Below are 115,343 nucleotides of genomic sequence, written 5' to 3' on the forward strand. Positions count from 1 at the left end.
TGAAGCGTTTTTTCCCGCATAGACAGCGTTTTTCGATCCCACAAACACCATGCTTCCGCCTATGTTTTGCTGTTTCATTTGCTTAAACGCTTCCCGGGCCACGAGAAAATAGCCGGTTCCCAATACATTGATATTGAGATTCCATTCTTTTAAACTTGTTTCGTCAAAAGGGCTTGATGTTGCCAGCCCGGCATTATTAACGACAATGTCAATGCCGCCGTAGGTAAGCGCTGCTTGTTCAAAGGCAGACTGTACCTCATCTTCATTTGTCACATCCATTTTGACAGCCATTGCGCGTCCTTCTCCGTACGTTTCGTTTATTTCCTCGGCAATTTTTTGTGCGCCTTCTACATTCAGGTCAGCCGCGATCACGTGTCCGCCTTCTGCTGCAAAGTGCCGGCAGGCTGCACTTCCGATTCCGCCGGCGCCACCTGTTATCAATGCTACTTTTCGAGAAAATTCTGCTTCCGGCGGGGCCAGCGTGAGTTTATATAATTCCAGCGGCCAGTATTCAACATGATAGGATTCATTTTCGTTTAATGAAACAAATCGTCCGAGTGAGGCAGAGCCTTTCATTACAGCAATAGCTCTCTTGTATAAAGCACCGCTAACTTTTGACATGGCAAGGCTTTTTCCCGTATTGACCATGCCAATGCCAGGAATCAATATGACACGCGGCGCTGATTCAAAGATTTGATCCCCTTCCTGCTGATTGCGTGCAAAGTAAGCTTGATACTCTGCTTTGAAGCGCTCGATCCCTGACTTCAGAAGATCCTCCAGCTCCTGTGCATCTTGCGTTTCCGGATTCCATTCAATGTACAGCGGGACACGCTTTGTATGAACGAGGTGATCCGGACACGCAGCGCCAATTTGAGAAAGCTCCGGCGCTTGCACGCTGTTTACAAATTCTAATACCTCTTCATGATCGTCATAGGAGAGGATCATTTTCTTTTCATCGCTTACAGCTCCTCGGATAACAGGCGTGATACCCGCCAGAATTTGTTTCCGCTTATCTGCTGGCAGTGACTCGTATCGCCTGCCGCCGAATCGCTGCTTTTGGTTGATGCGTTCATGAATGTACTGCTCAGCTTCTTGAATAATGGAGATCGTTTTCTCATAACACTTCTCTGACGTATCTCCCCAAGTGACTAAGCCGTGTTTTTCCATTAAGACAAGCTCGGCATTTGGATTGTTTGCCACGCCGTCTGCGATCATTTTAGACAGAGTAAATCCCGGGCGAACGTATGGCACCCATACAAACCGGCTGCCATAAATATCTTCGGCAATTTGTTTTCCATTATCAGCGCAGCAAATGCTGATAATTGCATCCGGATGGGTATGGTCAACATGATTGTATGGCAAAAATGCGTGTAAGAGTGTTTCAATGGAAGGGCGGGGATGTTTGCTGTCTATCATACAATGAGACAAGTAATCTACCATTTCTTCATCTGACATCTGGTCTCTTTCAATCAGCGGACGGATGTCATCTAATCTCAGGCCGGTAAAGTTATGCGCTTTCATTGTTGCCAAGTCTGAGCCGCTTCCTTTTACCCACATCACTTCTGTTTCGCGGCCTCTGAAATCCTTCTCCGTTGTTTTCATCGACGTATTGCCGCCGCCCCAGTTGCATACAGTGCGGTCTGCTCCGATTAAATTGGACCGATACACCAATTCTTCAACACCCTTTGGCAGCTGGGCGGCATGTTCTGATTCCCATACATGTTTCACCATTTTCATCTTCCTCCGTCCCTTTTATTTGTATCCGCTTTCATTATATATGATGTTTGTTTGTTTTTGAATACCTTTTGTTTATTTTTGTTTTTATCAAGAAACAAAAAAAGAAAGCAGCAAAGATATGCCGCTTTCTTTTTCTATTAAGATTCAATTTTAAATTTTTTCGTAATGTCTTGAAGTTCTTCCGCCATGTTCGCCAATGTTTCAGCTGAAGAACTGATTTCCTCCATAGACGCAAGCTGCTCTTCCGCCGAAGCTGCGATATCTTGAATGCCCGCTGAGCTTTCTTTCGCTACTTCGGAAATTTCCTCAACCGCACTTGATACTTCCTGTGATCCGACTGACAGCTGTTCAACCGTTGCATTCAGATTTTGTAATTCACCGGATATTTGCGATGTCATCTCGTAGATTTGCTTAAAGCTTTCAGCTGTTTGGTCTGTAATTTGCAAACCTTCTTTAACTTCATGATTCACGGATTGGAACATAGAGAGCGACGTGCTGATTTCTCTGACAATCTCTTGAATTAATCCTTCAATTTCCTTCGCAGAATGTGCTGATTGCACAGCAAGTTTTCTGACCTCTTCCGCTACAACAGAGAAGCCTCTGCCGTATTCTCCGGCTCTGGCTGCCTCAATTGCTGCATTTAAAGCCAACAAGTTCGTTTGATCGGCAATGCCATTGATTACATTTAAGATGCTGGTAATGTCCTGAGATTTTGTTTCAAGGCCTTTGACGACGGCTTCAGCTTTTTGAACGGATTCATCGATTGTCTTCATTTGGCCGACTGTGTGCTCTACCAGTTTTTCTCCGCTTCCGGCAGCCTCAGAAGACTGGATTGAAGACTTCGTAATGGTTGATGAAGCCTGAGCCACTTTTGATATGCCGTGGTTCATTTGAGAAAGATGATCTGAGCTTGTTTCCAATTTCTCGCTTTGCGCCTCGTTGCCATTTGAAAACTGTTCGATTGCCAGCGTAATGTGTTCAGTCGCCTTACTCGTTTGGGCTGCACTTGCCGTCAGTTCTTCAGAAGATGATGCCACATTTTCTACAGACGTTTGAATAACACCGATGACAGAACGCAATGATTCAGACATCTCGTTAAAGCTTTCTCCTAGCTGGCCAAACTCATTTTTCGACTGAATATCAATCACTTCCGTTAAATCTCCGCTGCTGATTTTCGCAGATGTTGAAACCAGTTTTCTTAACGGTTTGGTGATGGCGCGTATAATAAAGAGAATGAGTATGCCGCCGATCACAATTGACACACATAGAATGATAACGGCAGTGTTCAGTACCGGACTTGAAGCATCTTGCAATTCACTGACAAAATACGCACCCGCGATTTTCCACCCTGTCAGTTTATTTGTCGCAAATGCCATTTTCTTTTCTTTGCCTTCGAAGGTATATTCAAATGAGCCGTCTGCTTTTGAATATACCTCTTTTGTCCAGTCGCCGGATCCAGTTGTTCCAGGCTTAATCGTCGGATGGGCGATATATTTTTTGCTGCCTGTTGTAATAAATGCAAAGCCGTTTTTACCGATTTTTATTTTCTGTGAAGCTGCCAGCACTTCATCCAGATTTAAATCAAGCGCTATGACCCCTGAGCCATCTTTTAATTGTTTGGAAATCGTAACAACGATATCTCCTGTCGCTTCGTCAGTATACGGCTCTGAGAATACAGCCTGTCCTTTTTTCGCAACGGCTTGTTTGTACCAGTCACGTTCTGTCGGATCGAAACCTTTAGGAACGCCGCTTTCCGGATATTTGTAAAGCTTTTTATTTTCTGAAGCCGCATAGATTGCTCCTACATCGGCATTTAGTGTTGTGTACTGCTTAAATTTTTCATTCAGTAAGGTTTTATTTTTGCCTTGTAATATGTCCTTATCAATCGTCTCACTGTAATAATCAATTGCTTTTACTTTATTTTTCAATTTGTTTTCAAGTGTGCTGTTGAGTTCTTCAACGTTTCCTATTGCACTATTCGTAAGTTCCCTGTCCAGTGCGTTCCAAGCTGATTGATAACTGAAATATGCTAATACCCCAATCGGCAAAATGAGCACTGTCAGAAACGCAGCGATAAGCGGTTTGCTGATTGATGGCTGTTTGATCCAATGTATGAATTTTCCCATTCTCGATAATTCCTCCTTTAAGCTAAAAATAATATCGTCAAGCTAGGATAAAAGCTTTAATAAAAAAACTAAAAAAAACACCCAAGCGCAGAACCTTGGGTGTTTTGACTCATTATTCAATTTTGAATCGTTTTGTCATATCGCGAAGCTCTTCAGCCATGCTTGAAAGTGTTTCTGCTGATGAGCTGATTTCTTCCATAGAAGCAAGCTGCTCTTCGGCTGATGCCGCGATATCTTGAATGTGGGCTGAGCTTTCTTTTGAAATCGATGCAATATGCTCAGACGCTCCCGATACCTCTTCAGAGCTGGCAGAAAGCTGCTGAACCGTCGCACTCATGTTTTGCAGTTCTCCGGCTATCTGGTTTGTCATTTCAGAGATTCGTTTAAAGCTTGTCTCAGTTTGATCTGTGATGTCAAGGCCTGTTTGCACCTCTTGGTTCACAGACTGGAACATGCCGAGAGATGTGTTGATTTCTTTCACGATTTCAATGATGAGTGCTTCAATCTCTTTAGCTGAATCAGCGGACTGTACAGCCAGCTTTCTGACTTCTTCTGCTACGACGGAGAAGCCGCGCCCGTATTCACCTGCGCGCGCCGCTTCAATGGCAGCGTTTAGTGCAAGCAGGTTCGTCTGGTCAGCAATACCGTTAATCACGCGCAGAATGTTTGTGATGTCTTTTGATTTGGTTTCCAATCCGCGAACAACTTGTTCTGCTTCTTTCACGGACTTGTCTATCACGTTCATTTGGCCGACAGTCTGATGAACAAGCTTTCCGCCCGCACTCGCGATTTCTGTCGATTGAACAGATGAATCTGTAATGACTTCAGAAGCTTGAGCCATATTCGTCAATCCGTCATTCATCTGATAAATATGCTCCGCCGCTGTTTCGATGTTTTCATTTTGTTTTTCATTGCCGTTTGAAAATTGTTCTATTGCCAATGTGATATGCTCGGTCGCCTTGCTTGTTTGCGCGGCAGATGCCGTCAATTCCTCGGAGGAAGCGGCAACATTGTCTACCGAATCCTGAATGGCGTGTATGAGAGAGCGAAGTGAAGACGCCATATTGTTAAAGCTTTTGCCCAGTTCGCCCAGTTCATCTTTTGAACGGATATCAATCGTTTCCGTTAAATCTCCCTCACTGATCCGCTTAGATGAACCGACAAGCTGTTTCAGCGGTGTCGTGATTGATCGAATAACCAATGTCATCACGATGATACCGACGAGAATGGCTGCAATCAGGACAATTAATGCGAGGTGAAGCACAGGCTTAGCCGCATCATGAATCTCGTCCAGATACATCGTTCCGCCTATCTTCCATCCCGTTAGCTTGTTCGTATCAAAGGCCATTTTTTTCTTATCGCCGTTCATGCTGTATTGAAAATCGCCTTTATCGGCAGACAGCATCTGTTCAAGCCAGTCGCCTTTCAATTCGGTCCCTGAAGCCTCGTCAGGATGCGCAACGACCTTTTTGTCTTTCGTCATAATAAAAGCATAGCCTTCTGTGCCGATGTTCACTTGTTTCGTCGTTTTCAGCAGGTTATCGATCGTCATGTTGATTGCGATAACGCCTGATCCGTCTTTTGTCTGCTGGGCAATTGTCACAACCATTGTGTTCGTAGATGCTGTTTTGTATGGATCTGTTACGACGGCTTTGCCATTATTGGCAACCGCTTTTTTGTACCAGTCCCGTTCAACGGGATTATAATCGCTTGGCATCGGCAGATCCGGGTAACGGGTAAAGCGCCCGTCTTTGTCACTTGTATAAATAGATTCCACGTCTTTATTGATTTTAATATATTGTGAGAATTTCTCTTCAATGCTGGCATTGCTCTTTCCTTTATATTTCTTTTGTGTCAGCCATTCGCTGAAGTATTCGGCGCTGTTTTCTTTTTCTCCGATGCTGGTGTTTATGATTTCGTTTAGTTGCTGTACATTTTCTAAGGCGCTTCCCATCATCTGTCTGTCGAGCGAGCTGCTGGCAGATCCATAAGCAATCGCCGCTAATATGGCAACCGGTATGATGAGGATCGATAGAAAGGAAACCAGAAGCTTCCGTGTAATTGATCTCTGTTTGATAAGTTGGAGTATTTTTTTCATCAGTTCATTTCTCCTTTTTTATGCTACCCTTCATATCGGCTGAAAATGGGTAAATATATACATTAAAAAAGAAGAAACTCAAGAAAAATAACTAAATTCCTATTAAAAATTAGTGATTTAGACCTATTAATCATCCAATTTAAATCGTTTTGTCAAATCCCGCAGCTCTTCGGACATTTTTTCAAGCGTCTGCGCCGATGAGCTGATTTCTTCCATGGAGGCAAGCTGTTCCTCGGCTGAAGCGGCGATATCTTGAATGCCGTCTGAACTTTCTTTAGAAATAGCGGCGATATCTATAGAAGCAGCGGAAATTTCCTGAGACCCTGCCGACAGCTGTTCAACCGTTGCATTCATGTTTTGCAATTCTGCGGCAATTTGATTCGTCATTTTTGATATATGTTTAAAGCTTTGTTTTGTTTCGTCTGTCATGACCAGACCTGTTTCCACTTCTCTATTCACGGATTGAAGAACGTTTAATGATGTATGGATCTCTTTTACGATTTCGCTGATCAGCGTTTCAATTTCCTTAGCTGAATCTGCCGACTGTACCGCAAGTTTTCTCACTTCTTCAGCGACTACAGAAAAGCCTCGTCCGTACTCGCCTGCTCTTGCCGCTTCAATGGCGGCATTTAATGCTAAAAGATTGGTTTGATCTGCGATGCCGTTGATAACACGTAAAATATTTGTGATATCCTTTGATTTGATTTCCAGGCCTTTGACCACTTGCTCCGCTTCTTTCACAGAATGATCAATTGTATTCATTTGGCCGGCTGTTCTCTGAACAAGTGTTTCCCCTGTGCTTGACACTTCGGTGGAGTCTGCAGAGGTTTCTGTAATGACTGCCGCCGCCCGGGCCAGCTCAGCAAGTCCGTCGTTCATTTCGTTAATTTGTTCTGTTGTCGTCTCGATTCGGTCGCTCTGGTTTTCGCTTCCGTTTGAAAATTGTTCGATCGCCATTGTAATGTGTTCAGTGGCCTTGCTTGTCTGATCTGCGGAAGCTGTCAGCTCTTCTGACGATGAGGCGACATGTTCTACAGATTCTTTGATGCCGTATATCAGCGAGCGGAGAGAGTGCGCCATATTGTTGAAGCTTTGGCTCAAAACCCCGAGTTCGTCTTTTGATTTGATTTCTATCGTTTCTGTTAAATCGCCTTTGCTGATTTTTTCTGCTGATGCAACGATGCGTTTCAAAGGCCTTGTAATCGACCGGATGACAAAATAAATCGCCGTTATTCCGGCTGCAATGGCAATGGCCAGAACAACTGATGCCATAACTAGAACCCTGCTTGCGGCATCATGGATCTCGTCGGCATACATCGTGCCGCTGATTTTCCAGCCTGTTGTTTCGCTTGTGGCGAACGCCATTTTCTTCTTCTTTCCTTTGTGCGTATATTCAAAGTCGCCGCTTTTGTCTTTGTAAAGTTTGTCTATCCACTCCCCTTCTAACTGCGTACCCGCTTTTTCACCGGAGTAGGCGATGACTTCTTTATTTTGGCTGAGGATAAAGGCATAGCCTTCTTTGCCAATACTGATTTCTTTTGCTGTTGCCACAAGGTCATCGATTTTCATATCCATGGCGACAACGCCTGATCCATCCTTTGTCTGGCGTGCAATGGTGACAACCATTTTTCCTGATGAAATGGATTCGTAAGGTTCGGTCACAATTATCTTTCCTTTATTAGCCATGGCTTCTGTGTACCAGTCACGTTCTAAAGCATTAAAGTCACTCGGCATGTCTGCGTGCGGATAGCGTGTGAATGTCCCGTCTTTGCTGCTTGAAAACACCGCAGCGACATTGTCATTCATTTGAATAAATTGTTTAAATTCTTGTTTGAGCTCCGTTTTTTTCTTGTCTTTCAACTTGTCTGCTGTCGCCCAATCGCTGAAAAACGCGAGGCTTTTTTCAGTCGTTTTGATTTTGCCATCAATAATGTTATCTAATATTTGAACGTTCTCCTTTGCGCTTTGCGTCATCTGTATGTCAAGAGATGCAACGGCTGATTGATAAGCGCTTACCGATAGTGCCGTAATCGGGACAATTAAGATCAGCAGGAAAGAAATAATGAGTCTCCTGGCAATTGATGATCTGCGAATGGTGGTGAGTGTTTTTTTCATTCCTCTTGAACCTTCTTTCAATAATTTACAAATTATATCGGCTGATATTCCTTTATCTTACATTGAAAATGAAGGAAAAAATGAAAAATAGTTCAAAACTCACCGATTTAGACAGGTCTTTTTTATTATTTCTTATACAGAAAAACAGCGCTTCATAAGCGCTGTTTTTTGCTCTTATTCAATTTTAAATTTCTTTGTCAGATCACGGAGCTCTTCTGCCATCTGCGCCAGGGTCGTGGCTGATGAACTGATTTCTTCCATAGAAGCAAGCTGCTCCTCGGCCGATGCAGCAATGTCTTGAATGCTTGCCGAGCTTTCTCTTGAAACATCGGCAATTCCGCTCACCGATGCCGATACATGCTCTGAACGGCCTGACAGCTGTTCTACGGTTGTATTCATCGTCTGCAATTTGTCTGCAATCTCATTTGTCATGCTGAAAATACTTTGGAAGCTTTCCTTTGTATTGTCTGTGACAACTAGCCCTGATTGCACTTCTTGATTAACGGCTTTAAACATGTGAAGAGAAGTTTCGATTTCTGCAACGATTTCCTGGATCAGATTCTCGATTTCTTTAGATGAATCTGCAGATTGAACGGCCAGCTTACGCACTTCCTCCGCTACAACAGAGAAGCCTCGTCCAGATTCCCCGGCCCGCGCTGCTTCAATGGCTGCATTTAATGCCAGCAGGTTTGTTTGATCAGCAATCCCATTGATGACTCGTAAAATACTCGTGATATCTTTTGATTTTTCTTCTAACCCTTTCACCACTGCTTCAGCCTGCTGAACCGACTCATTAATTGAATTCATCTGCCCGACTGTCTGCTGGACAAACTTCTCGCCTGTACCCGCGATTTCCGTTGATTGGATAGACGCTTTCGTAATGTCTGATGATGTTTGTGAGACTTGCTGGAGCCCTTCATTCATCATGTTCAGCTGATGAGAGCTGGACTCCACTTTTTCGCTTTGCTCTTCGTTTCCGTTTGAGAACTGCTCAATTGCCATTGTGATATGCTCCGTCGCCTTGCTCGTTTGTCCGGCGGATGCAGTCAGCTGTTCGGATGATGCGGCAACATTATTAACAGAGTCTTGAATAGTGCTGATAAGCGAACGCAAGGATTGTCCCATTTCGTTGAAGCTTTTGCCAAGCTCGCCCAGTTCATCTTTCGAACGGATTTCGATGGTTTCTGTCAGATCCCCGCTGCTGATCATTTTTGATGATTGAACCAGACGTTTTAACGGTTTTGTGATCGAACCAACGATAAACAGGATTAATATTCCGCCTGCCAGTATTGAAGCAATCAGCACGATCATGCCTGTTGTCAGGACAGATTTTGAGGATTCCTTGATTTCACTCATATACATGGTGCCGGCAATTTTCCAGCCAGTCAGTTGATTTGTCGTATATGTCATCTTTTTATCTTCATGATTCAGGGTATACTGCAGCTCGCCGCTGTCCTTGTCATACATTTTGGCAACCCAGTCGCCAGACAGCTTTTCACCAGCCTTATGGTTTTGATGGGCGACATATGTTTTGTTTTTCGTCGCGATGAAAACATAGCCTTCTTTTCCGACTTTAATTTGTTTCATCTGTTCTAACAGTTTATCAATTGTGATATCCATGGCGACGACGCCTGAACCATCCTTCAATTCCTGAGCAATGGTAATGACCATGCTTCCGTCGCTGGCTGCCACATAAGGATCGGTCACTACGATGTCACCGCCGGCTTTCATTGCATCCTGGTACCAAGGGCGTTTTCTCGGATCGTAGCCATCCGGCAATTTTTCTTTCGGTGCCTGTACATATGTGCCGTTTTCTGTCCCTCCGTAAATTCTGGCTACATCTTGGTTAATGGAAACATATTGCGAAAACTTGGCTTTAAGCTCTTCCTGTTTGGATTTCCCTTTAAACGCGGAGCTTTTCAGTGATTCACTGAAAAAGCTGACGCCTTTCGCTTTTGCTCCTAAATCATTTGTAACTGTTGTATTAAATGAATCGACACTATTTTTCGCATTTCCCATGATTTCCTGATCCAGTTTTCCGCTTGCTGAGCGATAAGAACTGAATTCCAATATAAGAATCGGAATGATTAAAATCACAACAAATGAAATCATTAGTTTTCTAGAAATAGACGGTTTTGTCAGCCAATTGATAAAAGTCTTCATATCCAGCTTCTCCTTCAGGTTTGATACAGTATATATCGGCTGCTTTAAAAAGTTTTTAAAATAGAAGAATTTCCTTCCTGGCATTTCTCTGTCTTTTTAGCTTTCATTTCCCAAGCCTTGTGCATAGTTTATAAAAAACAAGGGGGGCTTCAGATGATTATTGTATCCGGACAATGGCTCCGTCCCCAAGACATTGAAAACTGGCAAATTGACAAGAACTTGAATCCGCTGCTAAAAGAAATGATTGAAACACCCGTTCAGTTTGATTATCATTCGATCGCTGAACTGATGTTTGAGCTTCATTTGCGCATGAATATCGTTGAATCGGCAAAAGCGCTGCATAAAAGCGGAGCGAAGTTCGCCACCTTTGTAAAAACATACGGAAATACAGCGTATTGGCGGGTTTCACCGGAAGGGGCTCTGGAGCTTAAGTATAAAATGCCGCCTTCAAAGGCGATTCGGGATATTGCAGAAAACGGCCCGTTTTACGCGTTTGAATGCGCGACGGCAATCGTTGTGATTTATTACTTAGCATTGCTTAAAACCATCGGAGAAGAAAAATTCGACGCAGCCTTTGACAGAATTATTTTATATGACTGGCATTATGAGAAATTGCCGATATATACGGAAACGGGACATCACTTTTTCCTTGGAGACTGTTTGTATTTTAAAAATCCTGAATTTGATCCGCAGAAAGCGCAGTGGAGAGGCGAAAATGTGATTTTATTAGAAAAGGACAAATATTTTGCTCACGGCCTGGGAATTTTAAACGCTCAGCAAATTATTGATAAGCTGAATTCTTTCAGACGAAAAGGAGCCGTACAGTCAGCTTATCTCCTTTCACAAGCGACCAGGCTTGATATTCCGTCACTCTATCCCATCACCCGCTAAAAACCCCACCGTCTATTTTGGGGACGATGGGGTTTCAAATGCTTTTCGTTTTCGATAGAAAGGGGCTGTGCCGACATACTGGTTCGCAGCCCATTCCATTTTTTCAAGGTCATTTCTCGTCACGATGGGATCTTGGCTGCTCCACTTGATAAACCGGACAAAATAATACCCTTTGATGGGAGCCATTGTAACTTTTGAATGAGGCCAGTCTTCAAATACAAACTCAATTTTCCCTTTCTTTTTATAAGAATATTGAAGAATGTTCATCGTCTGTCACCTCTGTTAGTTACGTTACGATTGGCAAAGCTCAGCTATCAGCGTTTTCACGTCAGAGGGCCCATTGAGCAATCCGACTGATTGCCCCGCCCACAGAGACATGTGACCGGAATCTTTGGCTGCGGCGGCATGTTTTCTCATTGGTTTTGTTAACGTGTTTTGCAATGGATAAGGAAGTGTATTTGCCTCTTCAGCTTGTTGCTCTTTCATCCATTGGTTGACTATACCCCTTGCAGGCTTCCCCGAAAACAATGCGGTAAGGCGCGTGTCTGTTCCATGCGCTTCTTTTAATTCCTGTCTGTACGTTTCAGAGGCTTCGCTTTCCTCACACATAAGAAATGGAGTCCCGACCTGTACACCTTGCGCTCCGAGACAGTGAGCCGCTTGGACACCGCGGCGGTCTGCAATTCCGCCTGCCGCAATCACGGGTACTGAAACAGCGTCTGCAGCTTGGGGAACCAGTGACATTAAGCCAATAGAAGACTCTCCGCTGACCGGCAGAAAAGAACCGCGGTGGCCGCCTGCTTCACTGCCTTGCAGCACGATGATATCCATTCCGCGCTCTTCCAGCAGGACGGCTTCTTGCGGCGAAGTAGCCGTTCCGATAAGACAGCAGCCATTTTTCTTTAATAAATGAATGCTTTCATCAGGCGGAATGCCGAACGTAAATGAACAGGCTCTTACATTGTATGTAAGAATCAGATTTATTTTTTGATGAAAATCCTCCCACTCTTCCTCCTCTAAAGGAAAAGCAGCCGCCTGTTCCGCAAACGGAATGTTCTGTTTCCATGTGTGAACCGTTTTATCGTCCGGTGTCTTCCTTTTTTCCGGCACAAACACATTTACCTGAAAAGCGCTGCTGGTCAATTCCTGCATCTCGATGATTTGTTTTTCAAGCGTACCTGGACTGAGATATCCGGAAGCGAGACTTCCGAGCGCGCCTTCATTCGACACAGCGGCTGCCAGTCGGGGTGTGACCAGGCCGCCTGCCATCGGCGCCTGAATGACAGGCTTTGATAATGATAGTGCTTTCATCCATTGAGTCATAGAAGCACCTCCTGTTATTCCATGATTTTGATATGGCAAGTTCGTTGGCGCGGACCATCAAATTCGCAGAAATAAATACCTTGCCACGTCCCGAGAATGAGACGCCCGTTTTCAATGATGACATGCTGTGAAGCGCCTACCGTACTGGACTTCATGTGTGCAGCTGTATTGCCTTCCATATGGCGGTCCAGCTCATGGCCCCATGGATACATCTCATCAAATCTTCGGAGCATATCTCTTTTCACATCGGGATCGGCATTTTCATTAATTGTAATGCCCGCCGTCGTATGCGGACAGTAAATCAGCGCTGCCCCGCTTGCCACTCCTGTTTCTTGAAGAAACGCTTCCACCTCGTGAGTGATTTCAACCATTTCATCTCTTTTGTTTGTTTTGATTTGCAGAGTTTTCAGCATTTGTTTCTCCTTTCACTTCCCCTTCTCTTTGCATATTCGTTCTGTGTTCTTTTTTTCCTGTTAAATCAGGCTCATAAACCTGAAGAAAACAAAAACTCCAGCTTGTTTCTGGAGTTTTATTGCCATAGATATACTCTGGCTTCATAAGGTTTTAACAGCAGTGATGTCGTATGCTTGTGCGGTTCTGTTTCCATATTCGACAATAGGAGTTTGTCAGAAGATAACGGCAATGCGGGATATCTGCAGAACGCCGGCGCACCCGTCAGATTTGCCGCAATGAGCGCAGTTTGGCTCTCATTTTTGCGAAGGTATGCAAAGATTTGCTGATCTTTCGGCAAAATCAGCTCGTATTGGCCATAAATAAATACATCATATGTTTGGCGGAGTTTGATCAAGCTTTTGTAAAAGTGATAGACAGATGTGTTATCGTTTATTTGCGCCTCGGCGTTCAGCCATGTGTAATTGTCATTTACCCCAATCCATGGCTTGGCATCGGAAAACCCAGCGTGAGGAGATGCATTCCATTGCATTGGTGTTCGAGAATTGTCTCTTCCCTTTTTCCAGACAATCTTCATCACTTCCTCGTGAGAAGCGCCTTTTGCGGTCTCTATGTCATACAGCCGCTTCATCGCGACATCATCATAATCCTCAATGGAAGGAAACGCCACATTGGTCATGCCGATTTCCTGTCCTTGATAAATAAACGGCGTGCCTTTCATCAGAAAATAAACAGCACCGAGCGCTTTTGCACTTTCCTTTAAGGAATTCCCGTCGTTTCCCCATACAGAAACAGAACGGGGCTGATCATGGTTTTCCATAAACAAAGCATTCCAGCCGATTCCCTCCAAACTGTTCTGCCACTCTGTTAAAATCCGTTTGAATGCAGCGATATCGATGCTTTCATTTATCTCTATATCCCACAGGCCGAGATGTTCAAATTGAAAAATCATGCTGAAAATGCCGGATTCCTCCCCCGCCCACTCAGCCGCCTCCTTTGCCGCGACACCGTTTGCCTCTCCGACCGTCATGATCGGATAGCGGGAAAATGTGTTTTCCTTCATCTCTGTTAAAAAATCCAATATGCCCTCAGCATTCATATGATAAGGAAAAGAAGGAACATAGGACAGCCCTTTCGGATTCGGCAGATCAGGCAGCCCTTCTTTTTTCTTAATATGAGAAATGGCATCCACCCGAAATCCGTCTATGCCTTTATCGAGCCACCAATTGACCATGTCATAAACGGCGTTTCTTACCTCTTGATTTTCCCAGTTCAGGTCTGGCTGCTTTTTATCAAAAAGGTGGAGATAATACTGGCTTGTCTGCTGATCATACTGCCAAGCCGATCCTCCGAAAATGCTTTCCCAATTGTTTGGCTCTTTTCCGTCTTTCCCGTCCTTCCAAATATACCAGTCGCGTTTTTGGGATTGTAAAGATGCACGTGATTCAATGAACCATGGATGTTCATCACTTGTATGATTCACGACAAGATCCATAATGAGCTTCATGCCAAGCTCATGAATATCATGAAGCAGCTGATCGAAATCTGCCATTGTGCCGAAATCGCTCAATATGTTTTTGTAATCTCTTATATCATAGCCGTTATCCGCATTGGGTGAGTCGTACAAAGGACAAATCCAAATCACATCGGCACCAAGTTCTTTTATGTACGGAAGCTTGGACCTGATTCCTTGAATATCCCCGATTCCATCGCTGTTTGAATCCTTGAAGCTGCGTGGATAAATTTGGTAGACCACCGCTTCCTTCCACCAAGCCTTTTTCATACAGCCACTCCTTCCTGCGTGTGCGGTTTTTATATCTTATGTAGAAAAAAGCCTTTGAAGCATTCATTTTTTCAGAAAAAAAGCCTCTTGCCGATGACAAGAGACTGATCAATTTTTCAGAAGCCTCTGGTCCTGATTTTCTTTGAGCTCAAAAAACAGCCGCGATCCAGCCCGGCTGTTTTTGATTAAAACTCTGTTTTTTTGATTTCGACAAATCGAATGTGATGGTCTTCAGCGTCGAGGATTTTAAACTCGCAGCCCTCCGCCTGTATCACATCTCCTGCTTCCAGCTCCATTTTTTGCGTCAGAAGCCAGCCTGCAATCGTATCAATTTCTTCATTCTCAATGGCAATGTCGAGCAGGTCGTTCACTTCATCTATTAGCGCTTTGCCATCCATCACATAATGGTGCTCGCCTTTTTTCAAAATATGCGGCGTTTCATCCTGATCATATTCATCACGGATTTCCCCGACAATTTCTTCGATAATATCCTCGACAGTGACAAGCCCCGCCGTTCCCCCGTATTCATCTACGAGAATCGCCATATGAATCCGTTCCTTCTGCATGCGGATTAAAAGCTGCTGAACAGGAATGCTTTCAATGACCCTGATGACAGGTCTCATAATTTGCTTCAGCTTAATCGGCTGGCCGAGAAAATACGCTTTAAACATATCTTTGCTGTTGATAATCCCTAAAATATGATCCTTATCTTCTTTGATGACAGGATACCGTGTATACCGTTCGTTAATGATGAGATGAATCGCTTCTTCAAGCGACTGCTCCAGAGAGATGACAGCGATTTCTGTTCGCGGAATCATAATTTCTCTCGCCACGCGGTTGTCGAATTCAAAAATCTTATTCACATAGCGAAATTCAGACTGGTTGATTTCCCCTTTTTCATAGCTTTCTGACAGGATCAGCCTCAGTTCCTCCTCGCTGATGACAACCTCATGCTCCTTGACTGAATGAAAGCCAAACAATTTCACAAGAAAACTTGCAGAGCCGTTCAATGCTTTGATAAACGGATATGTGATTTTATAAAACCAGATCAGCGGCTTTGCAATCCATAAACTGACAGCTTCAGCCTTTTGAATGGAAACCGTTTTCGGAGCAAGCTCACCCATTACCACATGCAAAAAAGTGACGATGATAAATGCAATTACAAATGTGACAATGTGGTTAAACGGTTCCGGTATGCCTGCCGCTGTAAATAAGGGATGAAGAATGCGTTCAAATGTCGGTTCACCAAGCCATCCAAGGCCGAGGGCTGTAATTGTAATCCCGAGCTGGCAGGCTGATAAATACTCGTCAAGATTGGAGATGATTTTATGTGCGGCAAGCGCCCGGCTGTCTCCGCTTTCGATGAGCTGATTGATTTTTGAACCTCTGATTTTGACGATTGCAAATTCGGCTGCAACGAAAACAGCCGTAATGCCAATCAAAACAAAAATGGCGATCAATTGTAATATAAGCAAAAAAAGCCCTTACCATAAATGGTAAGGGGCCACCTCCTTAACGTTAATTCTCATTACGACCGTTTAAGAAGATCATCACAAAGCGAAGAAGTTCAAACAGGGAAACCAGGGCGGCGGCCACATACGTTAAGGCGGCGGCGCTCAGCACTTTATTTACCCCATTCTCTTCATTGTTCCGGATGAATCCTTCTGACACAATAATTTGCTTCGCGCGTGAACTTGCATTGAATTCGACAGGCAGTGTGATCAGCTGGAAAAAGACAGCGGCTGAAAACAGAATGATGCCAAGCCCGATCAAATTCAGGCTGCCGAGAAGCATGCCTCCTAAGAAAAGCAAAGGAGCTACACCGGATGCAAAATTCACGACTGGGAAAATTTTATGTCTCAGCACAAGCGCACCATATGACTCCTGATGCTGCAAGGCATGTCCGACTTCATGGGAAGCTACGGAGATGGCGGAAATTGAGCGGCCATAATAGACCGGCTCAGATAAACGCACCACCCGTCTTGTCGGGTCGTAATGGTCTGTTAAAGCGCCTCTTACCGGTTCGACCGGCACGTCGTAAAGACCGTTTATATCTAGAATCCGTCTTGCCGTTTCTGCCCCTGTTCGACCGCTTGAGGCTTCCACTTTTGAATATTTTTCAAAGTTGCTCTTTACTTTAAATTGTGCCCAAAACGACAATCCCAATGCGGCTATTGTTAAAAATATAAACAGCATGTTTCATCATCCTTTTTTAAAGATCGTATGTTTCTTTATTACGATTATTTTAATGAGTTTTCTTTCTCGTGTACAGAAAAGCGCTTCTTCTTCCGTCTAGGCGCACACATTCCGATAAGCAAAAGGAACAAGCCGGCCGAAAACAAATAAAAAGAAAAGCCTCCAATCAGCTCTTTCAAAAAATGATGCCATGAGAAGCTATCGGAGAAGTGATTATACGAATTCAAGTCGAAAATAAACAAAATCACTGCGGATGCCGCAAGCTGGGTACCGATCAAAACCATGACGGTTCTTTGAATGATCGTCATCTGTTCCATCCTTTTTTCGCCTATTTATTTTAGTTTATGGAGAAATCCGGTTTTATATGTTTTGTTCATTTTTTGAAAAACAATGCCGGAAGTGGGACATACTGTTATAAAAAGAGCACGGGTGTGATGAACATGAAAGTGACGAGCGAGGAAAAGGAACAGCTGAGTACAGCGATTGACCGAATGAATGAAGGGCTGGACGTATTTATCCAGTTTTATAATGAATCCGAAATCGACGAACCGCTCATTCAGCTTGAAGACGATACAGCTGATCTCATGAAGCAGGCCCGCGATCTGTACGGTCAGGAAAAGCTAAATGAGAAGCTGAATACGATTATTAAACAGATTTTATCTATTTCATTATCTGAAGAAGGGGAAAAAGAATGAAGTCAAACCGGATCTTTATTTCTTGGCTGAGATGGCCGTTATTTATCCGAATCGGGCTGATCATTCTTTTTCTGATTCTTTTGTTCGGACAAATCATTTATTTACTTGAGCCCGAGCAGTTTACTTCCGTTTTCGAAGGTATTTGGTGGGCCGTGGTTACCATCTCAACAGTGGGCTACGGAGACTATGTGCCGCACACGCCGCTTGGTCAAGCAGCCGGAATGCTGCTGATATTCATCGGCGCAAGCTTTGTCACTGCTTACTTTGCCACCTTATCCGCTGCCGCTTTCAGTAAACAGCACCGCTACATAGAGGGAAAGGTCGCTTACAAAGGACGGGGCCATGTGATTATTATCGGCTGGAATGAAAAATCAAATCGCCTTTTGAGAGAGCTTCAGCTGGCGGCGCCCTCCAAGACAGTCGTTCTGATTGATGAATCGTTAAAAGAAGGGCCGCTCATTGAAAATGTCCATTTCATACGCGGACACGCCGCTGATGATGAAACGCTGAAACGAGCCAATATTACTGAAGCGGACACAGTTATGGTCACTGCCGACCAATATAAAAGTGAAGCGGAAGCGGATATGCTGTCGGTGCTGATTCTGTTATCAGTCAAAGGATTGAATCCGCTGGCATACTGTATTGTCGAAATTCTGACAGACCGCTTTGTCACCAATGCAGAACGGGCGGGCGCTAATAAAATTATCGGGACGTCTCAGCTCTTAAGCCGCGTGATGCTGGAACATTACCGGGTCAAATTGCAGCTGTCTAAACCGCAAAGCTTAATCGAGCTGACACTCGATAAAAAAGTGAGGCTGATTTCGGTTCCTTCTGAACTGCATGGTGCCGCTTATAAAACATGTGTCCTCTATTTTCTTGATCACAACACCACTATTATCGGCATACAAAAAGAGGAAGGGCCTATGATTACCCCTCCTCTTTCATATAAAGTGCTTGAAACGGATCAATTCCTCGCGCTTTAACCTAACAAAACATCCTCCAGCTCTTTGACAAGGGAGGCGCCGATATCCAAATACGCCGGATCAATCTCTGCGTCCCGTCTTTCGGGCTCAGAAAATTGATTAAACAGCGATTGAAACGGCCCTCCTTCAGCATGATCATCAAGGCCTGCCTGGAACACCTGCCTCAGCATAAACGGAGTTCCGATACGGACAGCTGCCCCGCGTTCATCCAGACTGCCTTGTATGGCATTGACGGGAATTCTTAAAAATAAATATCCGTCTCTATCATCAATTTTATAATCAAAATAGCCGTGGTCGTACTCCCAGCCGCCGTTTATCACATAACCGAGCGGCTTCATGACTTGTTCCAGCTCTTGAAGCAAGAAAGGCTGTCCATCTATCGCGGAAGGTATCGTAATCATCAAACTGCCCCTTTTTTCATTTATCCTGTCCTGCAGAACAAGACTTCATTCAAAGGCTGATTACACGGAAACCGTTTTTTCCTTTGCACGGCCAACCGTAAAGAAAGCGCATTCAATCAAGAAGTAAACAGTCATCGCTGCAGCAATCCCCGCCGCAGATTCCCATGAAACATATACAACCGCTGCATAGAGTCCTAACTTTGTTAAAAGGGTGTGAGAGCGGTTCAATTTCAGAAAATGGTGCACCGTATCGGTAAAAATGGCAAGCGGCAGCCCGATCAGAAGAAAGGTGTGGATAAAAAAGTGTGAGAGTGTGCCGCCAAGGTTGGAAGAAAACTCTGTATTCACGGCATCAAAGGATATGAGAATAACTAAAACAGCTGCAGAAAAACCCGCAATGATGAGATGTTTGACCACTTGTTTCATGAACATCAGCACCTTTCTGATTTTATAAAAAGCCGACCGGCAAATGCCAGTCAGCTTTCGTACATTAATCTTCGAGACGTTTTTCAAGCTCAGCTTTTTTCTCTTCAAAGCCAGGTTTGCCAAGCAATGCAAACATATTGACTTTATATGCTTCTACTCCAGGCTGGTCAAAAGGATTGACGCCGAGGAGATAACCGCTCATCGCGCAGGCTTTTTCAAAGAAATAAACAAGATATCCAAAAGTATATGCATTCAGCTCTGGAATGTTGACGATTAAGTTCGGAACATTTCCGTCTGTATGAGCCAGCATTGTACCTTGGAATGCTTTTTTGTTAACGAAGTCTACAGTTTTTCCGGCTAAATAGTTTAAGCCGTCAAGATCGTTATCGGCTTCTTCGATTGTCAGCTCGTGTTTAGGTTTTTCGACATTCAGCACCGTTTCGAACAAGTCTCTGCGGCCTTCCTGTACGTACTGTCCTAATGAGTGAAGGTCTGTTGAATAGTTGGCAGAAGAAGGATAAATGCCCTTCTCGTCTTTGCCTTCACTTTCGCCGAACAGCTGCTTCCACCACTCCGCAAAATATTGAAGCGCCGGCTCATAGTTGATAAGCATTTCAATCGTTTTACCTTTATTGTAAAGCACATTGCGAACGACCGCATACTGGTATGCAGGGTTATCTTCCAATTCTGATGTGGCAAAATCCTTGCTCGCATCAAACGCGCCTTTCATCATGTCGTCAATGTTGACGCCGCTGACAGCAATCGGCAGGAGACCAACAGCTGTTAAGACAGAATAACGGCCGCCGACATCATCAGGTATGACAAATGATTCGAAGCCTTCTTCGTTAGAAAGTGTTTTTAACGCGCCGCGCTCTTTATCAGTTGTCGCGTAAATCCGCGCTTTCGCTTCTTCCTTGCCGTATTTCTCTTCAAGAAGCTTGCGGAAAATACGGAAAGCGATTGCAGGTTCAGTTGTTGTACCTGATTTAGAGATGACGTTAATGGAGAAGTCAACATCTTCGAGAAGATCCATGACATCTCTCATATAAGATGAACTGATGTTGTTTCCGATGAAAATGACTTGCGGATTGCCTCGTTTTGCTTTTGGCAGTGTATTGTAAAACGCGTGATTAAGCGCTTCAATCGCTGCCCGCGCGCCGAGGTAAGAACCGCCGATACCGACAACAAGCAATACATCAGAGTCAGATTTGATTTTTTCCGCGCTTTTTTTAATGCGCGCAAATTCTTCTTTATCATAATGTTCAGGGAGGTCCACCCAGCCTAGAAAATCGCTGCCCGCGCCTGTTTTTTCATGAATATTATGGTGTGCTGTTTTTACAAAGTCGCGTAAATATGTAAGTTCATGTTCGTTGAAGAAAGTCAACGCTTTTGAGTAGTCAAAGCGTACATGCGTCATTGCTTGTCCCTCCATAACGGTATAATGTTTTCATCTTTCACTTTATATGAACTTATCTGTGAAATCAAGTCAAGAAGAAAGGACGGAATGACTGCATTCCGTCCTTAGAAATCAGAGTGACGCGCGAAGGATGGCAAGCACGTCATCTTTGTTCAGTTTTTGGAAGTTGCCGAAGCCGCCATGCTCCATTTCTTTGGCTGCGATATCAGCAATCAGTTCCAGTTTTTCCTCTCCGATATCATAGTCGGATAAACGGGAAGGCGCACCCAGACTTGTCCAGAACGCAGACAGCTTGTCGATTCCTTCAAGCACGATTTCTTTATCCGTTTTGCCTTCTGTATCAATGTCAAACATATTGAGCATAAGGTTTTTAAAGCGGCCGACATTTGTATCAAGCGTGTATCTCATCCAGTTCGGGAACAGGATCGCGAGTCCGCCGGCATGCGGAATATCGTAAACAGCTGATACGGCATGCTCCATAGTGTGAGAAGCCCAGTCGCCGAAGTAGCCCATTTGAAGCGTGCCATTCAGAGCGATTGTGCCTGCATATAAAATCGTTTCACGATGTTTGTAATTTTCCAGATCCTCCAATAGTTTTGGAGCTGTTTCGATTACCGTCTGCAGAACGGCAAAGCACATTCTGTCTTGCAGCGGTGTGTTTTCGACATTATGGAAGTATTGTTCAAACACGTGGCTCATCATGTCAACCATACCGTAAACCGTTTGATTTTCAGGCACTGTAAACGTATTTTCAGGGTCTAAAATCGAGAACCGCGGATGAGTTACATTGCTTCCCCATACAAATTTCTCGTTTGTTTCCCAGTTTGTAATCACAGAGTCAGGGTTCATTTCAGAACCTGTAGCAGCAAGGGTTAGAACGGTACCGAACGGCAGTGCATCTTCGGCTGTTACTTTTTTGCTGAAAATGTCCCAAGCGTCTCCGTCGTATTTTACTCCCGCAGCGATCGCTTTTGTGCAGTCAATGACACTTCCGCCGCCCACAGCAAGCAGAAAATCAATATCATGCTGTCTGCATAGGTCAATGCCTTTTTCCACAGTTGCAAGACGCGGGTTCGGCTCTACCCCTGGCAGTTCATAGACAGCGGCGCCTTCTTCTTTTAATATGCCTGTTACTTGGTCATAAAGGCCATTACGTTTAATGCTTCCGCCTCCGTAGACAAGCAGAACATTTTTACCGTATTGCTTTAATTCTTTTCTTAATTGTTCAAGCTGGCCTTTTCCGAAGATCAGCTTCGTCGGGTTATAATAAGTGAAATTTTCCATTGTAAAACCTCCAAATATTGCTGTATCAAAAAACAGATTAACAATTGTAACATAAGTCCAAAGAAAAAGGGAAGCAGCCGGATCGGCTATTTCCCCCTTTTGTTATAGAGATGCTTTTAAAATAGCGAGTACATCTTCTTTGTTAAGTGATTTAAACTGGCCGAACGTACCGTTGGCCATTGCCTTGTCGGCAATTGTGCCGAGCTGTTCGTCATTTATATCGTAGTCAGCCAGACGGTTTGGAGCGCCTAGGCTTGTCCAGAAAGCAGACAGCTTGTCGATGCCTTCCAGCGCAATTTCCTCATCTGATTTTCCAGCTTCTTCTACATCAAACACACGCACCGCAAGCTGCTTCATGCGGGCCGGGTTTTCTGATAATGTATGTCTCATCCAGTTCGGGAAGAGAATCGCAAGTCCGCCGGCATGCGGAATATCGTAAACGGCTGAAACGGCATGTTCGATATTATGAGTTGCCCAATCCCCTCTTGCGCCCATTGACAGCATACCGTTTAAAGCGATTGTCCCTGTATAAAGAATCGTTTCACGCAGTTCGTAATTTTCAAGATCATTGATCAGCTTAGGCGCTGTTTCGATGACTGTGCGTAAAAGAGATTCGCACATGCGATCCTGGTAAGGTGTGTTTGATACATGGTGGAAGTATTGTTCAAACACGTGGCTCATCATATCAACCATTCCGTAGATCGTGTGGTTTTTAGGAACAGTAAATGTGTTCACTGGGTCCAAAATAGAGAATTTAGGGAACACGAGCGGGCTGCCCCAGCCATATTTCTCTTTTGTTTCCCAGTTGGTAATAACTGAACCTGCGTTCATTTCAGAGCCAGTTGCGGCGAGAGTCAATACAGTTCCGAACGGTAAAGCTTCCTTCGGCTGGTGTTTTTTCGTTACGATATCCCACGCATCACCATCATACTTTGCCCCCGCAGCAATCGCCTTTGTACAGTCGATGACACTTCCGCCGCCGACAGCCAATAAGAAATCAATGTTGTTTTCTTTGCAGATCGCAACACCTTTATTAACAGTCGACACACGCGGGTTCGGCTCTACGCCTGCTAATTCATGCACCGTGACACCGGCTTTATTCAGCTGTTCCATCACTTGATCATAAAGGCCGCTGCGTTTAATGCTTCCGCCTCCGTAGACTAACAATACATTTTTTCCGTAAGGTTTCAGTTCCTCCGGGAGTTTTTCAACTTCTCCGCGGCCGAAAATTAATTTCGTCGGATTCCAATATGTAAAGTTTTGCATGACATCTCCTCCTTAGATTTTCATTATGCAGAATGCCTGCGCTCCATGTAAAGCAATCAGCTCTTTCCGTTTTCAGCGTATCGGGCAGTTTTCATTTGCAAGATGCTGGGAAAGAAACAGATACAAGCTGAGTTTGGGCCGTTTCGTCCGGCTACTCTCAATATGGAGAATGCATGTATAGATTCTCCATTTTGTCACAATCTATAACTGTTTTAATAATTCATGGAGGAGGTTGCAAAACATGAGTACAATTCAGAGAATTTGCCTTGTATTAACAATCATTGGCGCTATTAACTGGGGACTGATCGGATTTTTCCAATTTGATTTAGTAGCGGCCATCTTCGGCGGCCAAGGGTCAGCTCTTTCCCGTATTATTTACGGTCTTGTCGGAATCGCCGGCTTAATCAACCTCGGTCTGCTGTTTAAACCAAACGAGGAAAGATCACGTGAAGAGGCAGCAAATCCTGAAATGCGATAGGATAAAAAAAAGCACCGAACATTCCTGTCCGGTGCTTTTTTCATGCTTATTTTTTGATAAGGTCTTTACGGTTGGACATTTCAATCCACTCTTCAAGCTTATCTTTTAATGTGTTGAAACCTTGTGGTGCAGAAGCTTCTTCGCTTACTTGCGCAGCTTTAGGTTTTCTTGGTTTGCTTTCTTTTTTCTCAGGCGCAGCTTGTGTCGCACGAATAGAAAGGCTGATTTTTCCTTTTTCTTCATCAACAGCAAGTACTTTTACTTGTACTTCGTCGCCAACTGAAAGGTGCTCATTGATGTCTTTTACGAAACCGTGAGTCACTTCAGAAATGTGTACTAAACCTTGAGTTTCTTCATCTAATGCAACAAACGCACCATACGCTTGTAATCCTGTAACTTTACCAGTGTAAACACTGCCCACTTCAAATTTTGCTGCCATTCATAACAACTCCTAAGTTAAATTAAATATCTGTTTATACGCAATTTAAAATTATATCATACATGTCTCATTTCCGCAAAGGAAACTTTTTTTAATATGATATCAGGTTTAAGCATATCAAAAAGAGGGTATACTGCAAATACCAAAGGCTTTCTAGTATTCCCCCTTTTATTGGATGCGAACAAAAGGTTCGTATCTTTTTTTATGTTGTTTTGTGTAAGAAGCGCTTCATTCTGACCAATGCTTCTTGCAGCTGTTCAATTGATGTCGCATACGAACAGCGGATATATCCTTCTCCGCTCGGCCCAAACACATTACCGGGAACAACGGCTACTTTTTCCTGCATCAGGAGCTCCTCGGCAAACTGTTCTGAGCTCATCCCAGTGCTTTTGATGGATGGGAAAGCATAGAAAGCACCGCTCGGATGGTGGCAGCTGAGACCGATTTCATTTAGCGTTTCGACAAACAAATTACGTCTTCTTCGGTAGCTCTTTTTCATCTTTTCTACGTCTTCTATTCCGTTTTTTAATCCTTCAAGCGCTGCATATTGCGCCATTGCAGGCGCGCACATCATCGCATACTGGTGGATTTTAAGCATCGCGTTGCGAATTTCTGAAGGCGCCGCGGCAAAACCGAGTCTCCAGCCTGTCATGGCAAACGCCTTTGAAAATCCCGAAATGACAACCGTCCGCTCTTTCATCCCCGGGAATGCTGCTATGCTTGTAAATTCCTCATCGTATGTCAGTTCCGCGTAAATCTCGTCGCTCAGTACGATCAAATCATGTGTTTTGGCAAACTCAGCAATTTCATGTAACTCTTTCTTTGAGTAAACCGAGCCGGTCGGATTCGAAGGCGAACAAATGAGAATGGCCTTTGTTTTTTCGGTCACTGCCGCTTCAAAATCCTCAGCAGTTGCTTTAAAACCTTTATCAGCCGTCGTATGGACATGAACAGGGACGCCGCCTGTCAAAGACACAAGCGATTCATACGCCACAAAACACGGCTCAGGAATAATCACTTCCTCACCGGGATTTACAATGGCGCGGATCGCAATATCCAAAGCCTGACTCGCCCCTACCGTCACAATCAGTTCATCGTCAGGAGAGTATGTAAGACCAAACCGGCTGCTGACATAACGGCTGATTTCCTCCCGCAATGAGTATAAACCTGCATTAGCGGTATATGACGTATACCCTTGTTCAAGGGAAAGAATGCTTGCTTCACGGACATTCCAAGCCGTTACAAAGTCAGGTTCTCCGACTCCTAAAGAAATAACCCCTTCCATCGTTGCCGCCAAATCAAAGAATCTGCGGATGCCGGATGGTTTTATTTGTTGTACATAATCGGATAAATAAGAAGTCATTTACGGTGACACCACGATTCTTTTGTCGTCGTCTCCCGTTTCAAATACTTTGCCGTCATGCTTGTATTTTTTCAGGATAAAATGTGTTGTCGTAGACACAACTGAATCAAGAGTTGACAGTTTATCAGATACGAAACGCGCAACGTCAGACATTGAATTGCCGCGGATCACGACAGACAGGTCGTATACGCCTGACATCAGGTAGACTGATTCTACCTCCTGGAATCGGTAAATCCGCTCCGCCACTTCGTCAAAACCGACTCCGCGCTTCGGAGTGACTTTCACATCAATCATGGCTGTCACGCCTTCATGGCCGTCCACCTTCCGCCAGTCGATCATAGCGGAATAATCGATAATAACCTTTTCTTTTTCCAATTTGTCAATGATCGCTTTTACTTCATTTACAGGGATACCGGCCATCTTTGCGATTGTTTCTAGATCGGCGCGGCTGTTTTCGTCTAAAATTTCTAATATTTCTGTTTCTTTCTCGGTCAATTTCATTCAATTCACACCTTTGCAATGTCAAGAAATCTCATGACATTATATCACGTTTTTTGACGAATGCTAAGAAAAAACGAGGAGAAACTTCCGCTAGAACTTACAATTTCAGGGCATAATACAGGACATCCTATGAAGGGAGTGACGGCAAAATGGAGGCGGTTACACCAATAAGGCGTGTTAAAGTCGGAGGAGTAAATGTATATTATGAGCACTATCAAAATCCAGGCAAACAAACAATTGTCTGCGTACACGGTTTTTTATCTTCTGCTTTCAGCTTCAGAAAATTAATCCCCTTGCTTCGGGACCAGTATGACATCATCGCGCTCGATTTGCCTCCTTTCGGCCAATCAGAAAAATCAAGGACATTTATATATACCTATCAAAACCTCGCCATGCTTATCATCGGACTCCTGGAGCACTTGCAAGTCAAACAGGCGGCGCTTGTCGGGCATTCGATGGGAGGACAGATATCGCTGTCGGCTGCTCTATTAAAGCCTGAGCTCTTCTCGAAGATTGTGCTTCTTTGCAGTTCAGGTTATTTAAAACGCTCGCACCCGACGATTATCTTCGGGACTCACCTCCCATATTTTCATCTTTATATCAAACGCTGGCTTTCCAAAGAAGGCGTGATGAAAAACTTATTAAATGTCGTTCACAACAAATCGCTGATTGACGAGGCGATGATTGACGGCTACGGCAAACCTTTTCAAGATGAACAGATTTTCAAAGCTATGACAAGGTTCATCCGGCACAGAGAAGGAGATTTACAGTCTGAGGAATTGAAAAAAATCAACAAACCCGCTTTATTGATTTGGGGCGAGGAGGACAAGGTGGTTCCGTTGAAAATCGGCGAACGCCTGCACCGTGACCTGCCGGATTCCAAACTGTATTCATTGCGGGAAACAGGGCATTTGGTGCCGGAAGAACGGCCTGAATTCGTTTCCGAACGAATTGCAGAATTTATCACAGAATAAAAAAACCGGTTTGTATACCGGTTTTTTCAAGGCGTGCAAGAGCTGCTGTCTTTAATGAACAGCAGCTGGCCAGCCACATTCCGGCAGCTGTCGATCGGAAGTGTTTGTTCAAAAGAAGCTTCGAAAATATGCTGTATGCTTTTCGCTAACACTTCAGGATCGTCTTCATCATAGACGGCCTGTACGACATCAACAGCCTCCGTTTCATAAAAATCTTCCCCATATTTAAACGGGTCCCATTTGGCAATGACATTGATCATTTCCCTGACCGCTTGACTTTCTTCCATTTTCATCACCGCTTATAATAAAATTTGCAGATCTATTTTATCATAGTTACGCTAAGAAAAATAAACATACATAAGAGGTGGAACAGAATGAATTTTGATAAACAAGAACAGCGCCTCGGCACCCAATCCGTCAAATGGGACAAGGCAGGCGAATTGTTCGGCGTGACAGACGCACTCCCGATGTGGGTGGCGGATATGGATTTTCGTGCGCCGGAAGCCATAACAGAAGCATTAAAACAGCGCCTGGAACAAGGGATTTTCGGATATACAGCTCCAGATCAGAAAACAAAAGATGCAGTGTGTGCATGGATGCATAACCGGCACAGCTGGAAGGTGAACCCGGAAAGCATTACATTCAGTCCCGGTGTGGTCACAGCTTTAGGCATGGCGGTTCAGGCTTTTACAGAACCAAAGGATCAAGTGATTGTCCAATCCCCTGTTTACACGCCTTTTTACCATATGATTGAGAAAAACGGCCGGCGTATTTTACATAATCCGCTTAAAGAAAAAGGCGGAACATATGTAATGGATTTTGAAGATTTGGAGACAAAAATCAGTGATCCGAGCGTCAAAATGTTTATTTTATGCAACCCGCATAACCCTTCAGGGCGTGCCTGGGGCCAGGAAGATTTGCTGAAGCTCGGCGAATTATGCATGGAACACGGCGTTACTGTCGTTTCAGATGAAATTCATTCCGATTTGATGCTCTACGGAAATACCCATACACCGTTCGCCTCTCTTTCTGACGATTTCGCTGAGATTTCTGTGACTTGCGCAGCACCGAGCAAAACGTTTAACATCGCGGGTTTGCAGGCGTCAGCAATCATTATTCCAGACCGGCTGAAGCGCGCCAAATTTTCAGCAAGCCTGCAACGAAACGGTTTAGGCGGATTAAACGCGTTTGCCGTGAGCGCAATCGAAGCCGCTTACTCAAAAGGCGGGCCGTGGCTTGATGAACTGATTTCTTATCTTGAGAAAAATATGGATGAGGCTGCAGCCTTTTTGACCAGCGAGCTCCCGAACGTCAAGATGATGAAGCCTGATGCGTCTTACCTGATCTGGCTCGATTTCCGCGCATACGGCCTGTCCGATGCAGAGCTGCAGCAAAAGATGCTGCACAAAGGGAAAATTATTTTGGAGCCCGGCACGAAATACGGCCCTGGCGGAGAAGGATTTATGCGTTTGAATGCAGGATGCCCTCTGGCAACCTTGCAGGACGGACTGCGCCGAATAAAAACAGCGTTGGAGTAAATATTCGTCACAAACGCCTTTACGCATCAATCGTAAAGGCGTTCTTTATAAAGAAATTTTGTATTTTACTTCTAATGATAAGTGTTATAATAGATTCATATTTTATACGAAAGGATTTCACTCGAATGGAAATTCTAAAAGACTATCTCCTGCATATTTGCTTTATTTTGTTTCCCATTCTTCTTTACCAAGTGTTTTGGCTTGGAAAACCGTCAATCCTTGTACCAAAAATCAACAACGGATTGGTCACGTTATTTGCATGCGGCGCCTCCGTTTTATGCATTATCTTCCCTATACAGGAAATGGACTACATCCAATACGGTCTTCAAATCATTCCTGTCATCATTTGTTTATTTTACATAAACACTGCTTCCGGGCTAACAGTCGCCGCATCCGTCTTATGTTTTGAACTGCTGTTTTTTGAGCCTTCCGCCATTTTTGTTTTTACTTTGCTGCCTTTTCATATCATCATCCCAATTTTGCTTCAAAAAAAGTGGCCATTCATGTCCAAAGCGAGAAAACTGCTGCTGTCTTTATTCATCGGTTGCTTGGAGATCTTCTTATTTTTCGCCTCCATCTTGGTTTTTTCCGCCGTGAATATTTTAAATTTTCAAAATTCAGAATCCTTATATTATGAGGCAGCTGTATCGGGTTTGTTCCGCTGCATCGTTCTTCTTTTAAGCATTTATATTATAGAAAGCATCGCAGAAAATATCGCCCTGCGTTCCCAGCTTATTCATTCGGAAAAAATGGAGATTGTGAGTGAACTTGCGGCAAGTGTGGCTCATGAAGTTAGAAATCCGCTGACAGTTGTCCGGGGATTTGTCCAGCTGCTTTTTAATGATGAATCCTTTCAAAACAAATCCAGTGCGGATTATAAAAAGCTTGTGCTGTCAGAGCTTGACCGGGCTCAGGGCATTATTACAAATTATCTTGATATCGCCAAACAGCAATTATATGAAAAAGAGATTTTTGATTTATCTTCTCTTATCAGAGAGACGAGCTCCCTCATGATTTCGTATGCCAATTACAAATCTGTGACAGTAGAGGCGGACGCCGAGCCGGACCTTTTGGTATACGGGGATGCAACAAAGCTGAAGCAGGCTGTGATCAACCTCATGAAAAACAGCATTGAAGCCGTTCCCCCGGGTAAAGGGGTCATCCAAGTTTCAGCCAAAAGAAGCGGCCATATGATCGTAATCAAAATCTCAGATAACGGTGTCGGCATGACGGATCACCAAATGCAGAAGCTGGGTGAACCTTATTACTCTTTAAAAACGAACGGAACGGGACTTGGACTGACTGTGACGTTTTCCATCATTGAACATCATCACGGAACCATTTCGTTCAGCAGCAGCTTTCAAAGAGGAACCATTGTGACGATCAAGCTCCCTGCCGACCTTCCTCACTAGCAAATCAATTGGAACTTTTATAGAATGAATGCGAGGTGATAACAGATGAGTACATTTGAGAAAGGCTCTATCGTAAAAGGGTTTTACAAAACAGGTGTATACATAGGAGAAATAACAGATTGCAGACCGCAGCATTATTTAGTCAAAATCAAGGCGGTTCTTACCCATCCCGCTCAAGGAGACCTTCACAATCCAAAACAGGCAGATGTGCCGTTTTTCCATGAGAGAAGAGCGCTCGCTTTCGGCGAACAGACCAATATCCCTCATCATATGGTGAAGCCCTATGACAGTGAAGTGCCGGATTATAACGAGTCTTTGCGGGAAGCGGTTGCACAGCTGAGAGCCAAACTGGACGGAGATGATTCAGAATGGGCAAAGCGCTCCCTGAATAATCTGGACGTTTTAGAAAAAGAATACTTCACTCGGCCATAACCCAGTCTGACAAAAGATTGGGTTTTTTATGTGGCGCGCCGGAACAGTTCAGATAAATCAATCCTCTCGCCGATTGTCGGCGGTTTTGGTTTTTCAAGATACTGCTTATCCTGCTCGACAAGCTTAAAAAGCTTATAGGCTGTAAGAGCATCGTCAAGCGCCTTATGATGGGTGCCGGTTCCTTTATCTCCGTACTCTTCCGCGGCCTTCCACAAGCCGGTCAGTGTCCGGTCTCCAAAAAAGTTTTTATATTCAAGCGATAAATCTCTCATCTCCCCTTTAAAAGGGAAAGGAATATGGTTAAACATACAATTTTGCTTCAGCACTTTCATATCCATGTTTCCCCACGTGATGATCGTGCAATTTTTTTCAGGATCAAGCTCATTTAATTTACGGATAAAGTCCTCGAACCTCATCCCCTCATCTACCTGGTTTTGCGTAATGTTTAAAAATGATCTGCAGCGCTTCGTCAGCTTGGGGAATTTTTTCGGCCTGATATAACTCGAAAACGTCTCAACTACTTCACCATTAACCGACTTTACAATTCCTGCTTCAATGATTTCCGGAAAAAAATTTTGCGGACTGTATTTTCCTTCGGGCATCGTAAATTCGAAATCAATAATGAGTAAGTTGCCTGCCTCCACTATTTTTACACCTGCCTTTCCTCCGATCAGAAGAATGCTATCTTTATAGTATATCAATTCTCCTTCTCTTCATTTCTTCATTTTCTAAAAATAATGAATTTTCCCAGCCGCATTGTTTCTTTTAAATGGTGCACTGTTTCTTTATAATTAGTAAGGAACCCGAAATAATAAGAAGGTGATGTTATTTCTATCCGCAAGAAAAACTTTGTCATTGTGTGGCTGGCGAATTTCTTTGTATCAGCCAGCACAACGATGATCGTCCCTTTTCTCTCCTTGTATATTGAGACGCTCAGCACCTTTTCCAACGGCTTTGTGCAAAGGTGGAGCGGTTATGTGTTCGGCATTACGTTTTTAATGGCTTTTTTGGTATCCCCATTCTGGGGGCGGTTCGGAGACAAACGCGGTTACAAGAAAATCCTTTTGACAACCGGAACCGGCATTGCCGTCAGCATTTTATTAATGGGCTTTGTCACGTCGGTTTATCAATTGTTTTTTCTGCGTATGGCAATGGGACTTGTAACCGGATTTATCCCGACATCCCTTGCAATGATTTCCGCGCAGACGCCTAAAAGCTCAGCCGGCAAAACGCTTGGCACGCTCCAAATGGGGCAAGTGTCCGGAAGCTTGTTCGGCCCGCTTTTGGGAGGCGTTCTTGCTGACCACTTCGGCTTTACGTATACCTTTTTTATCACATCCTTTGTGATTTTCTCAGCCGTTCTTCTCGTGTTATTCGGGGTCAAAGAACAGCCGCTCACAGAGAAGATAAATAAACGTCAGTCTTATACGAGAAAAGAAGTGCTCTCCTATATTTTTCACCAGCCCGCGCTTTGGGTCATGATGCTGTTAACCATGCTGATTCAAACAGGAAATTTCAGTATCCAGCCGTTGCTCGCTTTATATGTAAACGAGCTGCACGGATCTGACAATCTGGCCTTTTTCTCCGGCATGGCATTTTCGGCAACCGGACTCGGCAGTTTGCTTCTGGCAAGAAAATGGGGAGATTTAGGAGACCGCTACGGCCACCGCCGCATCTTAATCGGGCTTTTAATCGCCGCCTCTTTATTTTTTATTCCGCAGGCACTCGCTTCTTCATTCAGTGTGCTGCTTGTTTTCAGGTTTTTATTCGGGATGGCGATGGGCGGCCTTCTGCCATGCATCACAGCGGCAATCCGCGTTCAGGCTCCCGGCTCCATCCAGGGAGAGGTCCTCGGCTACAATGTCAGCTTTCGCTTTTTAGGAAACGTTCTCGGACCTCTTCTCGGCGGTATTATATCGAGTCACTTCAATATCTCTGCAGCCTTTTATGTCACAGCATTTCTCTTTTTCGCAGGTGCCTGCCTGCTTTGGATCATGAAGAAATTCCAAAAAGAATCGTATGCCAAAGCAAGCTGATTCTCAGCAAAAATTGAGGAGTCTTCTAAATTTAACCTTCTCGTAAACTCAAAAGAATGGTACGATATGGCTAGAATTTAGGAGAAAAGAGAGTGACCATGTTACGAAAAATTATCGGATGGATTTTGCTCCTTTGCATAATCCCATTGTTTGCATTTACAGTTATCGCTTCCGGAAAAGAAGTAAAACAAATGAAGTCCCTGGATCAGGTGCTTGATAAGAATATTGATTTGAAAGAGATCAGCCTTGTTCAGAACAGCTACATGTACGACAGGGACGGATCTCTGGTCTCGGAAATCGTCAGCGATGATGAGAACCGTGTGCTGGTTCCCTTCAAGAAGATTCCCGAAGAAGTCAAACAGATATTTTTAACTTCCGAGGACCGCCATTTTTACGAACATAAAGGCTTTGACTTTATGGGGATGGTGCGGGCGGCCGCTTCCAACGTGAAGGACAAAAAGATTGACCAGGGGGCCAGCACCATCACACAGCAGCTTACAAGAAACTTGTATTTGAGCCACGAGCGCTCCTTCAGCCGCAAACTGACTGAGCTCGCGTACTCCTATCAGCTTGAGAAAAAGTATACGAAAAATGAGATTCTTGAAGCCTACCTAAATACGATTTATTTTAATAACGGCGTTTATGGCGTCGGATCAGCTGCTGAATTCTATTTCAGCAAACCGCTGAAATCTCTCACACTGGGAGAAATGGCTTTTATTTGCGCTATACCTAATAACCCTACATTATATGATCCTCTCAAGCATTTTGACTACACGAAAAGCCGTCAAGAACGCTTGCTTAAAGGGTTAAAAAATGCCGGAGTCATTACGGACAAAGAGCTGAAAAAAGCCGTAAAACAAAAAATCAAACTGGATGTCGAAGAGAAAGAAGACAAATATCCGGACTACGTTTCCTACGTAAATGATGAATTCACTCAACTAGTGTCTGAATCTGAAGGCTTTGATAAGCGTCTTCAAAAAGCGTCAGGAAAACAAAAAGACAAGATAGAAAACGAGCTGTCCGCCAGAGTCAGCACACTTCTGAAAGACGGCGTAAAAATTTATACCGCACTTGATCCGTACATGCAAAATCAAGTCGTGGCACAAATGAATTCGAAGCTTCCGTATGCGGGCGTACAGGGCGGAGCGGCTGTGATTAATCACCAGACGCATCAAGTTGTCGCTCTATCCGGCGGCAAAAACTATCATAAGTATGATTTTAACCGTGCCTACCAAGCATACAGACAGCCAGGGTCATCCATTAAGCCGCTTCTCGATTACGGACCTTATATTGAACAGACAGGTGCGACGGCAAGCAGTACAATTGATGCCGGCAAATTTTGCAGCAGGGACTACTGTCCGCAAAACTACAATAACCGCACATACGGCACAGTAACGCTCGATACAGCGTTTAAAAACTCGTATAATACACCGGCCATCAGAATGCTGGACCGTGTTGGCATCCAAAAAGCATTCAGCTATATTGAGCCGTATCATTTTTCAAAGCTTGTCAACAGCGACTATCTTCTGCCGGCGGCGCTTGGCGGATTTACACACGGCATGACGCCTCTTGAGATGACAAAGGCGTATACAACATTCGGCAACAGCGGAAGCTACTCGCCGAGCCACGCGATTACAAAAGTGACGGATTTAAAAGGAAAAACGATTTATAAATGGAATGACAAAGCGACACAGATATTCAGCGTCCGCACAAACATGCAGCTGAAAAAACTGATGTCTTCCGTTGTCAAAAGCGGGACAGGGAAAAAAGCATATTTCAAAGCGCCTTATATCGGCGGTAAAACGGGAACCTCAAATGATTATCATGATATGTGGTTCGTCGGCCTGACAGATACGTACACAATGGGTGTCTGGGTCGGAAAAGATACACCGAGCAGCGTTGAATACCTTCACAGTATCAGCCCTCAGCTTTCCATCTGGAAAGGAACGCTGCAGGCAGCTTATTAAAGAATCGGAGGGGATCTGCAGTGACATCAAAACAAATTCCAAATCGCGTATTGCTGTTTGACGGTGTGTGCAACTTATGCAACGGTGCTGTTCAATTTATCATAAAGCGTGATCCAAACGGTTTGATTTCATTTGCATCGCTTCAATCGGAAACAGGACAGAGCCTGCTGAAAAAAAGCGGGCTTCCGACTGAGCATTTTGACAGCTTTGTCTTTATTGAAGACGGCCAGGTTTACACTAAGTCAACAGCAGCCATAAAGGTTTTCAGGCATCTGCGGGGCCCATGGCGGCTCTTCGTCCTGTTTTTTGCAGTGCCGAAACCTGTCAGAGATATACTCTATTCTTTTATTGCCAAAAACCGCTATAAGTGGTTCGGCAAAAAAAATGAATGTATGCTCCCCTCCCCTTCTATAAAAAATAGATTTTTACCATAAACGAAAAAATGGCTAGCTTACACAGGTAAGCTAGCCATTATGCTATTATAAAGCTTGATAAATATGAACAGAATACCGATAACAAATGTAAACCAAAACAGCAGTTCCAACAGAATGAATCCGACCAATGACATGATAGAAAGTGTTGAATAAATCCGGTAAACAACGAACACAAAGTAAGCAAGTGTAACAACTGCAAACCAGATCACAATCCAGATGACATTTTGCAATAGCACAAAGGACAAGATCCCGCCGCCTAAATATATGATAGAGCCCATTCTGACTGTTTTCAGGTTTTTTCCTTCCGGATCATTTGCGAAAAACAGCAGTGACAGCTCAGTCACGGTATTTGCAATTAATTTCAGAGCGGACAGAACCATAAAATATAAAAGTGCAAAGGCCGCAAATAACGCAAGTCTGATTCCTTTCTCAGAGAAGTAATCGAGCATCCCATCGTACATTCCAAATGAAGACAGCATCTTCAATGCATAGAGTGAAGTTGAAATGGATAAAGACGAACTAAAAAGCAGGATCGCAATCAGCGGAAAGTATCCTGTCAAATAAGTATTTTTCATATAAAAAAGTCCCTTTCTGTAATCTACCTCATTTATTATGGAGGACTTAAAACACATTGACAAGATAAATTATTCCATTTTTTCTCCTTTTTACGAATTACGGTCCCAAATCTTCACAAAGCGGCATTTTGAGAGTAAAGTAGTACGCAGGAATCATAAAACGTAAGGAAGTTTTATATGAAAAAAACATTAAAACTGCAAACCAGACTCACCATATTTGTCTGTATCGTCGTGTTAATCGCACTGCTCATCACCTTTTTTACCGTCGGTGCCCAAACCTCTAAAAGGATACGTGATCAGGAAAGAGACACAGCGCTGCAAACGGCTGAAATGGTTGCCGACGCACCGATTACTGCCTCCGCTTTGGAGAGCGGAAAAAACCAGAAGGAACTGCTCAGCTACACGCTGGACGTCCAGAAAATTACCGGCACAGAATTTGTCGTTGTCATGGATATGAACGGCATTCGCAGAACCCATCCGGACCACAGCAAAATCGGAAAAAAATTCAGGGGCGGGGATGAAGCCGAAGTATTAAAAGGACATGTCCATATCAGCACTGCCTCAGGCACGCTTGGGAAATCGCAGAGAGCGTTCGTGCCTGTCTACGCTAAGAATGGAAAACAAGTCGGAGCCGTTGCGGTCGGCATCACAGTGAATGAAATTGACGAAGTCATCAGCCACAGCTTACGGCCGCTCTATTTTATTATTTGCGTCAGTATATTCGTCGGCGTCATCGGAGCTGTTATCGTCGCACGCACGGTGAAAAATATCATGTACGGACTTGAACCGTATGAAATCGCGACACTTCTTCAAGAACGGAGCGCCATGCTTGAATCAACGAAAGAAGGCATACTCGCTGTCGATGAACACGGTAAAATCAAGCTTGCCAATGCCGAAGCAAAGCGCCTTTTCATTAAAATGGGCATAGAAACAAATCCCGTCGATCAGGATGTCAATGACATCCTGCCGAAGAGCCGTCTGAAAAATGTCATTGAGACCCGAAAACCTCTTCAAGACAGAGATGTGCGCATTAACGGATTAGAGCTTGTATTTAATGAAGTGCCCATCCAGCTAAAAGGACAAACCGTCGGAGCGATTGCGACATTCCGGGACAAAACCGAGGTAAAACATTTAGCTGAACAGCTTTCCGGTGTTAAAATGTATGCAAACGCACTGAGAGCGCAGTCTCATGAATTTATGAACAAACTGCATGTGATATTAGGTCTCGTCCAGCTGAAAGAGTATGACGATCTTGGAGATTATATTAAAGATATTGCCATTCAGCAAAAATCAGAAACGAGTGAAATCATAAATGATGTCAAAAGCTCCGTGCTGGCCGGATTTCTGTTGGGAAAACAGAGCTACATACGAGAGCAGGGCGCAAATCTCGATATTGAATGCAGCGGGGTTATTCCAAACGCAGCAGATCCTTCAGTCATTCATGAACTGATTACGATTATCGGGAATCTCATCAACAACGCCTTGGACGCTGTTGCCAATATGCCGAAAAAACAAATCACGATGTCCATGCGTTTTCATGACAAGATATTGGACATCGAAATTACCGATACAGGAGCCGGCATGTCCGAAGAAGACCAAGTCAAGGTATTCGAACAAGGCTATTCAACAAAGGGCAAAAACCGGGGATTCGGCCTTTATTTCACCCAGCAAAGCATGGAGAATTTAAAGGGCCAAATGATTATCACCAGCGAAAAAAATGAAGGAACCACATTCAGTCTTCGCATCCCGTACGAACCGAAGGAGGAAAACCATGATTAATGTACTAATAGTTGAAGATGACCCCATGGTGGGTGAATTAAATAAACGATATTTAAGCCAAATAGAAGGCTTTCAGCTGAAAGGAATCGCCTCTTCCTTTCAAAGCGCTCTGCATATTTTAGGAGAGCATCACATCGATCTCATTTTGCTTGATATTTATATGCCGGGCAAAAACGGGCTTGAGCTGCTGACGGAATTGAGAGCCCAAAATGAAGCGGTTGACGTGATTGTCATCTCTGCGGCAAGCGAGCTGGACGTCATCAAAAAAACACTTCGTTACGGAGCTGTGGATTACTTAATCAAACCGTTTGAATTTGAACGTTTTCAGACTGCCCTTTCTGATTACAGACGAAAACAAAAAGTGTATTCCACCCATCGAAACATGAGCCAAAAAGAATTGGACGCGGAACTGTTTCATAAGAAGGAAGCGACAGAAAAAGTGCACCTGCCAAAAGGGCTGACAAAAAGCACGCTGAAGCTGATTTGGTCCAGCATTCAATCCTTTGAAAACGAGTCCTTTACGACAGAAGACTTGGCAAATCATACTGAAATATCTCAAGTATCCATCCGAAAATACTTAAAATTTCTTGAGGATATACAGGTTCTGAATGTCGAAATGGCGTACGGAACGATCGGAAGACCAGTGTTTCAGTACAATGTCAATACAGGCAACCTTAACGGAATTAAGCAATATTTATAAAAAAACGCACTGTTCATGTCGAGCAGTGCGTTTTTTTCTGTCACATCTCTTGCCAAGGTGCTTGAACCTTTCGCCAATAAGCTATACAAGAATAATAAAGGACTTTTTTGTATATTTGAGTATATAATTCTAAAAATACTTATTTTTTAAAAAATAATGCGTAATTCTATTTATTTCTTGTAAGTAAAATGATAAATTATGAGTGGTTAGTTGATCCCTAGACTAAGTCATAAGTCACACTTCAGAAAGAGATGTCACGGTTTTCCGCCCGGAACACCTTCCGCATCCTTCTCTTCCCCGCCTTTCGAAGGAAACATTCACGCCACACTTACTAAGGGAAGATCAGAACTGTCTCAGCTCATTCTAATTGTTATTATCTGAAAATTTTATCGATTCTAAGAATTGAGTGAGGCATCCCATCTCATGACTGACCGGATCAGCTTAGGCCAAATTTTTCTGGGGGGTTATATCTTGAATAAACGCAAAATCGGATTGGCGATGTCACTTGTAATCGCAGCGGGCACCATTTTAGGCGCATGCGGAAACAGCGAAAAAAGCAGCGGAAACAGTGAGGGCAAAAACAAATTCAGTGTGGCGATGGTCACCGACATTGGCGGGGTTGACGACAAATCTTTTAACCAATCAGCATGGGAAGGCATCCAAGCCTTCGGTAAAGATAATGGCCTGGAAAAAGGAAAAAACGGATACGACTACCTGCAATCTAAATCAGATGCAGATTATACAACAAACTTAAATAAATTAGCGCGTGAGAATTTCGACTTGATCTATGGCGTTGGTTATTTGATGGAAGATTCAATCAGTGAAATCGCCGATCAGCGCAAAAATACAAACTTTGCGATTATTGACGCAGTCGTCGATAAAGACAACGTCGCAAGCATTACGTTTAAAGAGCAGGAAGGCTCATTTCTCGTCGGAGTGGCCGCAGCTTTAACAAGCAAATCAGGAAAAATCGGATTTGTGGGCGGCATGGAATCCGAGTTAATCAAAAAATTCGAAGTCGGCTTCCGTGCAGGGGTTCAGGCCGTAAAACCTGACGCAACTGTCCAGGTGAAGTATGCGGGCGGATTCGATAAAGCGGACGTTGGAAAAGCAACCGCCGAGAGCATGTATAAGTCAGGCGTTGATGTGATTTACCACTCCGCAGGCGCCACCGGCACAGGTGTCTTTACAGAAGCCAAGAACTTGAAAAAAGAAGACCCGAAGCGTGATGTTTGGGTGATCGGAGTCGATAAAGATCAATACGCAGAAGGCCAAGTAGAAGGAACAGACGATAACGTCACCCTTACTTCCATGGTCAAAAAGGTTGATACAGCAGTTGAAGATTTAACGAAGAAAGCAAGCGAAGGCAAATTCCCCGGCGGAGAAACGCTTACATACGGACTTGATCAAGACGGAGTCGGCATTTCTTCCTCTAAACAAAACCTATCGGATGATGTAATCAAAGCAGTTGATGATTGGAAGAAAAAAATCATCGACGGATTAGAAGTTCCGGGAACAGAGAAAGAGCTGAAAAATTTCAAAGCTGAATAAGAATCGCGGGGATAAGGAGAAGAGCCCTTATCCCTTGTTTTTCTTTCAGAGCAAAGCTGCACATGTCCTTGCGGCTTTTCTATTGCCAGTCTCTTATTTAAAAGCATCTTGAAAAAAGGAGCGGTCAATTCTGTGGAATATGTCATTGAAATGCTCAATATACGCAAGGAGTTTCCCGGTATCGTCGCAAATGACAACATTAATCTTCAGGTCAAAAAAGGCGAAATCCACGCGCTGCTCGGTGAAAACGGAGCGGGCAAATCAACTTTGATGAACGTCCTTTTCGGGCTGTATCAGCCAGAAAAGGGGGAAATTCGGGTCCGCGGTGAGAAGGTGCACATCAACAGCCCGAACAAAGCGAATGATCTCGGAATCGGCATGGTGCATCAGCATTTTATGCTTGTCGATACATTTACAGTTGCTGAAAACATTATTCTCGGGAAGGAGCCGAAAAAGCTCGGGCGGATTGACCGAAAACGGGCTGTCCGAGAGGTTCAGGACATTTCCGACCGATACGGACTTCAAATTAATCCCGAGGCAAAAGTAGCTGACATATCCGTCGGCATGCAGCAGCGTGCAGAAATTTTAAAAACCCTCTACCGCGGGGCTGACATTCTGATTTTTGATGAACCGACAGCTGTGCTGACGCCTCATGAAATCAAAGAGCTCATTCAAATCATGAAGAACCTCGTCAATGAGGGAAAATCAATTATTTTAATTACCCATAAACTGAAAGAAATCATGGAGGTTTGTGACCGCGTTACCATTATCCGCAAAGGAAAAGGCATCAAATCACTGGATGTCCGGGATACAAATCAAGACGAGCTCGCCAGTCTGATGGTCGGCCGCGAGGTATCGTTCAAAACAGAAAAAAAAGCGGCTCAGCCGGGATCTGAAGTGCTGGCGATTGACAGAATCACTGTAAAAGATACTCGCGGAGTAGAAGCTGTAAGGAATTTATCGCTTTCTGTCAATGCGGGAGAAATTGTCGGCATAGCCGGCGTTGACGGAAACGGACAGTCAGAGCTGATAGAAGCGATTACAGGACTCCGAAAAACGGAGTCTGGAACCATTTCCTTAAACGGAAAACAGATACAAAACCTGACGCCGAGAAAAGTAACGGAATCCGGAATCGGGCATATTCCACAGGACCGCCATAAACACGGCCTCGTTTTGGATTTTCCGATCGGTGAGAATATCGTGCTCCAAAGCTATTACAAAAAGCCTTATTCAGCATTCGGTGTTTTACATAAAGGCGAAATGTATAAGAAAGCACGCAGCCTGATCAGCGAGTACGATGTCAGAACCCCCGATGAATATACACACGCGCGGGCATTGTCAGGCGGAAACCAGCAAAAAGCAATAATCGGAAGGGAAATTGACCGAAATCCTGACTTGTTAATCGCCGCCCAGCCGACTCGCGGCCTTGATGTCGGAGCGATTGAATTTGTCCATAAAAAACTCATTGAACAGCGTGATGCCGGAAAAGCCGTTCTTCTTCTATCGTTTGAGCTGGATGAAATCATGAATCTCAGTGACAGAATCGCTGTCATTTTTGAAGGCTGCATCATATCCAGCGTCAATCCGCAGGATACGACTGAGCAAGAGCTCGGCCTCTTGATGGCGGGAAGCACGCAAAAGGAAGCGGGGAAAGCAAATGGTTAAACGACTCTCTCACTTACTCGTGCCGCTCATTGCAATCATGCTTGGCTTGCTGGCCGGCGCACTTATTATGCTTGCGAGCGGATACAGTGTGATCAGCGGCTATTCCGCTTTATGGAATGGGATATTTGGAGAAATCTATTACATCGGGGAAACCGTCCGGCAGATTACACCTTATATTTTATCCGGATTAGCTGTTGCTTTCGCGTTCCGAACCGGGCTTTTCAATATCGGGGTAGAGGGACAGCTGCTAGTGGGCTGGACAGCTGCCGTTTGGGTCGGAACGGCGTTTGACGGACCGGCATATATTCATATGCCGCTTGCACTGATCATAGCGGCTGCAGCAGGCGGTTTATGGGGATTTATTCCCGGCTTTTTAAAAGCACGGTTCTATGTTCATGAGGTCATTGTCACCATTATGATGAATTATATCGCGCTGCATATGACCAATTATTTGATTTCAAAAGTCCTGACAGACAATCAGGATAAGACGGAAAAAATTCACGAATCGGCCTCACTGCGCTCGCCGTTTCTTGAGCAGATTACGGATTATTCAAGGCTTCACTGGGGGATCGTCATCGCCCTTCTCGCAGCTGTTGTTATGTGGTTTATGATTAACAAAACAACAAAAGGCTTTGAGCTTCGGGCAGTCGGATTCAACCAGCATGCGTCCCAGTACGCCGGTATGAGCGTGCGGAAGAATATTATGACCTCCATGCTCATTTCAGGAGCTTTTGCAGGCCTTGCAGGTGCCATGGAAGGTCTGGGAACGTTTGAATACGCAGCTGTCAAAGGCGCATTTACCGGCGTCGGCTTTGACGGTATTGCCGTCGCTCTTCTGGGCGGGAACACTGCGGTCGGTGTTGTGCTTGCGGCAGCTTTGCTTGGCGGCCTCAAAATCGGGGCATTAAATATGCCAATTGAATCAGGCGTACCTTCTGAGGTTGTCGATATTGTGATTGCCATTATCATTCTGTTTGTTGCTTCAAGCTATGCCATTCGTTTTGTCGCGGATAAATTGAAGAAAAAGGGGGCGAACTAAGTGGACTTTCTGCAGATTGTATCAATCATTGTCCCTGCCACACTCGTATACGCAGCCCCGCTTATTTTAACCGCTCTCGGCGGCGTATTTTCCGAGAGATCAGGCGTCGTCAATATCGGCCTTGAAGGCCTTATGATTATCGGAGCATTCACCAGTGTTTTATTCAATTTATTTTTAGGCCCTGAATTGGGAGCCGCAGCACCTTGGCTTTCGCTCATTGCCGCTATGGCAGCCGGCGCGCTGTTTTCACTGATTCATGCGGCAGCGGCGATATCGTTTCGCGCTGATCAGACAGTCAGCGGCGTCGCCATTAATATGCTGGCGCTTGGGGCTACTTTATTTATCGTAAAGCTGATTTACGGAAAAGCGCAAACTGACAAAATTCCCGAGCCTTTTTATAAAACAAGTATTGCCGGCTTGAGCGACATCCCCGTATTGGGAAAAATCTTCTTTTCAGATGTCTATTATACGTCTATTCTCGCAATTGTCCTGGCCTTTATTTCGTGGTTTATCTTGTTTAAAACCCCGTTCGGCCTCCGTATTCGTTCCGTCGGAGAACATCCGATGGCAGCCGATACTATGGGGATCAATGTTTACAAAATGCGCTATATCGGCGTGATGATCAGCGGATTGTTCGGCGGCCTCGGGGGCGGCGTATATGCGTCAACGATTGCCCTCGACTTTACGCACTCTACCATTTCCGGGCAAGGCTTTATCGCACTCGCCGCCCTTGTATTCGGAAAATGGCATCCGATCGGCGCACTCGGCGCTGCCCTGTTTTTCGGATTCGCGCAAAGCTTAAGCATTATCGGCTCACTGCTCCCTCTTTTTAAGGACATACCGAATGTATATATGCTGATTGCCCCTTACGTATTAACCATTCTCGCCTTAACCGGCTTTATCGGACGCGCAGATGCGCCAAAAGCAAATGGTGTGCCTTATATCAAAGGAAAACGGTAACCACATCTCCCTGGGAAGCGGCTTCTCAGGGATTTTTTCTGCTCCAAAATACCCAATTAATTTAGTTGTTTATTAATTATTTAACTTAAAAAAATATCCTTTGTTAGCGCTTTCTTGTAGACTGTAACAAACAATACATGGGGGTGTATGACAATGGGAGCAATTCACAAAACAGAGGAAGTTTTACCTGAGCACAAAGACACACAGGAGAAAAGCCTGTTTAAGAAAATATGGACTTGGGAAATCGGCGTGATTCCTCTCCCATTATATACAGCATTAGCTGTCATTATTATTCTTGCGGCCTATTACAACGAGCTGCCTGCAAACATGCTGGGCGGGTTTGCCATCATTATGATTTTAGGTGTCTTTCTTGGCGATATCGGCCAGCGGATTCCGATTTTAAAGGATATTGGCGGTCCTGCTATTTTATCTTTGTTTGTGCCATCTTTTTTAGTTTTTTATAATGTGTTGAATCCATCATCATTAGATGCTGTAACCAATTTAATGAAAACATCTAACTTTCTTTATTTCTATATCGCTTGTCTTGTTGTAGGAAGCATTCTTGGAATGAACAGAACTGTTTTAATACAGGGATTCATCAGAATGTTCGTTCCTTTAGTAGCGGGCACAATTGCGGCGGTTGCGGCCGGCGTGCTCGTCGGATTCATCTTCGGCTACAGTGCCTATGATTCCTTTTTCTTTGTCGTTGTGCCGATTATTGCCGGGGGAATAGGTGAAGGAATTTTGCCGCTCTCGATTGCTTATTCGCAAATATTGGGGTCTTCCGCTGATGTGTATGTGTCGCAGCTGGTTCCTGCCGCTATCATTGGAAACGTTTTTGCTATTATCTGTGCTGCTTTAATGAAAAAACTGGGCGAAAAACGTCCTGACCTAAACGGCAATGGGCGTCTCGTTAAATCTAAGAAAGCGAACGATATTTTCAATCAAAAAGAGGCTGAAGCTAAAATTGACTTTAAACTGATGGGAGCCGGAGTCCTGCTCGCTTGTACGTTCTTTATTTTCGGCGGTTTACTGGAGAAATTTATCTTCGTCCCGGGCGCTATTTTAATGATTATTTCAGCAGCTGCAATCAAATATGCAAATATCCTTCCGAAAAAAATGGAGGATGGCGCGTACCAGCTTTATAAGTTTATTTCATCAAGCTTTACATGGCCGCTTATGGTAGGCCTCGGGATTCTCTTTATCCCTTTAGATGACGTGGCGTCTGTGATTTCTATTCCGTTTGTCATCATTTGTATTTCAGTTGTCGTTGCCATGATTTCTTCCGGATATTTTGTAGGCAAGCTGATGAACATGTACCCTGTTGAATCCGCAATCGTTACCTGCTGTCACAGCGGTCTCGGCGGAACGGGAGATGTCGCCATTTTGTCCGCTTCAGGAAGAATGGGCCTTATGCCATTCGCCCAAATTTCTACACGTCTTGGCGGAGCTGGAACTGTCATTTGCGCGACGATTTTACTTCGTTTTTTCACTTCATAATCAGAAAAAGAGTTCCGTCTTAGACGGAACTCTTTTTTATTTGTTCACAATCCGCATATACTCCCTGGGCCCAAACGGCCTATCCTGAGATTCCGCCTCACTCATTTTAGTTGACAGGTGGTGCTCCAATAAATACAGTTCCCAATCATCATTGTCTGCCACACGGGCACGGCCGTCATATTGATTCAGCATGAATGCCCCTGCACATATCGAGCAGAATAAACCTGAGCACATAAGGACCTTTCTCTTCATCATGATCAGCTCCTTACATAAAGCTTGATCAGGAGCGATTTTAAATATACAAATGAGCTGATTTTTGTTAAACTTATTTTAAGGTCAAAAGAACTTGTAAAATTCATTCGCGGCAGGTTGAAGCATGGCGGCTTCCAAAAAAGTGCGATATAATTTGGACTGGGTCGTTTGACCGTATATTCTAATTATTTATACATAGAACAGGTTTCAATTAAAGAAAAGGAGGTCTTGTCTTTGCAGCTCTTACATTTTGCTATTTTATCGCCTTTTGTATTTGCTTTTATCATTCCCTTTCTGGCAAAATACGCAAAAAGAGTGCATACGGGCTGGTTTGTTCTGATCCTGCCCGTCTTGCTGTTTATATACTTTCTTCCAATGATCAGAATGACTCAGTCGGGAGAAACATTACGATCGGTATTGGAGTGGATTCCTTCATTAGGCATTAACTTTACCGTTTATGTAGACGGTCTCGGACTGCTATTCGCCTTACTGATAACGGGGATCGGCTCGTTGGTCACTCTTTACAGTATTTTTTATTTATCGAAAGAAAAAGAACAGCTTGGGCCTTTTTATGTCTATTTATTAATGTTCATGGGCGCTATGCTCGGTGTTGTTCTTGTTGACAACGTCATGGTTCTCTACATGTTTTGGGAGCTTACCAGCCTTTCGTCCTTTTTGCTGATCGGATATTGGTACAAGCGTGAAAAATCTCGCTACGGCGCCGCAAAATCGCTCTTGATTACGGTAAGCGGCGGACTGTGTATGCTGGGAGGATTCATTCTCCTTTATCTGATCACAGATTCATTCAGTATCAGAGAAATGATCAATCAGGTTCAGTTGATTGCCGGCCATGATCTATTTATTCCGGCGATGATTTTGATTTTACTAGGCGCATTTACAAAGTCCGCCCAGTTTCCTTTTTACATTTGGCTGCCTGACGCCATGGAAGCGCCGACGCCTGTCAGCGCGTATCTCCATTCAGCAACGATGGTCAAAGCGGGAATTTATGTGATTGCAAGATTCAGTCCTATTTTCGCCTTTTCAGCTCAGTGGTTTTGGATTGTTTCTCTCGTCGGGATTTTCACCATGGTTTGGGGTTCATTCCATGCCGTCAAACAAACCGACTTAAAATCCATTTTGGCGTTTTCAACCGTCAGCCAGCTCGGCATGATCATCTCGATGCTTGGTGTCAGCGCTGCAGCCCTGCATTACGGCCATACAGAATATTACACAGTTGCCGCCATGGCTGCCATTTTCCATCTCATCAATCATGCTACCTTTAAAGGAAGCTTGTTTATGGCAGTCGGCATCATTGATCATGAAACAGGCACACGGGACGTCAGAAAGCTCGGCGGACTGATGGCGATCATGCCGATTACATTTACGATTTCCTTGATTGGCACATTTTCAATGGCTGGTCTCCCGCCGTTTAACGGATTTTTGAGTAAAGAAATGTTTTTCACCAGCATGCTTCGTGTGACACATGTCGATTTGTTCAACGTCCAGACGTGGGGAGCGCTGTTCCCTGTCCTCGCTTGGGCAGGAAGTGTGTTTACATTTATCTACAGCATGAAACTGCTGTTTAAAACATTTAAAGGCAATTACCAGCCTGAAAAACTCGAAAAACAGGCTCATGAAGCGCCGATTGGAATGCTCGTATCACCTGTCATTCTTGTTGCGCTCGCTGTCAGTCTCTTCTTTTTCCCGAATATATTGTCCTACAGCTTGATAGAGCCTGCGATGAATTCAATCTATCCGACACTGCTGGACAGCCATGAGAAGTTTCATGTTCATATTTCGCAGTGGCACGGGTTTACAGCCGAAGTTCTGATGACACTGGGCATTATCGCTGTCGGTACGATCGGATACTTGACGATAAACAAGTGGAAAGGGATCTATAAGCTGTTTCCATCGAAACTCACGCTCAATCGGTTATACGAGAAGCTCCTGACCATCATGGAAAAAGGCTCTTATCGAGTGACAAAACAATATATGACCGGATTTTTGCGGGATTATCTTCTGTATATCTTCGCTGGATTTATCATTCTGATGAGCGGGGCTCTCGTTTTGAAAGGCGGATTTTCCTTTACAACTGAGGGTATGGCGAAAATCGGCATATACGAAATGATTCTGACACTTGTCATGATCAGCGCGACAGCGGCGACTGTATTCGCCCGATCCAGACTGACGGCGATTATTTCACTTGGTGTTGTCGGTTATACGCTTGCATTGTTTTTTGTTATTTTCAGAGCGCCCGATTTGGCTTTGACCCAGCTGGTCATTGAGACGATTTCCGTCGCCCTGTTTCTGCTTTGTTTCTATCATTTGCCGAAACTGCGGCTGAAAAAGAAAACGAGAACGTTCCGAATGACAAACTTTATCATTGCTTTAGGAGTCGGCATTATTGTCACCCTGCTCGGTATTGCATCCTCAAGCCAGCGGACAAAAGACAGTATCGCCTCCTTCTTTACAAAGCACAGCCACGATCTTGGCGGAGGAGATAATGTCGTCAATGTCATTCTCGTTGATTTCAGGGGCTTTGATACAATGTTTGAAATTACAGTATTAACGATTGCCGCTCTCGGCATCTTCAGCATGATTAAAACAAAAGTAAAAGAGGAGGGGAAAAGCGGTGAATGAACAAAAAACAAATGACTTGATTCTTCAAACCGTGACAAAGCTTGTATCCTTTATCATTTTGCTTTTCTCTTTCTATTTATTTTTATCGGGGCATAACGCCCCTGGAGGAGGCTTTGTCGGCGGGCTGATCACGTCCTCTTCCATCGTTCTATTGCTCTTGGCTTATGATTTAAAAACCGTGCGTTCCATTTTGCCGGTTAATTTCATTTACGTCGCGGGAGCCGGTCTGCTGCTCGCTGTCTTAACAGGCGTTGGCTCTTTTGTCTTCGGAGCGCCCTTCTTAACCCACACATTCGGTTACTTTCATCTGCCGATTTTAGGGAAAACGGAGCTCGCCACGGCGACGCTTTTTGATTTAGGCGTTTATCTTGTTGTCGTAGGCATTACGATGACCATTATTCAAACGATTGGAGAGGAAGAATAATGGAAATCTTAATGGCTGTTACAGCAGGTATTATTTTTATGGCTGCTACGTATTTGCTGCTGTCTAAAAGCCTGCTTCGGGTCATTATCGGAACAGCGCTTTTGAGCCACGGCGTTCATTTAATGCTTTTAACTATGGGAGGATTAAAAAAAGGCGCCGCTCCGATTTTGAGCGAGCATGCCAAGTCATTTGTCGATCCGCTTCCGCAAGCCCTGATTTTGACGGCTATTGTCATTTCATTTGGAGTTACATCCTTCATCCTCGTCATGGCGTTTCGGGCCTATCAGGAATTGAAATCGGACGATTTGGATCAAATGAGGGGAAATGATCAACATGAATAATTTTGTTATATTGCCAATTCTGATCCCGCTCCTGTCCGCCATTCTGCTGATTTTCATGAACAAACACATCATGCTCATGCGGATCTTCAGCACTGCGGCGTCGGCAATCGGGATTGTGATCAGCGGTATACTCGTACAGACTGTCTTTACTAAGGGCATCCAGACACTCAGTTTGGGCGGCTGGAAAGCCCCCTACGGAATTGTGCTTGTTGCAGATCAATTTGCCAGCCTGCTTGTTCTCACCACGGCAGTCATCGGATTATTGGTTGTGCTTTATTCCTTCCGTTCTATCGGTGAAAAACGGGAACGTGCCTTTTATTATTCCGGCGTGCAGTTTTTGCTGGCTGGTGTAAGCGGAGCGTTTTTAACAGGCGATTTATTTAATATGTACGTATTTTTCGAGCTTCTGCTTATTGCTTCTTATATGCTGATTGTATTAGGCGGCACAAAAATTCAGCTGCGGGAGTCGCTTAAATACATTGTGTTTAATATTGTGTCATCAGCATTGTTTGTCATCGGCGTCGGCTTTTTATACGCGGTGACCGGCACATTAAACATGGCGGATTTAAGTGTGAGAATCAGCGAATCCGGACAAACTGGGCTGATTACTGTAATCGGTGTCCTGTTACTTATCGTGTTTGGTATGAAGGGCGGGATTTTCCCTCTCTACTTTTGGCTTCCCGGCTCTTATTACGCGCCGCCGGCAGCCATCTCTGCATTGTTCGGCGCATTGCTGACAAAGGTCGGGTTATATGCGATCACAAGAGTGTTCACACTGATTTTCATTCACGATACAGCGTTTACCCACCAGCTGATGATATGGCTCGCGGCTCTCACTGTCATCTTAGGTGTCATCGGTTCACTTGCCTATCAGAATGTCATGAAAATCGTGATCTATAACATTATTACCGCTGTCGGCGTTATTTTGTTCGGTGTTGCAGTTCAAACGCCCGCATCCATTCAAGGTGCGATTTACTACCTGATTCACGACATGCTGATTAAAGGCGCATTATTTATGCTGGCAGGCACGCTGATTGCTTTGACAGGAACAGCAAGCCTGCAACGAATGGGCGGGCTGATCAAACGATACCCCGTTCTTGGATGGATGTTCTTCATGTCGGCTGTATCTCTTGCCGGCATCCCGCCTCTCAGCGGATTTGTTGGCAAATTTAAAATTGCAGAAGGCGGCTTCGCTGAAGGTGAATTTACGATTTCCATGCTGATCCTGCTTTCAAGCCTGCTCGTCCTGTATTCCGTGTTAAGAATCTTTATCCATGCGTTTTGGGGCGAAGAAAAAGAAACACCGAAGCAAAATCTTAGAACAGCTAAAGGGCTTCTATATCCGGCAGCTATTTTTCTCTTGCTGTCTCTTCTCTTCGGATTGGGTACAGAATGGGTGTCACCGTACGTTGATCAAGCGGCCGAGACTTTGCTGAATCCGGAAAAATATATTGAAGCTGTTTTGAAGGAGTAGATCGCATGGCATTTCAAATTTTATTAAATGTGTTTCTCGCTTTTTGCTGGATGTTCCTGAGCAATGACGCAAGCGCCGCCGGATTCATCACAGGCTTTATCCTGGGAATGATCTCTCTCTTCTTCTTCCGGCGCTTCCTTGCTCATCCGTTTTATCTATGGAAAACGTTTTCGATTATCAAACTTTTTTTGATCTTTATAAGGGAATTATACCTTGCCAACGTCAGTGTGCTGAAAACAGTCCTGTCGCCAAAACTGGATATCAAACCAGGCATATTCGCATTTAAAACAGAGCTGACAAAGGATTGGGAAATCACCCTGCTTTCACTGCTTATTACATTAACGCCGGGAACATTGGTCATGGATATTTCCGATGACCGGACCATTCTCTATATTCACGCGATGGATATTGAGGATGCGGAAAAAGCGATTTTTGATATTCGTGAGTCATTTGAAAAAGCCATACAGGAGGTGAGCCGCTGATGTTTACGTTAATCCTTCAAATCGCGCTCGGCATTATGGCGGTGTCCACCCTGTTGTATGTCGTTCGTGTCATCAAAGGGCCGACTGTTCCTGACCGGGTTGTGGCTCTGGATGCAATCGGCATTAATCTGATAGCGATGACAGCGCTTGTCTCCATCCTGCTGAATACGAGTATTTTTCTTGATATCATATTATTGCTGGGTATTTTGTCTTTTATCGGAACCATTGCGTTTTCTAAGTTCTTAGAGAAAGGAGAGATTATCGAAAATGATCGTGATCGCTAAAATAGCAGTAGCGATATTGATCCTAATGGGGGCGCTAATCTGTCTTGCGGCTTCCTTCGGGACGCTTCGCCTTCCCGATATGTACACACGCTCTCACGCTGCTTCTAAAGGCTCAACGTTAGGGGTAAATATGATTTTGCTCGGTGTCTTCTTCTTTTTGTGGCTTATCACAGGAGAGATATCAGCAAAAATTCTGCTCGGGATTTTCTTTATCTTTATTACGACGCCGGTCGGGGGACACTTGATCTGCCGAGCTGCGTACAACTCTGGCGTCAAGCTGGATGAAAGAAGTGTACAGGATGACTATAACGGAATCAGAAACTTTGTGATTAAACGAAAAGAGGATTCTTACCTATAAAAATGAGCAGCCGGACAGGCAGAGTTCCGGCTGTTTTTTTATTTTGTGATGACAGCCAGCGTGCATCTGGATATACAGATCAGCCTCTCTTGCCCGTCATAAATGTGAATCTGATACACAATGGTCGTTCTGCCTTTATGAACGGGCTCGGCTACCGCCTTTACCGTTCCTTCCTTGACAGATTTCAGATGATTGGCGTTAATCTCCAAACCGACACAAGCTTGTGTACGAGAATCGATTAGATGCTGGGCACCCACGCTCGCCGCAGTTTCCGCAAGAGCCACTGAAGCGCCTCCATGCAAATAACCAAAGGGCTGGACGGTCCGATGATCCACCGGCATCACTGCCACGCAGCGTTCCGCTGTGCTTTCTACAATTTCAATTCCCAGCGCGCCAAGCAATGTATGTTTCATATCCATAGTTTTAACTCCCTTATTTAAAGCACACCGTCTGATTTTGCAATCAACACCGCTTCCGTCCTGGAACCGACATTAAGCTTGTTGAAAATCGACGTCAGGCTGTATTCGATGGACCGCTTGCTTAAATGAAGCGCATCTGCAATTTCTTGGTTGGTAAAACCTTTTTCAACTTCTTGAAGAATCAGGCATTCTCTTGGTGTGAGCACATCTTGTTCTTTTTGAGAGGAAGGGGCCGGCTTTGTTTTTTGCTGAGTCATCAGCTGTTTAAAGTAAGCGAAATCGACTAAAATTTCTCCGTTGAGCACGTGATATATGTATTGGGTGATCTTTTCCTTTGATTCGGTTTTGCTGATGGCGCCGTGCAGACCCGCACGAATCGCTTCCTCAAAATAATCCTCGACCTCATAACCGGTATATACGATAATTTTACAATGAGGATTCTCTTGTAAAATCTGTTTAGAAAGCTCCATCCCATTGACATCGCCGCCTAAGTTCAAATCCATTAAGATGAGATCATATGATGAGAAATCATGCTGGTGTATGAACTGTTCGCTGGGTTCAGGACTGAGACAATCAACAGACAAATTCGAATCCGTTTCCAAAATTGTCTTGGTGCCTTCCATGACAGCCGGATGGTCATCAATCACTAGTATCTTTTTCATGTTTTCCTCCCTTTTACTCACTCATTTCCATTTTATAAAAAAGACTTGGCTTCTGCCAAGTCGTTTACGTTATAAAACCATTACAATTCCATTTCAATATCGGCCTTAAAGCCCTTTCCTTCACTTGTTTCGATTCGGAGGCGTCCATCTAAAGCCCTGACTCGCTCCTTAATGCCAGAAAGACCCATACTCATGGAATGTTCGTTATTTTTCTCTAGATCAAATCCGACACCATCGTCCTCATAATGAAGAACAATTTTGTTCTGAATACTGATCAGCATGATAAGCACTTCCGTCGCCTGAGAGTGTTTCACTGCATTTGATAAAAACTCTTGAATGATCCGGTACAAATTCAGCTGCGAATCCAAATCAAGCGACGCCGTAAATCTGCCGGTATTTAAGCGGATATGAAACGGAACCCGCTCCTGCTGCTGCGCCACCAGCTTAGACAGCGCCTTCACCAGTCCCAAATCATACAAAAGCTGCGGCCGCAATTCATGACACGTCTCCCTCGTCATCGAAATCACATCAGACATCTGCTCATTCATCTGTACGAGCTTGTCCTGCACCTCTTCACGACATGGATCATCATCCTTCTTAAAATCAGCCAAAAACAGCTCACACTGCCGTTTTAATGAAATCAAATCCTGAAGAACGGAATCGTGGAGATCGCGGGCGAGATCAGAACGTTGTTTTTCTTCGATGGTGTACATAAGTTTTTTGAGCCATACCGGGTTGGATTCTTGTTGTTTTAAATCCTCAAGATGCACCATCAATTCTTCGATTTTCATAACGTTTTCCAATGAGACATTTGTATAAAACGCTAATGTTTGAAGCCATGCAATTTCATCCCTTGTTAATTTAAAAGTATTATAACTTGAGAAACAGAGTACTAAAAATGATCTGTCTCCTCGTTCACCTATTTTAATAATAAAACCTTGTTTAAACTCTTTAATTTTACCGATATCACCAGAAAAATTTTTCACATATTGCTCATGATTTTTATAAGTCAAATCTTTAAAGTTGTTCTTACTAAGAAGGGTGATTTCCCCTTTAGAATTATCATACACGCAAGCATTATCTATGTTTAATACTTCTAGGATTGTATTTTTAAAGTAATTAAGTACTTGATCTACTGATGATGCTTGCTTAATCAACTGAGTAAATTTAAAAATTCCATCTTGATAATTAAATTTCTCTGTAAATCTTTTCAACTTGAAACGAAAATCAATGATTTCTTTAAAGTAAAAGACAGCAAACATAAGCAAATATATTACAAATGTTAGTTTAACGTAGTAAAAGTTATCATCTGGTTTTTGAATGTAATTAAATATGGTGACCACAATAACAGTAGGTGTAATGGCTAAAAATCCATAGTATTTAAGCCGTCCTACAACAAAGTCAATATTATAAAGTCTATTTGTCATAAATTGATACACTAAAGAAAAAGGTATAACAAGTGTAAAAGCTGCCAAACTAAAGGGTGAAAGATACTTATCAAACAACACATAGGGAATAACAAAAAAGATAATAAAGGGACTAAAAGACAGGATATTTATATAAGCAAGGATTTTTAAAATTGACTTTTGCTCATTTTGTTTGATTTTTCTAATCCCTTGATGGATAAGGATAGATACAGTAAGGACTAGGACAAAAAAGGAAATCAAGTTCAAGTTAGACAAAAAAGCCGAAGAATTTAATCTATTACTCAAAACAGCTTCTAGTAACAGGTTTACGAGTGGAAGTATATACATTATGATTAAAATCTTCTTTTTGAATAACTTAGTGCCCAATTCCGCAAAGTATTTATATATGAAATGTATATATAAAATTGGACAACTTACTAAAGTAAGGACAAGCAGGTAAGTGCTAACCTCTTCACCTCTTCTTGCCCCGCAGGCACTTACATATGCTACTGATACAAATAACAAAAATAAGATTAAAACAAAAGCAGAAGATGATTTTCTTACTTTATTTATTCTGTAAACAAAAAATATACAAAATAAACAGATTGAATAAGATATGAGTGGAATGAGATACATAAATAAATTTTCTTCACTGATTAGGCTTACATTTTGTAAATGAAATGATTTATTATCTCTCTCAACAGTTAAGCTTTCTACATTGACCAATCTTCCGCTCTCTAACTGGATTTCGCTTCCTCTTTGCCCATTCACTTCAAGAATGATGTCACCTTTTTTTACACCTGAATAATATTCATAATCCACAACTTTGGTAACCTCTAACTTACCCTGTTCATTAATCTTCACATCTGCACCTACAAAGATATTAAAAACAGAAATATAAGAGAGGTAGATCACATAAACAAAACTTAAAATGATAAAAGCTAGAGACAAATATTTATAGACGTTATTATTTATGTGCATCTCATCATCCCATAATTAAATAAAACTTTTTCTTTTATCATCCTCAAAAAAATTACTGATAGCTTCTATTGGGGGCCAGTTGCTTGTTCTCGGTGCCTCTCCTTCTTCAAACGCATATAATATTGCTTTCTTTTCTTTTTCATTTATATTTAGTAAGGTTAAGTTCCCATTCTTAAATTGATCAAAAGCTTCCGGGTTGTTTGCTAGATGGCTTATAATTTTATCGATATGTTTCAATTTAAATTCCCCCTTAATAATTGTACAAATAGTTTATTCTTTCTTTGTTCATCTAATTTCAGTTTTTTGAATGATTCTTTAAAGTTTTCCAATGCTATATTTTTAATAACATTCAAATATTGTATTACACCTGATTCTCGTAGCTTCTTTTTCAATTCGTCCATATTATTTATCTGATTATTTTCTTGCGCATAAAAATTTAATAAGTCAATCGATGATTGGTTATATTTATTTTTAAGATAGTAAAAGGCAAGATTGTGTCTAGTTTTTAAATCATTATTGTCAGGATAATATAACCCATGGTGATCATTCGCAATTTGCTCGACTATGCCCAAATAATGTGAATACTCATCGACTGTTTCATTAAATTCACCAGTTGCCAAATATACACCAAGAACATTAGGCAATGTTACAAGAGAACCTGACTTAAGTTTAATCATTTCAATAAACTCTGATTCTGAAGAGCTTGTTACATTTAAATCTGCATGTTGCCCTTGTAAAGATTGAAGTGAATATTGTAAAGTCAGACTTAAATGTTGTGGATTGTTAGAAACTAAACTTATCACTTGCAAACTTAATGTATAAAGTGCGGTAGCTGCGTTAATCACTATCGAAGGATCTATTTTCATCCAAGAAGCCTGAAGATTATCCTTATCCTCTATATCGTCAAAAATGTCAGCAGATAAAATTAAAAGTTCTATACCAGAAGCCAACAACTCAATTGCTGTAACATCTTTTCCGTCAAATGCTATGTAATGATGATAAGCTAATTCTGCGAATGAAAATTGTTTTTTTTCTTCAATAAAAGAAATAAGTTTTGTTTTTAAGTCTTCATTTGAAATATTTTCATGTACAATCTCCTTCATTTTCTCCTTGATCCGGACAGAATCTAAACATATCTGCTCAATAACAACTTCCCCCCTCCCATTCCATTTTACTAAATGGGACATTTAAAGGACAGCAGGTTTTTCGTTTTTTAACAATCATATAATACTTTATCCATTTATTGTATGGGTAGAACGAAAAAAAAGACTTGTTTCCAAGTCTTTTTTACGAAATTTTCATTGCATATGTGTATTTATCGAGCTGATCAATGCTTTTGTTAATGTTTCGTAATGAATCTGTCGTTTCTTTAATATCAAGTTCGAGTCGGAATAACAATTGTTTTACTTCTTCAAGTTTCTTTTCCATCGTTTCCACACTCCTTTTTTTGAAAGATCAATGAATTGTGTATGGTGAACGAGTCCTAGGTATTTGATCTGTTACTAATAGTGTATCTGGTTTCGAGTTATTTTTCACCGAAAAGTATACAAAAAGATCCTGCGTGACACCGCAAATATCAATAGGTCTTTGTGCTTAAAGGAATCACAATGAGAACAGGACTATTTTTCTACGTGTGAAAACGGTGATTTCGGATGGAATTGAGAAAGATTCTTAATTCCTTTGATTTTATTGTGTTTATCTGTTTCACAATGTAAGACTATAGTCCCCCTCGCCGCTTTTTCAAAATTCAATATGCGATTCTTGGCGTATCGTGACCGACAAACACCGAAAAGACCGCAACGCAAAGTTGTGGCCTTTTCGCTTTGTCATATCCAGCACCTGAGTGATCTATACATATAGACATATCCCCTTTTTGCGAGGTGCTTCCATGAGATATCCTTATCCTTGGTTTTACGTCTATCCGTACGACATACGCCGTCCGCCCGCTCCTGCCGCCAATACAGAAACCTTTATCCGTTCCGCACAGGATGCCGCCGGGCTGCTCGCTGATGCTCAGCTTGTACTTAGGCGCATTGCGGGGTCACAGGAGCTTTCGCGCCGCATCATGACCGCAGCGGAGCAGTCAGATAAACAGACAGTAAAACGTCTAATCAAACAGACAGGCGTCCGGCATGATGTGGATTCGGTCTTTAATCCCGATGGCATATACATCAGCCTGATCAGCACGCAAAGCCGAATTATCGTGGCATTGCGGTGGTCAGAAGACCGCAATTACTTTTCGCCCATGAGCTTATGACACCACTCCAAGGCTTCCAAATAACAGTCGTACGCTTCTTCCTTGTCCAATTCTTTTGCTAATTCTCCGCAAGTGTCCCAATTGTTGGTTTCGATTAACTTCACAAGCTCAAGCATTTGGTAATAGTCATTTTGATGACCTAATAACGCTTGACCTACTTCATCTATTAAAGGCAATTCTTGAATAATCTCTTCTATTTCTCTGTGCAAAAGGGTGTCTATAAGAGAAAACATCCCGATCAGCATATACGAGGCCGGCTGCGGGCGCGCTGTTTTTCTTGCCAACAGTTCACATAGCTTTGCTCTCATTAAAGAAATTTTTATGATTTCGTGTTTGCTCGAATTCCCTTTTCTGCTTAAATCCTTAAAGGAAAGGATGTATATCCACCGTTTGATTTCGTTAAACCCAAGAAGCATGATAGCCTGCTTAATGCTGTCAATCTTTTGGGTTAAACGGCTATGGGAAGAGTTTAAGAATTTTAAAATTTGATATGACAGCGATAAATCACGTTCTATGTACTCAGTTACACGCTGGATGTTAGGCTGCTCTTTGCTTAATTCGTTGAGCAATTCATAGTAAGAATAAAAATGGGTCGACAGATCATGGCCGCTGATGATGCGCGGTTCGCTGAAAAAGTAGCCTTGGAATAACTGAAAGCCATCTTGCGCCGCTTGTTCATATTCTTTGCGTGTCTCTACTTTCTCAGCTAAAAAAATCAGGCCGCAATAGCTGTAGGTTTGCAAAATATTTCGGCGTTCCATTCGGGTGGTTTTAAGAAAATCAACTTTCAATATATCAATATAGCTCATGAGCTTTTCCAATAATTCCTCATTTTTCGGGTTTATCGCGTAAAAATCATCGAGTGCCAGCGTATACCCCATTTTTTTCAGCTCTCTGCACCTTGAGACGAGAGCCGGAGTGATCGGTATATCTTCAAGGATTTCAATCACAAGCTGTTTTGGATTGAAGGAGGTGGGGAGATCCGAAAACATCAGGCTTTCAGTGAAATTGACAAAACAGCGTTTTCCTTCCGTCAGCTTCTCGATTCCGATGTTTAAAAAGCTGTTAATCACCAAATCTGTTGTAGCCTGATCGCCGTCTGCAGCGGAATACACATTCTCTTCGCTCTCTCTATATAAAAGTTCATAAGCGACAACCTGTTCTTTTCGATTAAATATAGGCTGTCTTGCAACAAACACCCTCATTGATTTATCCTCCTTACAAAACACGCGGCTTTCCACCCTAAGTATATCAAATAATTTGACGAAATTTGTCTAAACATGAAAAATATTATTCCCACAAAAAAACTGGCCTCTTCGCGAACGAAAGGCCAGTTTGCTTTATTCTTCGAGCTCTTCTTCAAGTCTGCTTTTCACTTCATGGATCCGCTGCATTTTGTTGCTCCAGCAGTCCTCGCTTAAATCAACCGGGTATTCTTCAGGTTTGCTGATTCTCTTATATTCCTCCCACAGAAGGCTGAGGTTGTCTTGTACATATTGCTGAATGTCAGAAATCTCAGGGTTCTGGTAGCATAGGATGCCTTTTTCAAAAATCAGCTCGTGAAGATCCTTCGCATAGAAATTCGTGACGAATTTGCTGATGAAGGTATGAACCGGGTGGAACATTCTCAGCCGCTTCTGGTCATTCACCTGCTCGTCATAAAGCGCAATGTAATCTCCTTCAGAATGATGATTTAACTGATTAATAATCCGGTACACTTTCTTTCTGCCAGGTGTCGTCACTTTGTCAGGGTTGGATGAAATTTTGATCGTGTCGACCATTTCTCCGTTTTCTTCGATGGAGACGAGCTTATAAACCGCGCCGAGAGCCGGCTGGTCATAAGCTGTAATCAACTTCGTGCCGACACCCCAGACATCTATGCGGGCTCCCTGAGCCTTTAAATTCATAATTGTATGCTCATCCAGGTCGCTTGACGCAATGACTTTCGCGTCTGTAAAACCTGCTTCATCAAGCATTTTCCGGGCTTTTTTTGACAGGTAAGCCAAATCGCCGCTATCCAGTCGGATGCCAATGAAGTTGATGCGGTCTCCGAATTCCTTGGCCACTTTAATCGCATTCGGCATGCCTGAACGAAGCGTATCATACGTGTCGACTAAGAAGACGCAATCCTTATGCGTTTCCGCGTATTTTTTGAATGCTGTATATTCATCGCGGTAGGCCTGCACTAGCGCATGGGCATGTGTGCCTGATACCGGGATATTAAAGCGCTTTCCGGCTCTTACATTGCTTGTCGCGCTGAAGCCGCCGATTAACGCTGCTCTCGCTCCCCACATAGCCGCATCCATTTCATGCGCCCGTCTTGTTCCGAATTCAAGTGCAATTTCGTCGCCAATGACGCCTTTGATGCGCGCTGCTTTTGTCGCGATTAATGTTTGGTAATTCACAATGTTAAGCAAAGCTGTTTCAATAAGCTGCGCTTCTACAAGAGGAGCTTCCACCCTCATAATCGGCTCATTGTTAAAAACCAGCTCTCCTTCTTTCATGGAATAAAGAGAACCTGTAAAAGATAAACCGCTCAAATAATCAATAAAATCTTCATGGTAGCCAAGCTCATCTCGTAAATAAGTCAGGTCACTATCGGTAAACTTGAAGTTTTCCAGATATTCAATGGCTTTTTCCAAGCCCGCAAAAACCGCATAGCCATTCTCAAACGGAAGCTTTCTGAAAAAAAGCTCAAAAATCGCTTTCTTTTCATGAATGCCGTCTCTCCAGTAAGTTTCCGCCATATTGATTTGATAAAGGTCTGTATGTAATGACAGGCTGTCATCTTTAAAACCGTACTCTAACACTGTTTTTCCCCTTCCTTACTCTGCCACTTGCGCTCCGATGCTGTTTGCAAAATGGGAAAGAGCCCACGTATGCCCCTCCTGATTAAAGCTGGCAACAGCCTGTTTATGCACAACAATCCGGAAACCTTTGTTGTATGCATCAACCGCTGTATGCAAGACACAGATATCTGTGCAGACGCCGGCTAAATGCAGCTCGTCAATCTGCCGCTCTCTGAGTTTCAGTTCTAAATCAGTACCCGCAAAAGCAGAATATCTCGTTTTTTCCATGTAATATACATTATGATCATGTGCATGTTTCTGATATAGAGGCAAAAGCTTTCCGTACAGGTCTTTTCCTTCCGTACCCTTGATATTATGCGGCGGGAACAGACGGGTTTCAGGGTGATATTGATCCCCTTCATTGTGAGAATCTACTGCAAATACGACGTAATCACCGTTTGTGATAAAGTTTTCTGACAAATTGACGATCGCCTCTTCAATCATTCTGCCGGGATCCCCGCAGGTCAATTTTCCATCACTCGCCACAAAATCATTCGTATAATCAATACAAATAAGTGCTTTTTTCATAGCCGGCCTCCCCGCCATCAGTATGAGAACATTATATCTTATCTCCCGTTGTAAGGGAATTGCCATGAATAAAAAGACAAACAGTCCGTTTGTCTCTTAAGATTTCAGCACCGACCGGTTAAAAATGTCGTCCTGAATATATATAGATTCATGATTTACCGCACTGTCCGCCGCAATGATAAGGCCTAAAGGCGTATGAAACTGAAGATCAGATACGACTTTAAAAGGCACTCCGTTTCGGTTCGCCATTTTTACATAAGGTGAATAAGACTGATACTGAAGCTCTCCATTGATAAGAAGAGATATATGTTTATTGCGTTTAAACGCTTGCTCCGCTTCGTGATACGGTTTGCTTCTGAGCACCTGCCCTTTCGTCAGTGCCAAAAGCACTCTTTCCCGCAATGAGCCTAAAAACAAATGGCGCTCATCTGGTTTTGTTTCCAGCGGCCCGTACATTCCTTGCTGTAAATAGAGATCCAGCGTTTCATCACTCAAAAGCTCGTCCTCCCGTCTTGTTTGTCTTCATTATCGCCTGATCCTGCGGGGGCTAAACTTTCAAGGGCTGTTACATTTCCGTTACCCAGTGAATGATTTTTTTTGCCAGCTCACCAGCAGGCTCGTCCTCTGTATGCCGGCGCAAAGAAGCCTCCAGCCGTTCAGGCAGCGATGATTTTTCTTCCTCGTATGAAATAATCGTGCTCCACTCCAGCTGCGGAACGGCTACTAGCGTATGCAGCTCTTTTCTGTTTTCATGCAGATATACATCAGTGATCATTCCTGTTTGTGTGCTGATATTTGCTTTTCTGATTTTCATAACATGACCTCGCTAACTAAAAGACTATCCATATTATACAATAAAAAAGCAACAGCCTCTCTAGAAAAGGCTGTTACCCGTTAAACGAAACGGTATCATCAATGATATCGGCATCGTTTAAAATTGTTTTACTATATTCGTTATTGATCTTCACAAAATCCCCCAGCTGAAATGTGCCAGACCCAGCACCTGTGTGATCGACGCTTTTCGGCGCAATCGCAAACACATCTCCAAAGCTGGCCGCAGCATCACCTGATATAGACATAATATATATCGGCCCTACAATCGCAGGCATTTCCCCACCTCCGCACTGATTTACAGCATCATATGCGAAAAGGAGCCAATGGTGCCCGCCTATTCAGCGGGACGTTCGTTTTCTTCAAGGCGTGAACGCTGGCGCAGCTTGATCAGCCGCACGATATTCAGGAAAAACGCTTTGACTACCGCATACACCGGCACAGCTAAAATCATGCCGAGAATGCCGCCGAAGCTTCCTGCTCCAATCAACAGCAAAATGATGGTAAGCGGGTGCGTATTCAAACGTTTTCCGATCACGAGCGGAGAAAGCAGATTTCCGTCGAGCTGCTGAACGATCACAACCACAATGATCGCAAAAAGCGCTTTGGCCGGTGAATCCATAAAGCCGATAATGACAGCCGGCGCAGCGCCGAGAAAAGGCCCGACATAAGGAATGATATTTGTAATGGCCATGACAATTCCAAGAATCAGCGCATATGGCAGCCCGGTAATCAAGTATCCGATAAAGCACGCTGTCCCTACAAAAAGACAGATTAACAGCTGTCCCTGAAAATACGCAGCGAGTGTGTCGGATAAATCCTTAAAGATCTTTAGACCTTCTGTCCGGTAAGAAGCCGGAAGAATTTTGACTGCCAGGTGCGGAAAGCGGTGTCCATCCTTCAGCATATAAAAGAGGATAAACGGAACAGTGATAATGACAAGTGTGATATTTGTCACGACACCAAACACCGCGGATAAACTGGATGTAATATTTTGCGGCAGGTTTTGGAGAAAGCTTGTCAGAGACTGCTCAATTTTTGATATGGATACATAATCCTGTGTCATCATCCAGGTAAACCACTGAGAGTGAGATAAATCTTTTGTTAATGCCTGAATCTGTTTTATATATTCAGGAAGATTGTTAAACAGCCCGGTCACCTGCGATGTAATGACAGGCCCGACTGCCGCAGAAACGAAGGCAAGCAAACCGATAAATACTAAATAGATGAGCAGAATCGATAATGTCCGCGGCATTTTTTTCTCAAGCAGTCGGACAACCGGATTAAAAATAAAATACAGAATTCCGGCAATCAGCATCGGGAAAAACAATGTCGAGATAAACACGATAAACGGCTGAAACACAAATGAAACTTTTGTTGCTACGAAAATAATCAGCAAAACAAATAAAATTTGCAATGTCCAAAAATGGACTTTTGATTTCAACAAGCTTGTTCCTCCTAGTTTTTCTTTGTCTATCAGATAAAAGAACTTGCACCCCATCATTGTAACAAAAATGAACTGATATCAGAACTCTTAATCAGTGAATGGGCTGTTGATTATGCAGGCTGTGACATACGGCAGGGACGCCGCACTGATTTATGTACTTGTGGACTAGCTTAACGTTTAGATTTTATCCTGCTTGATGTGAATCAAAACGATAGAATGACTGAGAGGCAGCGGCGCTGTGCTCCGTTTGCCGGGAAGCCCCGTTTATATGTAAAGGATGCGGGCGGGTATCACTTCGGTTGTTGTTTACGCTTTATTTCAGATGACCGCTCCGGCTTTGATCTTGGCGGCACAATTTATGACGGAGCGTTTTTATAGCGCTTAACTGAAAAATAGGACGTCCCGGTGTACGCCTATTTTTCAAGCGCAAGCACTGTTACACCCGTTCACTGTAATCTGGCGTGACGGAAACCATGTGCTGGATACTGATAAAAAAAACAGAATTTCGGGCTGCTTCAATGATGATATGGTCCGGTTTTACATCAATCAGTCTGCCTCTGACCGTATCTCGTACTGTCTGGATAATGAATTTTGAGCCGATGAGCTTTTTGATGGTCTGATAGACATAAGGATCGACTAATGAGACCAGTTGCGGACTACCTTGGTTGGCCATACTTCAATCCCCTTTATATGTTTTATCTCAGCTTATGCCACGGTTAAGGATAATGACACAGGCTTACCGGATAACACCAGGGGATGCGGAGACGATTGGGGAGTGTGATTCACGCGGGTGTAAGGAAATGGTGATGAAACGGAGACAGCGAAGAAAGCGGACGCTGTTCCGAATACAGGCGGGACCTATACAGGCTTTTTTATAGAAGACTGGGCTTGGTCGATTAATCGGTCCAGTTTTTCTATTTTTTTCAGTGCGGTTGCTTCGTCAATTTGTCGGTAATGATGGTGGCCGCCAGGTTCTTCATCAAGTTCGTCCGCTTTTTTGACAATCTGCTGCAGCGTATTTTTATCGAGTTCACCTTCAGGCAGATAGGAATCGGTATGAAGCAATATGGCAAGAGCAATCTCTTTTGCCGCTTTCGGTTCTTCACCAAGACGAATCAAGAGCTTATGCGCCCGTTCCGCCCCTTTAATGGCATGGATGTCATTCCTTCTGTATTTCTCATAATCCCATTTTCCGTCTGTATACCATTCATAATGTCCGATGTCATGCAGCAATGCCGCTTTTGCGGCTAAATCAGGGCTGATATCAGCCTTTACAGACAGCCTGTATGCATGATAGGCGCAGGCAATCGCATGAGCCACGCCGGAACGCTGTAAATATTTTTGTGCAATTGGATGGGCGAAGACATCCATTAATGTAACCTTTCTCATGGAAACCCCTCCTTTAGATATTTTTAGAATCCTAACATAATTTGCAGAGAAACTCAATTCTTATGTCATATCATTTTTGTTTACTTTTCATGTTTGTTATACCCTAAAAGCAGAGTTTCAGTCAGTATATGCAGCCGGACTCCGGAATGCTTAAGTTATCGCCTTTTTATATAAAAAAAGAGCAGATTCACTCTGCTCTACAAAAACTCTTTAATATCATATATGCGCCCGTTTTCCGCGCCTGTCTCTAATAAAGAAAGCAGCGTGCCAGCAATAAAGGCCGGACTGCGAAGGCTTCCTGTTTCATTCAATTTCCGAAACCGCTCGATATCGTGGAAATCCTTTTTCGATGATGAACGGATGACGGCCTGCATGTCAGTGTCCATGACACCCGGTGAGAAAGAAATCATGTTCACCGGCAGTTCTTCATCCTCCTGTTCAAATCCGAACGTTCTCGTAAACATATCAAGTCCGGCTTTTGAGCTGCAATACGCGCTCCACCCCTTGTATGGGTTTTTGGCCGCGCCAGAGGTAATATTTACGATTGTTTTTCTTCCGCTGAAAGCAGCAAACTGTTTGGTAAACAGCTGGCTCAAGAGCACCGGCGCTGTCAGATTAAGCTGATAATGGCGCTGCAGCTCTTCAAGAGACGCTTCTCCGGCGCGTTTGATCGGCGTCACCATTCCGGCATTATTGATCAGTGTGATGGCTGAATAATCAGCCGGATTGATGGATGAAAGCAATGTTTTGAATTGCTGCTCAGCCTCTGTGAGATTGATCAGGTCGATCTGGTGCTGTGTCAGTTTCTCATGAGAAACATCTGTTGTTGTTCTGGACAGAGCATGGACTTCATGGCCTTTTTCCAGAGCCTGTAATGCAATGGCTTTCCCCAGTCCTTTTGACGCTCCGGTGATGATATAAAGTTCCATTGGAAACCTCCTCCTTCCGTTCTTATTGTACGGACCGCTTTTATGCAAAACAAGCGCGGGCGCTTACGCCTTTTTATTTTCCTGCACGATAACCTTTGGTATGAGAAAAACAATGCCTGCGATCCCAAGCAGAATCAGCACGCTATAGATGATCGGAAGCAGGAGTGAAGATGAATCTTTTTCTTTCATTTCCGTTGATGACGCTTTTGTGATCGGTTTCTCGGCAAATGTAATCCCAAGCTGTTTAGATTGAGCGGCGATGGTGTTGGAGCCCTCGGCATCTGTTGATGTAAACAAATCCTTTATCAGCTCGGCGTCCCGATCCTTCGGCTTATCAAAGGTAATATCCTTTTGCTCCTCAGGCAGTTCTGTTTTCTCCTCATAGGAAGAATCTTCATGCAAATAATTCGTATCGATTTCAATATCTTTCTTTTCATATTGGTTTGGCGCGACATCCGTATTTTCTTCGGTTTCGGCAGCAGCGGCAGAGGGTATGAAAAGGGAAAAGGAGAGCATACACATCATGATCCCCTTTTCCAAGCTGCGATTACGCTTCATACGTTTCATCGCTTTCCGCTGTTTTTTCTGCTATCAAGCGAATGACAAGCGGCAGAGCCGCTGCAATCAACGTAATGATCAGCAGAACCGATATTCCCATTGTAAACAAATGCCCTGTTCCGTACTGGATGTCGATATATACCTTCGACACCGGATCTTCAAATGTGAAGTTTGGCATAATTAAATCAATAAGCGGCGCAACATAGAATAAAATCATTGCCGCTGAAGCAACCCATCCAGGAATTGACCCGAACCGGAATGCCGCCCGGATAAAGGCAGAGCTTGCGACCAGCAATAAAATCGTAAACACAGACCACTTAATCGTCTGATCGTCCGGCAGTGAATAAATATTCAAACCGAACAAGCTGATCATCAAGCCGACAAGGATATTCAGAATTCCGAAAAGCGCTCCTTTGACGAGCAGCGGCGCATTTTGATAATACGAGCTGAAATATCCGATTAACAGACTGCTGATCAAAATAATAACCAGGATGACAACCGGCGGCACCGTCTGAATTTTTTCTTCCGGAACCTGACCGCTGATTTTAAGCGGATTTGCCAAGTAATCATATACATAGCCGTTGTTTTGGCCGTCTACTAATGTATTGCCCAGAATGCCGTATACGTCACTGCGTACAAGCTTCGTGGAAGCAACATTTTTACCCCAGTTGTTGTTTAATGTGTCAGCTTTCGTCTGTACATCATTTACGCTTTGCTGCATGTTGGTTGTGTAATCAATAATGCCTGACTGGCGTTCCGATAATGAACCCATCATGTCTGACATTTGCAGCACTTCCTGGCCGACCGTATCTTGCACGCTCAGTGCCATTGTGCCTGACAGACCATCATTATTGAACGTTGCAGATTCCTGCGCTGCACCGGTTACAAGCTGTTCTGACGCTTTAGACGCACTCTCAGAGATTTTCGTCAGTTCGTCGAGAACACCGGCTTGAGAATCACGGATATAGCTGCCGTAGTTGTCTGCAAACTCGGTCATGCCATTGATGAAATTGTCGATGTCTTCATCGGTTTGCATCATGTTGTTTTTGAGATCTTCCCAGCTTGCTGATTCTTCCGGTTTGATGGCTAGGACTGATTTGACGTTGCCCTGCTGGCCGTCAATGACATTGGTTTTTGCAGTGCTGTCAACCGTTCCGGATAATACAGAGTCGTACACAGATAAATATTTATAGTATCTCATTAAAGCGGAGATGCTTTCTGTATTGATTTCTCCTGGAAATTGAAGCTGATCTTTATTTTCCAGCTCGCGAATCGCTCTGTAAATCCCTTCGAACTCCTTCTGCCGTTTCGCTTCGAGATTTTCAAGTTTCGTTTCGAGTTTTTCCACTTGGTCTTTCAAGTCATCAATTTCATCATTAAGCCCATCCATTTGCTCTTTAAGTTCTTCTAATTTCTTATTCAGCTCATCATTATGGGCAGTTTCTTTTTCTTTGAGCTCTTCTTCGATTTGCTTAATTCGTTCTGACGCTTTGCTGAGCTGTTCTTTCGCTTTTGCGATATCAGAAATATCATCGTTTCCTGGTTGATCTTCATTTCCAGGCTGAGTCGTGCCTTCGTCTTCGTTTGCCAGCTGGATAAATTGAAGGGCAGAGTCAGATGAAGCAGTCTGTTCGGCAGATGTGCCCGTTTCGGTTTGTCCGCTGTCTGACTCACCATTGGAGGCATCTCCGTTATGCTCCTGACCGTCTGTTCCCTGCTGCTGGTCTTGATCCTGATTATTGCCGTCCGTTTGTCCGTCTTTCCCGGTATCACTGCTGTTATCATTGTTTCCGGTGTCTCCCTGTGTATCATCAGGATTTGGGCTGCTTCCGTCATCAGGATTTGGGTTGCTTCCATCATCAGGATGATCCGGGTTTTCAGGGGACGGGTTCTCTGGCGCCGGCTCCTCTTTTTCAGGCTCCTTTAAATTGTCTGAAATGTCCTGAATGTCAGCGGCAATGCTTTTCAATTCTTCACGCTGTTTTTCAAGATCGATTTTCAGTTCTTCAGGGTTTTCTTCGTTCGGGTCTTTATCTTCATCATCTGAACCATTATCTCCATCAGGCTGCGGGTCACCTTTCGCAACAGTGAGCGCCTCGCGCGCTTCAACAAGCAGTCCGTATACTTGGTTTAATGCAGCCTGTCTTGATACGGCTTGATACTGATCGATTAAATTGCTTTGTATCTTCGCCATACCAAGTTCCTGCTGAGGCACTTGGCCTTCCCTGATTTGCTGGGCGCCTGCCAGAACTGTGCTGGTTTGTCCAAGCTGTGTTTTCACTTGGCTGATCCCTGTTGACAGGCCGCTCATCTGCTCGCTGAACTGATTGGCCTTTTGCTGTGCTGAAATGGCATCCAATCCTGTCTGGATTTGCTGCTGAGTTGAATCCTGGGCTGCCAATAGCAGCTTTTTTTGATTTTCTTGATATTCTTTGTATCGTTCAACTGTATCAACGAAGTCTTTCAGCGTGTTTTTTGCTTCCTCCGCTGTCGATGCTTTTTCTTTTGTCGTGCCTTGGGCTTCATTCATTGATTTCTTCAGCTCATCGATTAGGTCTTTCTGGCGTTTGATTTCACCTGCCAAATCGTTAGAGCTTGGTTTGTAGAAATTGTACATGACATTTTGGAATTCAGATTCTTTATTGACGATCTTGTCAAACTCTCCTCTGATATTGTCCACTTTTTGTGAGACAAAGTTCCAATATAAGGCCGACATTTTTTTGTTCATTGTTTTCTGGGCATCTTCAAGCTCACGCTGCACTTTTTCTTTGTTGACCGCATTCAGGTTATCTTGAATGCTGAACTCAAGCGTGGCTTTTTGAGGACGCTCTTTGTCATAGCTCAAAATGTTTTTTGAGAAATCTGAGGGAATGTAGACGATCGCATCGTATTTTTTCGATTTCAGGCCTGTTTCGGCTGCACTTCGGTTCACGACCGTCCAAGAATAATCAGGACGTTCCCCCAGAACGGCAGCTACTTCCTTACCGAACTGGGCGGATTGATCATCTTCATCGTCCGCTTTCACCTCATCACTCAATACGCCTGTGTCTTCATTCACCACTGCGATTTGCCGCGTGGAATTGGCTGCTTTTTTCGCCGGATCTTCCCCGATGAACCGGAAAAACAAAACCGGCAGCAGCAAAATAATGATGACGGCTGATATTAACTTGATCAAGTTTTTTCGTTGTTCTGTCATCTAGCACTCTCCCTTTCAGCAGAACATAAAGGAATTTGAACTTTTTGCTCCTTCCCGTTTTCCACAACATATCCGAAGCCCGGCTGAATCTCCGGCTCCTGTCTTTGGTACGGAAGAGGAATGACATTTTGTTCAGATTTTTTCATCAGCAGGATAGCGTGTCTGATTTGCTTCATCTCAGTCGTCAGGGAATCATAGCCTTTGGAGAACTCACTGTGATTGCCTGCCGGAATAAAGCTGAAGCCAAGATGCGCGTAAGATTTCATAAAGTTCGCCAAGCGGTCTTGAATTCTCGTATCGATCGTCTGCTGGAATCTCGTAATTCCGTCAATCATCAGAACCACTTGAGAGAATCGCAGGCTTTGTGTGTCTCCCTGGCGAACGGCTTCTACATACATTGCTTCTCTTGTTTTAAAAATGTCTTCTGCTGTTTCAATCCACTGCTCAATATCATCTTTTGTTTCCATATATGCGACATCTGTTTCTTTTGCATATTTGGATAAACCGCGGTCGATCGAGTCAAACAAACCGATCATTTCCGTTTCATCATCAAGCAGATGCTCAAGCATCACTTTTAAGACGTTTGTTTTTCCTCGCTGTGTCTGCCCTAATATCAGGCAATGCTTGTGCTTAGCCAAGTCAAAGTACACCGGGCTGACGGTTTCTTCATGAAGCCCGATCGGCACAGATAAAGGCTTGCGTTCCAGCTTGAAGCGGAGAGAAAACTCTCTCGTCGACAGGCTTTCCGGCAGCATCGGAATCGGAGCCGGCTGCTGAAGTGAAGCATAGCGATCCTGAAGAACCTGCACTTCTGCTTTCAGCTCGTTGAACATGCCGATATCATCCTCTGCTTCAACAGGCAGGAACATTTGGGCGAAATAAAGCTCTTCTTTTTGAATGATCACGCGCCCCGGGATCGGCTCAAGGCTGAACTTCGGCCGTCCGTAAATGGAATATCCCTCAGATTGATCCATCAGATAATGGACAACCTTTGTTTTCAGGTTGTTCAAGAGCGACTGGCGGACGGCATTTACGCGCGTTGCCGTCAGCATAAAGTAAATCCCCAAGCTTTGTCCGTCTCTGGAAAGCTGGACAAATTCCGATTCAAGCTCATGCATCTCATCCTTGACGATATCAAAGTTGTCGATTGTGATGAAAATGAATGGAAGCTCTTCTTCGCTCAGCGCATTGTACATTTTGATATGGCTGATTTCTTTTTCACGGAACAGACGTTTTCGGCGGTCGATTTCCTCTTTGATCCGGATCATGAACTTTTCAATTTTTCTCGACTGATCCATCAGGAAGTAATCCGCCGTGTGCGGCAGCTTCGCTAATGGCAGGAGCGTTCCGTTCCCGAAATCAAAGATATAGACATGAAGCTCTTCAGGTGTGTAGACGTCTGCAAAACTCATCAGGAATGTTGCCGCTGCAATCGATTTCCCATAGCCTGAGGAGCCGAAAATGCCGATATTTCCGTCTTCCATCATTTTATAAGCAATCGGCGCCTGTCTTTGCAGATCAGGTTCATCAACATAAGCAAAGTGGAAATGGTCCTTTTCTTCTGATGGGAAAAGGGTGCGCGGGATACGTTCCGCAAGCGGCGGCAGCCAAGGGCTCGGCAGCTTCTCGATTCCCATTTCCTCTTGAATGCGTTCGATTTCGTCAACCACTGCTTCGATTTCTGACTGAACCTCTTTTTTCGCCATTTCTTCCGTGTCGACCTCAGAAAGCGGTATCAGGCCGGTATCCGTGACAATCGCGATTTCATCCTCTGTTCCGTAAACTTCCTCTAAGTAAGGGGCCCCGCTCCAGGCGGATTGGAACAGCTCGTACACTTCATTGTTTCCGACCTGCAAATAACCGCGTCCGGTAACCGTGATGTTCGCGGCATCGCTGTTTTTCAAAATCTCTTTACTATCGGTGGCATCCTGAACTTTAAGCGCTACTTTAAAGCGCGAGTTACTCCAGATTTGGTCGTCGATGATACCGCCCGGCTTCTGTGTCGCCAAAATCAAATGTACGCCAAGGCTTCGGCCGATACGTGCAGCACTGACAAGCTCTCTGATAAAATCAGGCTCTTCGCTTTTCAGCTCTGCAAACTCATCAGAAATTAAGAATAAGTGCGGCATTGCTACTTCTGCTTTCCCCTGCTTGTACAGCTTTGTATAGTCATTGATGTGATTGACTTGATATTGATCAAACAGACGCTGCCTTTTTTTCAGCTCGCTTTTAATCGAAGCGAGCGCACGCATACTGAAGTTTTGACTGCCTTCAATATTGGTGATCGTGCCGAGCAGGTGGGGAATATTGCGGAACGGCTGCGCCATTCCTCCGCCTTTATAGTCAATTAATAAGAAAGCCGCTTCATGCGGGTGAAAATGCACCGCAAGTGACAAGATGTAGGTCTGGAGAAATTCACTTTTCCCCGAACCTGTCGTCCCCGCAAGCAAACCGTGCGGACCATGGGCTTTTTCGTGAAGGTTCAGATGCACAATGTCATCCTTCCCTTTATAGCCGATCGGCACCGACAGCGACTTCGACGATTCACTCGTCAGCCACCTTTGCTGGATTCCGATTTCTTTTACTTCCTTCGCATGGAAAAGCTCCAGGAACGAGACCATTTCCGGAATGGAGTTCGTAATGCCCACCTGGTGATTCAGCGTGCGAAGCGTGCGTGAAAACCGTTCGTTGTCCTCGCGCTGATGATGATCGAGCCGGAACGGAATTCTTACTGCTTTTTTCTTTTGTATTAAAATGTCGCCTTCATTTTCGTTGATATAGCGGACAAGGGTCGTAATGTTTTCTGATAAACTTTCCTTTGTTTCCGCGGCGACAATTGTAGAGATGCCCAGCTGCTCATGCTGCCCTTCTAAATATTCAAGAATGACGTGCTCTGAAATCAGCTGCTGATTCGTTATGACAAATACAAAATGCGGTTTAAACTGCAGTTTTTCTTTGTCATCTTCGAGATCGCGCTCTCTGATCAATTCATAAAGTGAGGACAGGAGCTGGTCACGCGTTTGTTCATTATAAATAAAGCCTTTCGCATAAATATGGGGCATTTGAAATTGCGGAAGCCACTTCATCCACTCCCAGTCTTTATACTCCTCTTCATGAAAAATAAAGACGAAGCGCAAATCGTGATAGCTGTTGAAAAACGAAAGCTGGCCGATCAGCTGGTGAATCTCATTCTTAACAATCTGCGATTTTCCGACAAGACCCATCGGCCCCTCCGCCAAATCGACCGTAACCGGCGCATTGCGAATGTCCTTATAGACACGCTGCATGTGCTGCGATTTCTCCATAAGGTCATCAATATCACGGTTCGCCAAGTCTCCGCCGCTCATATTGATTTCATAGCTTGCAGGAACTGTTCCGGTCCCGAGCCGAACCTGGAGATAATCCTTGCTTTCGAGCGACTTTTCCCAAATTCGGTCACTGATTTCACTTGTTAAGTATTTCATTTGTTCAAAAGAAGGAAAATGAAAGTCAAGAACCTGCTTTTGCTTTTCAGCAAGCGCCTGAAGCTCTTTTCTCTTATTATCTAAGTAAAGCTTATACACGCGCTCCCGCTTTTCCTCGCGTTTTTTCCGCTGGTTTTTATCCCGGAAATATTGAACGGTCGAGGTAATAAGGGTCATCATAAACATTGCCAGTGATACGAGTATAAATATGCCTCGCGGCTGGATGATAGCGACAACGCCCATCACGATCAGCATCACAAGCGGAGGCAGGATGACGAGCCACAGCCCTCTATTGGTTTGATCGCTCTCCTGAGAGGGAAAACTGAAGGACACACGGTCATCTGGCAAATCGTACACCATCCGCGGCGTTCTTCTGTACTGCGGATATTTCTTCTGCATTTCTGTGCTTGGTTTGACGGTTTTGGTTAACACTGTTTCAAGCGGTGTGTAATGAACGATTTCTAAGAGGTCTTGTTCAGTTACTCTCATTTGCGTAAAGTTCCAGAATATTTCATCCCCCGGCTTGAGCGGTGCAGCACCTATTACCTTCTCTCCGTTCAAGAACACATTTCCGCTTTTTGGGAGAATCGACCATTTCTCGCCGATATGCAGTAATGAAAATGTGCTTTGCTCCGCAAAAGCAAAATCATTCGGGTTCAGATAGATATCTGCATCTGTCTTTTCTGAGGAACATGTCATTTCGTCTCTGTTTCCTGTAAAATAAACGGATTTTTCAGGTTTGCCGGCAATTAAAAACAGACATATATCCTGCTGATCCGTTTGAAGAGAAAATGATGTATCAGTTTCAAGACTGCCCAGGCAATCATTTCCCAGGAAAACATCGTACTGGCCGCCGGATTCCTTCCTTTGAAGAGAAATCACTCCGTTCTCAAACGGAATGGTGCCGATCGTAATGGAATCCTTCACATCAGGCCCTATGGTCACCGGCTGGGACGCCGGGAGATCAGACAGTTTTAGTTTTTGGACGTTTTGCTGATAGAAAACCCATAATAGACTCAAATGGCGAACCCCCTAACGGCCGAAATACGGCGTGCGATGACCTGAACTTCATGTTTCACTTTATTTGTCATCTTTTTTCTCATCTTTCTTTTCTTTCTCTTTTTTCTCTTGTTCTTCTTTTTTCGCTTTTTCCTCGGCTGCGGCTTTTTCTTCTGCCGCTTTCTCTTCAGCTTGCTGCTTTTCTTTATCTGATTGTTCTTCAGCGGCTTGGCTGGCTGTATCAGTTTCTGCCGTGTCTGTTATCGCTTCTTCTTTTTGTTCTTTCATTTGTTTGGTAATTTGGTCGATCTCGCTTTGTACCGTATCCAATTCTTTTTGCTTTTCATCATCTTTCATACTGTCATCTGCTAATATCTCAGCCTTATATCGGATCAGCCCCAGCCCTATATACGGGTTATACTCCAGCTTTCTTCCGATACTAATGGCTTCTTTATTCTCGCCTCTCCCTATGTCTATCCAATAAAGAAAGTGCTGTGGATCTGATTGCAGCGTGACCAGATTATTTTCAATTTGTTTCTTTTGAGTGTCGCCTAATTTTTCAACCTCAACATAAGACATTGCAAGCTGATACTGCACTGATTCAGGCAGGCTTTCCGCATCATATTTAGCCAGCGTGTTGATGACCCCGCTGTACTGCTTGTTCAAGAAAGCGCGGTTGCTTTCCACAATCGCCTGATGCTTCGGCTGCGCGAAAAATAAGGCATACATCGAATAAATCAGAGCCGGCACAAGCAACACAATGAGTCCCAGGCCGATATATCTTTGGATGTTCCACTTCTTTTTCGGGATATGTATGTATGTTTTTGCTTTGGCTTCGAGCTCATCGATATGTGTCTGAATCAGCTCGAGCAGTTCATCATAGGACTTCGCGTCCAATATCGCTTTTGCCTCCGGAGAGAATGTCAGCGTTTCATTGAATTTCAAATAGTCCTCAAATGCAAAAGCGCCGTCGACTGCCAAAGCCGCTGCGGCTTTCAGCTCCTGCCAGACTCTTTCCTCATCATGCTCGTAAGGCGGAATGCTTTCTTTTACGCCGTAATGAAGAAAATATGGGGTCAGCCCTTTATCGAATACAATGTTTTCCGGGGCCACAATCAAATGCAGCCTTGATAACTTGTGCTGCTGTACAGACTGAACAAGCTGATAGGCAAACTGCCATTTGCTTTTTTTATCTTTAGCTTTTATCAAGCGAAATTCTTTATAGGAGGGAGGAGGTTGTATTGTGATGATCACTTCGTCTTCCGTCACATCGATCTCTTTATGAAAAAATGGATTTATATCCTTGATCACGTTCGCTTCGAGACCGTCCAGAAGCTTTATTTTTTCCCGTTGAAAGGTAAATGTATAGCCGTCTTCCGTTTTCTGAGAAGCAGCTTCTAATTGATTTTCTAAATATGATGTTTGTTCACCTGACATTCAACCAGATCCTTTCATAATATTTCAAGCCGGTCTCCGCTTGTAATGCCGCAATCAGATAGCTTGCATTCTCCAGAAAACACCGTATCCTTATTGACCACTCTGATCCAGTGCCCTTCGCGCGGAGGTATGGAAACGCTTTGGGCCTGCCAAGCGATGTCAATGACTTTTTTCACCGGGTGGTAATCTGACAATCTGAGATCGAAGACACTTCCGTTATAATGTTTCAAATCTATCGTAATATCAATATACATGTTCATTCACCCTTACATAGAAAGAGCGCCGTCTTCTGGTGAATCAGGCGCTCCTTCCCTTTCATACTGTTATCCGCGGATTTGATTTGCGATGTCTTGGTCAGTAGACTCAAGAGTATTTGCTGTTTGATCAAGCTGCTGGTTTACATCTTGAAGCAAATCTGACATTTTGATAAATGAAGGTTTGAGCTGCTCGTATTGATCTGCGAACGCTTCGCTAGAAGCACCTTCCCACATGCTTTTTAAATCAGAGATCATTCGGTTTAAACGATCAACCTGATTTAATACTTCTTGGCTTTCAACGCCATATTGCTTCGCCATCGCTCTTAGCTCTTCGGGTGTGACACGAATTAATCCTGCCATATTCCTCATTACCTCCTGTGCCATCAGCCTAAATATGGGCTAATTCACTTATTTTTAGAACGTAATTATTATAAAAACAGTTTTTCGGTACAGTCAAACAAATATGTTTTAATTTTACAAAATGAGTCCAATGGTTTACCTCTCGCCTCTTAAAAATTACATATTTTGTTAAACAAATAGGTTTATTTTCTTAATCCATGTCACCTTCTCCAAATAATCCAAAAGACCCAAATGATTCTCTAACTCCCAAAAAAAACCTTTCAGAAAATTTGATGCTACAGCACCATCTCTGAAAGGTTCAGTTTTCAGAAATATTCATCAGTCTGTTCACCGCCCAAGACAGAATATGTATCTCATTATATTTAAAAAGTGTTTTTCACTTCTATTATACTGCCATTCTTTGTTGTTGATTTTCACAAACAAGAACAATCATAATAAAAGCAAGACGATTTGATGTCAAAGAGAGCAAAGAATAAAAGGATGGAAAAGTAGGGATAATGATGACCATGCCAAAGGATCCGTTTAAATACAGTTTTGACAGACTGGAAGATGTGGCTGACCATATCAGTGAAGTGCTGCAATGTCCGATCACCATTGAAGATGTGAACCACAAACTGCTAGCCTACAGCACCCACAGCGATTGTACTGATCCTGCACGGACGTCTACGATCATTGGCAGAAGAGTGCCGGAGAAGGTTATTAACAAATTGTGGAAAGACGGGACGATTCCCGCGCTGCTAAAAACGGACCAGCCGATCAGAGTGAAGGAAATTGACGAAGTCGGACTAAGCAACCGCGTCGCGATTTCGATTTGGAAGAACAACCAGGTGCTGGGGTTTATTTGGGCGCTTGAAATTCAAAAAACACTGTCGGATGATGATCTGCTGACATTAAAAATGGCGGCTAATGCAGTCAGAAACAAGCTGCTTAAGCTCCAAATCCGAAAAACGAAAAATGAGGAGCGCAGCCAAGAATTTTTCTGGAAAATGCTGACCGGACACATCTATCAAGAACAGGACATGACGGATGGGTTTAACAAGCTTGGAATGGTCGTTCCCTCTGAATTTTCCGTGATGATCATCCGGGTAAACGGCGAGCTGACCGAAAAAACAGAACAGCAGCTTCATTATCTGCAGGAAACGACCCAGCAGGTTCATGCTCTGCTGACAACCGTTGATTCCAATGAACTTATCATTTTAACCGCGCCAAAAACAGATCGTCCTTTTCAAGATTTAAAACAGTTTGCTTTCAGCACGCAAAGGCAGCTGAGGGAACGTTATAAAATAGAGGATGCTTCTATTGCAATTGGCGGAATATACAACTCCATTTCGTTTGTCTGCCGTTCATACCAGGAAGCATTGTCCGTATTAAAAGCAAAGGAACGGTTTGCTGAAGAAACCAAGCATCTTTTCAGTTTTTCAGAATTAGGCATCTATCAATACTTGGACGTGTTAGATGAGAAACGGAAGCAAACGGGATATTTCAACTACTCCCTTTCAAAACTCGAGCAGTACGACCGGGATCACCAGTCCAATATGGTCGAAACGCTCGAACGTTTTATTGAAGCCGACAGCAATGTCAATACCGCCTCTAAGCTCTTGAATATTCACGTTAATACATTGAATTACCGGCTGAAGCGAATCAGCCAGATCGCTGAGATCGATTTAAAAAATGTGAATCAAAAGTTTACTATATATTTGGATATCAAACTTCGAAACAAGAGTTTGTGAAATTTCACAAACCCTTGTTTTTTTATTTTCTTTTTCAAACAAAGAATTTTCCAAAAAATCAAGCTACACTGAACATATCACATATACGGGAGGAAATAGATATGATCATTGGGGTTCCTAAAGAGATAAAAAACAATGAAAACCGTGTCGCATTGACGCCTGGGGGTGTTTCACAGCTCGTTTCAAACGGTCACCGCGTGCTGGTTGAATCAGGCGCAGGCCTTGGAAGCGGCTTTGAAAATGAAGCTTATGAGTCAGCAGGAGCGGAAATCATTGCTGATCCGAAACAGGTCTGGGACGCTGAAATGGTCATGAAGGTCAAAGAACCGCTTCCGGAAGAATATGCATACTTCCGGAAAGGGCTTGTACTGTTTACTTACCTCCACTTAGCGGCTGAACCGGAGCTTGCACAGGCACTGAAGGATAATGGCGTCACAGCGATCGCGTATGAAACGGTAAGTGAGGGACGGACATTGCCTCTGCTTACACCGATGTCCGAGGTGGCAGGCAGAATGGCAGCGCAAATCGGAGCGCAGTTCCTAGAGAAACCTAAAGGCGGAAAAGGAATCCTCCTTGCCGGAGTGCCTGGCGTTGCCCGCGGAAAGGTAACCATTATCGGTGGGGGTGTAGTCGGAACCAACGCGGCGAAAATGGCTGTCGGCCTGGGTGCAGATGTGACAATCATCGACTTAAACGCGGATCGCCTGCGTCAGCTTGATGATATATTCGGCCATCAAATTAAAACGTTAATTTCTAACCCGGTCAATATCGCCGACTCGGTAGCCGAAGCGGACCTTCTCATTTGCGCCGTGTTAATCCCTGGTGCTAAAGCTCCGACGCTTGTCACAGAGGAAATGGTGAAACAAATGAAGCCTGGTTCAGTGATTGTGGACGTTGCAATTGACCAAGGCGGCATCGTCGAAACTGTCGACCACATTACGACACACGATCAGCCGACATATGAAAAACACGGCGTCGTTCACTATGCTGTTGCGAACATGCCGGGCGCGGTGCCTCGCACTTCAACAATTGCTTTAACGAACGTCACGGTTCCATATGCGCTGCAAATCGCAAACAAAGGGGCAGCACAAGCTCTCGCGGACAATGCGGCACTAAGAGCGGGATTAAACACAGCAAACAACCACGTGACCTATGAGGCGGTTGCCAAAGATTTAGGATACGAATATGTCCCTGCCGAGAAAGCCTTACACGATGAATCATCTGTGGCGGGCGCTTAATTCATATGGAGCTTGCAGAAAAATTTCTGCAGGCTTTTTTTATCTTTTAAAAAGGAAAATGGAAATGATGTCTCGAATTAAAACGAAGAACTTGATCATAAAGGAGGATTCATATGGCTGTTCAGCAATATGGCGTGTTAAAAGGCGTTGTCTTAGATATGAAGCGGGAAACAGATGATGACAGTCCTCATTTCCAAGTGAAGATGCTCGGTGAAGAGAATACGTATTACAGGTGCGCCATCAATGTCATGTCCAGTTCTGAGGAATCAGAAGTATTGTATTTAGCTGATGATCAGTTTGATTCGAGCTCAATTACCATTCTTCCGAACATGCCGTATGGATATACGAAGATCAATGACGAAAACCGTGAAGTAGCCCTGGATTATGTGCGGGGCAATCTTTTTGATCCGCGGGAAATGAAGCCTTTGCCTCATGAAATCACGGGGCCTGATAATGATTTAAATGACTTTATTGAAACGTATATGAAGAAAGCGAAAGAAGAAAAAGCGCCGGTTTATATATTTGGATCAAAATTTGGACCTGAACAGGCGGCAGATAAAATATTCGGCTTTACCCCGACAAACGGTATGCACAATATCCACATGAATCAAGGCAATGCGCTGGATACCCGCTGGAAAAAAGACAACGGCTCTTGGCATGACGGAGGTATTCTGATTCAATTTGCCGATCAGTGGGCGGCTGTGTTTTTGGCGTTCTTATCCCAGTCATGGTGTACGGATGAAAACGGGAACCCGGTCAGAGATTGCGATCATACCCAAACGTCTGCGTAAGATAGAAAAAGAGACTGCCTGCTGCAGTCTCTTTTTTTTACCGTCAATGCATTTAGACATTTTCGACAGGCTTTAGGCTGTTCGGCCTCATATCGCTCCAATGTGATTGGATGTAGTCCAGACAAGCCTCACGCCCTTTTTGTTCATGAACGACTGTCCAGCCGCTCGGCACATCGATAAAGCCGGGCCACAAGGAATATTGGCCCTCTTCATTGATGAGAACAAGGTATATGCCATCCGCATTTTCAAAAGGATTTGCCATTGCTTTTCCTCCTTTATTGATTCATTTCTTCCAATTTAGCCGCCAGAACCCGGCCGATGACTGCGAGCGGTTCCGGCTGACAGAGATCTTTATGGCGGCAGTCAATGTCGATTTGTTCAATTTGTCCGTCAATATAAGGCTTCCACGAATCAGGTTCAATCGGGTCAAACCATTCAGGAATGATAGTTGATCTGAAAAACAGAACATTTCCACGGAAGGTTTTCGGTGCATATGAACCTAAAATGCCGACAGAATTGACGTACGTATTCTTTAGATTCAAAATGACCGATTCGTCCAGACTGGCAAGTGCGCTTCCGTCTCGCCGCAGAATCTCAATGGCTGTTTCAAAATCAAGCGGTTTATCTCCTAAGCTGTCTGGGTCGTACCCGCCTAACGCGAGGAGGGCAATAAGCGCTTCCTCATCATCCGGTGCCTCTTTTATAGGAAGAAAGTGGTTTGGGTAGGCGTCCAGCATAACCAATAGAGAAACGTCTTCCCCTTGCTTTTGCAGCTGTGTTGCCATTGCTTGAACGACATTTCCGCCTAAGGACCAGCCAAGCAAATGGTACGGCCCTTTCGGCTGGATCGTCCGAATCTGTTCTATATAGTCGGCAGCCATGTCATCGAGTGTTTTCGGAAGCACCTCCTGCTGTCCAATTCCCCGTGCTTGCAGTCCATAGATGGGATAATCTGTTCCTAAAGATGTCATCAGTCCGGCATAACACCAGCTAAGTCCGCCCGCCGGATGTACGCAAAACAACGGAAGCCGGTCTCCGCTTGTTCGGAGCGGCAGCAAAACATCAAGAGCGCTTTGGCTTGAGCCCATCTCCAGTCTTTCGGCAAGCCCTGCCACAGTCGGCGCTTCAAATAGATTGCCGATGCTGAGTTCAACCCCGAGCGCTTCACGTATGCGGCTCATCAGCTGAACTGCGAGCAGGGAATGTCCGCCCAAATCGAAGAAACGGTCATCAATACCGACACGCGGCAAATGAAGCACTTCCATAAACAAGTCACAAAGGATTTCTTCTTGCGGGGTTCTCGGCCCGCGACCTGTCACCGCAGCAGCAAAATCTGGAGCAGGCAGCGCTTTACGGTCAAGCTTTCCATTCGGCGTCAGCGGCAATTCTTTCATCGTCACAAAGGCTGAAGGCACCATGTAATCTGGCAGTCTTTCAGCAGCATACCTGCGCAGTCCCGCCGTATCAAATGTTTCTTCCGAGGAAGGTATGACATAAGCTGCCAAACGTTTATCTCCCGGCTGGTCCTCACGAACGATCACTGCCGCGTCTTCCAGCTGTGAATGCTGAACAAGCGCAGCTTCAATTTCTCCCAGTTCAATCCGGAAGCCCCGGATTTTCACTTGATGATCGGCACGGCCGATATAATCGAGAGAACCGTCAGCACGCCTGCGGGCTACATCTCCCGTGCGGTACATCCGTGTGCCCGGAGGCCCGAACGGGTCAGCGATGAAGCGTTCCGCCGTTAAACCGGGCCGTCCTAAATAGCCTCGGGCCAATCCGGCGCCTGACACATACAGTTCTCCAGCCACACCCGGCGGAACCGGCTGTAAACGCTCGTCCAGCACATACACCCCAAGATCGGGAATTCCGCAGCCGATCAGGCTGTTTGCTCTTAAAGCTGCAATATTCCGGTCTAATTCGATATAGCTGACGTGCACTGTTGTTTCAGTAATACCATACATATTGATCAGTTTCGGCGCCTTTTCAGGGTGGCGATGATACCAATCCTCTAAACGGCTGAGTTCAAGCGCTTCTCCGCCAAAAACAACATATCGAAGGCTGAGCGCCTGTCCGAGGTCAGGCTGCTCCCTTTCCGCCTGCATAAACTGATAGAACGCTGATGGTGTCTGGTTCAAAACAGTCACACCCTCTTTTACCAGCAGACGCAGAAACGCTTCCGGAGATCTGCTGATGTCATGAGGCACGATAACAAGGCGGCCGCCGTGCAGCAAAGGTCCCCAAATCTCCCAAACAGAAAAGTCAAACGCGTAGGAATGGAACATTGTCCATACGTCGTCTGAACCGAAATGGAACCAGTGATCGGTCGCTCCAAATAACCTCGTCACATTTTGGTGAGGAATCATGACGCCTTTTGGAACGCCTGTTGATCCGGATGTATAAATAACATAAGCCGTGCTGTAAGGTGACAGCGGGCGAATCCTGTCCGTATTATCCGGATTCAAAGGGCTGTATGTTTTTAGTTTCTCGCGTAATTCCGGATCATCCAGCACAATGTTCTGCACATTTTCTGCAGGCGGGATTTGATTTTCCGCCTGTGAGCTCGTGATGATAAACGCAGGCCGCGCATCGCTCAGCATAAAAGCGATTCGGTCAGCCGGATAGTCCGGATCAAGCGGCAGGTATGCAGCTCCCGCTTTTAGTACCGCTAACAGGCTAACAGTCATATCCAATGAGCGAGGCAAAGCTAATGCCACAAATTGCTCCGGTCCGACGCCTTTGCTGATCAGCAGCCTGGCAAGCCGGTTCGCCCTTTCATTCAGCTCCATATAGCTCATTGCTTTATCTTCATAAACGACTGCAATGGAATCAGGGCTCAGCGCAGCTTGCTTCTCAAACAGCTCCGGAAGACACGCTTGCGGAATCTTTTCAGAAACACTTTGCCAATCCGTTACCGTGATACTGCGTTCCTCTGGTGCAAGAATATCCAGTCTTCCGATTTCCTGATCAGGATCAGCCTCGGCAGCCTCAAGCAGCCGCAGAAGGCGATCAGCAAGGGCTTGAATAGTTTCCCGTTTAAATAGATCGGTGCTGTACTCAAGCAGTCCTTCCAGTCCATTTGGTGTCCCGTCATCAAGACGGCTTTCACTGATTTCTAATGTTAAATCAAATTTGGCAGATCCTACGCTGTGAATGCGCAGGCTGCTTTCTGTACCAGGCAGGCTCAGCTCTGCGTCAGGTGTGTTCTGGAACGCGAGCATGACTTGGAATAATGGATGCGTCGCCCGGGAGCGAGCAGGATTGAGCACCTCTACAAGTCTCTCAAACGGCAGATCCTGATTTTCATAGGCTGCCAGATTCACTTCCCGCACTCTGTCAAGAAGCTCACGGAAACTCGGATCACCAGAGGTGTCTGTTCTGAGCACCAATGTATTGATAAACAGTCCCACAAGATCACTAAGCGCATCGTCATTCCGCCCCGCAATCGGGCTTCCAATCGGAATATCAGTTCCAGCTCCGAGCCTTGTCAGCAAGGCGGCAAGTCCTGATTGAAGCACCATAAACAGACTTACTCTATTGGCACGGGCCAGCTCCAGCAATCGGCTGTGAAGCTCTGAGTCTATATGGAAATGGATTGTATCTCCTTGATGACTCGGCTCAGCAGGTCGTGAATAATCGGTTGGCAGTTCGAGCTGATCGGGCAAATCTTTCAGTCTATCTTTCCAGAAAGCAAGCTGACCGGCAATCAAACTGTCTGGATCATGCTCGCTTCCGAGCAGACTTTGCTGCCAGAGCGCATAATCCGCATACTGCACAGCAAGCGGTGTCCATTCGGGAGCTCTCCCGTGACAGCGGGCGGTATAAGCAGCAGCCAGATCACGAGTCAGAGGAGTCAATGACCATCCGTCTCCGACAATATGGTGCACGAGCAGCAGCAGCACGTACTCGTCGGGACCGATAACAAAAAGCTCGGCCCGGAAAGCAGGTTCAGCTGCAAGGTCAAAGCTGTAGCGAGCAGCATCGGCAAGCCTCTCAGAAAGCTCCTCTTTCTTCATTTCTGTAACATATAAATCAGGACGGGCTTGATCGGCGTCCAAAATGCGCTGATAAGATGTCCCCTGTGATTCAGGGAAAATGGTCCGAAGGCTTTCATGGCGGCTGATGAGATCATATAGGGCCGCTTGCAGCGCTTCTTGGTTCAGTTCACCTGAAAGACGGACGGCAACCGGGATATTATATGTAGGACTTGGCCCTTCCAGACAATGGAGGAACCATAGCCGGCGCTGTGCAAAAGAAAGCGGAATGTTCTCAGGACGTTCAGCTCTTTGCAAAGCGGGACGGACACTCTGCACCTGATCAAGATGTGCAGCAAGTCCGGCAACTGTCGGTTCGTCAAAGAGCTTGGCGATGCCCAGCTCAGCTCCCATCGTCTCACGAATACGGCTCATCAAACGGGCAGCAAGGAGAGAATGGCCGCCCAGCTCGAAGAAACTGTCATCGATGCCTACGCGTGCAAGACCTAGAACCTCCGCAAACAGATCACACAGTATCTCTTCTTGAGGCGTTCGCGGTCCCCGATCAGTGACAGACGCCCCAAAATCAGGTGCCGGCAATGCTTTCCGGTCAAGCTTGCCGTTAGGTGTTAATGGCAGTTCATCGATCTCCACAAATGCCGCAGGCACCATATAATCAGGCAGGCTGGCACCGACATAACGGCGAAGCTCAGCAATATCTAGAGCTGAAGAAACGACCAGATACGCCACCAATCGTTTATCTCCCGGCTGGTCCTCTCGAACGACAACCGCAGCCTGTTTCATTTGAGGATGTTTAGCAAGCACGGCATCAATTTCTCCAAGCTCAATGCGGAAACCGCGAATCTTGATTTGATGATCGGCACGCCCGATGTAATCCAGAGACCCATCCGCACGCCAGCGGGCCTGATCTCCGGTCCGGTACATCCGTGTGCCCGGCGGTCCGTACGGATCAGCAACAAAGCGCTCCGCCGTTAAATCAGGGCGCCCTAAATATCCGCGGGCCAATCCGGTTCCCGCAATATAGAGCTCTCCAACAATGCCTGGCGGGACGGGCTGCAAACTATTATCGAGCACATATACCTGCGTATTCCAAATCGGCTTTCCGATCGGAGGCACACCCTGTACTCCTTTTTCGAGAAAAGCTGCCGCAGACCAAATGGTTGTTTCAGTAGGACCGTATAAATTAGTCACTGGACAATCAAGCGCCTGCAGGGCCTCCAAAAGCCCGCTCGGAAGCGCCTCTCCCCCGACAAGCACCCTGAGCTCCCGAAGTTTCTCAGGTTCGTTTGTGACCAACGCATGCCACAGGGTCGGCGTTGCCTGCATAATTGTTATATCAAAATATTCAATCATTTTAGCTAATGCCTGCGGCTCACGGGTTGTTTCTTTTTGAGCAACAACAATACTCGCTCCGCTGATAAGCGGGAGGAATAATTCTAAAGCAGAAATATCAAAAGCGACAGTCGTCACAGCCAGCAGCCTGTCTTGTTCATTGAGAGAAAATGTCTCCTGCATAGACAGCAGAAAATTACTTAAACTTTTCAGCGTGACAACAACACCCTTTGGCCTTCCTGTTGATCCCGATGTATAAATAATATACGCCGGATGAGCAAGAGATACATGTACATTTGGGTTGTCGGCAGAATAACGCTTCACAATCTCTTTTGTCACAGGCAGATCCAGCACAAGCTGCGGTGCCGTTAGATCGTCAGGCAGAGTATCTGCAATTTCCTCAGTCGTTATAATGCATGATGGCTTTGCATCCTTCAGCATGTATGAAATTCTGTCGGCAGGAAACTCCGGATCAAGCGGAAGATAAGCAGCACCAGTCTTTAGTACGGCCAGCATTGCAGCTACCATTTCGGAAGACCGCGGCAGGGCCAAGGCGACAAACTGCTCCGGCCCAAGCCCTTTTTCTATCAAAAGATGCGCGAGGCGGTTTGCTTGTTCATTCAGCTCTTGATAGCTTAATTGACTGTGATCGCAAATCAGGGCGATACGTTCAGGGGAACGGTCAGCCTGCTCCTGAAACATATCCGGAAAGCTGAGCAGCTGCTCGGATTTTGCTGTCTGATTCCATTCGCTTATGACCCGTGCTTTTTCTGCAGGCAAAAGAAATTCCATTTGCCCAATCAGCATGTCCTCACCGGCTGACGCCGTTTGTAAAAGCTGTAAGATCCGCTGCTGATGGACCTTTATTTCTGACTCACTGTATACTTCAGGATTGGCATCCACATCAATTCGCAGCCCGCTTCCGTCTGTTCTGTCATAGACATTTATCGACAAATCATCAACAGGACCGGCTGACAGATTGTGCGTCGTTCCCCGGGCTCCGGCAAAGTCGAGACCGTAATCGAAAGGCATAAGATTAATTTGCGGGCCAAATAATCTATGATTTTCTCCTATTAGTTTCAGGTCCCGCCGCAGTTCCTCATGGCGGTATTTATGATGCTGCCGGATACTGCGGATTTCCCGGGAAATTTGCAGCACAAGCTCAGAAAAGCTCATCGAAGGACTCACAGACAGCCTCAGCGGGAGAAGATTCATCACCATAGCCGGAACATTCAGGGATGCCGATCCCATCCGTCCCATCATAGGCAGTCCGAGCACAACATCCTCAGAGCCGGTCATACGGTGCACATAAGCAGCTGATACCGCAATCACGACTTCATGCCAGCTTCCGGCGTAATAGCGCGCCGCCTCTTTCAGCGCGTTTACATCTGATGGCGGCAAATAAGCAGTCTGGCGCAGAAAGCTTTTTGAGGTTCTCGGCGCCCGTTCTGCTAAACTGACAACTTCAGGCTTGTCCGCAAAACGATTCAGCCAGAATTGCCGATCCTCTTCATATGTTTCAGACGAGCGGTACGCTGCGTCCTCCTCCAAAATATCCTGCAAAGAGCCGAAGGAACGATCATCAGCGGACCGCCCTCCTGCAAGTGCTGTATAAGCATGTGCAACCCGCTGAGCGATCAGAGAAAACCCAAAGCCGTCGATCGCTATATGGTGAATGCGCTGATACCAAAAGAAACGCTGTGGCCCGGCTTTAAACAAAGCTTCGCGGAACAATGGGTCATGCTGTAAATCGACCGGCTTTGCCAAATCAGCTTTCATCCAGTGTAAAGCTGTCTTTTCCGGATCAGGCTCAGAGCTGACGTCAATGACTTGGAGCTGTACATCCGGTGATGGATTCATCATCTGCCAAGGCCCGTCCATATCTTCACCAAAGCGGACATGAAGTGATTCCGCTTCTTTTATCACGTGCCGTAAAGCTTCTTCAAAAAGAGAAATGTCGATTGGGCCGTTGATTTCTATATATTCGGCTGTATTGTAGATTGGATTATCCGGATCAAGCTGCTGAGCAAACCAAATACCGGTTTGCGCTCCGGTTAAAGAATATTGAAGATCTTTTGTATCAGGCATCCGTTTTTTTACCTCCTTTTATAAATAGTCCGCGTTTGGCAGCACTCTCTCAATGCGGCTTGAAAGCAATTTCTGCCATTCTTCTATTGTCGGCCGTTCAGCCAGTTCGACGAATGTCACCTCGGCTCCTTCACGGCGCCATTGTTCAACTAATGTCATGATCCTTACAGAATCAAGTCCCCTATTCAGTAAGTCTTCATTATCTGCAATATCATCAGGCGATTCTTGAAGAAGCTCAGCAATTTGTGTTCGGATACTCTCGCAGGTAAATATATGTTTTTCAGCTTTTTCTGATGGCTTTTGAGCCGCAGAAGGCGTATGTTTCAGCTGATCAAGCAAGCTGTCGGTCATCAGCGTAAACGCACAGCGCCCAGCCGCATAGTCAAGCGCCATTTTATGCTTGTCCCGAGAAAAGTCCGCAACTGCATCAGCAACAAAAAATGCTTCGATATCCTCCATAAACGCTTCACATGCTGTAACGAGACAGCCAATATGAGCATAAATCCCGGAGATGATCAGCTGATCGCGCCCCTGTTCACGCATGATCTCAAGCAGATTCGTTCTCTTAAATGCGCTGTATCTCCATTTTGTCAATACGAGATCATCGTCTTCCGGTGCAAGCTCGGCCACAATTTTTTCCTCGTAAGGACCGCTGCTTAATCCAGGTCCCCAAAAATCAGTCAGCAACGCCCGGTCCTCCGGATTTTGACTGCCGGGCTGCGCTGTGTAGACAACAGGTATTCCGAGCTGAACACATTGATCCTTCAGCTTGCGTATATTTGCTGAAAGCTCTGTTACCGGAGACGCTCCTGCTGTAAACGCGTCGACAAAATAGTTTTGCATATCGTGTATTAAGAAGACTGCCCGATTTGGATCAGGCACCCATGATACTTTGTTTGTTGGCATATCAGACGCTGTCGGCATTTGATACGGCTGAATGGCAGGAATAGCCATTTGAACACTCCCTTTCAAATCGTTTCTATTTTTTCGAACCTGCAAGAAGTTTTTCGGCGATCGCTTCGCGAAGCGCCTTTTTGCTTACCTTTCCTACCCCTGTCTGCGGGAAGGACTCAACAAATTCGATCCGGTCTGGAATTTTATATGCTGCAAGCCCGCGCTCTCTTAGAAAAGCTTTGAGTTCTGCGGCTTTCGGCGCTTGATCCCGGGGAATAATGAAAACACATGATCTTTCACCAAGAAATTGGTCAGGCATTGAGACCATTGCCGCATCATGCACAGCCGGATGTGCCAGAAGATGATTTTCAACCTCTTCAGCCGCCACTTTTTCTCCGCCGCGGTTGATTTGATCCTTTGCCCGTCCTTCCACGACAACATAACCGTCGGGTGTCAGTCTCACTAGATCGCCAGTGCGGTAAAAGCCGTCCTCGGTAAACGAAGCCGCATTGTGCTCATCAGCCTTATAGTATCCCCGGATCGTATACGGTCCCCGTGTCAGCAGGTGCCCCGTTTCACCAGGTTTCACGTCACGGTCCTGATCATCCCACACACGTATTTCATCGTAAGAAGACATCGGCTTACCTTGGGTATTGACAATAACTTCCTCGGGGTCATCAAGCCTTGTATAATTAACGAGCCCTTCTGCCATTCCGAAGACCTGCTGCAAGGTGCAGCCGAATACAGATTTCACTTTGCGCGCGGCTTCAGCGCTGAATTTCGCGCCGCCTACCTGTAGCACTTGAAGGCTTGATAAATCGTCATCTCGTGAGGAAGCAGCGTCCATCCATACCATTGCAAGCGGCGGGACAAGAGCTGTTATTGTCACCTGTTCCCGTTCAATTAAAGGGAACGAGTCGTCCGGACTCGGAGAAGGAGATAAAACCACTTTTCCTCCAGCGTATAATACGCCTAGCACCCCGGGTGAGCTCAGCGGATAATTGTGCGCCATCGGCAATGCGGCCAAGTACACAGTGCTGTGATCAAGCCAGCAAACCTCCGCACTCATCCGCAGGCTGTATATATAGTCATCGTGGGTTCGCGGTATCAGTTTCGATAAGCCGGTGCTTCCGCCAGAAAGCTGGAGAAACGCCACATCCGAAGATTTTACTTCAGGCAGCTCGCCAGGTTCTGTATGCAATGCCTCAAGCGGCTGGAATTCCTCCGCCTCACCTGCGACAATGATGTGTTTCAAGGACGGCAGCTTGCTTTGAACCTGTCTGGCAAGTGTGCGGTAGTCAAATCCCGAATGAGAATCGGGGATGATATAAGCCTCCGCTTCAGCAAACTCGCAAAAATATGTAATCTCACTGCTTCGATGAGAGGGCAGTGCAAAGACCGGGAGCGCCCCCAGCCGAAAAAGCGCAAAGATGACTTCGAAAAACTCCGCGATATTCGGCAGCTGCACCACTACACGATCCATTTGTTTAATACCGAGCTTCTGCAATCCGCCTGCCAGACGGTCAGCCCTTGTGTCAAGCTCTTGATAGCTCCAATGGGTGTCCCCGCATGTAATCGCGATACGATCGCCATGTTTGGCAGCCCTGTCTCTTAACATATCTCCAAAAGTCTCACCGGCCCAGCACCCGTTCTCCCGGTACTTTTCCGCAAACTCCTTGGGCCAAGGCGTAAATCCATTCAGCATGCTGTTTCCCTCCTGCATTTATTTCTGATCATATGTGATTGACACCCATTGCCCGAAGCATTGTCCGAAACTTTGCGGATGTCTCCTGGAGCTCGTCCTCTGCTTTTGATCCGGCTACAACACCGGCACCTGCAAAAAGACGAAGTGAACGTTCTTCAGCCTCTGCACAGCGAATCGTAACGATCCATTCGCCATCGCCTGCATCGTCACACCAGCCTACCATGCCGGTGAAGAAACCTCGGTCAAAAGGTTCAATTTCCCGGATGGCTTCTCTTGCAAGGCCAGTCGGTGTTCCGCAGACTGCCGGCGTAGGATGAAGCGCGGCGCCTAGTTCCAGCGCGGTTACAGTCGGATCAGAAAGCTCTCCTTTAATGACACTGGACAAATGCCACATCGTCTCAGTTTGGATCAGCGAAGGCTTTTCCGGAACGTCCAGCGTCCGGCAAAAAGGCCGCAGCCCGGCGGCAACCGCATCAGCCACAACAGCATGCTCATGAAGATCCTTTGCGGAGGAAAGCAATTCATCGGCCCGGCGCTGGTCCTCAACAGGATCATCACTGCGAGGTCTAGAGCCCGCTAACGGATTGGATACCACCTGGGTTCCCATTCTCGAAACGAGAAGCTCCGGACTTGCTCCGAGTAATGTCCGATGGGAAGATGAATCATCTCGGCCGGATACATCGGCTGCAAAAGTATAACCGTGTGTATTATGCCGCGCCAGATGGTGAAGCAGTTCTCCCGTTTGTATCGCTTCAGATGATGTCAGATGCAGCGATCTGGACAGGACAATTTTGCTGAGTGTGCCGTCAGCAATGCTTGCCAATCCTTGTTCTACACCTTTTTTATAGTCCTCCGGTGCAGGAACAGGCTGTATTTGATATGTATGTTCCCGCTGCTGTTCGATGTTGGCATGATCGAATTGAAGCGGTCCTGACCACCGTACCTCCTCCGGAACGACGAGCCGGGGCGATTTCAAATGATCAAATGGAACAGCTCCCACAACAACCGGACGGCTTTGCCCCGATTGCTTTGCTTTGTTAAGCGCCTCAGCAATGCGGCCGGGTAAGGTTTCTAATTGGTTTTGGCCGTCTGCATCCGGCACGGTTTCACATATTCCTTTTCCAAGCAGCACACGGTGAGGGGAAGCCAGGAAAAAAGTGCCCGGCTGATAATCACGAAGCAAATGCTCCGCCTTTGTTTCAGATATAACGTTTTGTTCCAACATCTTCATAAACCTCCTTTGAGTTAAGTTATACGCCTAAGGTCGCGCCGCCATCTACACATAAATTATGCATCGTAATATGGCCTGCCTGCTCAGAAACCAAAAAGAGCACGGCATCCGCAATATCCGAAGGCTGGGCCAGTTTTTTGAGCGGAATTCCCGTTTTAAATGTATCAAGCGATCCTTTGATGACTTGCTCTGCTCCATTTTCATCAGCCCATAAGGACCACTGCATGTCTGTTTCCGTTGATCCGGGAGAAACAATATTGCAGCGAATGTTGTATTCTGCAAGCTCAAGGCCAAGGCACTTTGTAAACATCACGGCCGCTGCCTTTGATGAGGCATATGCCGCCATAGATGTCCTTGGCACACCGGCTGCATTTGATCCTACTGTTACAATCGAACCGGATCTGCGGTTCATCATATATTTGCTGACTGAGCGCGACGCGTTAAAAACACCAGTCGAATTCACTGAGAAAGTGGCCTCCCATTCCTCATCACTGAGAGAATGAATCAGCCCTGGCCGAAGCACACCCGCTACGTTCACCAATATGTCAATCGGGCCCATGTCACGTTCGATTCGAGCCGTGATATCGTCAATCGCCGCACTGTCTCTCACATCCGCCGGAAAGGCTTCGGCATGACATCCCTCGGCTTTGAGGCTGTTCACGACTTTTTCAAGCTTTTCTGGATTGTAATCAATCGCAGCAATGTGCGCCCCCTGACCGGCAAGCGTCCGCGCAACAGCTTCACCTATTCCTTGGGCAGCCCCTGTAATCAATGCGATCTTGCCTTCTATACCTCTTACATTCATTTCATCATTTCCTTTCTTCGCTTGTAACGCCAAAAATGACATTTTGCGAAAAAGACTGCTTCACCTTACCATTAATCACAATCAATTGATAATGATTATCATTATCAATTATAAAAATAATCATATCCTTATGTCATCCGACAGTCAAATATAATTTTTGTGACAAATATGGGAGCTGAGACAATTCTCAGCTCATTGATATGTGCGGGCCGTCAGGGTGAAGCGCGAAACGCAATGCCCTGCTGACCAAAACAGGAAGAACCGAAATATGTCCTTCTCCTGAAAACTCGCAAAATTCTGTCCGTACGCCTTGGTCAGTCAAAGTAGACAGCCGCTCGTAAAGCTCCTTCGCGTTATCGTTCATTCGGCATTTATGATGCTTTTCCAATTCTCCTGCCGCAAGCAGAAGATTGACAGGCTGATCGTTTTTCTTTAAACAGGAAACGAAACGCTCAGTTTCCTTTTCAATAAATGGTTTATTCCAATGAATGGACGGACTGCCCGCGATATACGTTTGGAATGCATCCGGTTTCGTTAAGAGCACCTGCAAAACGAAGAGCCCGCCAAGAGAGTGGCCAAAGATCGTTTGTCTGTTTCTGTCAATCTCATAATCTTGTTCAATCTCCGGTTTGAGGTCCTCCTCAATAAACCTTAAAAAGTCCCCCGCTCCTCCATGCTCCGGCCATTCTTTGCCGTCAGGCCTTACCGGAAGCTCCGAGTAAGACGTAGGCATTGTAAAATCCCGGTGGCGCGCAGAAGAAAACGGTTCTGTTGTGTCATAGCCAATACCGACAATTACAGCGGGAATCACCCCTGTTTTCTCAGGACGGCGCCCCTGCACTCGAACAGCTTCCGACATTGTACCGAAGATAGAATTGGCATCGAGCAGATAAATAACCGGATAACCAGAAGGCGGCGGCTCCGTGCTCGGTTTTGAGATAAAGATTTGATAGCCGCGGCTGTCATTGCATGAAGACATTTTACGCACTTCCGTTCCCGGAATGGTAAATGCGTTGTAGGTCCCGCCTTTAGCCTCATCTGTTTTTTTCTCAATCATGCAGTACGACATTCCTCTCCTTAAAACTGGCTGCATTTATGATAATGATTTTCACTATCAACTAGACAACTCAAATAATAGGTTTTCTGGCAAACAAAGTCAACTTTTTCCTTAATAAAAAAGGCACCTTCTCTAAATAAGGTACCTGATGACTAGCAATATGGAAATAAAATCCTGAAAAAGATGCTGATTATCCTACGTTTACTAGAACCTTAATCCCATGTAAATCTCTGATTCTGCCAAGGGTCGCCTCTCATATGATAGCCGTTCTGCTCCCAAAAACCGGGATGATTTTCTTTCGTAAATTGGATGCCGCGCAGCCACTTAGCGCTTTTCCAAAAATACAAATGAGGAAACACCCCTCGCAGCGGGAAGCCGTGTTCAGGCGTTAAAGGTTCGCCGTTATGCGCATAAGCGAGCAGTGATGTTTCAGCCAAAAAGTCATCGAGCGGCAGATTTGTCGTCCAGCCCTCTTCCGCGTGTAAAATGACATAGCCTGCCTCTTCTTTTACCCCGGCTTTCTCCGCAATATCCCGTGTCCGCACCCCCTGCCAAACGTTATCAAGCCGCGACCAGCCTGTCACGCAATGAATGTCATTTTCTGATTCGCACTGAGGAAAGGCTTTTATATCTTCAAAGCTTAAAAGCATCGGGTGATCAACCAATCCGTATACTTGCAGATTCCACTTCGTCATATCCTCATAATACGGAACGTTCCCCGTATGAAGCACAGGAAACGAAGTCGTCACATTTTGATTGGGCGGCACTCTTCCTGACTGATCTGCCTGTTTTATTTTTCCGAAATACATGCAAATCCTCCTTTTGTTAACCTAAATTATATTTATGTTGACAATCATTCAGATCTTTATTACTCTATGATTGTGTATGTAAACCTAAGGGGGAACAACGATGAAACAACCTAAACTTCGTGCGGGTGATATGGCGCTGATCGGCATGTTCGCCGCACTTATGGCTGTCGGCGCCAACATTACATCAGTCGCGCCCTTTTTGCAAGTTGCCGGCATTCCGCTGTCGATGCAGCCGTTTTTCTGCCTCTTGGCGGCTTTGCTTCTCGGCAGCAAACGCGCTGCTATCGCGATGCTTGTATATGCGCTTGTCGGATTGGCCGGGGCACCGGTGTTCGCTCAGTTTTCCGCGGGCTTCGCACCATTTGCAGGTAAAAGCGGCGGCTTCATTATCTCATATATTCCTGCAGCATTCGCAGCTGGATGGTTATTAGAACGCAAAATTCAGCCAAGTAAAATCCGTTTTCTGATTGCTTCTCTTATCGGAACGGCCATTATGTATATCATCGGCACCACCTATATGTATCTTGCGCTGAAGCTGTGGATTCATACACCGGTGAGCTACGGCACGGCTTGGGGCTTTATGACTTGGTTTATGGTAAAAGACACGGCACTGGCTGTGCTGCTGACGTTTATCGCACCTGCGATCTACCGCTCTATTCATAAAGCAACCGGCTTTAACAGACATCAAATATCGTCCACTTAAAAACCGTTCCGATGGACGGTTTTTTGAAATGATAAACAAAAAGGGCTCTCCCGTTAAGGAGAGCCTTTTTTCTATAAGACAAGCGCCGCAATCCAGCCAAAAATAACAAGCGGAATGTTATAAAAGATAAATGTCGGCACACAAGTGTCCCAAATGTGGTGATGCTGTCCGTCCGCACTCAGACCTGAAGTCGGGCCAAGTGTACTGTCGCTGGCAGGTGAACCGGCGTCGCCAAGCGCGGCAGCCGCTCCGATAATCGCAATCGTTGCCATCGGGCTGAATCCGAGCTGCATACATAGAGGCACAAAGATCGTTGTGATCACCGGAATCGTTGCAAAAGATGAGCCGATTCCCATTGTAATCAACAGGCCGACCAGCAGCATCAAAACCGCGCCAAGCGATTGGCTGTGGCCAATAAAACCTGCCGACGCTTTTACAAGTGAAGCAACGTCACCTGTTTTATTCAGTACATTAGAGAATCCGGCTGCAACAAGCATAACAAATCCGATAAAGGCCATTAATACCATACCGTCAGTAATCAATGAATCCGCTTCGTCACGTTTCATTACACCGCTGACAAACAGGATAATCAGGCCGGCCAGCGCCCCCATAATCATCCCTTCTACTCCCAATGTCTGCGATAAATAAAGCTGGACGCCGAGTGACACTAAAATGGCGAGAACCGCGATTCCCAGGCTTTTTTTCGTATATGGAGATGCTTTTACACCTGAGATTTCTTTTGTTTCATACACTTTTGGTTTTCGATAAACGATTACTGATAAAATCAAACCGACAACCATGCCTGCAACCGGTATAATCAGCGCGTACGGGATATCGCCAAGCGGAACGTTTAAACCCGCATCGGCCATGTTGTCCTTCAGCATGCCTTGGAATATCTGGCCGAAGCCAACAGGCAGTACAATATAAGGAGCCGTTAAGCCGAACGTAATCACACACGCAATCAGCCTGCGGTCCATTTCAAGCTCATTAAAGATTTTCAAAAGCGGCGGTATCAGCACAGGAATAAATGCGATGTGAACCGGTACCACGTTTTGTGAAAAACAAGCTACGATTAAAATAATCAGTACGATAAGCACTTTAGACAGTGCCTTTTTTCGAGTATCTTCTTTGTTTCCAATTAATTTCACAGAAGCTTCCACCATAGCATCCGGAAGACCTGTTTTCGTTAAAGCCGCAGCAAACGCACCAAGCATAGCGTAGCTGACTGCAACGGTGGCATTTCCGCCGAGCCCTTCTGTAAAGGCTTTAACCGTTTCACCCAGGCCGAGTCCTCCTGTTAAGCCGCCGGCCAAAGCACCTATGATTAAAGCAATAACTATATTGACACGCAGAAGACTTAAGACAAGCATAAGCAGCACTGCGATTACGACTGCATTCATGATACCCCTCCAAAAATCCTTTAGTTTGCTAATGTAGTAGATAAATAAAGTACGAACGTATCGTATCATATTCATGATACTTTAGTCAACTAAAGATTTCGGAGAAAAAAACCCTGCCGCGAAATCGCAGCAGGGCTATATTTATTATGCTTTTGCGTCTTCTTCCGCTGTGAATCTTTCTGCCAGCGTAGCCAGTGTTCTTGCCATGACGCCGGTTGCACCGGACGGACCGAAGCAGCTTGCTTTACTTGAAGTTGCTGTGCCTGCAATATCAAGATGGACCCAAGGAGTCGTTTCAGCAAACTCACCTAGAAACGTTCCTGCCATAATGGCATGGCCTTCCCGTCCCGGTGAATTGTTTAAATCCGCCATTTGGCTGTTTTTCACACGTTTTTTATCCTTTTCTGTAATCGGCAGCTGCCAGATGGCCTCACCGCACTCTTCCGCAGCTTCAGCCACCCGCTGATAAAAGCTCTCGTTATTTGTCATGGCGCCGGTTGTTTCTGTGCCCAATGCCACAACAACGCCGCCGGTGAGCGTTGCCACATCAACAAGTACAGACGCGCCATGCTGTTTTGCATATGTAAGGCCGTCTGCAAGCACAAGCCTTCCTTCTGCATCCGTGTTAAGGATTTCAATTGTTTTTCCGCTTAATGACACGATGACATCGTCAGGCTTCATCGCTCCGCCTGAAACCATGTTGTCGGTTGACGGAATGACAGCCAGCACATTTTGCTCCGGACGAAGCTCGCCGATCGTTTCCATTGCGCCAAGGACCGCTGCCGCTCCTCCCATATCGGATTTCATGCCGACAATTCCTGTTTTCGTTTTAATAGAGTAACCGCCTGTGTCAAAGGTAATTCCTTTTCCGACAAGCCCGATAACGTTTTCCCATTCCTTTTTGCCCTGATACTTCAAGACAATCATTTTGGGCGGTTCGGCAGAGCCTTGGTTTACCGCAAGGATTGCGCCCATACCGAGCTCTTCCATATCCGATTTCTCCAATATTTCACACTCAAAATCATACTTCGCCGCAAGCTCGGACGCATAAGAAGCCAAGTCAGTTGCTGTCAGCATATTTCCCGGCATATTAACAAGCGTTCTCGCCGAATTTGTGCCCTGCCCGTATGCCCGGCCGACAAGAAGACCGGCCTGCACTTCTTGTGTATCTTCATCTGTGACGGCATAGATGGATTCAAGCTGTTTATCCGGCTCATTTGATTTGTGCTTATAATCCTGCACCTCATAAGAAGCAAGCAGGCAGCTCTCAGCTAATGCGTGAGCGGCATCCGCTGCGGGAACTTCTTCACAAATAAATGTGTCAAGCAGTACGGCAGCCTCTTGTTTTCTGTCTTTATGAATGGCTTGAAAAACATGGGCAAAGCTTTCCTTCGCCTCTTCAAATGAATAATTCGCCTCTCTTCCCAAACCGACGAAATAAATACGTTTCATACCAGCGGAGGACGGAGGGAATACTTTTGATACTTGATTCCGTTTGGCAGAGACATCACCGTCTTTCAGAAGCTGAGTCAGATGGCCTTCCAGTTTTTCATCAATTTCCTTTGCTTTGCCTGTCAGCTGGCTTTTTTGAAAAAGTCCGACCACTAGGGTTTCAGTATGCTCTAATTGTTGAACCGCATAAAACATAAGGCTTACACTCCTAACGTAATGGGTATTTGTAATGAACAATGGTATAATAGGAAAAACATTCTTTCCTTACATTTATTTTATCAAACAACAGACAAAGACCTGCTTTTTTCTTTTGTAACACGAAAGATTTTCATATAGAAAGGATGTCGCCTATGGAACTTTTTATGAATTTTCCTTTATTATCAAGCCTTGCTGCCATCATCTTTGCACAAGTCATTAAAGTGCCGATACAATTTATCGTATCCAGAAAACTGGACTGGTCGCTGGTGACAAGCACAGGCGGCATGCCGAGTTCCCACTCCGCAGCTGTTACGGCGCTCTCTACCGGCGTAGCTTTAGAGCATGGATTAGGTTCCTCTCTCTTTGCGGTTTCAGCCATTTTCGCCGTCATTACCATGTTTGACGCAACCGGCGTCAGACGTCATGCCGGCGAGCAGGCAACAGTCATTAATAAACTTGTGATTGATTTTAACCGTTTTGTGAATGAAGCAAAAGATTTCCCGAAAGCCGAAGAGAAAGAAAAACAAAAAAAGCTGAAAGAGCTTCTCGGCCATCAGCCAATCGAGGTCTTTTTTGGCGGATTGACAGGAATTTTATTAACACTGGCACTGGCATACTTTTTTCTGTAAAAAAATAACGCTTCAGCCGCAGCTGGAGCGTTTTATTCTTTCACGGTTTTGTATTGATTTCTGAACACCTGCAATGATTTTGTTTCATTAAGCTTTACCAGTTCATCCTCAGTAACTTTTCCGGTCCCCTTCTTAATCACATACACGTCCAGGTTTTTTTTGCCCCATTCATTGTAGACATCATGAACGGTTTCAAAGTACAGATCAATGCGGTTTCCCTTGATGGCAGATCCTGTGTCCGCAACAACGCCCAAACCATAGTTCGGGATGAATAAAATGGTGCCGATCGGAAAAACGGATGGATCGGCGGCAACCGTAGAGTATAAATCTCTTTTCACTTTAACACCTGAATATGTAAGCCCGTATAATGGATCACCAGGCTTTTTACCCGTCGATTCGACTCCCGCTGTATAGCCTGTAGCCGTTACTTTTCGCGCTGGATACTGGTTCCAGTCAAAGGCTTCTTCCAATGGTTTGTCTTTTGCTTTGGCTGCAGCGGACATCGTTTTTTCGTTTTTCTGCTGCAATGCTTTTAATGTCAGCCCTGTGTTCTTCGAGTGCTTCTCATTATTTTCTTGCACCCATTTTGATAAGTCCTTCGCCTCTACTCCTGATATGGCTAAATATGTCGTGGCAAACGCGAGCAGAAATAAACAGGCCATCAGCAAACGTCTGATCATTTTCAACATTATTCACCTCTCCTCCGAATCATTGTTCCCAAATAGCGGGAGCAATATTCAAAACGGTGAATGCGCTGAAGGCACAAAAAAAGCTTTCTTAAGAAAGAAAGCGGCATTAAAACATCTGATATCCTCTTTTTCTGAGCATGTTGATCGCTATGCCTGAGACAATGGCGCCGGCCAGACCGCTGGCTAAAATCAATACATCTGCAGCAGCTAACGATACGATTCTCTGAAACAGGCTGGCAAAGGATTCGCCTGGCGATTGGATATAGCTGATCAGCTTTTCCTTGCTGATTATAAATAGGCATACAATCGGATAAATCACAGCCATAATCCAGGACATTCTCAGCAGCATGTTTAACAAGAAACCGATTCCAAAAAACAAAACAAAAAATAAAACAATTGAGATGATAACGACTGGCAGACTAATCAAAACCCCACCCCCTGCGTTACTTTTAGTGTACCGCGGGGGCTTTTAAAAAGTCAACGGCTGGAAAATGAATGACTGTCTTTACCTGTCCCCTGACATGACGGACAAGTTTCTGAACCGCCGAGGATTAATTGAAAATACCCTTTCCCTGAGCAAAACGGGCATGCCTGTGAAGCGGTTGTCGTTGCGGTTTTCATCTTATCATCACCTTTTTCTTAATTTTCAGATAATAATACCATACCGAGCTGTCAATGATAAAGTCAGATCATGTGACAAATCTTTTGATGTAAGCGGAAACATTTTTATTTTGCTCTTGTTCTCTTTTTATTTTGACGTTTTTTAATAAAACAAAACCCGCGGAGAGCGGGTTTTTAGAAAAACTTAAATTTGCCTTTTTTCAGTGTGAGTCCGAGTCCGCCGATTAAAAACAGCGAGCGGTTATCGATGACTTTTTTCATAAAAGAAGCCGGCGTGCCTTTCAGTTTTCTTCCGTACACGACTCCGACCGCATTATGCTCGCCGAGAGAAGCCACCGTTCCTTTTATATCAGGTTTGAATTCTTCAAGCTCGCCGCCCTTAATGAGTTTTGCAATGTTTTTAGCGACCGTAGTTCCCTGCTGCATCGCGATTTGGGCGGTCGGCGGATAAGGACGGTCAGTGTCTTCATTGATAAACAGCGAGCTGTCGCCGAGAATAAACACGTTGTCATGTCCGGGCGCGCGAAGATCAGGATTGACTTTCACCCGGCCGCGCATATTTTCAAAGCCGGCTTCTTCCACAATCGGATGTCCGCGGACACCTGCCGCCCACACCACCGTTTGCGATTTGATTTGCTCGGGCTCCTCATCTTTTTTGCCGACTGTGACTCCTTCTGAGGTACACTCTTGAACCGCCGTGCCGATTTTAAACTCAACGCCATTCTCCTCAAGATAGTGAACAGCATAATCGACAAGCTCGGGATCAAAGCCCGGCAATACGGTCGGCGCTGCTTCTACGCAGATAATGCGTACAAGGCTTCTGTCAACGTCATACTCCTTGCAGAGCTCTGGCACACGGGCAGCCAGTTCTCCAAGGAATTCAATACCCGTAAACCCGGCTCCCCCGACAACGATTGTTAACCTGTCCGGCCTTTTTTCAGCTTCGATGTTGTAAGTCGCAAATTGCAGCTCAATATGTTCCCGAAGCACTCGAGATGTATTGATATTGGCGATCGGAAACGCAAATTCTTTTAAGCCTTTAATGCCGAACGTTTCAGGTACCGCTCCGAGGCCGATAACTAAATAATCGTACTGCAGCTCTCCATTGGCAAGCACAACTTTCTTCTCGTCTATTTTGATTGCCTTCACGGTATCCTGTACAAAATTGACACGTGACTGGTTGATTACATCTTTTATCTGATAACGGCAGCGGTCATGATGGAGCGTACCGGCGCTCGCTTCGTGCATCCATGTCGTTTCGTAATGATAATTGTGTTTATTCACAAGCGTAATATCAGCATCATTCGGACCGACATGCTTCGTCAGCCTTGTCACTGTCATCAATCCGCCATAACCTGCACCTAAAATCACGATTTTGGGCTTATTCAATGCCATCACATCCACCTTCTCTTTTTTTTGCTGTTAGACGCATATAAAAATCATCATTTGTGTTATCTTCAGCTTATTGGCAGGATTTTATGAAATATATTGAAAAGTTTTTTGTGAAGTCCACACCCATAGCACTACTATCATGTGTATCCGGCTGGTTCATGAAACATTCAGAAAAAAGATGAATTCATTTTTTTCTTATCGTATCGGCCCGCGGGCATATGATCAAGAATGAATGCGCATACAATGCACTCGCAAATTTTTCTGCTGACTCGTCAATTTTAAGAGCAATATGGTATAATTAATAACAATTTTCATTTAGGAGGCAATTTTCGTATGCGAGAGGATACAAAGGTTTATGATATTACAATTATAGGCGGGGGACCGGTCGGCTTATTCACCGCTTTTTACGGAGGCATGAGACAGGCAAGCGTCAAAATTATCGAAAGCCTGCCTCAGCTTGGCGGACAGCTTAGTGCCCTGTACCCTGAGAAATATATATATGACGTAGCAGGATTCCCGAAAATCCGCGCCCAAGAGCTAGTGAACAACTTAAAAGAGCAAATGGCGAAATTCGACCAAACGATTTGTTTAGAGCAAGCAGTTGAATCTGTTGAAAAACAAGCAGACGGCGTGTTTAAGCTTGTGACAAACGAAGAAACCCATTACTCTAAAACAGTCATCATCACTGCAGGAAATGGCGCATTCAAACCACGAAAGCTCGAGCTTGAAACAGCCGAACAATACGAAGGCAAAAACCTTCACTACTTCGTTGATGATTTACAAAAATTCGCCGGCAGACGCGTTGCGATTCTGGGCGGAGGAGATTCAGCGGTTGACTGGGCGCTTATGCTTGAGCCAATCGCAAAAGAAGTTTCCATCGTTCACCGCCGCGATAAATTCCGCGCGCATGAGCACAGTGTGGAAAACCTTCACGCATCTAAAGTGAATGTCCTGACTCCATTTGTTCCGACAGAGCTCATCGGAGAAGACAAAATCGAGCAGCTTGTGCTTGAGGAAGTGAAAGGCGAGCGCAAAGAGATTTTAGAAATCGATGACTTAATTGTCAACTACGGCTTCGTCTCATCTCTTGGACCGATTAAAAACTGGGGACTTGAAATTGAGAAAAATTCCATTGTCGTCAAATCAACGATGGAAACAAATATCGAAGGCTTCTTCGCAGCAGGTGACATTTGCACATACGAAGGAAAAGTCAACCTGATCGCAAGCGGCTTCGGCGAAGCACCGACAGCTGTTAACAACGCGAAAGCTTACATGGACCCGAAAGCTCGCGTACAGCCTCTGCACTCTACAAGTCTTTTTGAAAATAAATAATAAAAAAAGGAGTTTGTGTCAAGATGACACAGCTCCTTTTTTATTTGAAGATATTTATATAATTCATCGCAGTTCCGATAACCAGCGCAATCACAAGGGCTGCTACAACCCAGATCGTGGTCATGATAATGCGGTCTTGGATCTTTTGGGACTTCGGTGTTTGTTCTTCGTTTTGAGTCATCTCCACTCGCTCCTTTCACATGTCCATGTCATAAAGAAAGCCTGGTGCTATAGGACCAAGCTGTGCTGAACTTATATATTAGCGTTTTATCATCCGCTCTATGAGATCATTCGTTAAGACTATGATACCCAAACTCATCCTGAATGACAAGCTTCCGCACCTGAATCACATCCATCATCGGATAAATCGTTTGACATCCTCCCTAAAACAGAGTACATTATACAAGGCGAACATTTGGTATATATTTATTATAAATATTCGTATTTAGGAGTGGATTCTATGGAAAATGTGTTTGATTACGAAGATATTCAGCTAATTCCTGCAAAATGCATTGTGAACAGCCGTTCTGAATGCGATACATCCGTGCGTTTAGGCGGACGTACATTTAAATTGCCCGTCGTTCCTGCCAATATGCAGACGATTATAGATGAGAAACTTGCGGTTTCATTAGCCGAAAACGGCTACTTTTATGTGATGCACCGCTTTGAACCTGAAAAACGGATTGACTTTATAAAGGACATGAACGCACGCGGCCTATTCTCTTCTATCAGCGTTGGGGTCAAAGATGAGGAGTATGCATTTGTCCGTCACTTGGCAGAAGAAAATCTGATCCCTGAATACGTGACCATCGACATCGCTCACGGACATTCCAATGCCGTCATTGAGATGATTCAGCACCTCAAAAAACATCTTCCGGACAGCTTTGTCATCGCGGGAAATGTCGGAACACCGGAAGCGGTCAGAGAGCTCGAAAATGCCGGAGCGGATGCCACAAAAGTCGGCATCGGACCGGGAAAAGTATGTATAACGAAAATTAAAACCGGTTTCGGCACAGGCGGATGGCAATTAGCCGCGCTGCGCTGGTGCGCAAAAGCCGCCAGCAAACCGATTATCGCGGATGGCGGAATCCGCACCCATGGCGACATCGCAAAATCAATTCGATTCGGCGCCACCATGGTCATGATCGGTTCACTATTTGCCGGACACGAGGAATCACCGGGACAAACCATTGAAAAAGACGGAAAGCTCTACAAAGAATACTTTGGCTCAGCCTCTGAATATCAAAAAGGCGAAAAGAAAAATGTCGAAGGCAAAAAAATGCACGTAGAGCATAAAGGCGCAATCATGGATACGCTGATTGAAATGGAACAGGATCTTCAATCTTCTATTTCTTATGCTGGCGGAACTAAGCTGGAGGCTATCCGCAATGTGGATTATGTCATCGTGAAGAATTCGATTTTTAATGGAGATAAGTATTAAAAATAAAAAAAGCCAAGTCAGCGGCTCGCCGCTTGACTTGGCTTTTTCTATTATTAGCACTCTTCTGGTTTACCTGCATTCGTCGCTGTCCTGAAAGAAGAACCGCAGCCGCATGAGGCGATGGCGTTTGGATTATCGATGGTAAAACCGCCGCCAAGCATGGATTGCTTAAAGTCTATAATAGTGCCGTTCATGATATCAAGGCTTTCTTTGTCAACGAGAACAGTAATGCCGTGCTCCTCAAACATACTGTCTGCTTCGCTTTTTTCATGCTCAAAGCCCATTCCGTATGAAAGGCCGCTGCAGCCGCCGCCTTTAACGCCGACACGCAGAAACGCGTTTTCTTCTTCATGCTCTTTCATCATATCTTTTATATGCAAAGCTGCTGCTTCTGTAATTGTTACAGGGTTGGTCATTAATGTGAACCTCCTTTTAGAAACCGGATGTTGTCTTTTATTATAAACTTGATCGGCTCATTTCTCAAACTAGCTGTTTTATAAAAAATAGACGCCCTCACAAACAGTCTCTGCCGGACCTGTCATCATCACATGGCCGTTCTCTTTCCAATTAATGACCAAATCTCCGCCCGCTAAATGAACCGTAATGTCTTCATTTCGTCTTGATACGCCGTTTAAAACAGATGCGACAGCCGCTGCACAAGCGCCTGTTCCGCAAGCCTGTGTGATGCCTGATCCCCGTTCCCACACGCGGAAGTGCAGTTCATGCTCATTCACGGTTTCCACAAACTCGACATTCACACCTTCCGGAAATCTTGGATCTTTTTCAATCACCGGTCCCAGTGTCGTCAGCGGTGCCTGTTCAATATCGGCAATCGGAAAAACGATATGCGGATTGCCCATGGAAACCGCGGTGCCTTTTAGTTCAGCTTCGCCAAATGTCATTGTTTCATTAATGGTTTGCTCCTCACCGCCGCCAAGCATCGGAAGCTCGGCTTTTGTCAGACGCGGTTCACCCATATCGACAGTGACAACATTCACTTTTCCGTTTTCAGCTTGAACTTCCGCTTTTACAAGCCCGGAGAGGGTTTCAATCAGAAAAGATGTTTCCTCAACCAGCTTATGCTCATACGCGTATTTTGCAACGCAGCGCAGGCCGTTGCCGCAGTTTTTCCCTTCAGACCCGTCATTATTGAAAATCCGCATTTTGACAGGTGCTTGATCTGAAGGACATATGAGGATCATACCGTCGGAGCCGATCCCTGTATAAACGGAAGACACTTGAACCGCTATTTCAGACAGTTGTTCTTCCGGCAGTTGTTCTTCAAATTGATTCACGTATATATAGCTGTTTCCAAGTCCGTGCATTTTGGTAAATCGAAATGAGTTCATAGATGCCTCCAACTTTTTCTCTTTTTCTTAGTATAAAAGCTATTATAAACGGACACAATACAATTATCCCCCGTTTTTCATACATAAAAGCTCCTTGCAATGACGCAAGGAGCTTTTATCTTTTATATGAACATGCCGGCAATAGCCGCGCTCAGCAGATTGGCTAATGTTCCCGCCAGAACAGCCTTTAACCCGAGGCGTGCGATATCTGAGCGGCGGCTTGGCGCTAAACCGCCAAGCGTACCGAGCATAATCGCAATCGAAGAGAAATTTGCGAACCCGCATAACGCAAAACTGATAATCGTAGCGGTTTTTTTAGAAAACTCGCCGATGTGCGGACCGAAGTTAGAATAAGCGACAAACTCATTCAGCACCAATTTCTGGCCGATAAAGCTTCCGGCATGCAAGGCTTCATGCCATGGCACACCAATCATAAAGGCGATTGGAGAAAACACATAGCCGAGGATAGATTCTAATGTGACATCTTTTAAACCGAACAAGCCGAAAACACCGCCGAGAATACCATTGACCACGGCGATTAATGCGACGAATGCAAGCAGCATCGCACCAACGTTCAGCGCAATTTGCAGACCTGTTGACGCACCCTTTGCAGCCGCGTCAATCACATTGGCCGCTTCTTCGCCTTCATCCATTTTGAAATCGCCTTTTACTGTTTGCGGCGTTTCCGTTTCAGGAATGAGTAATTTTCCGAATACCAGACCCGCAGGAGCAGCCATGAAGCTCGCCGCGAGCAAGTATTCAATCGGAATACCGAGAAGGGCGTAGCCAAACAAAGTTGAACCCGCAACAGCCGATAGACCGCTCGTCATAATTGTAAACAGTTCAGAGCGCGTCAGTCCTGCAATGAGGGGCCTGATCACTAACGGAGATTCCGATTGCCCTACAAAAATATTAGCAGCAGCCGCAAGAGATTCCGTTTTGCTTGTCCCAAGAAGTTTCGACAATCCGCCGCCGATCACACGGAAAATGAGCTGCATGATTTTCAAATGATATAAAACTGCGATCAGTGCTGAGAAGAAAATGATAACAGGCAGTACACTTAATGCAAACGCCGGGCTGTCGCCGACTTTTAAAAGCGGCCCAAATATGAAACTGATGCCTTCATTCGCATAATCAATCAGAAGCTGTACACGGCTTGAAAACCATAAAAAAACAGCGCGTCCCGCTTCCCATTTCAACACGATGTATCCAAACGCCACCTGTATACATAAACCAACGATGACGGTTCTTATTCTAATATTGCTTTTCTTTTCTGAAAATAAAAACGCGATGGCGATTATCCCAACTGCGCCGAGCAGTCCCCAAAGAACATTCATGAATACACCTACACCTCTTAAAATTTATTTAAAACAAATCTTTTATACGATAACAATAATATTTTTTGATGTCTACACATTTTTTCAGTACTTTTGTACCGCAAAATAAAAAAGGGCCTGAGACAGGCCCTTTTCTTCAAAACATTGGGTTTTCTTCAATAAATGTATATATATTCTCAACAAGCTCAGCAGGTGTTTCACCCGTAACGACTTCTCCGTTTACTAGAGCGAATAGTGATTCCATACATTTCCCGCAATAGCTTAAACAGCCGTATTCAAGAACATCCAGATTCGGATCTTTCTCTAAAATCGCTCGGGCTTCCTGAGAGCCGTGAGCCAGATTGCTGACACAAAATTCAATCATTGGATTCATGCGGTTTCACCTCACATATGAACATTATCGCGAATTTTTCACTATTCGTCAAAGACAACGAACGCATTAAAATTTATTATCGTAACATATCATTCCTGCAATAACGTTTTACTAATTTGCGTTTTAAGGCTAATTTGTAGGTTATTTTGAAACTAATATTGTGATTTTAGATCAAATTCGATATAATTCTAGATGTTATTTTACAAAGTTCGTATTTTTCATCAATGTGTCTATCATACTCTTCGGGTTAAAGGGGAATTCAAATGAAAAAATTGGTCTTGATCGGCGGAGGTTACGGAAACATGCGTGTTCTTCATCGCTTATTGCCCAACCAGCTGCCTCATGATGTTTCAATCACGTTAATTGACAGAAATCCTTATCACTGCTTAAAAACAGAATATTATGCCCTTGCCGCAGGCACAATTTCTGACCACCATATCAGAGTGACGTTCCCAGAGCACCCTCGCCTGGATGTCGAGTACGGCGATATTTCATCAATTGATATTGCACAAAAACAAGTGCTGTTCCATGACCGCGAACCGATTTCTTACGATGACGCAGTGATCGGGCTCGGCTGCGAGGATAAATATCATAACGTGCCGGGAGCGCCCGAATTCACCTACAGCATTCAAACCATCGATCAGTCCCGCGAAACCTATCAAAAGCTGAACAACTTATGCGCCGAAGCGACTGTTGCCATTGTCGGAGCAGGCCTTAGCGGCGTTGAACTTGCAAGTGAATTAAGAGAAAGCCGTGACGATCTGAACATTATTTTGTTTGACCGCGGAGATCTCATTTTATCAAGCTTTCCCGAGCGTTTGAGCAAATATGTGCAAAAATGGTTCGAAGAGCACGGTGTCCGCATTATTAACAGGGCAAATATCACAAGAGTAGAAGAAGGCGTTGTGTATAACCACGATGACGCAATTTCCGCAGACGCCATCGTATGGACAGCCGGCATACAGCCGAATAAAGTCGTCAGAGACTTGGATGTGGAAAAGGACGCACAAGGCCGTGTCGTGTTAACCCCTCATCACAATGTCCCGGGTGATGAACATCTGTACGTTGTCGGAGATTGTGCCAGCCTTCCTCACGCACCGAGTGCCCAGCTGGCAGAAGCTCAAGCTGAACAGATTGTCCAAATATTGCAAAAACGCTGGAATGGTGAAGCCCTTCCTGAATCAATGCCTCAGTTTAAGCTGAAAGGCGTTTTAGGTTCACTCGGAAAAAAAGCCGGCTTCGGACTTGTTGCTGACCGGCCGCTGATCGGCCGTGTTCCGCGTTTGCTGAAATCCGGCTTGCTGTGGATGTACAAACACCATAACGGATAATAGCAGAACCGCTGATGAAGTCAGCGGTTTTCTGTATAACCGTATCTCTCCATTTCCTCATATACATCCTTCAATTTCGGATTGCCTTCTCCGACAATTTTATTTTCTACGAGGACGAGCGGATAAAAATATTCGTCATTTCTAATTTTTTCCGCAAGCTGTTTTACGTTTTCGACGTCAGGCGGCTCGTAAATGTCGATGTATTGGATTTCAAAAGGCTGATTCGGATATTTTCTTTTCAGCGCAGCCTCAAGCCATTCATATGTATCTTTAGCCGTCGGCATATTGACACAGCTTGCACAAACGGTTTCTGCCCCATATACGCTGAGCATGACTGTTTTGGTCATTGATAAGTGCCCCCATTTCTCTGCGTTACATTCTTTCTATTAAGTATACAGAGACAAAAGACGTTTTTATAGAAAAAAACCGTTTTTGTGTTCAAGTCTGAATGTGCTATAATAATGGGAGCAATTCTGCAAACCAAACAATAGATTTTTATTGTTACACTGAATATAATGGTTTTATGACGACGAAAGGAGCGAATGTCATGACTGAAGTTGAAATGAAAGAACAGGTGCAGGAAGTACTGGACAAACTTCGTCCGTTTTTACTTCGTGACGGCGGTGACTGTGAGCTTGTAGACGTTGATGAAGGTATTGTTAAACTTCGTCTTCTAGGCGCATGCGGCAGCTGCCCAAGTTCAACAATTACGCTGAAAGCCGGAATTGAACGCGCTCTTCTTGAAGAAGTGCCGGGTGTAATTGAAGTAGAACAAGTCTTTTAATAAAGCAGCCAGGCTGATATTTGATCAGCCTGGCTTTTTTTATGAGAGATATTGGTCAAACCATGAGCTTATATAGGCCAGGCGCTTGATCCGCTGTCCCGGGTGTCCGCTGCGTGACAAATTATGCGTCGCTTTCGGAAAACGGACCAGCACGGTTTCCTTGTCCATTTTTTTCAAGGCGATAAAAAGCTGTTCAGCCTGTTCAATCGGGCACCGGTCATCACGTTCGCCATGAAGAATTAAAAGGGGCGTCTCCACATTTGCCGCATATTTTAAAGGGGAACGGTCCCACAGTTTTTCTGTATCGGTAAACATGTCATGCTCAAGCTGCCAGTCCGTGAAAAAATAGCCGATATCACTAACGCCGTGAAAGCTGAGCCAGTTTGAAATCGAACGCTGAGTGACAGCTGCTTTAAAACGATTTGTCTGCCCCACGATCCAGTTGGTCATAAAGCCTCCGTAGCTTCCGCCTGTGACGCCTATCCGCTCGGCATCAATCTGCGAGTCTCTTTTGATCGCCTCATCCACTGCCTGCATCACGTCCTGATAGTCTTTTCCGCCGTAATCCCCTCTGACTGCGTTCACAAATTCCTGTCCGTAGCCATGGCTTCCTCTTGGATTTACATAAACCACTGCATATCCTTTCGCCGCCAGCACCTGAAATTCGTGAAAATATGTATGCCCGTACATCATATGCGGACCGCCGTGTATATTGAGAATAAGCGGATAGTTTTTGCCCTCTGCAGCCTGAGCAGGTTTCATCAGCCAGCCGTTCACCGTCATCCCGTCTTCTGTCACATATTGAATGTCTTCAGGTAACGAAATGAGGTGCTCGTCAACAAACTTGTCATTCGCATCAGTCAGCCGTTTTTCTTCCTGTCCAAGCGGAATGCTGTATAGCTCACTAGGTCTGTCGGGCTTTGTCATACTGGCAATAAAGCTTTGTTCATCAGGATGAATGGAAAAGCTGTTGATATATTCTTTTTCTAACCGAATCGGATATACGAGTCCTTCTATAGAAACATAATAGATTCCCGTGCTGCCTTGTTCTGTGCCGATGACATAAAACCCTTGACTGTCTTTTGTCCAAACCGGGCGCTGTTCAGCTCCTCCTATCAGTGAGTCTCCAATCAACGCATCCGCTAAGTGAACGTCCAACATATCAGTGAGACACGTAAGGCGGTCTTGCTCTATATCATAAAGCCACGCTTTTTCTAGCGTTGCATTCCGATATTCCTGTTCATGCCCAAGCAAAGCAAGGTACCTTCCGTCCGGTGAAAAAGAGCTGGGTCCGAATGAGCCGCGATGAGAGGTAATCAGCTTGAGATCTTCAGCCTCCAGCGACACCATGCAGACATCGTGCGGCTTGCTGGCATCATCCGTTTCAGTCAAATTAGCCGAAAAAACGAGAGATTTGCCGTCAGGAGAAAAAGCCGGATCGAAGTGGTCAGCTTTTTCATTAGTCAGCTGTTTTACCTCACCAGACTTCACGCTGACAAGCACAAGCTGCGCATACGCGCCTCTCGTCAGCCCTTTTCCATCCCGTTTATAGGCTAAACCATGCACTTCAACCGGTTCAAAGCTGTCGGGTTCCGTTTTCTCTTGATCATAAACACTTTCTTCATCTCCCAGGCTGACCGTGACAAGCACTGACTCTCCATCCGGAGACCATACCGGCTGAGACACGCCATACGGAATATCAGTCAGTTTTTTTGCTTCCCCGCCTTCAGCGCTCATTATATAAAGCTGAGACACATCGCCATCACGGTCAGAAACAAACGCAATCTGGCGTCCGTCCGGAGACCATCTAGGATCAGTGTTCCGCTTTTCTCCATGTGTCCAAGGAATGGACGCGCCGCTTTCCGCATCATATACCCATATATTTGAAGTATATGAATCTTTCTCTTTGTTTGCTTGTGACTTCACATAAGCCGCACGCTTGCCGTCCGGGGCGTATTGAGGGTCTGTCACCGAGACAATGGCTGTCATATCTTCCGCGGTCATCAGCTTTTTCATACCAATCTCCTCCTTTTTACATGTATTTCGTTTTTCTAAATAAAAATCCCTTTATATCATGAAGAAAAAAAGCGTCCTCCGCTGACGCTGAGGAACGCTTGGAATGAACTATACACTTTTCACTTGATAGAAAGGATTTCGCTCTATTATACTTCCCTCTTTCGGAACGGTCAAAGCGTCGACTTCACAATGCGGGAAATGAAGTGCGAGCTGCTCTTTCAGCGCTTCTCCTTTTCCTTTTTCGGTCATGACGAGAATCGTCGGGCCCGCTCCGCTGAGGGCAGTTCCATAAGCGCCTTTCATCTCGGCAACATGCTCCACTTTAGACAATTCCGGGACAAGCATCGCCCGATACGGCTGATGGAACATATCCTTTTTCATGATTTTTCCGACGAGCGGCCAATCCTTTGACATGATCGCCGCGATGAGAATGTTGCTGACGGCGCTGGCTTTTACAGCGTCCGCATATGGAAACTCTGCCGGGAGCACGTCCCGCGCGTCTCTTGTCAGCACCTCGTAAAAAGGAATGACAACCACAACATCAATGTCGGCATCCGGCACGCGGATCATTTGCGTCTCGTCGTCTTCATGCAGTCCGATCACAAGCCCGCCGACGAGAGAAGCGCCTGCATTGTCCGGATGTCCTTCTTCAAGGCTGGCTAAATGCAGCTTGTCTGCTTCGGAGAGCTGTAAACCGCATAATTCGTCTGCCAGTTCTATAGCCGCCACTATGGCCGCAGCACTGCTGCCAAGACCGCGTGCAAGCGGGATGTCGCTCCACACTTTCACATGTGCAGGAGGCATTGCTTTTCCGTACATATCTGCCGTCCGTTTCGCCACTTGATAGATCATATTATCTGTACCCGCCGGAATTCCGGCGACTGTTTCTGTTTCAGCTTCAAAAGACCATTGATCGCTTTCAAAGACGGTCAGCTTTAAATATCTGCTGAGCGCCATTCCGACTGAATCAAAGCCGGGGCCTAGGTTAGCCGTGCTTCCTGGAACAGTGACAGAGAACAGCATGTCGGCATCGTTCATACACGGGCCGCTCCTTTTAAGTATTCGAGGATGCTGTCTTCATCAGTCGGCAGGGTGACCGGCTTCATTTCAGAAATGTCGACCGCTGTGTTCGGGTCTTTCAGCCCGTTCCCTGTTAACACAGCCACAACCTTGCTGCCTTTCGGAATTTCTCCGGATTTTACTTGTTTCAGCACACCTGCAATAGATGCGCAGGAGCCCGGTTCTGCAAACACGCCTTCTTCACGGGCAATCAGCTGATACGCATGAAGAATTTCATCGTCAGTGACTTCGTCAATTTTCCCATTGGACTCCTCAGCCGCTTTTACAGCTTTATCCCAGCTTGCCGGGTTTCCGATACGAATCGCTGTTGCCACTGTTTCCGGGTTTTCAATGACTTCGTTGCGGACGATCGCAGCCGCACCTTCCGCTTCAAAACCGCGCATTTTCGGAAGGCCAGTGCCGTTTTTCTCATGATATTCTTTGAAGCCCTTCCAGTACGCTGTGATGTTTCCCGCATTTCCGACCGGAATCGCCAAAACGTCCGGTGCTTCGCCCAGCTGTTCGCATACTTCAAAGGCAGCTGTTTTTTGGCCTTCGATGCGGTAAGGGTTGACCGAGTTGACAAGCGCGATCGGTGATTTTTCACAAATTGAACGGACAATTTTAAGGGCATCGTCAAAGTTGCCGTCGATCGCAATGATTTCAGCTCCGTACATGACTGCTTGAGCGAGCTTGCCAAACGCGATTTTCCCGTTCGGGATGATGACAATACATTTCATATCGGCGCGGGCTGCATAAGCAGCCGCAGCCGCTGATGTATTTCCGGTTGACGCGCACATAATCGTGTCGTTGCCTTCTTCTTTCGCCTTTGCCACCGCCATGACCATCCCGCGGTCTTTAAAAGATCCAGTAGGGTTTACGCCTTCTGTTTTGACATGGAGCTCAATCCCGAGCTGTTCAGACAGCTTCGGCAAATGAATGAGCGGCGTATTGCCTTCATGTAACGTAAGCGCCGGTGTTTGATCCGTTACGGGTAAAAACTCTTTATATTGATGGATAAGTCCTTTCCACATTAGCTCCAACCGTTCCCTTCTACACGATATGTGCTTTTGACTTCTTGAACGACTTCCAAATCATTTAAGTTTTGCAGGATATCACTGAAATCAGCTTCTGATGTGTGGTGTGTGACGATGACGATTTCTGCTAACTCATCATGCCCCTTAATCGGCAGCTGAAGAATTTTCTCAAAGCTGACGCCCCGTTCTGAGAACACAGACGTGATTTTCGAGAATGAGCCTACCTCATCCTTCACGTGAATTCTCAAAAATTGCTGTGCATAAATATCGGACGGCGACTTCATGTTTTTCTCATATTGCGGCGCAACAAAGCTGTTGCCGGTTACGCCGAGACGCATGTTTTTCATGACAGCAACCAGGTCAGACACAACTGATGTGGCTGTCGGCATGCTTCCCGCTCCCGGGCCATAGAACATCGTCTCTCCGACAGCTTCGCCATACACGTAGACGGCGTTATATTCATTATGCACGGCAGAAAGCGGATGGTGATCTGGAAGCAGCGTCGGCTGAACGCTGACTTCAATTTTGCTGCCGTCACGCTGGGCAATTCCGATCAGCTTCATTGTGTAGCCGAGGCGTTTGCTGAAGCTGATATCCTCGTCTGTAATCTGGGAGATCCCCTTCACTTTGACATCTTCCAGATCGACGTTCATTGAGAAGCCGAGACGCGCCAATATTGCCATTTTCCGTGCGGCGTCGAGCCCTTCCACATCTGAAGTCGGGTCAGCTTCGGCAAACCCGAGATCCTGCGCTTCCTTAAGCACTTCCTCGTAAGGGCTTTTCTCTTTAATCATTTTGGTTAAGATAAAGTTCGTTGTTCCGTTTACGATTCCCATCATTTTAGTAATCCTGTCTGATGAGAGGCCTTCCTCTAATGTGCGAAGAATTGGAATCCCGCCGGCAACGCTGGCTTCGAAGTAAATATCACAGCCATTTTCCTTTGCTTCAGCTAGCAGTTCAGAACCGTACACGGCCATTAAATCTTTGTTTGCCGTGACAACGTGTTTTTTCGATCTCAAAGCGTCAAGCAAATATTGCTTTGTCTGCTCAACACCGCCGATCACCTCGATGATGACATCAACATCTGGATCGTCGATCACATCATATACTTCTGTCGTGAGCACTTCCTTCGGCAAATCTACTTCTCTTTTTTTCTCTAAATCTTTCACAAGCACTTTTTTTATTGTAATTGGACAGCCAACCTGATGCATCAGCTTATCCTGATGGTCTTGAATAATTTTAACGACACCGCTTCCGACGGTACCTAAGCCTAAAAGCCCTACACGAATTGCTTTCAAAAAAACTCCACCCTTCTTCGGATTGTCCTCTCAAGAGAGACAATTGTTAACTCAACACAGACATATAAGTTACAAATATTATATAAGCCCATTTCTGTTTTGACAAGACAACAATCTGCTGAATTTTGCGAATGTAAACGCTTAACCAATTGATATGACAAGATTCTTTATTTTCTAATTATTTTTGTCAGATTTTCTCCTTCCTTACAAGCCGCCCTTTCCGAGCCAGCTGACAGGGGGGACAAAAATGTTCTGCGCTCTCATGTTCATAAACTCCTGGGCGGCATTCAGAAATTGTTCATAGCCCGAATCGCTGAGAATGTAGTCGAGCTGCTCTTCATAATAGTGCTTTTCCGATTCTGAAGAAATATAGTAGCCTTCCACGATTTCATAATAATGAAGCGGAAAAAGGAGACGGCTGTACAAAAGACGTTTCGAAAATGAAGACAGCGGTGTGATTTGCTCGTATTCCTGCAAAAAGCGAAAGCCCTGCCGGTTAAAATCATCACGATGATGCAAAAATGTGTGTCTCATATATTCGGCTAAATCGCGTGCAGCGTGGTCAAATACCCAGTCAGCCGGAATCCTGATAAGGGATTCAGAAGACCACGTATTTCTTTCCATCCTCTGATGGCATATTGTTCCTGAATCAGCTGCTTGCGGTTTGTCATCGAGCTCAGTATCGACTAAATATTGAATCGCGTTTTCTGACAGTCCTAAATAATATGGAAACGATTCAATCATTTTTTTATCAAAGGGCTCGTGCGGAGGGGTATGAACCTTTCGCTGCCAAAACGCTTCAAGCTGATCAATGCGTTTTCCCCACAGGTCTTTCCACTGTCCGATTCTTCCGGCCTCCTTCACTTCGTACGGGTATCCTCTGCCCTTTCGATGAAACTCCGCCAGTTCTGTCCCTATGGAAAATGCCCGGTTTGAAAAAGGAGGGGCCGCCTTCAGCAGGGCGTACGTTTTTCCTTCATGTTCAAAGGTCAGCTCGCCCTCTTTTGTAAAGATAAAAACGGAAACGTATGGGTCACTTTGTTCTTGTAAATACTGACTCATGTAATAAAGCTCCGTCAGCTCCTCGTCTGAAAAATGGGAAACGGGAACAATCAAAAAGAAGGAATTCGGTGTTTGAAAGCATTGATACGTATGCTGATACATTGAAAGCTGCCTGATATGAATGCCGTATTTTTCTTTTATTGTGCCTTTCACAATGATCACCTGCCTGTTGAATTAGGGCTCATCACATCGTAGTCATACACAGGCGGAATTATGAATACATATTTTAATCCGACGAAGGAGCAAGAAAAAGTCGTAAACATCTCGTACGTTTTGTATAAACTAGTAAAAAAAGATTGGGTGAAGTTGATGTCAGATAAAGAACAAATCAGTCAGATGGAAGCCAAAGCAAGAGAACGGATGAAGGAGCGCGGCGTTGAGGTATCCGATATTGCCGAGCTTGTCTTTTTTCTGCAGAAAAAATATCATCCGGATTTAACCATGGATGAATGCACGTTGAATGTGAATCGGGTCCTCGCAAAGCGTGAGGTGCAAAACGCGATTTTAACGGGCATTGAATTGGACGTTCTTGCTGAGCAGAAAAAACTGTCTGAACCGCTGCAAACGATGCTGGAGATAGATGAAAGCCTATATGGAGTAGATGAAGTTCTGGCATTTTCCATCGTGAATATTTACGGGTCCATCGGGTTTACAAACTATGGCTACATCGACAAAGAAAAACCCGGTATCCTCGGCCGTTTAAATGATAAATCAACCGGCGAATGCCATACATTTCTTGATGACATTGTCGGCGCCATTTCCGCTGCGGCCTCCAGCAGGCTTGCACACCGCGCGCGGCATACAGAATAAAGGGCACCCTTTTGGGGCGCCCTTTTTTATATATGCTGAATCCACTCAGTCAGAGAATCAATAGCGTGAGTCGGTTTTTCCATATCGTCTGTCATATGCTCTCTTTTCGTTACGCCTGTGTGGACAAGCAGCGTATCCATCCCTGCATTAATGCCTGCCATAATGTCAGTCGCGTAGTTGTCGCCGACCATAAGTGTTTCGGATACATCAGTGCCGAGAACACGCATCGCCTGCTCCATGATGATGGATTCCGGCTTGCCGATAAATACCGGCTGCACGCCTGTGGATACGGTTAACACAGAGGTCAGTGAACCGTTGCCCGGCAGGAGGCCTCTTTCAGTCGGTATGGCAATGTCACCGTTTGTGGAAATAAAGCGGGCGCCATTTCTGATTGCGAGGCAGCCGACGGCAAGTTTTTCGTATGTAATCCCGCGGTCAATTCCGACAACAACAAAGTCCGCCTCTTCCTCTGC

At 44.9% G+C, this 115,343-nt stretch carries 109 protein-coding genes (2 of these 109 running past the window's edge); 36 read left to right on the forward strand and 73 right to left on the reverse strand.

The window, feature by feature from the left end; translation table 11 throughout:
- The 5 genes from NYE43_RS16330 to tlpB (NYE43_RS16350) all read right to left on the reverse strand — a co-directional run.
- Window positions 1–1,731, reverse strand: the 5' portion of a protein-coding gene (locus tag NYE43_RS16330; protein WP_341062236.1) for a bifunctional aldolase/short-chain dehydrogenase. It extends 339 nt beyond the left edge of the window; the window shows 1,731 of its 2,070 coding nt (coding positions 1–1,731); its start codon is at window positions 1,729–1,731; its stop codon lies off the left edge, out of view.
- A 143-nt stretch (window positions 1,732–1,874) separates the two neighbouring features.
- A complete protein-coding gene (gene tlpB / locus NYE43_RS16335; protein ID WP_341062237.1) occupies window positions 1,875–3,863 on the reverse strand; it encodes a methyl-accepting chemotaxis protein TlpB in 1,989 nt (662 codons plus the stop codon).
- 112 nt (window positions 3,864–3,975) lie between these two features.
- The gene (gene mcpA, locus NYE43_RS16340) at window positions 3,976–5,961 is read right to left on the reverse strand and encodes a methyl-accepting chemotaxis protein (protein ID WP_341062238.1); all 1,986 of its coding nucleotides are present in this window, start codon (window positions 5,959–5,961) and stop codon (window positions 3,976–3,978) included.
- A gap of 126 nt (window positions 5,962–6,087) precedes the next feature.
- Window positions 6,088–8,076, reverse strand: coding sequence for a methyl-accepting chemotaxis protein TlpB (tlpB, locus tag NYE43_RS16345; RefSeq protein WP_341062239.1), 1,989 nt, complete (start codon window positions 8,074–8,076; stop codon window positions 6,088–6,090).
- A gap of 174 nt (window positions 8,077–8,250) precedes the next feature.
- Window positions 8,251–10,239: a methyl-accepting chemotaxis protein TlpB gene (gene tlpB, locus NYE43_RS16350; protein WP_341062240.1), complete on the reverse strand. Its 1,989-nt coding sequence runs from the start codon at window positions 10,237–10,239 to the stop codon at window positions 8,251–8,253.
- A gap of 153 nt (window positions 10,240–10,392) precedes the next feature.
- Here tlpB (NYE43_RS16350) and NYE43_RS16355 point away from each other — a divergent pair, with 153 nt between their 5' ends.
- Window positions 10,393–11,130: a protein-glutamine gamma-glutamyltransferase gene (locus NYE43_RS16355; RefSeq protein ID WP_024122637.1), complete on the forward strand. Its 738-nt coding sequence runs from the start codon at window positions 10,393–10,395 to the stop codon at window positions 11,128–11,130.
- Window positions 11,131–11,142: 12 nt separating this feature from the next.
- On the opposite strand, the gene NYE43_RS16360 is transcribed toward NYE43_RS16355, so the two are convergent.
- The 7 genes from NYE43_RS16360 to NYE43_RS16390 all read right to left on the reverse strand — a co-directional run bounded on the left by NYE43_RS16360 (window position 11,143) and on the right by NYE43_RS16390 (window position 17,151).
- Window positions 11,143–11,397 carry a hypothetical protein gene (locus tag NYE43_RS16360; protein ID WP_024122638.1) on the reverse strand — a complete coding sequence of 85 codons (255 nt, stop codon included), beginning with the start codon at window positions 11,395–11,397 and terminating at the stop codon, window positions 11,143–11,145.
- 24 nt (window positions 11,398–11,421) lie between these two features.
- Window positions 11,422–12,453, reverse strand: a complete 1,032-nt coding sequence (locus tag NYE43_RS16365; protein WP_216393816.1) for a nitronate monooxygenase — start codon at window positions 12,451–12,453, stop codon at window positions 11,422–11,424.
- Between the two features lie 14 nt (window positions 12,454–12,467).
- A complete protein-coding gene (locus NYE43_RS16370; protein ID WP_341062241.1) occupies window positions 12,468–12,866 on the reverse strand; it encodes a secondary thiamine-phosphate synthase enzyme YjbQ in 399 nt (132 codons plus the stop codon).
- A 116-nt stretch (window positions 12,867–12,982) separates the two neighbouring features.
- On the reverse strand, window positions 12,983–14,647 hold the full coding sequence (locus NYE43_RS16375) for a glycoside hydrolase family 13 protein (protein WP_341062242.1): 1,665 nt from the start codon (window positions 14,645–14,647) through the stop codon (window positions 12,983–12,985).
- Window positions 14,648–14,832: 185 nt separating this feature from the next.
- Complete coding sequence (locus NYE43_RS16380) at window positions 14,833–16,122, reverse strand: hemolysin family protein (protein WP_024122642.1); 1,290 nt, start codon at window positions 16,120–16,122, stop codon at window positions 14,833–14,835.
- A gap of 43 nt (window positions 16,123–16,165) precedes the next feature.
- Window positions 16,166–16,843, reverse strand: a complete 678-nt coding sequence (locus NYE43_RS16385) for a zinc metallopeptidase (protein ID WP_024122643.1) — start codon at window positions 16,841–16,843, stop codon at window positions 16,166–16,168.
- A 44-nt stretch (window positions 16,844–16,887) separates the two neighbouring features.
- A complete protein-coding gene (locus NYE43_RS16390) occupies window positions 16,888–17,151 on the reverse strand; it encodes a hypothetical protein (protein ID WP_024122644.1) in 264 nt (87 codons plus the stop codon).
- A 132-nt stretch (window positions 17,152–17,283) separates the two neighbouring features.
- Between NYE43_RS16390 and NYE43_RS16395 the strand changes: the two genes are divergently transcribed.
- Both NYE43_RS16395 and NYE43_RS16400 read left to right on the forward strand, forming a co-directional pair.
- Entirely contained in the window at window positions 17,284–17,538 is a 255-nt protein-coding gene (locus tag NYE43_RS16395; protein ID WP_024122645.1) for a protein mistic, read from the forward strand.
- Window positions 17,535–18,521, forward strand: a complete 987-nt coding sequence (locus NYE43_RS16400; protein WP_024122646.1) for a potassium channel family protein — start codon at window positions 17,535–17,537, stop codon at window positions 18,519–18,521. The genes NYE43_RS16395 and NYE43_RS16400 overlap by 4 nt, the downstream gene beginning before the upstream one ends.
- Here the strand turns inward: NYE43_RS16400 and NYE43_RS16405 are convergent.
- The 5 genes from NYE43_RS16405 to NYE43_RS16425 form a co-directional block, all read right to left on the reverse strand.
- Window positions 18,518–18,922 (reverse strand): YugN-like family protein, encoded by a 405-nt coding sequence (locus NYE43_RS16405; RefSeq protein WP_024122647.1) that lies wholly within the window; start codon window positions 18,920–18,922, stop codon window positions 18,518–18,520. The genes NYE43_RS16400 and NYE43_RS16405 overlap by 4 nt on opposite strands.
- Window positions 18,923–18,982: 60 nt before the next feature.
- Complete coding sequence (locus NYE43_RS16410; protein ID WP_340928139.1) at window positions 18,983–19,354, reverse strand: hypothetical protein; 372 nt, start codon at window positions 19,352–19,354, stop codon at window positions 18,983–18,985.
- Window positions 19,355–19,412: 58 nt separating this feature from the next.
- Window positions 19,413–20,765 carry a glucose-6-phosphate isomerase gene (locus NYE43_RS16415; RefSeq protein ID WP_024122649.1) on the reverse strand — a complete coding sequence of 451 codons (1,353 nt, stop codon included), beginning with the start codon at window positions 20,763–20,765 and terminating at the stop codon, window positions 19,413–19,415.
- Between the two features lie 111 nt (window positions 20,766–20,876).
- Window positions 20,877–22,049, reverse strand: a complete 1,173-nt coding sequence (locus NYE43_RS16420) for an iron-containing alcohol dehydrogenase (RefSeq protein ID WP_024122650.1) — start codon at window positions 22,047–22,049, stop codon at window positions 20,877–20,879.
- A 102-nt stretch (window positions 22,050–22,151) separates the two neighbouring features.
- On the reverse strand, window positions 22,152–23,315 hold the full coding sequence (locus NYE43_RS16425) for an iron-containing alcohol dehydrogenase (RefSeq protein ID WP_024122651.1): 1,164 nt from the start codon (window positions 23,313–23,315) through the stop codon (window positions 22,152–22,154).
- Between the two features lie 241 nt (window positions 23,316–23,556).
- Here NYE43_RS16425 and NYE43_RS16430 point away from each other — a divergent pair, with 241 nt between their 5' ends.
- The gene (locus NYE43_RS16430; RefSeq protein ID WP_003220771.1) at window positions 23,557–23,793 is read left to right on the forward strand and encodes a DUF378 domain-containing protein; all 237 of its coding nucleotides are present in this window, start codon (window positions 23,557–23,559) and stop codon (window positions 23,791–23,793) included.
- A 46-nt stretch (window positions 23,794–23,839) separates the two neighbouring features.
- Here the strand turns inward: NYE43_RS16430 and yugI are convergent, their stop codons facing one another.
- The 3 genes from yugI to NYE43_RS16445 all read right to left on the reverse strand — a co-directional run bounded on the left by yugI (window position 23,840) and on the right by NYE43_RS16445 (window position 26,096).
- Window positions 23,840–24,232 carry a S1 domain-containing post-transcriptional regulator GSP13 gene (gene yugI / locus NYE43_RS16435; protein WP_019259312.1) on the reverse strand — a complete coding sequence of 131 codons (393 nt, stop codon included), beginning with the start codon at window positions 24,230–24,232 and terminating at the stop codon, window positions 23,840–23,842.
- Between the two features lie 202 nt (window positions 24,233–24,434).
- Window positions 24,435–25,595: an aminotransferase gene (locus NYE43_RS16440; RefSeq protein ID WP_024122652.1), complete on the reverse strand. Its 1,161-nt coding sequence runs from the start codon at window positions 25,593–25,595 to the stop codon at window positions 24,435–24,437.
- On the reverse strand, window positions 25,596–26,096 hold the full coding sequence (locus NYE43_RS16445; protein ID WP_024122653.1) for an Lrp/AsnC family transcriptional regulator: 501 nt from the start codon (window positions 26,094–26,096) through the stop codon (window positions 25,596–25,598).
- 149 nt (window positions 26,097–26,245) lie between these two features.
- Between NYE43_RS16445 and NYE43_RS16450 the strand changes: the two genes are divergently transcribed.
- Window positions 26,246–27,070, forward strand: a complete 825-nt coding sequence (locus NYE43_RS16450; RefSeq protein ID WP_101860034.1) for an alpha/beta fold hydrolase — start codon at window positions 26,246–26,248, stop codon at window positions 27,068–27,070.
- Between the two features lie 26 nt (window positions 27,071–27,096).
- Here NYE43_RS16450 and NYE43_RS16455 read toward each other — a convergent pair whose 3' ends face one another.
- Entirely contained in the window at window positions 27,097–27,357 is a 261-nt protein-coding gene (locus NYE43_RS16455) for a YugE family protein (protein WP_024122655.1), read from the reverse strand.
- Between the two features lie 87 nt (window positions 27,358–27,444).
- On the opposite strand from NYE43_RS16455, the gene NYE43_RS16460 reads away from it, so the two are divergent.
- From NYE43_RS16460 to NYE43_RS16470, 3 genes are all read left to right on the forward strand, one after another.
- On the forward strand, window positions 27,445–28,608 hold the full coding sequence (locus tag NYE43_RS16460; RefSeq protein ID WP_326323615.1) for a MalY/PatB family protein: 1,164 nt from the start codon (window positions 27,445–27,447) through the stop codon (window positions 28,606–28,608).
- Window positions 28,609–28,733: 125 nt separating this feature from the next.
- Entirely contained in the window at window positions 28,734–30,020 is a 1,287-nt protein-coding gene (locus NYE43_RS16465) for a sensor histidine kinase (protein WP_024122657.1), read from the forward strand.
- A 45-nt stretch (window positions 30,021–30,065) separates the two neighbouring features.
- Window positions 30,066–30,452 carry a kinase-associated lipoprotein B gene (locus NYE43_RS16470; protein ID WP_185848680.1) on the forward strand — a complete coding sequence of 129 codons (387 nt, stop codon included), beginning with the start codon at window positions 30,066–30,068 and terminating at the stop codon, window positions 30,450–30,452.
- Window positions 30,453–30,478: 26 nt separating this feature from the next.
- Here the strand turns inward: NYE43_RS16470 and kapD are convergent, their stop codons facing one another.
- Window positions 30,479–31,096 carry a 3'-5' exonuclease KapD gene (gene kapD / locus NYE43_RS16475; protein WP_024122659.1) on the reverse strand — a complete coding sequence of 206 codons (618 nt, stop codon included), beginning with the start codon at window positions 31,094–31,096 and terminating at the stop codon, window positions 30,479–30,481.
- A 77-nt stretch (window positions 31,097–31,173) separates the two neighbouring features.
- Window positions 31,174–31,377: a hypothetical protein gene (locus NYE43_RS16480; protein WP_044160312.1), complete on the reverse strand. Its 204-nt coding sequence runs from the start codon at window positions 31,375–31,377 to the stop codon at window positions 31,174–31,176.
- Between NYE43_RS16480 and NYE43_RS16485 the strand changes: the two genes are divergently transcribed.
- From NYE43_RS16485 to NYE43_RS16495, 3 genes are all read left to right on the forward strand, one after another.
- On the forward strand, window positions 31,280–32,488 hold the full coding sequence (locus NYE43_RS16485) for a multidrug efflux MFS transporter (RefSeq protein ID WP_308315553.1): 1,209 nt from the start codon (window positions 31,280–31,282) through the stop codon (window positions 32,486–32,488). The genes NYE43_RS16480 and NYE43_RS16485 overlap by 98 nt on opposite strands.
- Before the next feature lie 92 nt (window positions 32,489–32,580).
- A complete protein-coding gene (locus tag NYE43_RS16490; RefSeq protein ID WP_024122661.1) occupies window positions 32,581–34,455 on the forward strand; it encodes a transglycosylase domain-containing protein in 1,875 nt (624 codons plus the stop codon).
- A 20-nt stretch (window positions 34,456–34,475) separates the two neighbouring features.
- Window positions 34,476–34,889 (forward strand): thiol-disulfide oxidoreductase DCC family protein, encoded by a 414-nt coding sequence (locus NYE43_RS16495; protein WP_024122662.1) that lies wholly within the window; start codon window positions 34,476–34,478, stop codon window positions 34,887–34,889.
- A 17-nt stretch (window positions 34,890–34,906) separates the two neighbouring features.
- On the opposite strand, the gene NYE43_RS16500 is transcribed toward NYE43_RS16495, so the two are convergent.
- Complete coding sequence (locus tag NYE43_RS16500) at window positions 34,907–35,464, reverse strand: YufK family protein (protein WP_095713969.1); 558 nt, start codon at window positions 35,462–35,464, stop codon at window positions 34,907–34,909.
- Between the two features lie 177 nt (window positions 35,465–35,641).
- Here NYE43_RS16500 and maeL point away from each other — a divergent pair, with 177 nt between their 5' ends.
- The 7 genes from maeL to maeN all read left to right on the forward strand — a co-directional run bounded on the left by maeL (window position 35,642) and on the right by maeN (window position 44,658).
- The gene (gene maeL, locus NYE43_RS16505) at window positions 35,642–37,243 is read left to right on the forward strand and encodes a two-component system sensor histidine kinase MaeL (RefSeq protein WP_024122664.1); all 1,602 of its coding nucleotides are present in this window, start codon (window positions 35,642–35,644) and stop codon (window positions 37,241–37,243) included.
- The gene (gene maeM / locus NYE43_RS16510) at window positions 37,236–37,943 is read left to right on the forward strand and encodes a two-component system response regulator MaeM (RefSeq protein WP_024122665.1); all 708 of its coding nucleotides are present in this window, start codon (window positions 37,236–37,238) and stop codon (window positions 37,941–37,943) included. Before maeL ends, maeM begins: the two co-directional genes overlap by 8 nt.
- Before the next feature lie 471 nt (window positions 37,944–38,414).
- Window positions 38,415–39,494, forward strand: a complete 1,080-nt coding sequence (gene nupN, locus NYE43_RS16515; RefSeq protein WP_024122666.1) for a guanosine ABC transporter substrate-binding protein NupN — start codon at window positions 38,415–38,417, stop codon at window positions 39,492–39,494.
- Window positions 39,495–39,626: 132 nt separating this feature from the next.
- Entirely contained in the window at window positions 39,627–41,159 is a 1,533-nt protein-coding gene (gene nupO / locus NYE43_RS16520) for a guanosine ABC transporter ATP-binding protein NupO (RefSeq protein WP_185848679.1), read from the forward strand.
- Window positions 41,152–42,198 carry an ABC transporter permease gene (locus NYE43_RS16525; protein WP_185848678.1) on the forward strand — a complete coding sequence of 349 codons (1,047 nt, stop codon included), beginning with the start codon at window positions 41,152–41,154 and terminating at the stop codon, window positions 42,196–42,198. The genes nupO and NYE43_RS16525 overlap by 8 nt, the downstream gene beginning before the upstream one ends.
- Window positions 42,199–43,158, forward strand: coding sequence for a guanosine ABC transporter permease NupQ (nupQ, locus tag NYE43_RS16530; RefSeq protein ID WP_185848677.1), 960 nt, complete (start codon window positions 42,199–42,201; stop codon window positions 43,156–43,158).
- 153 nt (window positions 43,159–43,311) lie between these two features.
- Window positions 43,312–44,658, forward strand: a complete 1,347-nt coding sequence (maeN, locus tag NYE43_RS16535; protein WP_185848676.1) for a sodium/malate symporter MaeN — start codon at window positions 43,312–43,314, stop codon at window positions 44,656–44,658.
- Between the two features lie 36 nt (window positions 44,659–44,694).
- Here maeN and NYE43_RS16540 read toward each other — a convergent pair whose 3' ends face one another.
- Window positions 44,695–44,910, reverse strand: a complete 216-nt coding sequence (locus NYE43_RS16540) for a hypothetical protein (protein ID WP_103671367.1) — start codon at window positions 44,908–44,910, stop codon at window positions 44,695–44,697.
- A 234-nt stretch (window positions 44,911–45,144) separates the two neighbouring features.
- Here NYE43_RS16540 and NYE43_RS16545 point away from each other — a divergent pair, with 234 nt between their 5' ends.
- The 7 genes from NYE43_RS16545 to mnhG are packed head-to-tail and all read left to right on the forward strand — an operon-like array spanning window position 45,145 to window position 50,913.
- On the forward strand, window positions 45,145–47,550 hold the full coding sequence (locus NYE43_RS16545; RefSeq protein WP_095713973.1) for a Na+/H+ antiporter subunit A: 2,406 nt from the start codon (window positions 45,145–45,147) through the stop codon (window positions 47,548–47,550).
- Complete coding sequence (locus NYE43_RS16550) at window positions 47,543–47,974, forward strand: Na(+)/H(+) antiporter subunit B (RefSeq protein WP_024122673.1); 432 nt, start codon at window positions 47,543–47,545, stop codon at window positions 47,972–47,974. The genes NYE43_RS16545 and NYE43_RS16550 overlap by 8 nt, the downstream gene beginning before the upstream one ends.
- On the forward strand, window positions 47,974–48,315 hold the full coding sequence (locus tag NYE43_RS16555; RefSeq protein ID WP_095713974.1) for a Na(+)/H(+) antiporter subunit C: 342 nt from the start codon (window positions 47,974–47,976) through the stop codon (window positions 48,313–48,315). The genes NYE43_RS16550 and NYE43_RS16555 overlap by 1 nt, the downstream gene beginning before the upstream one ends.
- On the forward strand, window positions 48,308–49,789 hold the full coding sequence (locus tag NYE43_RS16560; RefSeq protein ID WP_103671366.1) for a Na+/H+ antiporter subunit D: 1,482 nt from the start codon (window positions 48,308–48,310) through the stop codon (window positions 49,787–49,789). Before NYE43_RS16555 ends, NYE43_RS16560 begins: the two co-directional genes overlap by 8 nt.
- A 5-nt stretch (window positions 49,790–49,794) precedes the next feature.
- Entirely contained in the window at window positions 49,795–50,271 is a 477-nt protein-coding gene (locus NYE43_RS16565; protein ID WP_185848675.1) for a Na+/H+ antiporter subunit E, read from the forward strand.
- Window positions 50,271–50,555, forward strand: coding sequence for a Na(+)/H(+) antiporter subunit F1 (locus NYE43_RS16570; RefSeq protein ID WP_024122677.1), 285 nt, complete (start codon window positions 50,271–50,273; stop codon window positions 50,553–50,555). Before NYE43_RS16565 ends, NYE43_RS16570 begins: the two co-directional genes overlap by 1 nt.
- Window positions 50,539–50,913: a monovalent cation/H(+) antiporter subunit G gene (mnhG, locus tag NYE43_RS16575; protein WP_185848674.1), complete on the forward strand. Its 375-nt coding sequence runs from the start codon at window positions 50,539–50,541 to the stop codon at window positions 50,911–50,913. Before NYE43_RS16570 ends, mnhG begins: the two co-directional genes overlap by 17 nt.
- A gap of 38 nt (window positions 50,914–50,951) precedes the next feature.
- Here mnhG and NYE43_RS16580 read toward each other — a convergent pair whose 3' ends face one another.
- The 6 genes from NYE43_RS16580 to degQ all read right to left on the reverse strand — a co-directional run bounded on the left by NYE43_RS16580 (window position 50,952) and on the right by degQ (window position 55,809).
- The gene (locus NYE43_RS16580) at window positions 50,952–51,332 is read right to left on the reverse strand and encodes a hotdog fold thioesterase (protein ID WP_024122679.1); all 381 of its coding nucleotides are present in this window, start codon (window positions 51,330–51,332) and stop codon (window positions 50,952–50,954) included.
- 17 nt (window positions 51,333–51,349) lie between these two features.
- The gene (comA, locus tag NYE43_RS16585; protein WP_101864137.1) at window positions 51,350–51,994 is read right to left on the reverse strand and encodes a two-component system response regulator ComA; all 645 of its coding nucleotides are present in this window, start codon (window positions 51,992–51,994) and stop codon (window positions 51,350–51,352) included.
- An 80-nt stretch (window positions 51,995–52,074) separates the two neighbouring features.
- Complete coding sequence (locus NYE43_RS16590; RefSeq protein WP_185848673.1) at window positions 52,075–54,381, reverse strand: histidine kinase; 2,307 nt, start codon at window positions 54,379–54,381, stop codon at window positions 52,075–52,077.
- Window positions 54,382–54,396: 15 nt separating this feature from the next.
- Window positions 54,397–54,618 (reverse strand): competence pheromone ComX, encoded by a 222-nt coding sequence (comX, locus tag NYE43_RS16595; RefSeq protein WP_059292642.1) that lies wholly within the window; start codon window positions 54,616–54,618, stop codon window positions 54,397–54,399.
- Complete coding sequence (locus tag NYE43_RS16600; RefSeq protein ID WP_101864136.1) at window positions 54,615–55,484, reverse strand: polyprenyl synthetase family protein; 870 nt, start codon at window positions 55,482–55,484, stop codon at window positions 54,615–54,617. Before NYE43_RS16600 ends, comX begins: the two co-directional genes overlap by 4 nt.
- Window positions 55,485–55,668: 184 nt before the next feature.
- On the reverse strand, window positions 55,669–55,809 hold the full coding sequence (degQ, locus tag NYE43_RS16605; protein WP_024122683.1) for a degradation enzyme regulation protein DegQ: 141 nt from the start codon (window positions 55,807–55,809) through the stop codon (window positions 55,669–55,671).
- Between the two features lie 460 nt (window positions 55,810–56,269).
- Here degQ and NYE43_RS16610 point away from each other — a divergent pair, with 460 nt between their 5' ends.
- Window positions 56,270–56,638 (forward strand): hypothetical protein, encoded by a 369-nt coding sequence (locus NYE43_RS16610; RefSeq protein ID WP_024122684.1) that lies wholly within the window; start codon window positions 56,270–56,272, stop codon window positions 56,636–56,638.
- Here NYE43_RS16610 and NYE43_RS16615 read toward each other — a convergent pair.
- The 16 genes from NYE43_RS16615 to NYE43_RS16690 all read right to left on the reverse strand — a co-directional run bounded on the left by NYE43_RS16615 (window position 56,614) and on the right by NYE43_RS16690 (window position 74,882).
- Complete coding sequence (locus NYE43_RS16615; protein ID WP_024122685.1) at window positions 56,614–57,843, reverse strand: EAL and HDOD domain-containing protein; 1,230 nt, start codon at window positions 57,841–57,843, stop codon at window positions 56,614–56,616. The genes NYE43_RS16610 and NYE43_RS16615 overlap by 25 nt on opposite strands.
- Window positions 57,844–57,978: 135 nt before the next feature.
- Entirely contained in the window at window positions 57,979–59,448 is a 1,470-nt protein-coding gene (locus NYE43_RS16620) for a nicotinate phosphoribosyltransferase (protein WP_024122686.1), read from the reverse strand.
- Window positions 59,449–59,463: 15 nt separating this feature from the next.
- Entirely contained in the window at window positions 59,464–60,015 is a 552-nt protein-coding gene (locus NYE43_RS16625; RefSeq protein WP_213417885.1) for a cysteine hydrolase family protein, read from the reverse strand.
- A 96-nt stretch (window positions 60,016–60,111) separates the two neighbouring features.
- Window positions 60,112–60,510, reverse strand: a complete 399-nt coding sequence (locus tag NYE43_RS16630) for a YueI family protein (protein ID WP_095713979.1) — start codon at window positions 60,508–60,510, stop codon at window positions 60,112–60,114.
- A gap of 70 nt (window positions 60,511–60,580) precedes the next feature.
- Window positions 60,581–60,829 carry a YueH family protein gene (locus NYE43_RS16635; protein WP_024122689.1) on the reverse strand — a complete coding sequence of 83 codons (249 nt, stop codon included), beginning with the start codon at window positions 60,827–60,829 and terminating at the stop codon, window positions 60,581–60,583.
- Window positions 60,830–60,902: 73 nt separating this feature from the next.
- The gene (locus NYE43_RS16640; RefSeq protein ID WP_044158952.1) at window positions 60,903–61,124 is read right to left on the reverse strand and encodes a spore germination protein; all 222 of its coding nucleotides are present in this window, start codon (window positions 61,122–61,124) and stop codon (window positions 60,903–60,905) included.
- Window positions 61,125–61,183: 59 nt separating this feature from the next.
- Window positions 61,184–62,293, reverse strand: a complete 1,110-nt coding sequence (locus tag NYE43_RS16645; protein ID WP_024122690.1) for an AI-2E family transporter — start codon at window positions 62,291–62,293, stop codon at window positions 61,184–61,186.
- A gap of 436 nt (window positions 62,294–62,729) precedes the next feature.
- A complete protein-coding gene (locus NYE43_RS16650) occupies window positions 62,730–62,966 on the reverse strand; it encodes a YuzF family protein (protein ID WP_024122692.1) in 237 nt (78 codons plus the stop codon).
- Window positions 62,967–63,151: 185 nt separating this feature from the next.
- Complete coding sequence (locus NYE43_RS16655; protein WP_024122693.1) at window positions 63,152–63,682, reverse strand: HD domain-containing protein; 531 nt, start codon at window positions 63,680–63,682, stop codon at window positions 63,152–63,154.
- A gap of 197 nt (window positions 63,683–63,879) precedes the next feature.
- A complete protein-coding gene (locus NYE43_RS16660) occupies window positions 63,880–64,611 on the reverse strand; it encodes a (S)-benzoin forming benzil reductase (RefSeq protein WP_024122694.1) in 732 nt (243 codons plus the stop codon).
- 63 nt (window positions 64,612–64,674) lie between these two features.
- Complete coding sequence (gene essA, locus NYE43_RS16665; RefSeq protein WP_081638360.1) at window positions 64,675–65,127, reverse strand: type VII secretion protein EssA; 453 nt, start codon at window positions 65,125–65,127, stop codon at window positions 64,675–64,677.
- Between the two features lie 31 nt (window positions 65,128–65,158).
- A complete protein-coding gene (gene esaA / locus NYE43_RS16670; protein ID WP_024122696.1) occupies window positions 65,159–68,365 on the reverse strand; it encodes a type VII secretion protein EsaA in 3,207 nt (1,068 codons plus the stop codon).
- Window positions 68,362–72,849 carry a type VII secretion protein EssC gene (gene essC / locus NYE43_RS16675; protein WP_024122697.1) on the reverse strand — a complete coding sequence of 1,496 codons (4,488 nt, stop codon included), beginning with the start codon at window positions 72,847–72,849 and terminating at the stop codon, window positions 68,362–68,364. Before essC ends, esaA begins: the two co-directional genes overlap by 4 nt.
- Window positions 72,850–72,909: 60 nt before the next feature.
- Entirely contained in the window at window positions 72,910–74,265 is a 1,356-nt protein-coding gene (gene essB / locus NYE43_RS16680) for a type VII secretion protein EssB (RefSeq protein WP_185848672.1), read from the reverse strand.
- A 14-nt stretch (window positions 74,266–74,279) separates the two neighbouring features.
- Complete coding sequence (yukD, locus tag NYE43_RS16685; RefSeq protein ID WP_010331710.1) at window positions 74,280–74,519, reverse strand: ESX secretion system protein YukD; 240 nt, start codon at window positions 74,517–74,519, stop codon at window positions 74,280–74,282.
- 69 nt (window positions 74,520–74,588) lie between these two features.
- Window positions 74,589–74,882 (reverse strand): WXG100 family type VII secretion target, encoded by a 294-nt coding sequence (locus NYE43_RS16690; RefSeq protein WP_003220661.1) that lies wholly within the window; start codon window positions 74,880–74,882, stop codon window positions 74,589–74,591.
- A 506-nt stretch (window positions 74,883–75,388) separates the two neighbouring features.
- Between NYE43_RS16690 and NYE43_RS16695 the strand changes: the two genes are divergently transcribed.
- The 3 genes from NYE43_RS16695 to NYE43_RS16705 all read left to right on the forward strand — a co-directional run bounded on the left by NYE43_RS16695 (window position 75,389) and on the right by NYE43_RS16705 (window position 78,641).
- Window positions 75,389–76,612: a PucR family transcriptional regulator gene (locus NYE43_RS16695; protein WP_185848928.1), complete on the forward strand. Its 1,224-nt coding sequence runs from the start codon at window positions 75,389–75,391 to the stop codon at window positions 76,610–76,612.
- Window positions 76,613–76,713: 101 nt separating this feature from the next.
- Window positions 76,714–77,850, forward strand: a complete 1,137-nt coding sequence (gene ald / locus NYE43_RS16700; RefSeq protein ID WP_101860015.1) for an alanine dehydrogenase — start codon at window positions 76,714–76,716, stop codon at window positions 77,848–77,850.
- A gap of 113 nt (window positions 77,851–77,963) precedes the next feature.
- A complete protein-coding gene (locus NYE43_RS16705; RefSeq protein WP_101860014.1) occupies window positions 77,964–78,641 on the forward strand; it encodes a YukJ family protein in 678 nt (225 codons plus the stop codon).
- 52 nt (window positions 78,642–78,693) lie between these two features.
- Here NYE43_RS16705 and NYE43_RS16710 read toward each other — a convergent pair whose 3' ends face one another.
- The 8 genes from NYE43_RS16710 to NYE43_RS16745 form a co-directional block, all read right to left on the reverse strand.
- Window positions 78,694–78,903 carry an MbtH family protein gene (locus tag NYE43_RS16710; RefSeq protein WP_044158967.1) on the reverse strand — a complete coding sequence of 70 codons (210 nt, stop codon included), beginning with the start codon at window positions 78,901–78,903 and terminating at the stop codon, window positions 78,694–78,696.
- Window positions 78,904–78,916: 13 nt separating this feature from the next.
- The gene (locus tag NYE43_RS16715) at window positions 78,917–86,056 is read right to left on the reverse strand and encodes an amino acid adenylation domain-containing protein (protein WP_185848671.1); all 7,140 of its coding nucleotides are present in this window, start codon (window positions 86,054–86,056) and stop codon (window positions 78,917–78,919) included.
- Between the two features lie 18 nt (window positions 86,057–86,074).
- On the reverse strand, window positions 86,075–87,010 hold the full coding sequence (locus NYE43_RS16720; protein WP_024122704.1) for an isochorismatase: 936 nt from the start codon (window positions 87,008–87,010) through the stop codon (window positions 86,075–86,077).
- Between the two features lie 25 nt (window positions 87,011–87,035).
- Entirely contained in the window at window positions 87,036–88,655 is a 1,620-nt protein-coding gene (locus NYE43_RS16725) for a (2,3-dihydroxybenzoyl)adenylate synthase (protein WP_101860012.1), read from the reverse strand.
- A 28-nt stretch (window positions 88,656–88,683) separates the two neighbouring features.
- Window positions 88,684–89,880 carry an isochorismate synthase DhbC gene (gene dhbC / locus NYE43_RS16730; protein WP_185848670.1) on the reverse strand — a complete coding sequence of 399 codons (1,197 nt, stop codon included), beginning with the start codon at window positions 89,878–89,880 and terminating at the stop codon, window positions 88,684–88,686.
- Window positions 89,881–89,905: 25 nt separating this feature from the next.
- Window positions 89,906–90,691, reverse strand: coding sequence for a 2,3-dihydro-2,3-dihydroxybenzoate dehydrogenase (locus NYE43_RS16735; RefSeq protein ID WP_185848669.1), 786 nt, complete (start codon window positions 90,689–90,691; stop codon window positions 89,906–89,908).
- A 187-nt stretch (window positions 90,692–90,878) separates the two neighbouring features.
- Entirely contained in the window at window positions 90,879–91,748 is an 870-nt protein-coding gene (gene besA, locus NYE43_RS16740) for a ferri-bacillibactin esterase BesA (protein WP_185848668.1), read from the reverse strand.
- Between the two features lie 212 nt (window positions 91,749–91,960).
- On the reverse strand, window positions 91,961–92,557 hold the full coding sequence (locus NYE43_RS16745) for a sulfite oxidase-like oxidoreductase (RefSeq protein ID WP_095713990.1): 597 nt from the start codon (window positions 92,555–92,557) through the stop codon (window positions 91,961–91,963).
- 100 nt (window positions 92,558–92,657) lie between these two features.
- Between NYE43_RS16745 and NYE43_RS16750 the strand changes: the two genes are divergently transcribed.
- A complete protein-coding gene (locus NYE43_RS16750) occupies window positions 92,658–93,260 on the forward strand; it encodes a biotin transporter BioY (RefSeq protein ID WP_024122710.1) in 603 nt (200 codons plus the stop codon).
- A 71-nt stretch (window positions 93,261–93,331) separates the two neighbouring features.
- On the opposite strand, the gene NYE43_RS16755 is transcribed toward NYE43_RS16750, so the two are convergent.
- Both NYE43_RS16755 and NYE43_RS16760 read right to left on the reverse strand, forming a co-directional pair.
- Window positions 93,332–94,660, reverse strand: a complete 1,329-nt coding sequence (locus NYE43_RS16755; RefSeq protein ID WP_101860009.1) for a Na+/H+ antiporter family protein — start codon at window positions 94,658–94,660, stop codon at window positions 93,332–93,334.
- A gap of 144 nt (window positions 94,661–94,804) precedes the next feature.
- Window positions 94,805–96,307 carry a leucyl aminopeptidase gene (locus tag NYE43_RS16760; protein WP_095713992.1) on the reverse strand — a complete coding sequence of 501 codons (1,503 nt, stop codon included), beginning with the start codon at window positions 96,305–96,307 and terminating at the stop codon, window positions 94,805–94,807.
- 155 nt (window positions 96,308–96,462) lie between these two features.
- On the opposite strand from NYE43_RS16760, the gene NYE43_RS16765 reads away from it, so the two are divergent.
- The gene (locus NYE43_RS16765; protein ID WP_044158979.1) at window positions 96,463–96,939 is read left to right on the forward strand and encodes a divergent PAP2 family protein; all 477 of its coding nucleotides are present in this window, start codon (window positions 96,463–96,465) and stop codon (window positions 96,937–96,939) included.
- Window positions 96,940–96,971: 32 nt separating this feature from the next.
- Here the strand turns inward: NYE43_RS16765 and NYE43_RS16770 are convergent, their stop codons facing one another.
- The 4 genes from NYE43_RS16770 to NYE43_RS16785 form a co-directional block, all read right to left on the reverse strand.
- Window positions 96,972–97,631 (reverse strand): 3D domain-containing protein, encoded by a 660-nt coding sequence (locus tag NYE43_RS16770; protein WP_185848927.1) that lies wholly within the window; start codon window positions 97,629–97,631, stop codon window positions 96,972–96,974.
- A 103-nt stretch (window positions 97,632–97,734) separates the two neighbouring features.
- Window positions 97,735–98,055: a YuiB family protein gene (locus tag NYE43_RS16775; RefSeq protein ID WP_024122715.1), complete on the reverse strand. Its 321-nt coding sequence runs from the start codon at window positions 98,053–98,055 to the stop codon at window positions 97,735–97,737.
- A 50-nt stretch (window positions 98,056–98,105) separates the two neighbouring features.
- The gene (locus tag NYE43_RS16780) at window positions 98,106–98,249 is read right to left on the reverse strand and encodes a YuiA family protein (RefSeq protein WP_024122716.1); all 144 of its coding nucleotides are present in this window, start codon (window positions 98,247–98,249) and stop codon (window positions 98,106–98,108) included.
- A gap of 174 nt (window positions 98,250–98,423) precedes the next feature.
- Window positions 98,424–99,644 carry an NAD(P)/FAD-dependent oxidoreductase gene (locus NYE43_RS16785; protein ID WP_049809958.1) on the reverse strand — a complete coding sequence of 407 codons (1,221 nt, stop codon included), beginning with the start codon at window positions 99,642–99,644 and terminating at the stop codon, window positions 98,424–98,426.
- A gap of 330 nt (window positions 99,645–99,974) precedes the next feature.
- Here NYE43_RS16785 and yumC point away from each other — a divergent pair, with 330 nt between their 5' ends.
- Window positions 99,975–100,973 carry a ferredoxin--NADP reductase 2 gene (gene yumC, locus NYE43_RS16790; RefSeq protein WP_024122718.1) on the forward strand — a complete coding sequence of 333 codons (999 nt, stop codon included), beginning with the start codon at window positions 99,975–99,977 and terminating at the stop codon, window positions 100,971–100,973.
- A gap of 40 nt (window positions 100,974–101,013) precedes the next feature.
- Here yumC and NYE43_RS16795 read toward each other — a convergent pair whose 3' ends face one another.
- Window positions 101,014–101,154, reverse strand: a complete 141-nt coding sequence (locus NYE43_RS16795; RefSeq protein WP_044158982.1) for a hypothetical protein — start codon at window positions 101,152–101,154, stop codon at window positions 101,014–101,016.
- Window positions 101,155–101,433: 279 nt separating this feature from the next.
- Here NYE43_RS16795 and guaC point away from each other — a divergent pair, with 279 nt between their 5' ends.
- Complete coding sequence (gene guaC, locus NYE43_RS16800) at window positions 101,434–102,414, forward strand: GMP reductase (RefSeq protein ID WP_106019496.1); 981 nt, start codon at window positions 101,434–101,436, stop codon at window positions 102,412–102,414.
- Window positions 102,415–102,467: 53 nt separating this feature from the next.
- On the opposite strand, the gene NYE43_RS16805 is transcribed toward guaC, so the two are convergent.
- The 4 genes from NYE43_RS16805 to NYE43_RS16820 all read right to left on the reverse strand — a co-directional run bounded on the left by NYE43_RS16805 (window position 102,468) and on the right by NYE43_RS16820 (window position 105,473).
- Complete coding sequence (locus tag NYE43_RS16805) at window positions 102,468–102,830, reverse strand: HesB/IscA family protein (RefSeq protein WP_095713995.1); 363 nt, start codon at window positions 102,828–102,830, stop codon at window positions 102,468–102,470.
- A 78-nt stretch (window positions 102,831–102,908) separates the two neighbouring features.
- On the reverse strand, window positions 102,909–103,763 hold the full coding sequence (dapF, locus tag NYE43_RS16810) for a diaminopimelate epimerase (protein ID WP_095713996.1): 855 nt from the start codon (window positions 103,761–103,763) through the stop codon (window positions 102,909–102,911).
- A 122-nt stretch (window positions 103,764–103,885) separates the two neighbouring features.
- On the reverse strand, window positions 103,886–105,100 hold the full coding sequence (locus NYE43_RS16815; protein ID WP_185848667.1) for a NupC/NupG family nucleoside CNT transporter: 1,215 nt from the start codon (window positions 105,098–105,100) through the stop codon (window positions 103,886–103,888).
- A 136-nt stretch (window positions 105,101–105,236) separates the two neighbouring features.
- Window positions 105,237–105,473 carry a YuzB family protein gene (locus tag NYE43_RS16820; RefSeq protein ID WP_010331736.1) on the reverse strand — a complete coding sequence of 79 codons (237 nt, stop codon included), beginning with the start codon at window positions 105,471–105,473 and terminating at the stop codon, window positions 105,237–105,239.
- A 263-nt stretch (window positions 105,474–105,736) separates the two neighbouring features.
- Here NYE43_RS16820 and NYE43_RS16825 point away from each other — a divergent pair, with 263 nt between their 5' ends.
- The gene (locus NYE43_RS16825) at window positions 105,737–106,804 is read left to right on the forward strand and encodes an NAD(P)/FAD-dependent oxidoreductase (RefSeq protein ID WP_024122723.1); all 1,068 of its coding nucleotides are present in this window, start codon (window positions 105,737–105,739) and stop codon (window positions 106,802–106,804) included.
- 20 nt (window positions 106,805–106,824) lie between these two features.
- On the opposite strand, the gene NYE43_RS16830 is transcribed toward NYE43_RS16825, so the two are convergent.
- The gene (locus NYE43_RS16830; protein ID WP_024122724.1) at window positions 106,825–107,151 is read right to left on the reverse strand and encodes a YuzD family protein; all 327 of its coding nucleotides are present in this window, start codon (window positions 107,149–107,151) and stop codon (window positions 106,825–106,827) included.
- A gap of 101 nt (window positions 107,152–107,252) precedes the next feature.
- Between NYE43_RS16830 and NYE43_RS16835 the strand changes: the two genes are divergently transcribed.
- The gene (locus NYE43_RS16835; RefSeq protein ID WP_174754433.1) at window positions 107,253–107,588 is read left to right on the forward strand and encodes a NifU family protein; all 336 of its coding nucleotides are present in this window, start codon (window positions 107,253–107,255) and stop codon (window positions 107,586–107,588) included.
- A gap of 39 nt (window positions 107,589–107,627) precedes the next feature.
- Here NYE43_RS16835 and NYE43_RS16840 read toward each other — a convergent pair whose 3' ends face one another.
- The 5 genes from NYE43_RS16840 to yutH form a co-directional block, all read right to left on the reverse strand.
- Window positions 107,628–109,604 (reverse strand): S9 family peptidase, encoded by a 1,977-nt coding sequence (locus tag NYE43_RS16840; protein ID WP_185848666.1) that lies wholly within the window; start codon window positions 109,602–109,604, stop codon window positions 107,628–107,630.
- Between the two features lie 108 nt (window positions 109,605–109,712).
- Complete coding sequence (gene thrB / locus NYE43_RS16845; protein WP_101860004.1) at window positions 109,713–110,642, reverse strand: homoserine kinase; 930 nt, start codon at window positions 110,640–110,642, stop codon at window positions 109,713–109,715.
- Window positions 110,639–111,697, reverse strand: a complete 1,059-nt coding sequence (thrC, locus tag NYE43_RS16850) for a threonine synthase (protein ID WP_024122727.1) — start codon at window positions 111,695–111,697, stop codon at window positions 110,639–110,641. Before thrC ends, thrB begins: the two co-directional genes overlap by 4 nt.
- The gene (locus NYE43_RS16855) at window positions 111,697–112,998 is read right to left on the reverse strand and encodes a homoserine dehydrogenase (protein WP_106019499.1); all 1,302 of its coding nucleotides are present in this window, start codon (window positions 112,996–112,998) and stop codon (window positions 111,697–111,699) included. Before NYE43_RS16855 ends, thrC begins: the two co-directional genes overlap by 1 nt.
- Window positions 112,999–113,202: 204 nt before the next feature.
- A complete protein-coding gene (gene yutH, locus NYE43_RS16860; protein WP_185848926.1) occupies window positions 113,203–114,216 on the reverse strand; it encodes a spore coat putative kinase YutH in 1,014 nt (337 codons plus the stop codon).
- Window positions 114,217–114,369: 153 nt separating this feature from the next.
- Here yutH and NYE43_RS16865 point away from each other — a divergent pair, with 153 nt between their 5' ends.
- On the forward strand, window positions 114,370–114,870 hold the full coding sequence (locus NYE43_RS16865; protein WP_024122730.1) for a phosphatidylglycerophosphatase A family protein: 501 nt from the start codon (window positions 114,370–114,372) through the stop codon (window positions 114,868–114,870).
- Window positions 114,871–114,896: 26 nt separating this feature from the next.
- On the opposite strand, the gene nucF is transcribed toward NYE43_RS16865, so the two are convergent.
- Window positions 114,897–115,343, reverse strand: partial view of a 5' nucleotidase NucF gene (gene nucF / locus NYE43_RS16870; RefSeq protein ID WP_024122731.1) — the 3' portion only. The gene runs 324 nt beyond the window's last position; the window shows 447 of its 771 coding nt (coding positions 325–771); the start codon falls outside the window, past its right edge — the gene reads right to left on this strand; the stop codon is at window positions 114,897–114,899.

Source organism: Bacillus sp. FSL R5-0434, assembly GCF_038004745.1.
Taxonomy (GTDB): domain Bacteria; phylum Bacillota; class Bacilli; order Bacillales; family Bacillaceae; genus Bacillus; species Bacillus halotolerans.

Coding starts and splice junctions, on each gene's coding strand:
- yumC (WP_024122718.1), top strand. CDS start 99,975: ATGCGAGAGGATACAAAGGTTTATGATATTACAATTATAGGCGGGGGA.
- NYE43_RS16655 (WP_024122693.1), bottom strand. CDS start 63,682: ATGAGAAAGGTTACATTAATGGATGTCTTCGCCCATCCAATTGCACAA.
- NYE43_RS16445 (WP_024122653.1), bottom strand. CDS start 26,096: ATGAAATTGACCGAGAAAGAAACAGAAATATTAGAAATTTTAGACGAA.
- NYE43_RS16745 (WP_095713990.1), bottom strand. CDS start 92,557: ATGTATTTCGGAAAAATAAAACAGGCAGATCAGTCAGGAAGAGTGCCG.
- NYE43_RS16365 (WP_216393816.1), bottom strand. CDS start 12,453: ATGACTCAATGGATGAAAGCACTATCATTATCAAAGCCTGTCATTCAG.
- NYE43_RS16610 (WP_024122684.1), top strand. CDS start 56,270: ATGAGATATCCTTATCCTTGGTTTTACGTCTATCCGTACGACATACGC.
- NYE43_RS16355 (WP_024122637.1), top strand. CDS start 10,393: ATGATTATTGTATCCGGACAATGGCTCCGTCCCCAAGACATTGAAAAC.
- NYE43_RS16785 (WP_049809958.1), bottom strand. CDS start 99,644: ATGGCATTGAATAAGCCCAAAATCGTGATTTTAGGTGCAGGTTATGGC.
- dhbC (WP_185848670.1), bottom strand. CDS start 89,880: ATGTTGGAACAAAACGTTATATCTGAAACAAAGGCGGAGCATTTGCTT.
- NYE43_RS16705 (WP_101860014.1), top strand. CDS start 77,964: ATGGCTGTTCAGCAATATGGCGTGTTAAAAGGCGTTGTCTTAGATATG.
- NYE43_RS16720 (WP_024122704.1), bottom strand. CDS start 87,010: ATGGCTATTCCTGCCATTCAGCCGTATCAAATGCCGACAGCGTCTGAT.
- maeN (WP_185848676.1), top strand. CDS start 43,312: ATGGGAGCAATTCACAAAACAGAGGAAGTTTTACCTGAGCACAAAGAC.
- guaC (WP_106019496.1), top strand. CDS start 101,434: ATGGAAAATGTGTTTGATTACGAAGATATTCAGCTAATTCCTGCAAAA.
- essB (WP_185848672.1), bottom strand. CDS start 74,265: ATGTCAGGTGAACAAACATCATATTTAGAAAATCAATTAGAAGCTGCT.
- NYE43_RS16425 (WP_024122651.1), bottom strand. CDS start 23,315: ATGCAAAACTTTACATATTGGAATCCGACGAAATTAATTTTCGGCCGC.
- maeL (WP_024122664.1), top strand. CDS start 35,642: ATGAAAAAAACATTAAAACTGCAAACCAGACTCACCATATTTGTCTGT.
- NYE43_RS16830 (WP_024122724.1), bottom strand. CDS start 107,151: ATGACCAAAACAGTCATGCTCAGCGTATATGGGGCAGAAACCGTTTGT.
- NYE43_RS16725 (WP_101860012.1), bottom strand. CDS start 88,655: ATGCTGAATGGATTTACGCCTTGGCCCAAGGAGTTTGCGGAAAAGTAC.
- NYE43_RS16440 (WP_024122652.1), bottom strand. CDS start 25,595: ATGACTTCTTATTTATCCGATTATGTACAACAAATAAAACCATCCGGC.
- NYE43_RS16415 (WP_024122649.1), bottom strand. CDS start 20,765: ATGACGCATGTACGCTTTGACTACTCAAAAGCGTTGACTTTCTTCAAC.
- NYE43_RS16760 (WP_095713992.1), bottom strand. CDS start 96,307: ATGTTTTATGCGGTTCAACAATTAGAGCATACTGAAACCCTAGTGGTC.
- NYE43_RS16825 (WP_024122723.1), top strand. CDS start 105,737: ATGAAAAAATTGGTCTTGATCGGCGGAGGTTACGGAAACATGCGTGTT.
- dapF (WP_095713996.1), bottom strand. CDS start 103,763: ATGAACTCATTTCGATTTACCAAAATGCACGGACTTGGAAACAGCTAT.
- NYE43_RS16580 (WP_024122679.1), bottom strand. CDS start 51,332: ATGGATATGAAACATACATTGCTTGGCGCGCTGGGAATTGAAATTGTA.
- NYE43_RS16390 (WP_024122644.1), bottom strand. CDS start 17,151: ATGACGATCATTCAAAGAACCGTCATGGTTTTGATCGGTACCCAGCTT.
- NYE43_RS16735 (WP_185848669.1), bottom strand. CDS start 90,691: ATGAATGTAAGAGGTATAGAAGGCAAGATCGCATTGATTACAGGGGCT.
- NYE43_RS16410 (WP_340928139.1), bottom strand. CDS start 19,354: ATGTTCATGAAACAAGTGGTCAAACATCTCATCATTGCGGGTTTTTCT.
- NYE43_RS16650 (WP_024122692.1), bottom strand. CDS start 62,966: ATGGCCAACCAAGGTAGTCCGCAACTGGTCTCATTAGTCGATCCTTAT.
- NYE43_RS16750 (WP_024122710.1), top strand. CDS start 92,658: ATGAAACAACCTAAACTTCGTGCGGGTGATATGGCGCTGATCGGCATG.
- NYE43_RS16375 (WP_341062242.1), bottom strand. CDS start 14,647: ATGAAAAAGGCTTGGTGGAAGGAAGCGGTGGTCTACCAAATTTATCCA.
- NYE43_RS16835 (WP_174754433.1), top strand. CDS start 107,253: ATGTGCTATAATAATGGGAGCAATTCTGCAAACCAAACAATAGATTTT.
- mcpA (WP_341062238.1), bottom strand. CDS start 5,961: ATGAAAAAAATACTCCAACTTATCAAACAGAGATCAATTACACGGAAG.
- NYE43_RS16565 (WP_185848675.1), top strand. CDS start 49,795: ATGGCATTTCAAATTTTATTAAATGTGTTTCTCGCTTTTTGCTGGATG.
- NYE43_RS16715 (WP_185848671.1), bottom strand. CDS start 86,056: ATGCCTGATACAAAAGATCTTCAATATTCTTTAACCGGAGCGCAAACC.
- NYE43_RS16405 (WP_024122647.1), bottom strand. CDS start 18,922: ATGATTACGATACCTTCCGCGATAGATGGACAGCCTTTCTTGCTTCAA.
- esaA (WP_024122696.1), bottom strand. CDS start 68,365: ATGACAGAACAACGAAAAAACTTGATCAAGTTAATATCAGCCGTCATC.
- NYE43_RS16385 (WP_024122643.1), bottom strand. CDS start 16,843: ATGCTGTTTATATTTTTAACAATAGCCGCATTGGGATTGTCGTTTTGG.
- NYE43_RS16360 (WP_024122638.1), bottom strand. CDS start 11,397: ATGAACATTCTTCAATATTCTTATAAAAAGAAAGGGAAAATTGAGTTT.
- NYE43_RS16780 (WP_024122716.1), bottom strand. CDS start 98,249: ATGAAAACCGCAACGACAACCGCTTCACAGGCATGCCCGTTTTGCTCA.
- NYE43_RS16430 (WP_003220771.1), top strand. CDS start 23,557: ATGAGTACAATTCAGAGAATTTGCCTTGTATTAACAATCATTGGCGCT.
- NYE43_RS16555 (WP_095713974.1), top strand. CDS start 47,974: ATGGAAATCTTAATGGCTGTTACAGCAGGTATTATTTTTATGGCTGCT.
- NYE43_RS16865 (WP_024122730.1), top strand. CDS start 114,370: ATGTCAGATAAAGAACAAATCAGTCAGATGGAAGCCAAAGCAAGAGAA.
- NYE43_RS16795 (WP_044158982.1), bottom strand. CDS start 101,154: ATGACTCAAAACGAAGAACAAACACCGAAGTCCCAAAAGATCCAAGAC.
- NYE43_RS16525 (WP_185848678.1), top strand. CDS start 41,152: ATGGTTAAACGACTCTCTCACTTACTCGTGCCGCTCATTGCAATCATG.
- thrB (WP_101860004.1), bottom strand. CDS start 110,642: ATGAACGATGCCGACATGCTGTTCTCTGTCACTGTTCCAGGAAGCACG.
- NYE43_RS16710 (WP_044158967.1), bottom strand. CDS start 78,903: ATGGCAAATCCTTTTGAAAATGCGGATGGCATATACCTTGTTCTCATC.
- yugI (WP_019259312.1), bottom strand. CDS start 24,232: ATGGCAGCAAAATTTGAAGTGGGCAGTGTTTACACTGGTAAAGTTACA.
- NYE43_RS16500 (WP_095713969.1), bottom strand. CDS start 35,464: ATGAAAAATACTTATTTGACAGGATACTTTCCGCTGATTGCGATCCTG.
- NYE43_RS16840 (WP_185848666.1), bottom strand. CDS start 109,604: ATGAAAAAGCTGATGACCGCGGAAGATATGACAGCCATTGTCTCGGTG.
- NYE43_RS16815 (WP_185848667.1), bottom strand. CDS start 105,100: ATGAATGTTCTTTGGGGACTGCTCGGCGCAGTTGGGATAATCGCCATC.
- mnhG (WP_185848674.1), top strand. CDS start 50,539: ATGATCGTGATCGCTAAAATAGCAGTAGCGATATTGATCCTAATGGGG.
- NYE43_RS16470 (WP_185848680.1), top strand. CDS start 30,066: ATGAGTACATTTGAGAAAGGCTCTATCGTAAAAGGGTTTTACAAAACA.
- NYE43_RS16460 (WP_326323615.1), top strand. CDS start 27,445: ATGAATTTTGATAAACAAGAACAGCGCCTCGGCACCCAATCCGTCAAA.
- NYE43_RS16660 (WP_024122694.1), bottom strand. CDS start 64,611: ATGGAACTTTATATCATCACCGGAGCGTCAAAAGGACTGGGGAAAGCC.
- NYE43_RS16400 (WP_024122646.1), top strand. CDS start 17,535: ATGAAGTCAAACCGGATCTTTATTTCTTGGCTGAGATGGCCGTTATTT.
- essA (WP_081638360.1), bottom strand. CDS start 65,127: ATGCTCTCCTTTTCCCTTTTCATACCCTCTGCCGCTGCTGCCGAAACC.
- NYE43_RS16805 (WP_095713995.1), bottom strand. CDS start 102,830: ATGACCAACCCTGTAACAATTACAGAAGCAGCAGCTTTGCATATAAAA.
- thrC (WP_024122727.1), bottom strand. CDS start 111,697: ATGTGGAAAGGACTTATCCATCAATATAAAGAGTTTTTACCCGTAACG.
- NYE43_RS16820 (WP_010331736.1), bottom strand. CDS start 105,473: ATGAATCCAATGATTGAATTTTGTGTCAGCAATCTGGCTCACGGCTCT.
- tlpB (WP_341062239.1), bottom strand. CDS start 8,076: ATGAAAAAAACACTCACCACCATTCGCAGATCATCAATTGCCAGGAGA.
- degQ (WP_024122683.1), bottom strand. CDS start 55,809: ATGGAAAAGAAACTTGAAGAAGTAAAACAATTGTTATTCCGACTCGAA.
- maeM (WP_024122665.1), top strand. CDS start 37,236: ATGATTAATGTACTAATAGTTGAAGATGACCCCATGGTGGGTGAATTA.
- besA (WP_185848668.1), bottom strand. CDS start 91,748: ATGATTGAGAAAAAAACAGATGAGGCTAAAGGCGGGACCTACAACGCA.
- NYE43_RS16370 (WP_341062241.1), bottom strand. CDS start 12,866: ATGCTGAAAACTCTGCAAATCAAAACAAACAAAAGAGATGAAATGGTT.
- NYE43_RS16420 (WP_024122650.1), bottom strand. CDS start 22,049: ATGGAAAATTTCACTTATTATAACCCGACGAAGCTGATCTTCGGAAAA.
- NYE43_RS16395 (WP_024122645.1), top strand. CDS start 17,284: ATGAAAGTGACGAGCGAGGAAAAGGAACAGCTGAGTACAGCGATTGAC.
- tlpB (WP_341062237.1), bottom strand. CDS start 3,863: ATGGGAAAATTCATACATTGGATCAAACAGCCATCAATCAGCAAACCG.
- NYE43_RS16695 (WP_185848928.1), top strand. CDS start 75,389: ATGCCAAAGGATCCGTTTAAATACAGTTTTGACAGACTGGAAGATGTG.
- NYE43_RS16590 (WP_185848673.1), bottom strand. CDS start 54,381: ATGCACATAAATAATAACGTCTATAAATATTTGTCTCTAGCTTTTATC.
- comA (WP_101864137.1), bottom strand. CDS start 51,994: ATGAAAAAGATACTAGTGATTGATGACCATCCGGCTGTCATGGAAGGC.
- tlpB (WP_341062240.1), bottom strand. CDS start 10,239: ATGAAGACTTTTATCAATTGGCTGACAAAACCGTCTATTTCTAGAAAA.
- NYE43_RS16755 (WP_101860009.1), bottom strand. CDS start 94,660: ATGAATGCAGTCGTAATCGCAGTGCTGCTTATGCTTGTCTTAAGTCTT.
- NYE43_RS16560 (WP_103671366.1), top strand. CDS start 48,308: ATGAATAATTTTGTTATATTGCCAATTCTGATCCCGCTCCTGTCCGCC.
- NYE43_RS16690 (WP_003220661.1), bottom strand. CDS start 74,882: ATGGCAGGATTAATTCGTGTCACACCCGAAGAGCTAAGAGCGATGGCG.
- NYE43_RS16625 (WP_213417885.1), bottom strand. CDS start 60,015: ATGAAAAAAGCACTTATTTGTATTGATTATACGAATGATTTTGTGGCG.
- NYE43_RS16570 (WP_024122677.1), top strand. CDS start 50,271: ATGTTTACGTTAATCCTTCAAATCGCGCTCGGCATTATGGCGGTGTCC.
- yukD (WP_010331710.1), bottom strand. CDS start 74,519: ATGTATATTGATATTACGATAGATTTGAAACATTATAACGGAAGTGTC.
- NYE43_RS16635 (WP_024122689.1), bottom strand. CDS start 60,829: ATGAAAATCAGAAAAGCAAATATCAGCACACAAACAGGAATGATCACT.
- NYE43_RS16540 (WP_103671367.1), bottom strand. CDS start 44,910: ATGAAGAGAAAGGTCCTTATGTGCTCAGGTTTATTCTGCTCGATATGT.
- NYE43_RS16615 (WP_024122685.1), bottom strand. CDS start 57,843: ATGAGGGTGTTTGTTGCAAGACAGCCTATATTTAATCGAAAAGAACAG.
- NYE43_RS16765 (WP_044158979.1), top strand. CDS start 96,463: ATGGAACTTTTTATGAATTTTCCTTTATTATCAAGCCTTGCTGCCATC.
- NYE43_RS16640 (WP_044158952.1), bottom strand. CDS start 61,124: ATGCCTGCGATTGTAGGGCCGATATATATTATGTCTATATCAGGTGAT.
- NYE43_RS16450 (WP_101860034.1), top strand. CDS start 26,246: ATGGAGGCGGTTACACCAATAAGGCGTGTTAAAGTCGGAGGAGTAAAT.
- NYE43_RS16455 (WP_024122655.1), bottom strand. CDS start 27,357: ATGGAAGAAAGTCAAGCGGTCAGGGAAATGATCAATGTCATTGCCAAA.
- NYE43_RS16600 (WP_101864136.1), bottom strand. CDS start 55,484: ATGAAGGAGATTGTACATGAAAATATTTCAAATGAAGACTTAAAAACA.
- NYE43_RS16465 (WP_024122657.1), top strand. CDS start 28,734: ATGGAAATTCTAAAAGACTATCTCCTGCATATTTGCTTTATTTTGTTT.
- ald (WP_101860015.1), top strand. CDS start 76,714: ATGATCATTGGGGTTCCTAAAGAGATAAAAAACAATGAAAACCGTGTC.